This is a genomic window from Paracoccus sp. PARArs4 (assembly GCF_947311865.1).
Lineage (GTDB): Bacteria > Pseudomonadota > Alphaproteobacteria > Rhodobacterales > Rhodobacteraceae > Paracoccus > Paracoccus zeaxanthinifaciens.
This window is the reverse complement of sequence record NZ_CAMZMW010000003.1, coordinates 1-111505: the sequence shown is the minus strand read 5'-3', so window position 1 is coordinate 111505 and position 111505 is coordinate 1. Positions and strand designations below refer to the sequence as shown.

Below are 111505 nucleotides of genomic sequence, written 5' to 3'. Positions count from 1 at the left end.
CTTACTCGACGACCATCAGGGGGGCGCCGAATTCGACCGGTGCGCCGTCATCGACCAGGATGCGCTTGACCGTGCCCGCGCGCGGCGAGGGGATGTGGTTCATGGTCTTCATCGCCTCGACGATCATCAGCGTCTCGCCTTCGGCGACGGTCTGACCGATCTGGACGAAGGGCGCGGCGCCCGGCTCGGCGGCCAGGTAGGCGGTGCCGACCATGGGCGAGGTCACGGCGCCCGGAAGGCTGGCCGGATCCTCGTTCGCGGCGGGGGCTGCGGCGGGCGCCGCTGCGGGCGCGGGTGCCGCGGCAGGTGCGGGGGCCGCGGCCGGTGCGCCTGCGGCATAGACGACCTGCTGGCCCTGCTTGGCCAGGCTGACCGTCAGCCGGTCATGTTCGCCATATTCCCGTTCGACCTGAATTTCGCTCAGTTCGCTTGCGTTCAGCAGTTCGGCCAGCGACTGGATGAAGGCCACGTCGCCTTCGTGGTGCTTGCCGTGCTTGGAATCGTTGGTCATGCCGTCCTCTGCCATGTTTTTCGATGCCGCACCTTGGCGGCGATTGCGGCGCTTATAGCCCCTTGCATTGCCCAAGGGGAAGGGTTCTGCGTTTCGAACGGGCCTATTGCCCCCGAGATGCCTTCTCGGCAATGCCCGAAACGCCTTCGCGCCGGGCAAGTTCGTCTTCGACATCCGCCAGCGTAACATCACGCGCCGCCAGCATCACCATCAGATGATAGAGGACGTCCGCCGCCTCGGAGGCGAGGCGCGCGCGGTCGCCCTTTACGGCCTCGATGATGGCCTCGACGGCCTCCTCGCCGAACTTCTCGGCGCATTTCTCGGGGCCCTTGGCCAGCAGCTTGGCGGTCCAGCTGCCATCGGGATCCGCGCCCTTGCGGGATTCGATGGTGGCGGCAAGGCGTTCGATGGCGGTCATGTCAGCCTCATGGGGATGCCCGCGGCGGCCATGTATTCCTTGGCCTCGGCGATGGTATGGGTGCCGAAATGGAAGATGGATGCCGCAAGCACGGCGCTTGCATGGCCTTCGGTCACGCCCTCGACCAGGTGATCCAGCGTGCCGACGCCGCCCGATGCGATGACCGGGATGTTCACGGCATCCGCGATGGCGCGGGTCAGCCCGATGTTGAAGCCCGACCGCGTGCCGTCGCGATCCATCGAGGTCAGCAGGATCTCCCCCGCGCCCTTCGATTCGACGAGGCGGGCGAATTCCACGGCGTCGATGCCGGTGGACTTGCGGCCGCCATGGGTGAAGATCTCCCACCGGCCATCCGCCACGGTCTTGGCGTCGATGGCGGTCACGATGCACTGGCTGCCGAAGCGGTCCGCCGCACGGGCGACCACGTCGGGATCGGCCACGGCGGCGCTGTTGAAGCTGACCTTGTCGGCCCCCGCCAGCAGCAGCGCGCGCACATCGTCCGAGGTCCGCACGCCGCCGCCGACCGTCAGCGGCACGAAGCACTGCTCGGCGGTGCGCGTCACGAGGTCGAACATCGTGCCGCGGTTCTCGTGCGTGGCGTGGATGTCGAGAAAGCAGATCTCGTCGGCGCCGGCGGCGTCATAGGCGCGCGCGGCCTCGACCGGATCGCCCGCGTCGCGCAGGTCCACGAAGTTCACGCCCTTGACCACGCGACCGTCGGCCACGTCCAGGCAGGGGATGATGCGGGTCTTCAGCATCGCTTCAACCTTTCCTTGGGGATCAGGCCAGCGCGGCCAGCGCCTGGCCCAGGTCCAGCGCCCCGTCATAGAGCGCGCGCCCCGAGATCGCACCCGAGATGATGCCCGTCGCCTTCAGCGCATGCAGGTCGTCCAGCGAGGACACGCCACCCGATGCGATGACCGGGATGTCCACCGCGCGGGCCAGCGCCTCGGTCGCGGCGATGTTCGGGCCGCCCATCGCACCGTCGCGGTCGATATCGGTGTAGATGATGGCCGCCACGCCCGCATCCTCGAACTGGCGGGCAAGGTCGGTCGCCATGACGTCGGTCTCGGTTGCCCAGCCGCGGGTGGCCACGCGACCCGCGCGCGCATCGATGCCGACCGCGATCTTGCCGGGGAAGGCGGCAGCGGCCTCGCGCACGAGGGCGGGGTTCTCGACCGCGACGGTGCCCAGGATGACGCGGGACAACCCGCGTTCGATCCACGCCTCGATCGTGGCCATGTCGCGGATGCCGCCGCCCAGCTGGGCGGGAATGTCGGTGCGTGCCAGGATCGCCTCGACCGCCTCGGCATTGACCGGACGGCCCGCGAAGGCGCCGTTCAGATCGACCAGGTGCAGCCACTGCGCGCCGGCGTCCTGGAAGGCGCGGGCCTGTGCCGCCGGGTCGGTCCCGAAGACGGTCGCAGCCTCCATGTCGCCGCGCAGCAGGCGCACGCAATTGCCGTCCTTGAGGTCGATGGCGGGATAGAGGATCATCTGCAAGCTCCGGGCCTTGGATCGGGGTCGCATCCCTTTGGCATGACAGGCCCCTTGGGGCAAGTGGCGGACCCTACGTTATGCTTGCCAGCTGCCCGTGCCGGGACGCAATCTGGGCCATCCTTACAGGGAGGAGGGATCATGCGTCATTTCATTCTGGCCGCAGGCTTCGCGCTGGCGGCGGGGGCGGCTGCGGCCGACCCGATCGAGGGGATCTGGCAGACACAGCCGGACGAGGGGGCCTTTGCCCATGTCACCATCGCGCCCTGCGGCGGCGCGTTCTGCGGCACGATCAGCCGCACCTTCAAGGACGGCGCGGAATACCAGTCGCCGAACCTTGGCCGCCAGATCGTCATCGACATGGCGGCGAAGGGCGGCGGCGCCTATGAGGGCCGCGTATGGCGACCGGCCAACGACAAGGTCTATAACGGCAAGGCGGCCGTGTCGGGCGACCGGATGAGCCTGTCGGGCTGCGTCGCGGGCGGCCTGATCTGCAAGAGCCAGACCTGGGCCAAGGTCCAGTAACCGCCGGGCACCCGTGGAAAGGGCCGGGTTTCCCCGGCCCGATCCGTCATTCCGCCGCCGTGCGGGGCCGCCACAGCGACAGGCAGGGGATCTTGGTCCGGTCGCAGCGATCGGCATAGCGGCTGGCGATGTCGCGGACCTCGGCCAGCAGCCCGTCCTCCAGCTTGATCGGTTGCAGGCCCAGCCCCAGGAAGCCGTCATTGGCGACATGCAAGTCGTTCTCGTCGGCCTCGTTGCGGGGGTTTTCCTGGAAGGCGATCTGCGTGCCCGTCCGGGCGGCGATCATCTGGGCCAGGTCGCGGACGCGGTGCGTCTCGGTCATCTGGTTCAGGATGCGCACGCGGTCGCCCGCGGCGGGCGGGTTCATCAGCGCCAGCTCGATGCAGCGGCAGGTGTCCTGGATGTGGATGAAGGCGCGCGTCTGCCCGCCCGTCCCGTGCACCGTCATCGGGTGGCCGATCGCGGCCTGCATCAGGAAGCGGTTCAGCACGGTCCCGTAATCGCCGTCGTAGTCGAAGCGGTTGATCAGCCGCTCGTCCCGTGCCGTCTCCTCGGTCTGGGTGCCCCAGACGATGCCCTGGTGCAGGTCGGTGATCCGCAGCCCGTCATTCTTGTTGTAGTAGAAGAAGAACAGCTGATCCTGCGTCTTGGTCATGTGATAGATGCTGCCCGGATTCGCCGGATACAGGATCTGCTGCCGATGCGGCCCGTTCGCGGTGTCCACGGTCACGTCCAGATACCCCTCGGGGATCTTCATGCCCGCGGTGCCGTATCCATAGACCCCCATCGTGCCAAGATGCAGCAGGTGGATGTCCTGGCCCGATTCCACGATGGCCGCCAGCACGTCGTTCGTCGCGTTCAGGTTGTTGCTGACGGTGTAGCGCTTGTGTCGGCTGGATTTCATCGAATAGGGCGCGGCGCGCTGTTCGGCGAAATGAATGATCGCGTCGGGACGCTCGGACCGGATCAGGTCCAGCAGGCGGTCGTAATCCTGCCCGACCGTCAGGTCGACCGCGCGGATGTCCCGCCCCGAGATCTCGGCCCATGCGCGGATGCGTTCGCCAAGCGGCCTGATCGGCGTCAGCGAGGTCACCTCCAGCTCGATGTCGATCTTGCGGCGCGACAGGTTGTCGACGATCACGATCTGATGGCCGCGGGCCGAAAGATGCAGTGCGGTGGGCCAGCCGCAAAAACCGTCTCCGCCCAATACGATGATTTTCATGGATTCCCATCTCCTACCTTCGGCGGAGACTAGGCGCGATGTCGAAATTGATCCACCCCTTTGGTATGGGGCGACATGCAATCGTTACATCTGCGAGCGCGATTGTTCCATGTTCTCCATGTGCATCGCGATGGCGTCGTCGATATCGTCGAAATAGAACAGCTTGCCCGCCTCGAGCACGGCACCCGCCTTGCAGACGGCGCGCAGCATCCCCATCGAATGCGACACCACGATGGCGCCCGCGCGGTCCATGCGGTGGTTGAAGACGTGGTTCGACTTGGCCTTGAAGGACGCGTCGCCCACGGCCGACACCTCGTCCACCAGGTAGGTGTCGAAGGGCACGGCCATCGACAGCCCGAAGGCCAGCCGCGATTTCATCCCCGAGGAATAGCTGCGCAGGGGCAGGCGGAAATGGTCGCCCAGCTCGGCGAAATCCTCGACGAAGGCCAGCAGTTCCTCGGTATCGATGCCATAGAGGCGGGCGACGAAGCGGCAGTTCTGCTCGCCCGTCAGCTCTCCGCTGAACGATCCGGCAAAGCCCACGGGCCAGCTGATCGTGCCGGTGGACAGGATCTGCCCCGAGGTCGGCAGCATCGCCCCCGAGATCATCCGCAGAAGCGACGATTTTCCCGCGCCGTTCCGCCCCAGCAGCGCGACCGAGACCCCGGTTGGGAAGGTCGCGGTGATGTTGTCGGCCACCACCTTGCTGCGACCGTTCAGCGTATAGGTCTTGGTCAGGTTCTGAAGCCGGATCATCGCCGGTCGCGCAGGCTGTAGAAGGCGAGGCAGCCGATGATCCAGATCAGCGTCAGGAAGCCGAAGATCATCGCCAGAAGCTGACCGCGCTGCGGGAACTCGGGTTCCTGCGCTAGCGTCGGGCGGATATAGGGCGCAAGATAGCGCGACTGGCGCACGGCCTCGGCGCGGGCGGCCTCGAACGAGGCCAGCGCCGTGGTATAGCTCGTTTCCGCGAATTGCCGATCCACCGCCAGCGTCTCGTACTGGCCGACGACCTCGGACAGGGCGACATCCTCAGTATTGGTGCCGACCTTCTGGCGTTCGTTGTCGATCTGCTCGCGGATGACATCGACGCGCAGTTCCGTCTGCGAGATGCGCGGATCGTCGGGCTGCGCATTGGCCCGCAGCAGTCCGAGCGACACGAGCTGTTCGGCAAGCTGCGTCTGCAACGAGGTGACGACGCCGACCTGGCCCTGCACGTCGGCCTCGGGGTCGACGATCTGGTACTGGTTGCGGAACTCGGTCACGGCCTGGCGCGCCTCGCGCAGGCGCTCCTGCGCGCGCTCCAGCTCGTCTCGGGCATAGCGCAGGGCATCCTCGCGGCTGATGTCGTTCAGCTCGTTGATGAGGACGGTGCCCTCGTCCAGGATCGCCTGCGTGATGTCCTGGGCGTCCTGCGGATCGAAGGCAAGGACGCGCAGGTCGATCATCCCGTCATCGTACTGGATGCGGACCTTGCGTTCCCATTCCCCGACCAGATCCTCGATCGAATCGTTGCCGGTGAACGAGAATACGGGATCCCCGGGGGCCTTCGACCAGACCTCTCGCAGGTCCATGCGGCGGTCGACGCGTTCCACCAGGTCGCGGCTCTGGATGAACTTGTAGAGGATGTCGGTGTCGCTGGTCGAGCTGGAGGTGACCCCCACGAGCGAGCTGAGACCGCCCAGCACGTCGGTCGAGGTTCCCGCGCTTTCGGACCGGACGGAGAAGCCCACATAGGAGGCGTACTGGTCTGCCGCCCGCAGGTTCAGATAGGCGCCTGCGATGATCGTGGGCAGCCCGACCACCAGCGCGAAGGCCGCGACCATGCCGCGATGGCGACGCTTGACCCGCGCGACCGAGGCGGTGGGCGCGACCGGCGCGCCCTGCATCTTGGCGCGGGCCTGTGCGATGCGCTGCTTCTGGGCGGCAGTGGTCGCTGCGTCGGATTTCGCGGCCTTCATGCGGTGCATCTGGGCGCCGGCATTCGAGCCCCTGGCCTGCATCGGCCCGCGCCACTTGACTTGCGCACGGTGGCCTTGCGCTCCTTGGAAGCGGTTCTGGTTCTCGACCTGTGCAGGCTTGGCGCTGCGTTCCGGTTCATTGGCCTGCGAGCCTCCGTTCTGCGGGCCGCTTGCATCGGGCCCGGTGCCTTGGGCCGGTGTTTGGTCATCAGCGGACATGCGCTCGCCCCGCCTGTCTTGTTGCATTTGTCAGCATCGTCATACATAAGCACGGCCGACAGTTCCAGTGCCGATCAGACGGCGGGATCGTGAACGCAAGAAGGCGCGGCATGTCCGACACCCGACCTTTCTCCAAGCCGGCATTCCCCCGTCAGACGCGGCCCCAGGGGCAGCGGCAGCTGAAGGAGGTGCGCAAGCATCGCAGCCATGCCAGCCTGCGCGCCATCGGCGCCCTGGTCCTGAGAGAAATGCAGACCAGCAACGGGCGCGGGCGCGGCAGCTATCTCTGGGCGATCCTCGAGCCGGTCGGCGGGATCGTGATGCTGACGATGATCTTCTCGCTCGGGTTCCGGGCGCCGCCCATCGGGACGAATTTCGCGATCTTCTACGCGACGGGCATGGTGCCGTTCATGGCCTACATGGACATCTCGGGGAAGGTGTCGAACGCGATCACCTATTCGAAGCCGCTGCTGGCATATCCCGCGGTGACCTTCATGGACGCCCTGATCGCGCGGATCCTGTTCAACACGATCACGCACATGATGGTCGCCATCGTGATCTTCGTGGGCATCAGCATGATGATGGAGACGCGGACCCATCCGCAGATCGGAGGGATCGCCCTGGGCATGCTGATGGCCATCGTCTTCGCGACGGGGGTGGGTGTGATGAACTGCTTCCTGTTCCAGGCCTTCATCTGGTGGCAGTCGGTCTGGTCCATCGTGACCCGCCCGCTGTTCATCGTGTCGGGGCTGTTCTTCATCTTCGACGACGTGCCGCAGCCCTATCAGGACTGGCTGTGGTACAACCCCCTGATCCATGTGATCGGGCAGATGCGGCGGTCGTTCTTCGCGTCCTACAGCGGCGATTATGTCAGCCACGCCTATCTGTTCGGCGTGGCGCTGATCCTGATCGCCCTGGGCCTGGCACTGCTGATCCGGTATCACCGCGACCTGCAATACAGCTGATCGTCAGCCCCGCGGGTCGATCAGGCGGGCCAGCACCGCGGCGCGGGTGATGCGCCCGCCGCCCTGCACGGGAACGGCGGTGTCGCCCGTCAGGCGGTCCATCACGTCGCGAACGGGCATGTCACGGGGGACAGGCTCGCCCGCGGCCTCGCCGGGTTCGGCGACATCCTCGGCGGTCAGCACGCCAAGCGGGTTCATGTGCGCCACGAAGTCCGCGACATATTCGTTGGCCGGATTGGCGATGATGTCGCGGGCGGTGCCGATCTGGACGATGCGCCCACCCTCCATCAGGGCGATGCGGTTGCCCAGCTTGAATGCCTCGTCCAGGTCGTGGCTGACGAAGATGATGGTGCGCCGGGTCCTGGCCTGCAGCTCCAGAAGCTCGTCCTGAAGGCGCGCACGGATCAGCGGATCCAGCGCGCTGAAGGGTTCGTCCATCAGCAGGATCGGGGCCTCGGTCGCGAAGGCGCGGGCAAGGCCGACGCGCTGCTGCATGCCGCCCGACAATTCGCCGACCTTGCGGTCCGCCCATTCCGCCAGCCCGACGGTGGCCAGGTGCTGGTCGACCCTCTCGCGCCGTTCGGAGGCGCGCAGGCCCGCCAGTTCCAGCCCCAGGCCGACATTGTCGCGCACGCTGCGCCAGGGCAGCAGGCCGAACTGCTGGAACACCATCGCGACGTTGCGCAGGCGGATCTCTCGCAGGCTCTTGGCGCCGGCGCCGGTCACGCTGACCATGCTGTCGCCCTGCCGGATGCGGACCTCGCCGCGGCAGACGTCGTTCAGCGCGTTCACCGCCCGCAGAAGCGTGGACTTGCCCGATCCCGACAGGCCCATCAGCACGAGGATCTCGCCCTCGGCCACGGACAGCGAACAGTCGTGGACGCCCAGGACCTGGCCGGTCTCGTCCTTGATGGGGCCGCGTTCAAGCCCCTCGTCCATCAGGGGCAGGGCCGACGCGGGGCGGTCGCCGAAGACGATCGAGACGCGGTCGAATTCGACGGCGGTGCGTTCCGTGGCGCTCATTTCCGGCCCTCCATGCGCAGCATCCGGTCAAGCAGGATGGCGACGACGACGATGACGAAACCCGATTCGAAGCCAAGCGCGGTGTTCACGCTGTTCAGCGCGCGCACGACCGGCACCCCAAGGCCCGATGCGCCGACAAGCGCGGCGATCACGACCATGGACAGCGATAGCATGATGGTCTGGTTCAGGCCCGCCATGATCTGGGGCAGGGCGCTTGGCAGTTCGACCTTCCACAGCAGCTGGCGGGGCGTCGCGCCGAATGCGCGCGCGGCCTCGGTGAGGGCGGCGGGGGTCGAGGATATCCCCAGCTGCGTCAGCCGGATGGGGGCGGGCAGCACGAAGATGACCGTGGCCAGCAGCCCCGGCACCATGCCGATGCCGAAGAAGACGATGGCCGGGATCAGGTAGACGAAGGTCGGCAGCGTCTGCATCAGGTCCAGAACCGGGCGCATCCACGCATAGAGCCGGGGCCGGTGGGCCGCAGCGATCCCGACGGGGACGCCGATCGCCATGCAGACGATGCAGGCCGACAGGACCAGTGTCAGCGATTGCAGAGTTTCCTCCCAGTAGCCCTGGTTGAGGACGAACAGCAGGCCCGCGCCCATCAGCAGGCAGACCGAGATCCGCCGTTGCAGGGCGTAGGTCAGCGCCATCGCGATCACGATGAACAGGAAGGGATGCGGCGCCTCGAGCGCGCCCAGCACGCCGTCGATCAGCGCGTCCATCGCGTCCGAGATCGCGTTGAACAGCGGCGCGGCATTGGCGTTCAGCCAGTCGAATACGGCCTTGGCGGTCTTGCCGACCGGGATCTTGTTGTCGGTGACCCACTGGGTGAGCTGCTCCATCTTCGCGCCTCTGCCTGTCGGGAACGGGTTGCCGGGCGCGACGTGTGCCGCGCCCGGTCCGGATGTGTCAGCCTTCCAGCGCGGCGTCCAGCGCCGCCTTCGGATCGTTGCCGTCCACGGTGGTCACGTCGACCAGCCACGGGGTCGCGGCGTCGGGATTGGCGGCCAGCCATTCGGCCGCGGCCTCCATCGGATCCTGGCCGTCGTTCAGGATCTTGCCCATGACCTCGTTTTCCATCGCCAGCGTGAATTCGAGGTTCGACAGCAGCTTGCCGACATTGGGGCATTCCTCGACATAGCCTGCGCGCGTGTTGGTGCGCACCTCGGCGCCGCCCAGGTCGGGGCCGAAGATGTCGTCGCCGCCGGTCAGGTAGGTCAGCTCGAACTGGGCGTTCATCGGGTGGGGCTCCCAGCCCAGGAACACGATCGGATCGCCCGAGTTCTTGGCGCGGCCGACCTGCGCCAGCATGCCCTGTTCGCTGGATTCGACGATCTCGAAGGTCCCAAGGCCGAACTGGTCGCCCGCGACCATCTCCAGCAGCAGGCGGTTGCCGTCATTGCCCGGCTCGATCCCGTAGATCTTGCCGTCCAGCGCGTCCTTCTGCGCTGCGATGTCGGCGAAATCGGCGATGCCCAGATCGGCACCGGCCTTGTTGGTGGCCAGCGTGTATTTCGCGCCGGTCAGGTTCGTGCGGACCGTGTCCACCGTGCCCTCGTCGCGATAGGGGGCGATGTCGGCCTCCATCGTGGGCATCCAGTTGCCCAGGAACACGTCCACGTCGTCGGTGGACAGCGCCGTATAGGTGACGGGCACCGACAGCAGGCGGGTCTCGGTCTCGTATCCCAGTGCCTGCAGCACGGTCGAGGTCAGCGCGGTGGTGGCGGTGATGTCCGACCAGCCCACATCCGAGAAGACCACCGTATGGCACTGATCGGGCTCGGCTGCGGCGGCGGGGAATGCGGCTGCGGCACCAAGTGCGGCGGCCAGTGCAATTCGCGAAAGGGTCATTTTTGGCTCCCTGTTCTTGATTGGTCAGTCAATTAACGCTATGTTGTCCCGGCAAAGCAACGAAAATCTTACGATTTGTGGTGCAGAAATGCCGAAACTTGGCGCAGAGCCTATCCGAAAAGCAGCGCTGATCAATGCTGCCATCTACGAAGTCGGTCGTGCGGGCTCGCTCGACGTGACCGTGGCGCAGATCGCGAAACGGGCCGGCATGTCGCCCGCCCTTGCGCATCACTATTTCGGGTCGAAGGAACAGATCTTCCTGTCGGCGATGCGCTACATCCTGCGCGTCTATGGCCAGTCCGTGCGCGAGGTGCTGCCCGGCCACGGGCCGCGCGGTCGCGTCAACGCCATCGTGCAGGCCAGCTTTGCGCCCCAGAACTTCCAGCGGGAAACGGTCAGCGCCTGGCTGAACTTCTATGCCCTGTCCTTCGTCAACAAGGATGCGGCCCGTCTGCTGGAAATCTATCGCAGTCGCCTGCGCTCGAACCTGATCGTCGCCCTGCGGGGCCTGACCGATCACCCTGAACGCACCGCCGAGACGCTCGGTGCGCTGATCGACGGGGTCTACCTGCGCGCGGTCCTGACACCGGGACCGACCGACGCGGATGCCTCCATGAACATCGTCATGTCCTATCTCGAGGAAACCCTCAAATGAGTCTTTCCGCACAACCCAAGGCCAGCCTTTTCATCGACGGCGAATATGTCGAGGGCGAAGGCCCCGAGCTGGCCGTCCTCTATCCCTTCACCGGCGAGACCATCGCCACCCTGCGCGAGGCATCGCCCGAGCAGGTGGAACGCGCCTGCGCATCCGCACGCCGCGCGCAGGTCGAATGGGCCGCGATGGCCCCGGTCGAACGCGGTCGCATCCTGTCGCGTGCCGTCCGCATCATCGAGAAGCGCAACGAAGAGCTCGCGCGCCTTGAAACGCTGGATACCGGCAAGCCCATCCAGGAAACGCTGGTCGCCGACTGGCCCTCGGGCGCCGAGGCGCTCGAGTATTACGCAGGTCTTGCAGCGACCGTGACGGGCCAGATGATCCCGCTGGGGCAGGACTGGGCCTATACCCGCCGAGAGCCGCTGGGCGTCTGTGCGGGCATCGGTGCCTGGAACTATCCCAGCCAGATCGCCTGCTGGAAGGCCGCGCCCGCGCTGGCGATGGGCAATTCCATGGTCTACAAGCCGTCCGAGGAAACGCCGCTGGGCGCGCTGAAGTTGGCCGAGATCTTCATCGAGGCGGGCGTTCCCGCCGGTGTCTACAACGTCGTGCAGGGCCGCGGCCAGGTCGGCGCGTCGCTGGTCACCAATCCCGATGTCGCCAAGGTGTCGCTGACCGGTTCGGTGCCCACGGGGCGCAAGGTCTATACCGCCGCCGCCGAGGGGATGCGCCATGTCACGATGGAACTGGGCGGCAAGTCGCCCCTGATCGTCTTCGACGACGCCAATCTGGAAGATGCCGTCAGCGCGGCGATCCTGGCGAACTTCTACAGCTCGGGTCAGATCTGCTCCAACGGGACGCGCGTCTTCCTGCAGGAAGGCATCAAGCAGCGCTTCCTCGACCGGTTGGTCGAACGCGTGCGCAACATCCGCATGGGCGATCCGCTGGACCCCGACACCAATCACGGCCCGATGATCAATGCGGCCCAGACCGCCAAGATCCGCGCCATGATCGAGGGGGCCGAGGCTGCCGGCGCGCGCATGGTCTGCGGCGGCACGGGCGAGGGCGCGTTCATCCCGCCCACCGTCTTTGCCGATGCGACCGACGACATGGAGATCGCCCGCGACGAGATCTTCGGCCCGGTGATGACCACGCTGTCCTTCTTCGACGAGGAAGAGGTCGTGCGCCGTGCCAACGACACGGGCTTCGGCCTGGCCGCAGGGGTCTTCACGCAGGACCTGACGCGCGCGCATCGCGTCATCGGCAATCTGCAGGCCGGGACCTGCTGGATCAACACCTACAACCTGACGCCCGTGCAGATGCCCTTCGGCGGCGTCAAGATGTCGGGCGTGGGCCGCGAGAACTCGGCCGCCGCGATCGAGCATTACTCGCAGCTGAAATCCGTCTATGTCGGGATGGGAGGCGTCGATGCACCCTACTGATCTGCCCAAGGCGGCGGCGACCGCCGATTACGTCATCATCGGGGCCGGCAGCGCAGGCTGCGCGCTGGCCTATCGCCTGACCGAGGCGGGTCGCACCGTGACCCTGATCGAGTTCGGCGGCAGCGATATCGGCCCCTTCATCCAGATGCCGGGCGCGCTGTCCTATCCGATGAACATGGAGCGCTACGACTGGGGCTTCAGCTCGGAACCCGAGCCGGGTCTCGGGAACCGCCGTCTTGCGACCCCGCGCGGCAAGGTGCTGGGGGGATCGTCCTCGATCAACGGGATGGTCTTCGTGCGCGGCAACCGCATGGATTACGAGCACTGGCAGGAAAGCGGGGCCGAGGGCTGGGACTATGCCGGCGTGCTGCCCTATTTCAAGCGGATGGAGACCTGGCACGGCGATCCGACCGGGGCGCAGACCTCGGAATGGCGCGGTGACAGCGGCCCGCTGCACGTGTCGCGCGGCAAGCGCAAGAACCCGCTGTTCAACACCTTCATCGAGGCGGGCGAACAGGCGGGCTGGCCTCGGACCGACGATTACAACGGCGAACAGCAGGAGGGCTTCGGCCCGATGGAGGCGACGATCTGGAAGGGTCGCCGCTGGTCCACTGCCAATGCCTATCTGCGTCCGGCCAAGAAATCGGGCAAGCTGACGGTCGTGCGCGGCCTTGCGCGCCGCGTCCTGTTCGCGGGCAAGCGCGCCGTCGGCGTCGAGATCGAGCAGAAGGGCCAGGTCAAGGCCGTCCTCGCCTCGCGCGAGGTGATCGTCTCGGCCAGCTCGATCAACACGCCCAAGCTGCTGATGCTGTCGGGGATCGGCCCTGCCGACCACCTGGCCGAACACGGCATCCAGACGCTGTCGGATCGTCCGGGCGTCGGCGCGAACCTGCAGGACCATCTCGAGGTCTACATGCAGTACAAGTCGCTGAAGCCGGTCACGCTGTACACCTATTACAACCTGCTGGGCAAAAGCCGCGTGGGGATCGAGTGGCTGCTGCAGAAGACGGGCCTCGGCGCGTCGAACCAGTTCGAGAGCTGCGGCTTCATCCGCTCGACCGAGGATGTGCCCTATCCGGACATCCAGTACCACTTCCTGCCGCTGGCCGTCCGCTATGATGGCAAGGCCGCCGCGCAGGGGCACGGGTTCCAGGCGCATGTCGGCCCGATGCGGTCCAAGTCGCGCGGCACCGTGCGCCTGAAAAGCGCCGACCCGAACGCGGCCCCCGAGATCCGCTTCAACTACATGTCGCACGAGGATGACTGGGCCGAGTTCCGCGCCGCCGTCCGGCATACGCGCAAGATCTTCGATCAGCCCGCCTTCGCCGAATATCGCGGCGAGGAGATCCAGCCCGGCGACCACGCGCAGACCGATGCCGAGATCGACGATTTCATCCGCGAGCATGCGGAATCGGCCTATCACCCCTGCGGGACCGCCCGCGTGGGCGCGGTGGACGATCCGATGGCGGTGGTCGATCCGGAACTGCGCGTGATCGGGGTCGAGGGGCTGCGCGTGGCCGACAGCTCGATCTTCCCGCGCATTACGAACGGCAACCTGAACGGCCCGTCGATCATGACGGGCGAGAAGGCCGCCGACCACATCCTTGGACGGCAGATGCTGCGCGAGGATCCGGGCGCCTGACGCCTGAAACAAGAAGGCCCGCGCAGCGATGCGCGGGCCTTTTTCGTCAGGCGGCGTCGGTTTCCGCGGCGCCCGCCTTGGCCGGGACATAGTTCAGCACGGGCGCCAGCCAGCGTTCGACCTCGGCCAGGGTCATGCCCTTGCGTTCGGCATAGTCGCGGGCCTGATCCTCTTCGATCTTGGCCACGCCGAAGTAATAGGCGTCGGGATGCGCCAGGTAGATCCCCGAGACCGAGGACCCCGGCCACATCGCCATGCTTTCCGTCAGCTCGACCCCCGTGGCGGCGGTCGCGTCCAGAAGGCGGAACAGCGTGTCCTTTTCCGTGTGGTCGGGCTGCGCCGGATAGCCGGGCGCGGGCCGGATGCCGGCATAGGGCTCGCCGATCAGCTCCTGAGGAGAGAAGGTCTCGTCCTTGGCATAGCCCCAGTAGTCGCGGCGCGTGCGTTCGTGCAGCATCTCGGCCATGGCCTCGGCAAAGCGGTCGGCCAGCGCCTTGACCATGATCGCGCCGTAATCGTCGTTCGCGCGTTCATAGCGGGCCGCGATCTCGGATTCCTCGGGGCCGGCGGTGACGACGAAGCCGCCCACATGGTCCGCGATCCCCTCGGGGGCCACGAAATCCGACAGCGCGACATTCGGGCGACCGTTGCGCTTGGTCACCTGCTGGCGCAGCGTGTGCAGGGTCGCCAGCGTTTCGCTGCGGTCGGCATCCGTGAACAGGCGGATGTCGTCGCCGACGGCATTCGCGGGCCAGAAGCCCACGACGGCGCGGGGCTTGAACCACTGGCCCTCGATGATGCGGGCCAGCATCTCCTGCGCCTCGGCGAACAGCTGGCGGGCGGCCTCGCCCTGCTTCTCGTCGTCCAGGATGCGGGGATAGACGCCCTTCAGTTCCCAGGTCTGGAAGAACGGCGTCCAGTCGATATAGCGCGCGATCTCGGCCAGGTCCCAATCGTCGATGACGCGGGTGCCGGTGAAGCTGGGCGCGACGGGATCGTAGGCAGCCCAGTCCAGCGCGATGGCGTTCGCGCGCGCCGATGCCAGGGGCAGGCGGCTTTTCGCGGCCTCGGACCGTTCGTGGCGGTCGGCCACCTGCGCGTATTCCGCCCGCAGATCCGCGACATAGCCGTCCTTCTGCGAGGGCGACAGCAGCGCCGAGGCCACGCCCACCGCGCGGCTGGCATCGGTGACATAGACCGCGGGCCCGCGATCATAGCGGGGCGCGATCTTGACCGCCGTGTGGATCTTCGAGGTGGTCGCGCCGCCGATCAGCAGCGGAATGTCGAAGCCCTCGCGCTCCATCTCGGACGCGACATGGACCATCTCGTCCAGCGATGGCGTGATCAGGCCGGACAGGCCGATGATGTCCACCTTCTCGTCGCGGGCGACCTGAAGGATCTTCTGCGGGGGGACCATGACGCCAAGGTCGATCACCTCGAAATTGTTGCAGGCCAGCACGACGCCCACGATGTTCTTGCCGATGTCGTGCACGTCGCCCTTGACCGTGGCCATCAGCACCTTGCCCGCGCTTTCGCGTTCGGTGCTGCCGCCCTGACGCTTCTCCTCCTCCATGTAGGGCAGAAGGACGGCGACGGCCTGTTTCATGACGCGGGCCGATTTCACCACCTGCGGCAGGAACATCTTGCCCGCGCCGAACAGGTCGCCCACCACGTTCATCCCGGCCATCAGCGGGCCTTCGATGACGTGTAGCGGGCGTTCGGCGGCCTGGCGGGCCTCTTCGGTGTCGGCCTCGATATATTCGGTGATGCCGTTGACCAGCGCGTGTTCCAGGCGCTTCTCGATGGGCCATTCGCGCCAGGACAGGTCCTTCTCGCGCTTCTGGCCGCCACCGTCGCCGCGGAACTTCTCGGCGATCTCCAGCAGGCGCTCGGTCCCGTCGGGGCGACGGTTCAGGACCACATCCTCGCAGGCCTCGCGCAGTTCGGGGTCGATCTGGTCATAGACGGCCAGCTGACCCGCATTGACGATGCCCATGTCCATCCCCGCCTGGATGGCGTGATAGAGGAACACCGCGTGCATCGCCTCGCGCACGGGTTCGTTCCCGCGGAAGCTGAAGGACAGGTTCGACACCCCCCCCGAGACATGCGCATGGGGCAGGTTCTGCCTGATCCAAGCCGTGGCCTCGATGAAATCGACGCCGTAATTGTCATGCTCCTCGATGCCCGTCGCGACGGCAAAGATGTTGGGGTCGAAGATGATGTCCTCGGGGGGGAAGCCAACCTCGTCCACGAGGATGTCATAGGCGCGCTTGCAGATCTCGATCTTGCGGGCGGCGGTGTCTGCCTGGCCCTGTTCGTCGAAGGCCATGACGACGACGGCGGCCCCATAGGCAAGGCACAGCTTCGCCTGCTGGCGGAACTGCTCGACCCCTTCCTTCATGCTGATCGAGTTCACGACCGGCTTGCCCTGCACGCATTGCAGGCCGGCCTCGATCACCTCCCATTTGGAGCTGTCGATCATGATCGGCACGCGGGCGATGTCGGGCTCGGCGGCCAGCAGGTTCAGGAACTCGACCATGGCGGCGCGGCTGTCGATCAGCCCCTCGTCCATGTTGATGTCGATGATCTGCGCGCCGTTTTCGACCTGGTCGCGTGCGACATCCAGCGCCGCGGCATAGTCGCGGTTCTTGATCAGCTTGCGGAAGCGCGCGCTGCCGGTGACGTTGGTGCGCTCGCCGACATTCACGAACGGAATGTCCGAGGTCAGCGTGAAGGGTTCGAGGCCCGAGAGGCGAAGCAGGCGATCAGACATGGGCAAGCACCTTTCGCGGGCTGTGGGCGGCGACCGCGTCGGCGATGGCGCGGATATGGTCGGGGGTGGTGCCGCAGCAGCCGCCGACGACGTTCACCAGCCCCTCGGCCGCGAATTCGGCGACCTGGCGGGCGGTGTCGTCGGGGCCTTCGTCGTATTGGCCGAAGGCGTTGGGCAGCCCGGCATTGGGATAGGCGCAGATGCGGGTATCCGCGACGCCCGCCATCTCGGCCAGGTGGGGGCGCATGGCGGCGGCGCCAAGCGCGCAGTTCAGGCCCACCGTCCAGGGGTTCGCGTGGCGCACGGAATACCAGAACGCCGTGGGGGTCTGCCCCGACAGCGTGCGCCCTGATGCATCGGTGATCGTCCCCGAGATCATCAGCGGGATCGCCTGGCCGTGCTCCTCCATCGCCTGCTGGCAGGCGAAGATCGCGGCCTTGGCGTTCAGCGTGTCGAAGATCGTCTCGATCAGCAGGATGTCGGACCCGCCCTTGATCAGCCCGCGCGCCTGCTGAAGATAGGCGATGCGCAGCTGGTCGAAGGTGATCGCGCGGAAGCCGGGATCGTTCACGTCCGGGCTGATCGACGCGGTGCGGTTCGTCGGCCCAAGCGCGCCCGCGACGAAACGGGGCTTGCCGTCCTCGGCAGTGGCGCGGTCCAGGGCGCGGCGCACGACGCGCGCGCCTTCGACGTTCAGATCCTCGATCGCGTTCTCCAGCCCGTAATCGGCCTGCGCGATGGTGGTGGAGGAAAACGTGTTCGTCTCTACGATATCCGCGCCCGCGATGGCATAGCGGTAGTGGATGTCCTCGACCGCGTCGGGCTGGGTCAGGATCAGAAGGTCGTTGTTGCCCTTCTGCGGATGTTCGGAATGGTGCCGGCAGACATGGCCCGACCCGTGGCCGGTATAATCTTCCTCGGAGAGGTGCAGATCCTGGATCTGCGTGCCCATCGCCCCGTCGAGGATCAGGATGCGTTCATCGGCGGCGCGGTTCAGCGCATCGAAGGCGGGCGATCGGGGCAGGGACATGCAGGGGCCTTTCCTTTGAAGCCCGTGATATATGCCCCCAGCCACCCGCCTGCAAATTCATAGTTCTGCAGAAGATCATGAGCGGCCCTCATGTAAGGGCCGCCCGGACGGTCGGATCAGAAGCCGGCCTTGATCTTCTCGAACTCGGCCAGCTGGCGCTGGCGCTGCTCGGGGTCGTTCGGGGTCTGGGCCAGGACCGGCACGTCGATATCGGCCAGACCCTCCTGGACGGCGGGCTGATCCTCGATCGTGGCCATCGCCTCGGTCGAGGTGTGGCCATAGCCGATCGCGTCCAGAAGGCCCTGACCGGCCTCGGGGGCAAGCCATGCGTTGATGAAATCGTACAGCTTGTCCTCGCTGCCCGGGCCGTCCTTCACGTTGACGAAGCCGCAGAAGAAGGTCGAGGAGCCTTCCTCGGCCTCGCGCTGGAAGCCGACGGGATAGTCGTCCTCTTGCAGATAGACGACGCCGTCGTTCCACGACCATGCCACGTCCACCGCGCCCGAGGCCATCAGCTGCGCCTGTTCGGACGGGTCGGCCCAGTATGCGGCGACGTTCTGATGCGCCTGGCGCAGCCAGTCGGCGGCGGCCTGGAACTGTTCGTCGCTGACATCGGTCCAGTCCGTCGTGCCGGTCGCCAGGTAGGCCAGCGCCCAGACATCGTCCGCGCTGTCGGGCAACGAGGTGCGGCCCTGGTATTTCGGATCGGTGAAGACCTGCAGGCTGGCCACATCCTCGGCCGGGACGGTCTCGCTGTTATAGGCGACGGCGGTGGCGCCCCAGTCGGTCGGGATGAACCAGACGCCCTGATCGTCCTTGAACACCTCGGAATCGAGGAAGCGCGGGGCGATCTTGTCGAAATTCGGGATGCGGTCGGTGTCCCAGGGCTCGATCAGGCCGGCGTCGCGATACTTGCCGACCATCTGGCTGCAGGGATGCACCGCGTCCGCGCGGAACCCCGAGGCCATCTTCTGGAACGCCTCGTCGTCGTCGCCATAGAAGGCGAAGGTCGGGCTGTCGCCATGCTGGTCGACATAGGCCTGGAAGATCTCGGGGACCTCGAAGCCGGCCCAGTCGAAGATCGTCAGGTCGCCATCGGCCGCGAAGGCCGGCAGGCCCGCCGAGGCCGCAAGGATGGTGGTGGTCAGCAAGCGCATGTTTTTCCGGCCTCTCGGTTCGGGTTGATTGCCCGAACGCTAGCCGCCGCTTCTGGCCTGCGCAAGAAAAACGACTAGTCGTCCAGCATCTCGGGGCCGCCGGTGATTTTGGGATCCGGCGTGCCGATCGCATCGGCATCCTTGCCCGCGTAATTGACGGCGTGAAGGATGGTCTGGATGGCCGCGATGCGGGCGCGCCGCTTGTCGTCGGACCGGATCACCGTCCAGGGGGCGATGGGCGAATGCGACAGGTTCAGCGTGTCGCGGATGGCGGTGGTGTATTCGTCCCACCGGGCCAGCCCCTCGACATCGACGGGGCTCAGCTTCCACTGCTTCAGCGGGTCCTGTTCGCGCGCAAGGAAGCGGCGCAGCTGTTCGGCGCGGCCCACGTTCAGCCACAGCTTGACCAGGATCACGCCGTCATCGACCAGCGTCTGCTCGAAGCCCGGAAGCTGGCGGAAGAAGGCGTTGCGCTGATGCTCGGTCGAGAAGTCGAACACTCGTTCCACCACGCCGCGATTGTACCAGCTGCGGTCGAACAGGGCGATCTCTCCGGCGGCGGGCAGGTGATCGACATAGCGCTGGAAATACCACTGGGTCGATTCACGCTCGGTCGGCTTGGGCAGCGCCACGATATAGGACGAGCGGGGATTGAGGTTCTCGCGGACACGCTCGATCGTGCCGCCCTTGCCGGCGGCATCGCGCCCCTCGAACAGCACGACGACGCGCTGGCCGCGATGGATCACGCAATGCATCATGCGCACCAGCTGCACCTGCAGCGCGTCCATGTGGTCGTTGTAGTCGCCCTTGGACATCTCGGCGTCGTAGGGATAGCCCTTGTCCAGGATGTCGTCCTTGTCGCCGTCCTGGACGGCCTTGCGGATCGCCTTGGGCGCGTCGTTCTGCAGATAATCGCCGATGCGGCCGACAAGCGGCATGTCGGGCATGTCCTTCGGAACCATGGCCTATCCCTCTCCGATGCGGTTCATGTCGTACCAGGTCGTCTGATAGATCTCGTTGATCCAGTTACCGTAGAGCAGATGCGCATGGCTGCGCCACCGGTTCGAGGGCGTGCGCGTCGGATCGTCGTCGGGATAGTAGTTGCGCGGGACGTCGATAGGTTTGCCCGCCTGCACGTCGCGGTCGTATTCGTCCTTCAGCGTCGTGCTGTCATATTCGAAATGGTTGAAGACATAGAGCGCGCGGTGCTTCGGGTCCGACAGCAGGCAGGGGCCGACCTCTGGGCTGGCCAGCAGGGTCGTCAGGTCAGGGCGGGCGTCGACATCCTCTTGCCGGATCTCGGTCCAGCGGCTGACGGGGACCAGCACATCGTCCGAGAAGCCGCGCAGATAGGGGGATGCCGGTTGCAGGTTCTGGTGGCGGAAGCAGCCGAAGGCCTTGGCGTCCAGCAGGTGCTTTTCCAGCCGGTGGAAATGCCAGGCCATCGCCATGCCCCCCCAGCAGACGCCGAAGGTGGAATGGACATGGGTCTGGGTCCAGGCGAAGACGCGTTCCAGCTCGTCCCAATAGGTCACGTCCGCGAAGGGCAGCTGCTCGATCGGGGCGCCGGTGATGACCAGCCCGTCGAACTTCTCGCCCGTGGCCTCGACATCGCGGAAGGGGCGATAGAAGCTCTCCATGTGGTCGGCGGCGGTGTTGCGGCTTTCGTGGTCCGACATGCGGATCAGCTGGAAGTCGATCTGCAGGGGCGTGGCGCCGATGACGCGCGCGAACTGGTTCTCGGTCTGGATCTTCTTGGGCATCAGGTTCAGCAGCCCGATGCGCAGGGGCCGGATGTCCTGGGTGGCCGCACGCCCCGGCGACATCACCATCACCCCCTCGTCCGACAGGATGCGATAGGCGGGAAGGTTCTCGTTCAGCGTGATGGGCATGTCAGCTTTCCTTGCGGGCGATCGCCAGCGCGATCAGGTCGTCGAAATCCTGGGGGCTGCGGATCTCGGCCACTTCCTCGGCCTTGACCGTCACGCCCAGCTTCGCCATCGCGGCATAGCGCGGCTGGCGATGCGCCAACGCGCGGGCATAGGTCCAGCGGATGAAGTCGTCGGGATTGACCTCGTGTTCGTCCAGCCCCCTTTCGACGCGATAGGCGACCCAGGCGCGTTCCAGGAACTGGGGCTGGTAATACATGGGCTTGGGCGCGCGGTCGAAGCGGCGCACCAGCTCGGCGGTATGGGCGTCCGACCCCTCGATCCAGACCATCAGCAGGTCGCGCGATAGGGCCTGCAGAACGGGATCGTCGGGATCGGTTGGGTCCACGACCTCGCAGATGGATCCGCCGCTGTCGCAGACGAAATGCGGGATGCGATAGATGTCGTCGGCGCGTTCGACGAAATGGCGCGTGTCCAGCAGGGCCGCGATCTCGGCGCGCTGATGCTGGTTCTGGCGGCGGCGGTATTCGTCGAAATCCAGCCCGCCGCGGCTCTGGCTGCCGGGCTTGCCCAGATAGGTGGACAGCGGCGCGAGGTTCTCGAAAGTGATGTTGCTGGCGATGTAGACGCTGTCGGACATCAGCAGCTCGCGCAGCAGCGGTACGCGCATCGCCTCGCGCTTGAAGTTGTCGGCGATGTATTCGCCCATGTAGCGGGTGCCGATCCGGTAATCGACCGAGTAGTGGAACCAGTCCCCGGTCTGGCGCAGCATCGTCGCAAGATAGGTCTTGCCCAGGCCCGACATGCCGAACAGCACGATCCGCTTGGACTGGGCGTTCCGCCATTCCTCGGCGCTGCGATAGATCATGCGGGGCTTCCTCTGTCAGATCGGTGATCTAGGTAGCGGCCCGCGGGGCGTTTTGAAAGACCCGAGGCGGCAAACGGAAAACGGCCCCGCGCTGGGCGGGGCCGTCACTGCGATCCGTGCCGCTGTCAGAAGCGGTAGCCGATCCGCACGCCGACGCCCCAGGCATCGTTGTCGCGCATGTCGGCGCGGGCGGTGTCGGGCGTGCCGGTTTCGGGCATCGCGTCGCCGACCCTGGTATAGTTCACGCCGGTCGTGATGCGCATCGGCCCCTGGTTGTAGATCGCGGCAAGCGTGATCCCCTTGCGGCCGTTCGTCGGTGCCAGCGGCGACACGAGGTCGTCGCCCGCCTTCTCGAAGGTGAACGAGGCCGAGCCGGACCAGGTCTCGTTGAACTTGCGTGCGACGCCAAGCGTGTAGGTGGTCGTATCCTCCAGTTCGACCAGCCCGCCGCCCGTGACGTTCACGAAGTTCGCCGGATCGACGCGGAATTCAGACCAGTCCACCCACCGGACCGAGCCGAAGACCAGCGTGTCGGGCGCGACGCCCGTCTGGAATTCCAGGTTCCAGCTCTGCGGCGTCTTGACCGTGGTGACCGAGTCGCCCGCCAGCAGCGGCAGGTCGGGCAGCGGGCCGGCACCGTCGGGATCGATCAGCGGGCCGGTCTCGACCGTGTCGAAATCGTGCTCGACCTCGGAGTTGTAGGTCAGCGAGACGCGTGCAGCGATCTCGGGTTTCTCCCATGCGACGCCTGCGACCCAGCCGATGGCGGTGTCGTCGTCCAGTTCCACGTTGTAACCCGAGACGGGACCGTAGGCGAGGCCGCTCAGCCCCACCTCGCCGCTGGCGCGCGATCCGCGGATGCCGCCATGGACCGAGAACTGGTTCGGCATCTTGTAGCGGCCGAGCGCGGTGAAGGTCGTGCTGTCCACCTGCGCGAAGGTGCCGCCCAGCAGGGGCGTGCCGCCATCGATCGCACTGGGATAGCGGATGTCGGCGCCGAAGGGCTGTTCGACGATGATCGCACCCGAGAACGCCTCGGTGAACTGGTGCTTGTAGGCAAGGCCGGTAAAGCCGTAGCCCTGCGCCACGTCGCCCGTGGCCGTGCCGCCCGGATAGAGGCCGGGGATCGCTACGTCGGTCCCGTCGACCGAGGGGTCCACGCCGCCGAAGCTCAGCTCGACATAGTTCCCCTCCTCGAACAGTGCCGAAAGTGATTGGGGGGCGCGTTCGATCCCGCCCGCCAGCAGCGGTGAGGCGCCCACAAGCAGGGCCGCGACACCTGTCAGTGCAATCTTCATGTTCATTCCTCCCTATGGACGCGAACGCCCTGGATCACAGGATTATGCCAAACATGTTACCGATCAATTGCCCTGTCGAGCTTACGTGACGTTATGGTCATGCAATTGCGGGCCAAGTTTCATTTCTGCAACTGCGCTTTTGCGCGGTGTGAAGGGTGGACAAACCCGGCATCCCATGAAAAGGGGAACTGCCAAACGATCTTGCCGCAAGGATACCCCCATGCAGATTCGTGAGGCTCTCACTTTCGACGACGTGCTTCTGGTTCCCGCAGCCTCGACGGTCATGCCGTCCACGGCCGATGTGACCACGCATGTCACCCGTTCCATCCGGATGAACATCCCGCTTCTGTCCTCGGCGATGGATACCGTCACCGAAAGCCGGATGGCCATCGCCATGGCCCAGTCGGGCGGCATCGGCGTTATCCACCGCAACCTGACGACCGAGCAGCAGGCCAACGAGGTCCGCCGCGTCAAGCGCTTCGAGAGCGGGATCGTCTACAACCCGATCACCCTGCGCGCCGACCAGACCCTGGCCGATGCGAAGGCGCTTCAGGACCGCTTCAACGTCACCGGCTTCCCCGTGGTGGATGCCGAGGGGCGCGTGGTGGGCATCGTCACGAACCGCGACATGCGCTTTGCCAGCGACGACCGCACCCCGGTCAGCGCCATGATGACCGGCGACCGTCTTGCCATCCTGCAAGAGCCCGCCGACCGGCAGGAGGCCATCGACCTGATGAAGGCCCGCCGGATCGAGAAGCTGCTGGTGACCGACGGGTCGGGCAAGCTGACCGGCCTGCTGACGCTGAAGGACACCGAGAAGGCCGTGCTGAACCCGCTGGCCTGCAAGGACGACCTGGGCCGCCTGCGCGTCGCCGCCGCATCCACCGTGGGCGACGAGGGCTTCGAGCGCAGCTGCGCGCTGATCGATGCGGGCGTGGACATGGTGGTGATCGACACCGCGCATGGCCATTCCGCAGGCGTCGCCAAGGCGGTCGAGCGCGTGAAGGCCTATAGCAGCACTGCGCAGGTCGTCGCAGGCAACGTCGCCACCGCCGAGGCGACCCGCGCCCTGATCGGTGCAGGCGCCGATGCGGTGAAGGTCGGCATCGGCCCCGGCTCGATCTGCACCACGCGCGTCGTGGCGGGTGTCGGCGTTCCGCAGCTGACCGCGATCATGGACGCATCCGCCGCTGCAGGCGACACGCCCATCATCGCCGATGGCGGGATCAAGCTGTCGGGCGATTTCGCCAAGGCCATCGCCGCCGGTGCAAGCTGCGCCATGGTCGGCAGCGCCATCGCGGGCACCGATGAAAGCCCCGGCGAGGTGATCCTGTACCAGGGCCGCAGCTTCAAGTCCTATCGCGGGATGGGCTCGCTGGGCGCGATGGCGCGCGGCTCGGCCGACCGCTACTTCCAGAAGGACGCGGCGACCGACAAGCTGGTGCCCGAAGGCATCGAGGGCCAGGTCCCCTACAAGGGTCCGGCGGGCAACGTGATCCATCAGCTGGTCGGCGGTCTGCGCGCGGCGATGGGCTATACCGGCTGCGCCACGGTCCCCGAGATGCGCAAGGGCTGCGAGTTCGTCCGCATCACCAATGCGGGCCTGAAGGAAAGCCACGTGCACGACGTGCAGATCACGCGCGAGAGCCCGAACTATCGCATGGGCTGATGCCTGCGCCTGCGTGACGAACCGGCCCCGCGACCATCAGGTCCGCGGGGCTTTTTCATGCCCGCGCCACGGGGTCGCATCCGCTGCGGCAGGGGGCTAGGCTACACCATCTGCAATTCTTGGCGACTGGGGGTCCGATGGCTATGGGTGGCGATCTGCGGGAATGGCGCGTGACGGGGATGGATTGCGGGTCCTGCGCGGCCAAGCTGCGGGGCGCGGTCGAACGGCTGCCCGGCGTGTCCGAGGTCGAGGTGACGCTTATGGCCGAACGGCTGAGCCTGCGGCTGGACGAAAGCGGCAGCCCGGATGCGGTCGAAAGCGCGGTCAGGGGGATCGGCTTCGGCATCCACGACCCGGATATGTCGGGGGGACCGGATGCGGGCTTCGTCATGCCGGGGGATGCGGATGACCCACCGGGCGAGACCGCCTGGTATCGTGGCCCCAAGGGGCGGCTGGTACTGGTGACCGGTGCGCTTCTGGTCATCGCATGGGGCGTCGGCGCGGTGACGGATCAGGCGTGGTCCCGCTGGGCCTTCGTCGCCGCCACGCTGCTGGGTGTCGCGCCCGTCGCCCGCAAGGCATGGCGCATGGCACGGATCGGTATGCCCTTCACCATCGAGATGCTGATGAGCATCGCCGCAGGGGGCGCATTGATCATCGGCGCCGAGGAAGAGGCCGCCCTTGTCGTCTTCCTCTTTGCGGTCGGGGAACTGCTGGAGGGGTTCGCTGCCGGACGTGCTCGCGACGGGATCCGTGCGCTGTCGGCCCTGATCCCGCGAACCGCCCTGCTGGAGGGACCGCAGGGCACGACCGAGGTGCCTGCGTCACACCTGCGCATCGGCCAGGTGGTGCTGGTGCGTCCGGGGGATAGGATACCGGCGGATGGGCAGATCGTCGAAGGACGCTCGGGCGTGGATGAAAGCCCGATCACGGGGGAAAGCCGACAGGTGCCCAAGACCGAGGGAGAGGACGTCTTCGCAGGCTCGATCAATGCCGATGCCGCGCTGCGGGTCCGCGTGACCCGTCACCCCTCGGACAACACCATCGCCCGTATCGTCAAGCTGGTGCAGGAGGCCGAGAGCGCCCGCGCCCCGACCGAACGCTTCATCGACCGGTTCAGCCGCATCTACATGCCGGTGATCGTGGGGTTGGCGATCCTTGTGGCGGTGATCCCGCCCCTCGCGCTGGGTGGGGGTTGGACCGACTGGACCTACAGGGCGCTGACGCTGCTGCTGATCGGCTGTCCCTGTGCGCTGGTGATCTCGGTCCCGGCATCCATCGCCTCGGGCATGGCGGCGGGGGCAAGGCAGGGGATGCTGATGAAGGGGGGCGCCGTGATGGAGAACGTCGCCCGCATCACCCATGTCGCCTTCGACAAGACGGGGACGCTGACGGAAGGCCGGCCCGTGGTCACCGATATCGAGGGAGAGGATACCGCAAGGCTGCTGACGCTGGCTGCTGCCGTGGAACAGGGTGCAAGCCATCCGCTGGGACGGGCGATCCTTGCGAAGGCAGAGGGGCAGAGGCTGCCCCGTGCGCAGGCGGCGTGCGCCATACCCGGAATGGGGACCGAGGCAGAGGTGGAGGGGGTGCGCACCACCATCGGCTCGGTTCGGCTGGCGACCGAGCGGGGGGTGATGACACCGGAATGGGCCATGCGCACCCAGGTACTGGAGGATGAGGGCAAGACCGTCGTGCTGCTGTGGCAGGAGCGTGTCATGGGGCTGATCGCCCTGCGGGACGAGCCCCGAGCGGATGCCGTGCAGGCGATCCGCGATCTGCGCGCGCTGGGGGTCGTTCCCGTGATGCTGACGGGGGACAACGAGCGGACGGCCGCGACCATCGCCGGGGCGCTGGGGATCGTTCATCGCGCGGGGTTGCTGCCTGCCGACAAGGTCGATGCGATGCGCGACCTGGCACTCGACGGTCACGCGATGATGGTGGGGGACGGGATCAACGATGCGCCCGCGCTGGCCTCGGCGCATGTGGGGATCGCGATGGGCTCGGGGACCGATGTCGCGCTGGAGACGGCACATGGCGCGATCCTGCGCGACAGGGTGGGCGATGTCGTAGGGTTGATGCGGCTTGCCCGTGCGACGATGGGGAACATCCGTCAGAACGTCGCCATCGCGCTGGGATTGAAGGCGCTGTTCCTGGTGACCACCATCGCCGGGGTGACCGGCCTCTGGATCGCGATCCTGGCCGATACCGGCGCGACGGTGCTGGTCACCGCGAATGCGCTGCGGCTGTTGCGGTTCCGCGCGTCGGGGGCGCTCAGCCCCCGACCCTGACCACGACCGACAGGCCCGGGGCCAGTTGCGCGGCCTGCTGCTGGTCGGGCGAGATGGCGATGCGGACCGGCAGCCGCTGGGCGATCTTGGTGAAGTTCCCCGTCGCGTTCGATCCCGACAGCAGGCTGAACTCGGACGCCGTGGCGGGCGAGAACGCCTCGACCTGTCCGGTGAAGTCGGCACCCGGGATCGCGTCCACCGTGAAATCGACCGGATCGCCGGGTTTCATTCCCACCAGTTCCGTCTCGCGGAAATTCGCGATGATCCACAGGTCCGACCCCACCTCGGCCACCAGCGAGGTGCCCGGCGTCACGTATTGCCCCACGCGCACCGACAGCGCGCCAAGGCGACCATCGTCCTGCGCGCGGATCACGGTGTTCTCCAGGTCGATCCGGGCCAGCTCCACCGATGCCTCGGCCGAGGCGATGTCGGCTTCGCGCGAGGACAGCGCCACCTTGGCGGAGGCGATGGCCTCGGACTGCACGTCCAGCTGGGCCTCGGCCTGGGTGACGGCGGCGTCGGCCTGATCCAGCGCCTGCCGTGCCTGGTCGGCGGTCGATTGCGAGGCGACGCCACGATCCTGCAGCCGGTTCGCGCGGTCCCATTCCGATTGCGCGTTCGCCTGGGCGGCGCGCGCGGATGCGACGCCGGCCTCGGCGGCGCGGCGGGCGGCCTCGGCCGAGGCGACGCCCTGGCGGCCGACCTGCAGCGCGGCGCGCGCGGCCTCCAGCTGGGCCTCGGCCTGGGCCAGCTTCTGGCGGAAGATGCGGTCGTCGATGCGGGCGATCACGTCCCCCTTCGAGACCGCCTGGAAATCCGTCGCCTCGACCGCGCTGACATATCCCGACAGCTGAGGAGAGATCGTGGTGACCTTGCCGCGGATATAGGCGTTCTCGGTCGTGGGGGCCGAGGGGTGGAAGGGCGGCAGATGCCAGGCGAACAGCAGCAGCGCCACGCCTGCCGCACCGATAAGCATTGCGATGAGGGTCGGAAGAAGCTTGGTCTTGGTCATGTCGCGGATCCGATATGTTCCTGTTCCGGCGCGGCGGGCGTCAGCCATTTCGCGATGCGGTCGCGCAGCAGGTGCATCACCAGCGCGAAGGCCGCCAGCGAGGCCGCAAGGAAGATGAGGGTATAGGCATCGTCATAGGCCATCACCGTGGCCTGCTGCGCCGCGTCCTGCGCGATCTGGGCCACGGCCTGCGCCTGCCTTGCGGTGGCGTCGGTCAGCCCCGGCTGCAACTGCGCCATACGCGTTGCGATGGCGTTCGCGGTCTGGGTGTCGCCGATGGCAAGCTGTTCGGTCAGCGCCTGGTAATGCGCCGCCTGACGATGGGTGATGAGGGTCGAGAACAGCCCCGAGCCGATGACGCTGCCAAGGCTCTGGGTCGAGATGAAGACGATGATGAAGGACAGCAGGTATTGCGGCCCGCGGGCAAGCGCCGTCAGCAGCCCCGCCATCATCGCGGGAACCATGAAGACCATGCCAGCAAAGGCGATCAGCCCCTGGCTGATCAGCATCTGGTGGGGCCGCGTCAGGACGGTCGAATGGGTGTCCATCCACGCCCCGGCTGCGATGATCAGCAGCGCGACTAGGTGGAACTTCGCCACGCGGTCGGGGCGCATCCATGCCACGCAGGCCAGTGCCCCGAGGACGGTGCCCGCGACGATGATGCCGAACATGGTGCCCATCTGTTCGCCCTGCAGCCCCAGGACCTGGAACATGCGCGGCGCGCCCGAGCTTTGTTCGGACAGCAGCAGGCGCAGCAGCAGCAACGCGCCGGTCAGGTGCAGGATCGCGGGGCTGAACAGCCAGCGGATGTCCAGCAGCGGGGCCTCGCGGTTCAGTTCGATCATCGCGCCCGCGGCAAGGGATGCGACGGCCACGGCAAGGGTCCAGATGATCCACGGCTCGGACCAGTAATGGGCCGGGCCCATGACGAAGCCGGTGACGATCCCCGCAAAACCCGTGCCCAGCAGCACGAAGCTGACGAGGTCCATCGCCTTGATGACCTTCATGTGCGGCACGGGGCGCAGCGGCAGCAGGAAGACCAGCGCCAGCGACGCCATCGACAGCCCGAGCGATGTCAGGTGGATCCATTCCAGCCCTCCGTCGCCGATCAGCCGGGGCGACACGATCCAGGCGATGCTGGTCCCCGACATGATCAGCGCCATGACAAGCGGCATGCCCAGTCGCATCTTCCACGACTGCTCCAGCGGTTCCAGCATGTAGAGGAAGGCCAGCGTCGAAAGCGGCGCCGCTGCGGCACCCGCAAGGAAGTGCAGCACCACGGCCGAGCGCATGTCGCTGACCCAGAGCACCGCGAAGGCCACCACGACGTGGATCGCGATGCCCCATTCGGCAAAGCGGCGCAGCCCGTATTGCGTGCGCAGCTTGATCAGCATCAGCGGCAGCGCCGCGCGCGGAACCATGTAGGCGATCAGCAGCCAGCTGGCATCGGTGGTCGTGACGCCCAGCTCGCCCGCGAAGCTGGGGATGTTCGTGATCAGGAAGCCCTGATCCAGCCCCTGCGTGATCGCCAGCAGCGCGGCGGCGGCCATGTAGGCCAGCGCCTGCGGGACGGGCAGTGGGGGATGTGCTGCGGGGGTCTGGCTCATGACGACCGCCGTGCAATGTTCGCGGCGATGGCGTCCAGGACATGGCGGGCGGTGGTCAGGTCGTCCTCGGGGATGTCCGCGATCACGTCCTGGCGCATCGCCGTGCTGAAGGCGACGATCTGGCTGCCCTGGCCCTTGTCGGTCAGGAACACCGCGTTCTTGCGGGCGTCCCCCTCGATCGGGCGGCGTTCGATGAAGCCGTCGGCGGCCAGCCCGTCCAGCTGCCGCTTCAGCGTGGGCGTCTCGATGCCCAGCTGCGCGGCCAGCGCGGTCTGGGTCATGCCCTGTTCGCGGTGCAGCGTGGTGATGATCTTGGCGCGGGCCATGGTCAGGCCCATGTCGCGCGCGGCCTCGTCGAAATGCCGGCGCAGGTCGCGCATCACTGCCAGAAGAGAGTCGATGATGCTTGTATCGGTCATGTCATTAGCTGGCTAACGTTTCGGTTCGTTAGTCAGCTAATGAAGCATGGCGCGGGCCGCAACCCGGGTGGGCCGAATGGCAGCTATGCGTCGGGCGCGAAGGTCAGCGACCATTCCTGCATCTGCTGGGGCGACAGGACGCTGATATCCTCGGGGGCGGTGCGCAGGGCGGGGATCATCATGCGCAGATCGACGCCCATCTCGGTCAGATAGTCCATGACGCTGGCCTGCGCGCGCTGCACGTCGCTGACGGCCATGAAGGCGGGCAGGATCGCGTTCTTGCCGAAGTAGTGCTGGTGCACCCCCACGGTCGACCCCTCGTCCGCGCGGCGTTCCGTCCCGCCCGCCAGCATGTAGGGGCAGGCCGACATGCAGACCGAGCCCTGCGCGATCCGCGTGTCGTATCCCGCGCCCCGGATGGTGCGCCCGATGGCCAGCGCATCCGCGACCGAACCGCCGGAACTGTCCAGCGACACCTCGGACGCGGCGGGGCGGGTTTCGTCCAGCCATTCGGCAAAGCGGTCGGCATCGCCCACGGCGATCTGGCCCTCGATCACGATGGCGTCGTCGGTTTCGGTGAATTCCAGCTGCTTGGGCATGGGACGCATCGCGGGCGCGCCCGGTTCGGCGGGGCGCAGGTCGGGGCGATAGGGGCGGACCGACGGGCCTTCCTGCGGGGTGAACAGGCCCGGCGCGGCATTGCCCGGATCGTCGCGCAGATCGATGGCCACGATGGCCACGCCCAGCACGACCTGCGCGATCAGGACCGACCGGATCGCGGATTGAGGAGAGGAGAACAGTCGCATCCCCTCAGTCCCGCCGCGCCTGCGCCGCATCGTGTTCGCGCAGCAGTTCCGATGCCGCCAGCGCGGCGCGCAATTCGCCCACGGTCATGCGGTCGTCCGTGTGATGCAGCCCGCGCCCCGACCGGATCGCGGCCTGCACGACGACCATGATGAAGACCAGGACGGCAGGCAGCAGGTCGATGGATATGGCGCCCGCCCATGCAGGCACGAAGTTGCGGGCATAGACGATGACGGCATCCGCCCCCGACATGGGGGTATAGACGGCCTCGTCGGGTTGGGGCAGGGCCTCGACCTCGGACGCGGCCTGGCCCAGGGTGCGGGCGCGCTGATCGACCAGCCCCAAGACCGAGGCGATGGTGCTGGACTGCCCCTGCCGGATCCCTTCGGTGCTGCCGTCCAGTTCGGGCAGGATCGCGGATTCCGACAGGTCCTGCGCCGCCCGCGTGACCAGCGGCGCGGGGTTCAGCTGCCGCAGGCGGGTGATCATTCCTGCAAGCTCGACCGCATCCTCCGAGAACTGGACGGTCCGATCCTCGAGCGGGCCCGCGCCGACGGCGATGCCGCGCATTCGCGACAGGACGGCGTTGCCTTGGGCGAAGGTGTCCTCGATCGGGCCCTCGGCCTCGATCAGCTGGGTTTCGAGGGCCGTCAGCTCGGCCCCCTTCTGGGTCAGCACGCGAAAGACCGCGCCGCGCCCCTGGAAGCCCGACAGCGTGCCGCCTTCCTCTTGCGCGGACAGGTCGTCGAAGCTTTGGCGCACGCGGGCCACGTCGCGCGACAGGGCCTGCCCCGCGACGGCGTTCGCGTGCGCGCGCTCCAGCGAGGACTGATAGGATTGCACCGTGTTCGCCATGTGCGTTTCGACCGCGGCACCGCCCGCAAGGGCCGCGGCGTTCAGCCAGGACGACATCGCGACGATCGCCACGCAGCCCAGACACATTGCCAGCAGCAGACCCATCCGCGATGCCGCGCTGCGCATCGCGGGCAGCAGCCGCAGCAGATAGGACCAGAACACGAAGATCCCGACCGACACCGCGATGGAATAGGCCAGCGCCGCGAAGGTGGTCCAGATGCCCGGCTGATCCAGAAGCGACCTGACCCCCAGATAGGTATATATCCCCGAGGCCGATGCCAGCACCCCGAGCGCGGTCGAGGTGAAGGTGTCGAGCCAGTCGAGATGGCGCTCCAGTTCCCGGGCATAGCGGTCGCCCTGGGTTCCGTGCTGCGTGGCTGGCGGCGCGTCATGCGGCCGGCCGGTCATGGGGCCGGTCGGGGGTGCGTCGGTCATCGGTTCTCCGTGGATGCAGGTGCGGCAGCACGCAGTTTCACCATTCGCGGCCCCGTTGTCGACATTCGCGGCTTCACGCTTGCATGAGCGTGATCGCGCTGGTCAAAGACGGTCATGCTGTTCGATCTTCCCACACCCGATGCGCCCTGGCGCGGTTTCAGCGCCGATCCTGCGGCGTGGCTTCTGGTCCTGGCGCTGGCGGTGTTCCTGCGCCGGTCGCCGGTCGCGGTGCTTCTGGCGGCGGTGGTGCTGGTCTCGCCGCTGTCGGGTCTCGGGCGGATGCTGGCTGCGGGGCAGGCGGCGCAGCTGCTGGTGGCGATGCTGCTGGCGGGGCCTGCGATGGCCGCGGCGCGTCCCGACGCGGTCGCCTGGCCGCTTCTGCCGCTGGCGGTCGTGGCCGCGCATGTCCCCCGCCTGGCCGAGCTTGCGTGGTTCCATGCGCCCTCGCTGCCTGCGATCATCGTCCTGCTGGCCGCGTGGTGCTTCTGGGGGCGGGGGCCCGCGCGCCTGCCCATGATCGCGCTTGGGGCGACACTGGTCGCCATCGGTGCCGCATTGCTTTCGGCGGGCGATATCCTCTATCCCCATCATATCGAAGGCGCCGCGATCTGGGGTCTGCCGGTCATGCTGGATCAGCGCCTTGCGGGGCTGGTGCTTGGCGTGGGGGCGGGATTGCCATTGCTGATCAGCGGCGCGCTTCTGCCACGACGCCCCAAGACCTGAAGGCCTGCCATGACCCCCGCCGCCCGCATCGCCGCCGCAGCCGATATTCTCGACCGCATCCTGGAAGGCACCCCCGCCGAGGCCGCGCTGCTGCGCTGGTCGCGCGCCAGCCGGTTTGCGGGGTCCGGGGACCGTGCCGCGCTGCGCGACCTGGTCTTCGGCGCGCTGCGCCGTCGCGACAGCCTTGCCGCGCTTGGGGGCGCGCTTACGGGGCGGGGGCTGATGATCGGCCATCTTCGCGCCGAAGACGCGGACCCCGCCGCGATCTTCACGGGCGAGGGGCACGCCCCCGCCGCCCTGTCCGATCACGAGGCCGCGCATGTCGCGCCCGCCGATCTGCCGGACGACCTGCCCAACTGGCTGCGCCCGCGCTGGAACGAGGCGCTTGGTTCCGACGCCGCCCCTGTCGCGCGTGCCATGACCGAACGCGCGCCGGTCTGGCTGCGCGTCAATCCGCAGCGCGCCACGCCGGATGCCGCGATGGCGGCGCTGGCCGAGGCCGGGATCGAGACCGCGCCGCATCCCGACCTGCCCACCGCCCTGCGCATCACCCGCAACGAACGCAAGCTGGGTCAGAGCGCGCCCTACAAGGACGGTCTGGTCGAACTGCAGGACCTGTCGCCGCAGGTCGCCTGCGCAATGCTGCCGCTGAAGGCGGGCGACACGGTGCTGGATTTCTGCGCGGGCGGGGGCGGCAAGTCGCTTGCCCTCGCCGCGCGCGAACCTGATGCGCGCTACCTTGCGCATGACGCCTCGCCCGCCCGCCTGGGCGATCTGCCCGCGCGTGCGGCCCGTGCGCATGCCCGGATCCGCGTGGTCGAGGCGCCGCGCGACCCCGTCGATCTGCTGGTCGCCGATGTGCCCTGTTCGGGCAGCGGCACGTGGCGTCGGGGGCCAGATGCGAAATGGAGGCTGGACGAGGACGGCCTGCAGGGGCTGCTTGCCCTTCAGGCCGAAATCCTCGACCGGGTGGCGGGGCTGGTGAAGCTCGGCGGCCACCTGGCCTACATGACCTGTTCCGTCCTGCGGGACGAGAACGACGCGCAGGTCGAGGCGTTCCTGGCCCGCCATCCGCGGTTCACGCTGCAGACCCGTCGGCTGATGACCCCGCTGGATGCCGGGGACGGGTTCTTCGTCGCGCTGATGCGATGCGACTGACCGCGATTAACCGCACATTAACCGCTTTGCGGTCATCCTGGCCCCTGCCGAAGGATCGAGGGGCGAATCGCATGGGCTTTCTGGACCGTCATCTGCGGATGTCGCGCAACGCGACGATGACCGCAATGCCGCTGCTGCTGGCGCCGATGGCGGTGGGGGCGGGCCTGCTGATGGTCGCGCCCGAGGCCGCGCTTGGACGCTCGGCGGTGATCGGGGCCAGCGTGGCGGTCGCGTGGTATCTTCTGGGCGGCGCGCTGTCGTTGCAGCAGGCGATGCGGGGCATCGCGTCCAGGCGCGCGCTGAAGGCGATCCGGGGAGAGGTGGCGGCGACCGACGAACCCGTCTGGGTCTGCGATCCCGACGGGCTGGTCCTGTTCCAGAACCGCGCCGCGCGTCACGCGTTCGAGGATCACACCGGACGCCCCATCGCGGGGCTGTTCACGCGCCGTCGCGCCGATGCGCAGGGTGATATCGACGACCTGATCGCCCGCGCATGGCGCTATGGCACGGCCGAGCTGTCGGTCGGCCCCGACGAGACGCTGGTGCTGGGCAGCCTTCCCGACGCGCCGCTGCAGATCTGGACGCTTCAGGCCAACGGCAGCGAGCCTGCCGTCATCGACATCGCGATGAGCCTCGAGGCCGAGTCTGCGGACGAGTTCGAGGCCATCCCCGTCGCCTTGCTGCGACTGGTCGCGGACGGCACGATCCTTCGCGCGAACCGCAGCGCGCGCGACCTTCTGGACGGGCGCACCGAATGCGCCGATCGCAGCATCGCCACGATCCTCGACGGCCCCGGACGGCCCGTGACGGAATGGATCGCGGATGTCGCGGCCGGGCGTGTCGTGAACACGACCGAGATGTTGCGCCTGCGCCACCCCGAAGGCCGCGGCCCCGAGCTGCGAGAGCGGCACTTCCAGATCTCGCTTGCGCGCGATGCCGCACGCGCCGATCGCCTGACGGCGGTGATGACCGATGCAAGCGCGCTGAAGACGCTCGAGGCGCAGTTCGCGCAAAGCCAGAAGATGCAGGCCATCGGCCAGTTGGCCGGAGGTGTCGCGCATGACTTCAACAACCTTCTGACGGCGATCAGCGGGCATTGCGACCTTCTGATGCTGCGGCGCGACGAATGCGACCCGGATTACGCCGACCTCGACCAGATCAGCCAGAACGCCAATCGCGCGGCGGCGCTGGTCGGGCAGCTGCTGGCCTTTTCCCGCAAGCAGACATTGCGGCTGGAGGTGCTGAACCTGCGCGAGACGCTGGCCGATCTGACGCATCTGCTGAACCGCCTGGTTGGTGAGAAGGTCGGCCTTGCGATCACCTACGACCCCGCGCTGCGGGCCGTCCGCGCCGACAAGCGCCAGCTGGAACAGGTGATCATGAACCTCGTGGTGAACGCGCGGGATGCGATGCCCGATGGTGGCCAGATCTCGGTCCGGGCCGAAAATGCCGCCATGTCCGACACGGTGCAGCGCGACGATGTCGCCATGCCGCCGGGCGATTACGTCCGCATCGTCGTGCGCGATGAGGGAACCGGCATCGCACCCGAGCATCTCGCCAAGATCTTCGAGCCCTTCTTCACCACCAAGCGCATCGGCGAGGGGACGGGCCTGGGCCTGTCCACCGCATACGGGATCGTCAAGCAGACCGGGGGATACATCTTCTGCGACAGCGCGATGGGGAAGGGCACGACCTTCTCGATCTATTTCCCCGCGAACGAGGCCGTCATTCCCGAGGCCGTCGCCCCAAGACCCGCGCCGCAGGTCCGGCAGGCCGAACGCGCCACCGTGCTGCTGGTCGAGGACGAGGCCCCCGTCCGCGCCTTCGCCGCGCGCGCATTGCGGCTGAAGGGCTATGACGTGATCGAGGCCGCGACCGGCGAAGAGGCGCTGAAGGCGCTGGAGGAACAGTCGCGCGCCGTGGACATCTTCGTCACGGATGTCGTGATGCCGGGAATGGACGGCCCCGCCTGGGTCCGCAAGGCGCGCGAGACGCATCGCGCGGCCAAGGTCATCTTCATGTCGGGCTATACCGAGGACGTGTTCGTGGACGGCCAGGTTCCCGTCGCGGGCGCCAGCTTCCTGTCCAAGCCCTTCACCCTGTCCGAGCTGGCCGATGCCGTGGCCGCCCAACTTTCATCCGGCGGCCCGACCCTTCACTAGGGTCAGGACCCATTGATTTGGTTGTGCGAGCGTGATTCACCGTTCGAAAACGAGCGGTGAACATGTCTGATCTTTTCTGGTTGAGCGATGGGCAGATGGCGCGTCTGGAGCCTTACTTTCCCAAGTCGCACGGCAAGCCCAGGGTTGATGACCGGCGTGTCTTGAGCGGGATTATCTTCGTCAATCGCAATGGCTTGCGGTGGCGAGATGCACCAAGGGAATACGGCCCGCACAAGACGCTCTACAACCGCTGGAAGCGTTGGAGCGACAGGGGTGTCTTCGCCCGGATCATGGCGGGGTTGGCGGCCGAGCACGGTGAGGAGACGACCGTGATGATCGACGCAACTCATTTGAAGGCCCATGGTACGGCGTCCAGCCTGGGCGTCAAAAAGGGGGGCGTGCGCGTCTGATTGGCCGAACCAAAGGCGGCATGAATACGAAGCTGCACGCGATCTGCGACAGATGAGCCATCTCGCGCCATCGGTCCGAGCGACGATGGCGAATGCCGGCCCATCGACCTGTTCCTGACTGCCGGACCCGTCAGCGACTACATCGGAGCGCGCGCCCTAGTCAGCAGGTTGCCCAACTTGAAGTGGCTGCTCGGAGATCGTGGCTATGATGCCGATTTGTTCCGAGAAGCGTTGCAAAACAGAGGGATATGCGCCTGCATTCCTGGCCGGAAGCAGCGCAAGACGCCAGTCATATACGACAAGCGCCGCTACAAGCTGGCGCAACAGGATCGAGATCATGTTCGGCAGGCTCAAGGACTGGAGGAGGGTTGCACCCCGCTGTGATCGCTGTCCGCAAACCTTCTTCTCAGCAATAGCACTCGCTGCGACCGTAATCTTCTGGCTTTGAGAGAGAACGAGTCCTGACCCTAAGTGGTGAGGGACAAGCGCAAAATATATATCGTAGAAGCTTTCGTCTCGTGACTTGGACACGAAAAGCGCCTCAATCGCGTACATGCGGGCGTACTCAGGCGTGCAGTAGAAAAGGTCTTCGGTCGGGACGGCGATTTTAGTTATGGCACACGCCTTTCACATCCTGCGAAACGAAGTTGCACCAGCTGACCATGAGTTGTCTGCGCTTTTCCAAAAGGTCTGAACGGGCATAGGCGCGCTCAACATCATTGCCGACCTTGTGCCCGAGGCTCATTTCCGCAATCTCGCGTGGCACATTGGCCTCTTCGGAAGTCCAGTCTCGAAAAGTCGAGCGGAAGCCGTGGACCGTGACATTGTCCGTCTGCATACGCCTTAACAGCATGAGCATAGACATGTTGGAGAGCGGCTGATGGCGCTTCTGCCCCTCGAAGACACACCGAGAGCGGAGAGCTTTCAGCGGCTCCACCGTGGCAATCATTTGTTGGGTCAGGGGAACACGATGCTCAGTGCCGGTCTTGGTCCTTCCTTCTGGAATGGTCCAGATCTGCTCCTCGAAGTCAACTTACTCCCAGGTGGCCTGTAGGACTTCACTGGTGCGGCAGCCGGTCAAACAAGTTATCGCAAGTGCCTTGACCGCGATGCCTGGCTGGCGGAGAACCGCAGCATAGAAGGAAGGCACTTCGCGCCAGTGCATAGCCTTATGATGCTTCACCTTGGCCTTGACGCGAGGCAGGACACGGCCATCCAATACGACCGTAACGGGGTTCTCGCCTTCACGGTGACCCCGTGAGCGGGCTACATCAAAAACAGCTTTCATCCGCTGCGCCACGCGCCGAGCGGTCTCGTGCTTGACGGTCCAGATAGGGGATAACACCTGCAGGACCTCGGGCTGCCCGATTTCCGAAACCGGCATCCTCCAATCTTCGGGAAAGTATACTCAGCCAGCGTATTGATCCACTGCTGGGCATGCTTGGGGTTCTTCCAAGTGGGGAGCCGCTCGACGTGAACGGTGCGGGCGACTTCTTCGATGCAAGGTACCACTACATCTTGGTTGAACTTGGGGTTCAGCCCTTGCCGTGCAAGCCTGCGATACTCGAGAGCTCGATCCCTGGCGACGTTAAGCGTGACGACATCAGTGCCGCCTAGTCCGAAGTCAGGGCGCAGGGGCTTGCCCATGCGATTGCGTTGTCCCTTCACGATCACGCGCACGATCCAACGTCGTGCGCCGGAAGGATCAACGATTAGGTAGAGTCCATTGCCGTCACCATGACGGCCCGGACCAAGCGAGCGGACGAGATTCCTCGTCAGCCAACCGGTGCTGTAGGCAATGCCTATACCTCGTTTCATACCACGGATTGAATAGCGCCGAGCAAAAGCGGATTAAGGCGATCAGTATCGAAGCGAGGCGAGGTGGTGCATAAGTTCAATACCTTGGAAGGTAGAACAGCACTGTATGCCAATCAGCCAAAATGGTGGGTGGCGGAGACGAAGGGATTCGAACCCTCGAGACCCTTTCGGGCCTGCACCCTTAGCAGGGGTGTGCCTTCGACCACTCGGCCACGTCTCCGCCGACCCGTATATGTAAGCTGTCCGGGGGTGGCAAGAGGCGAATCCGCGTGAATTTGCATGGCCGTGTCATCGCCGCCCATGCCGGTGTGCAGGGGCGACGCCGCTGCGGGCCGGCACCCGCGATCCGCGCTCCGTTTCGCCCCGTCCGCCCGACTGGCCGTGCGCGGCGAAGCTGCCTATAAGCGCGGGGCAAGAGGGAGCAGCACATGACACGAGCCAGCCAGCCGGGCGACCGCAAGAGCAGCGTCGAACTGATCGTCGGGCAGCTGCGCGCCGAGATCCTGTCGATGCGCCTGCTGCCGGGGACGCGCATCTCGGAGCAGGACGTGGCGGACCGGTTCGGGGTCTCGCGGCAGCCCGTGCGCGATGCCTTCAACCGGCTGGAGGGCATGGACCTGATCGTCATCCGCCCCAAGCGCGCGACCGAGGTGAAGCGTTTCTCGCTGCGCTCGATCGAGAAGTCGCGCTTCATCCGGGCGGCGGTCGAATCGGCGGTGCTGCGTCAGGCGGCGCTTCATGCCGGCGATGCCGATGCCCGCAGGCTGGATGCCCATATCGCGATGCAGCGCCGCGCGCTGGCCGATCGCGACCATGCCGGATTCGCGCGCCTCGATTATGAATTCCACGAACTGCTCTGCGACATCGCAAGGCGGCCCTATGCCTTCGACGTCATCCGCGCCGAGAAGCAGAAGGTGGACCGGCTCTGCCTGCTCAGCCTGGAGAAGCAGGACCGGATGCAGCAGCTGATCGACGATCACCTGGCGATCGCGGATGCGATCAAGGCGCATGATGCCGACGCCGCCGACCGGGCAGGCATGGTACACCTGTCGCGCCTGGACGAGACGATCCGCACGATCCACGCGACCAGCGGCGCCTATTTCGAGCCCGACGAAGCCGACATCGCAGAAAATGAAACGGCGTTTTAGAATTTTCTTGTATTCCAGTTTGTCTACCAGCATCCTGCCCTGACCGATCGCGACAAGGCGCCGGAGGAGGGCGTCGCGGCGATCCAAAGGGGAGGTTGAAGATGACTGTCAGAGCTTTTGCTGTCTCGGCTGCGGCGCTTGGTGTCGCGTTGGCCGCCAGTCCCGCGCTTGCGCTGGAACTGCGTGGCTGGAACATCCATGTCGAGGAATATCCCGTCTCCATCGCGATGGAATCCTTCATCGAGGAGGTGGCCGAGAAGACCGGCGGCGAGATCACCGGCAAGGTGTTCCACAACGGCGTGCTGGGCGATCAGCCCGACGCGATCGAGCAGGTGCGCCTGGGCGCGATCGACTTCGGCGAATTCAGCCTTGGGCCGATGGGCCAAGCCGTGCCGGAAACCAACGTCGTGTCGCTGCCCTTCATCTTCCCGAGCGTGCCGAAGATGTACGAGCTGATGGACGGCGAGGTCGGCGAGGCCATCGGCGAGGGGATGAAGGCCAAGGGGATCGTGCCGCTTGGCTGGTACACCGCCGGTGCGCGGTCCTTCTATACCGCCGACAAGGCGATCGCGACCCCCGAGGACGTGCAGGGCCTGAAGATCCGCGTCATGAGCAACGACCTGTTCGTGGACATGGTCGAATCCATGGGCGGCAACGCGACGCCGATGGCCTTCGGCGAGGTCTACCAGTCCATCAAGACCGGCGTCGTGGACGGGGCCGAGAACAACCCGCCCAGCTACGAGTCGACGGCGCATCACGAGGTCGCGAAGAACCTGTCGCTGACCGAGCACCTGATCATTCCCGAATGCCTGTGCATGAGCCTGAAGACCTGGGAGAAGCTGACCCCCGAGCAGCAGGACATCGTGATGGAGGCCGGTCGCGCCAGCGCCCAGATGCAGCGAGAGCTGTGGGACGAGCGCGAGATGGCAAGCCTGGAAACCGTCCGCGCGGCCGGCGGCCAGATCACCGAGGTCGCCGACAAGGCCCCGTTCCAGGAGGCGATGACCCCCGTCTACGAGGGGTTCCTGCAGGACAATCCCGAACTGACCGAACTGGTCGACATGATCCGCAACGCCGAGTGACGACATCCGGCGCGGGGCAGTCCCGCGCCGGTCCCTTATCGGACGGTCCCCCATGAACCATGAAACGACGAATCCCGTCGGGATCGAGCGCGCGCTGGTCCAGGTGCGCAGGCTGTGCATCCTGGTCGCGGCCCTGGCCCTCGTGACGCTGATCCTGACCTTCGGCTGGCTCGTCTTCGGACGCTATGTGCTGAACGCGACCCCCACCTGGGTCGAGCAGCTGGCCCTGCTGCTGATCTGCTATGTCGCCTTCCTGGGCGCGGCGGCGGGCGTGCAGGAGGACAGCCATATCGGCGTGACGATCTTCCGCGACATCCTTCCCGTGCCTGCCCGCAAGGGGCTGATCATCGCGGTGGACCTGTCGCTTGCGATCTTCGGCATCGTGATGCTGATCGCGGGCATCACGCTGATGCGCTTCGGCTGGGACACCCGGCTGCCGATGCTGGACATCCCCGAAAGCTTCCGGACCCTGGCGATCACGTCGCTCGGGGGGCTGATGGCGCTGTTCGCGGGGCTGCGCGCGATCCTGCGGATCGTGCGGTTCCGCAGCTGGTCGCCCGACGATTTCATCAAGGAATACTGAACGTGGGTCTTCTCATCCTTCTGGGCGCCTTTGCCTTCGGCGTCGTCGCGGGGGTGCCGGTCGCCTTCGCCATGGGCATCGCCGCCGCCGCAGCCTTCTGGTACGAGGGCTTCCCCATGCTGATCACCTTCCAGCGGGCGACGGCGGGCATCTCGGTCTTCTCGCTTCTGGCGATCCCCTTCTTCGTCTTCGCGGGCGAGATCATGCTGCATGGCGGGATCGCAAGGCGGCTGGTCAAGCTGGCATCCGCGCTGGTCGGCCATCTCAAGGGCGGGCTGGCGATGGTCAACATCTTCTCGTCCATGCTGTTCGGGGGCATCTCGGGTTCGGCGGTGGCCGACATCTCGGCGCTTGGCTCGCTGCTGGTGCCGGTCATGAAAGAGCGCGGCTACCGCACCGATTTCGCGGTGAACGTGACGGTGACCTCGTCGATCGCGGGGATCGTGATCCCGCCCAGCCACAACATGATCATCTTCGCGGTCGCGGCGGGCGGCGGCATATCCGTGTCCAAGCTGTTCCTTGCAGGCGTCATCCCCGGCATCCTGATGTGCCTGTCGCTGGCCGTGGCGGCCTGGATCCTGTCCGTGCGCCACAACTATCCGGCCGAGCCGTTCCCCGGCTGGGGCGTCGTGGGGCGCGCGGCGCTGGACGCGGTGCCGGGCCTGATGACTGCGGTCATCATCGTCGGCGGCACGCTGTCTGGGGTGTTCACGGTCACGGAATCGGGTGCCTTCGGCGCGATCTATGCGGTGATCCTGACGGCGCTCTATTATCGCAGCCTGAACTGGCAGGGCTTCTGGATCTCGGTCACGGGGGCGGTCCGGACGACCGCGATGGTGATGGTGCTGATCGCCTTCGCCGGCAGCTTCGCCTATCTTCTGGCGCTGTACCAGGTTCCCGAACTGCTGAGCGCGCTGCTGCTGTCGATCTCGGAGAACCCGCTGATCGTGCTGCTGATGATCAACGTCATCCTGCTGATGCTGGGCATGATCATGGACATGGCCGCGCTGATCCTGATCTGCACGCCGATCTTCCTGCCCATCGCCAAGGATCTGGGGATGGATCCGGTCCAGTTCGGGATCATGCTGCTGATCAACCTGGGGATCGGCCTGTGCACCCCGCCGGTCGGGACCTGCCTGTTCGTGGGCTGCGCGGTCGGGCGGATCAAGCTGGAACAGGCGATGCGCACGATCTGGCCCTTCTACCTGGCGATCTTCGTGGCGCTGATCCTGGTCACCTATGTCCCGGCGGTGTCGCTGTGGCTGCCCTCGGTGATGGGGGACTGACCGCGACCTCTGGCGCGTCCGGCGCGTCACGCCTAGGCTGCCCCCCGATACGGATTGCCATATCGGGGGGAGGCCCATGGACATCACGCCCGTCGTCGAACGCTGCGCCGCGATGCTGGCACGGCCGGGGCGGCACTTCGTCGCCATCGTCGGTGCGCCCGGTTCGGGCAAGAGCACGGCCTCGGACGCGATCGCCGCGGCCATCGGGGCCCGCCATCCCGACGCGGTCGCGATCCTGCCGATGGACGGCTTCCACTATGACGACGCCATCCTGAACGCGCGGGGCAGGCGGCCCTGGAAGGGCGCGCCGGACACCTTCGACGTGGGCGGGTTGATCGCCACGCTGGACAGGCTGCGCGGCGACGAAGGCGATGTGGCGGTGCCCGTCTTCGACCGCGACCTCGAACTGTCGCGCGGATCGGCGCGCATCATCGGGCCGCAGGCGCGGCTGATCCTGGTCGAGGGGAACTATCTTCTGCTGGACCGCGCCCCGTGGGACGGGCTGCGCGACGCCTTCGACCTGACCGTCATGCTGGACGTCCCCGAGGCCGAACTGGCCCGCAGGCTGAAGGCCCGCTGGCAGGGGCAGGGACTGGACGACCCCGAGATCACGCGCAAGGTCGAGGCCAACGACCTGCCGAACGGGCGCGACATGCGCGCCTACAGCCGCACCGCCGACATGATCCTGACATAGGCGGGCACGCCCCCAGGATCGCCGCGATGACCACCCGATTCCCGACACGCCACAGCGAGGACGCATGACCGAAACCCCCTTCAACCCCCGCGATTTCCTGACCGGCCTGTTCCATCGCGCGGTCGAGGTGGCCGACCCGATGGCGGTGCTGGCCGATCACCTGCCCGAACGCCCCGCAGGGCGGCTGGTCGTGATCGGCGCGGGCAAGGCCAGCGCCCGCATGGCCGAGGCGGTCGAGGCCCATTACGGCCCCTGCGAGGGGCTGGTCATCACGCGCTATGGCTATGCCCGTCCCTGCATGGGCATCGAGATCGTCGAGGCCGCGCATCCCGTGCCCGACGCGGCGGGCGAGGCCGCGACCGCGCGGCTTCTGGACCTGGTCGCGGGTCTGGGCCCCGACGACCAGGTGATCGCGCTGATCTCGGGCGGGGGGTCGTCGCTGCTGGTGGCCCCGACCGAGGGCGTCAGCCTGGACGACAAGATGGCCGTCAATCGCGCGCTTCTGGCATCGGGGGCGCCCATCGGCCAGATGAACGTGGTCCGCAAGCATCTGAGCCGCGTGAAGGGCGGGCAGCTTGCCGCGGCCTGCGCACCTGCGCGGCTTCTCAGCCTGCTGATCTCGGACGTGCCGGGCGACGATCCGGGCCAGATCGCATCCGGCCCCACCGTGGGCGAGACCGGCACCGCCGCCGACGCGCGTGCCATCGTGGCGCGGTTCGGGCTGGACCTGCCGCAATCGGTGCGCGACGCGCTGGACCGCCCGACCGGCGTGGTGGCCCCCGACGATCCCCGCCTTGCCCGCGCCGAGACCCGAATAGTGGCCGCGCCATCTGCCTCGCTGGAGGCGGCGGCAGGGATCGCGCGCGCGGCGGGGATCGAAGTCCGCATCCTGGGCGACGCGATCGAGGGCGAGGCCCGCGACCTTGCGGTCGAACATGCCCGCATGGCGAAGTCGCTGCGGGGCGAGGGGCCCGTGCTGCTGCTCTCGGGCGGGGAATGCACCGTCACGCGGCGCGGCGACGGGGTGGGCGGCCCGAACGCGGAATACGTGCTGGCCGCCGCGCTGGAACTGGACGGGGCCGAGGGGATCCACGTGCTGGCCTGCGACACCGACGGCGTCGACGGCGCCGCCGAGGTGGCGGGCGCCTGCATCGGCCCCGACCTGCCGCAGCTTGCGCGCATGGCGGGCCTGGACATGCGCGCGGCACTGGATCGCAACGACGCCCACAGCTTCTTCGCGGCGGTGGATCGGCAGGTCGTGACCGGACCCACGCTGACGAACGTGAACGATTTCCGGGCGATCCTGATCCTGCCGCGTCTCTAGCCCCGCGAGGCGCTCAGACCTCCGCCCTTCAGCCGGCGCAGCGACAGGTCCAGCTTGGCCTCGGCCTCGCGGATCTCTCGCAGGGCTTGGCGCAGGTATCGCAGATGGGCCAGCGCCGCCTTGCGGGCGGCGTCGGCATCGCCCGCGACGATGGCCGTCGCGATGGCCACGTGCTGGTCGCGCAGGATGTCGCGGACCTGCGGGATGGTGAACAGGCGCTGACGGTTCTGCAGCACGTCCGACCGCAGGCTGCCCGACAGCGCGCGCATGATCTGCAGCAGCACGAGGTTGTGGCTGGCCTCGTAGACGGCGACATGCATGTCGGCATCGGCCTCGGATTCCGCGGCGGGGTCGCCATCGTCATGGGCGCGGTGGATCGCCTCGATGCAGTCGCGCAGGCGCTGGCGGTCGATATCGGTCGCGCGGATGGCCGACATGGCGGCGGCCTCGCTCTCGACCACCTCGCGGAATTCGAGATAGTCGTCCGCGACCTCTCCGCGGTCCAGCATCGCGATCAGCGGGTCGCGGATCGAGGCGCCCAGCTGCGCCACCTCGACCCCGCGCGGGCGGCGGGTCAGCAGGCCCCGATCCTCGAGCGTCTTCAGCGCATCGCGCAGCGTGGGGCGCGACACGCCCAGCCTTTCGGCCAGGTCGCGTTCCGGGGCCAGCTGTTCGCCGGGCGTCAGCGTGCCCTCCAGGATCAGCCGCTCGATATGCTGCGCGGCCGTGTCGGCGGCCCTTGGCGGGCGGGCGGGGGTGCTGTCGTCCATCGGAATGCTCATGGCTCTGGGTCATCCGATGCATAGCTTACCCACCGTCACGGGCGCAACGCGTCATGGCTGCGCGCTTGACATGCACGGTAAACAGATTTTACCAAACCTCCATTCCGGTCTGGGAGGGCCGGATTCATGGCGGGCGGGTCGCGGGATGTGGCGGCCCCCGCCTTTCAGGAAGGGGGGAGATCCTGATGTCCGATGGAATACTGGCGCTTCTGGCGTTCCTGCCGATCATCACGGCAGGGGTGCTTCTGATCGGGTTCCGCGTGCCCGCGAAATACGTGATGCCGCTGACCTATGCGATTGCCGTGATCGTCGCGATCTCGGCATGGGGGGTCAGCACGAACCGCATCGTCGCCTCGACGCTGCAGGGCCTGCTGCAAAGCGCGGGGCTGCTGTGGATCATCTTCGGCGCGCTGCTGCTGCTGAACACGCTGAAGCATTCGGGCGCGATCGCGACGATCCGGTCGGGCTTTACCGCGATCAGCCCGGACCGGCGCGTGCAGGTGATCCTGATCGCCTGGCTGTTCGGATCCTTCATCGAGGGGGCGTCGGGCTTCGGCACGCCCGCCGCGGTCGCGGCGCCGCTGATGGTCGCCGTGGGCTTTCCGGCGATGGCGGCGGTGGTCTTCGGCATGATGATCCAGTCGACGCCGGTATCCTTCGGTGCCGTCGGCACGCCGCTGATCGTGGGCGTGAAGACGGGTCTGGACCAGGCGACCATCACGGGCGACCTGACCGCCGTCGGATCGGACTGGGCGTCGTTCTTCCACATCATCACCTCCGAGGTGGCGATCCTGCACGCGATCTGCGGCACGCTGCTGCCGCTGTTCCTGGTGGCGGTGATGACGCGCTTCTTCGGGCGCAACCGGTCCTGGTCCGAGGGCCTGGCGATCGCGCCCTTCGCCATCATGGCGGCCTTCGCGATGACCGTTCCCTATGTCCTGGCGGCGGTGTTCCTGGGGGCCGAGTTCCCGTCCCTGATCGGGGGCCTTGTCGGGCTTGCGATCATGACGGTGGCGGCCAAGCGCGGGTTCCTGGTGCCGAACGTGCCCTGGGACTTTCCGCCGGTATCGGAATGGTCGCGCGAATGGTTCGGCGCGGTCGAGGTCAAGCTCGACAGCCTTGCGCGGCGGCAGATCCCGCTGGCGCTGGCATGGGCGCCCTATGTGATCCTGGCGGTGGTGCTGGTCCTCAGCCGGACGGTGGCACCCTTCGGCGACCTGCTGAAATCGGCCAACATCGTCTTCCGGGGCATGCTGGGCGAGGAAGGCATCAACGGCGATTTCTCGGCGCTCTATTCGCCGGGCGGGATCCTGGTGATGGTCTGCCTGCTGACGGTCGCGCTGCACCGCATGTCCTTCCGCGGCTTCCGCGAGGCCGTGGGCGAAAGCACCGGCACGCTACTGGGCGCGGGCTTCGTGCTGATCTTCACCGTGCCGATGGTGCGGGTGATGATCAATTCGGGCGTGAACGCGAACGACCTGCAAAGCATGCCGGTCGTGGTGGCGGAATGGGTCTCGGCGCAGGTGGGGGCGGTCTATCCGTTCTTCGCACCGGCGGTGGGCGGCCTCGGCGCGTTCCTTGCCGGGTCAAACACGGTCAGCAACCTGATGCTGAGCCAGTTCCAGTTCTCGGTCGCGGACGGGCTCGGGCTCAGCTCGGCGCTGATGGTCGCGGGCCAGTCGGTGGGCGCGGCGGCAGGCAACATGATCGCCATCCACAATGTCGTCGCGGCATCGGCCACCGTGGGCCTTCTGGGCCGCGAGGGCGCGACGCTGCGCATCACCATCCTGCCGACGATCTACTACCTGTCGCTGACGGGGCTGATGCTGTGCATCGGCTTCTACGTGCTGGGTATCGGCGATCCGCTGATGGGCGGCTAGGATAACGGGGCGGGGCGCCGCGGTGCCCCGCCCGCAACCAAGCAAGGGAGAGGTCGGATGTCCTCGATTTCGATGCCCCAGCCGGACGCGGCGATCATCGCGAAGAAGGACCGCATCGTCGCGGACCTGGCGCGTGCGCTGCCCGCCGATACCGTCATCTCGGACCCCGAGGAGACGCTGGCCTATGAATGCGACGCGCTGACGGCCTATCGCTGTCCGCCGCTGGCCGTGGTCCTGCCGCGCACGACCGAGGAGCTGGCCACCGCCATGCGCATCTGCCACGATCACCGCGCGCCGGTCGTTCCGCGGGGCGCGGGCACGTCGCTGGCAGGGGGCGCACTGCCCACCGCCGACAGCGTCGTCATCGGCACGATGCGCCTGAACGACGTGCTGGAGATCGACACCGCCAACCGCTTCATCCGCGTGCAGACCGGGGTCACGAACCTGTCCGTCAGCGCCGAGCTGGAGCCCGCGGGCTTCTTCTATGCCCCCGATCCCTCGTCCCAGCTGGCCTGCACCATCGCGGGCAATATCGGGATGAATTCGGGCGGGGCGCATTGCCTGAAATACGGCGTGACCACGAACAACCTGATGGGCGTGCGCATGGTCCTGGCCGATGGCCGGATCGTCGAACTGGGCGGCCCGCAGCCGGGGGCGCCCGGGCTGGACATGCTGGGCCTGATCTGCGGGTCCGAGGGCCAGCTGGCCATCGTGACCGAGGCGACCCTGCGCATCCTGCCGCGCCCCGAAGGCGCGCGCCCCATGCTGATCGGCTTTGCCAGCCCGGAAATCGCGGGCGAATGCGTGGCCCGCATCATCCGGTCGGGCGTGCTGCCCGTCGCCATCGAATACATGGACGAGGTCTGCCTGCGCGCGGTCGAGGATTTCGCCAAGGCAGGCTATCCCGACTGTCCCGCCGTGCTGATCGTCGAGGTCGAGGGATCCGAGGACGAGATCGCCGACCAGATCGCCCGCATCCGCGCCATCGCGGATCAGCTGGACCCGATCGAGTTCCGCACCAGCCGCAATGCCGACGAGTCCACCGCCATCTGGAAGGGCCGCAAATCGGCCTTCGGCGCGATGGGGCGGCTGGGCGACTATCTGTGCCTCGACGGAACGGTGCCGGTGTCGCAGCTGCCGCACACGCTCAAGCGCATCGGGGAACTGTCGGTCGAACACGGGCTGGAGGTCGCGAACGTCTTTCACGCGGGCGACGGCAACATGCACCCGCTGATCCTGTTCGACGCGAACACGCCGGGCGACCTGGAACGGGCCGAGGCCTTCGGCCGCGACATCCTTGCGCTGTGCGTCGAGGTGGGCGGCTGTCTGACCGGCGAACATGGCGTGGGCATCGAGAAGCGGGACCTGATGACGCGGCAATACGATCCGCAGGACATGGCCATCCAGATGGAGATCAAGGACGCCTTCGACCCCGGCTGGCTGCTGAACCCGGCCAAGGTCTTTCCGCTGGAGGTCAGCCAGCCCCATCGCGACCGCGCGGCGGCCCGCGCATGAGCACCGTGCTGACCCCCGCATCCGAAACCGAGCTGTCCGAGATCCTGACCGGCCGCACCACCGCCCTGCGCATCAACGGGGGCGGCACCCGCCTGCGCCCCGACGGGCCGGGCGATGCGCTGACCACCTCGGGCATCAGCGGCGTCGTGACCTATGAACCGGGCGAGCTGACCCTGATCGCCCGCGCAGGCACCCCGGTTCGGCAGATCGAGACCATGCTGGCCGCCGAAGGCCAAGCCCTCGCCTTCGAGCCGATGGACCATCGCTGCCTGACGGGCCAGTCGGGCGAGCCCACCATCGGCGGGATCGTCGCGGCCAACGTGTCCGGCCCGCGCCGCATCGTGGCGGGGGCGTGCCGCGACCACCTGCTGGGCGTGCGCTTCGTGGACGGGCAGGGGCGCATCTTGAAGAATGGCGGGCGGGTGATGAAGAACGTCACCGGCATGGACCTGGGCAAGCTGCTTGCCGGATCGCACGGCACCCTGGGCATCCTGACCGAGGTCGCGCTGAAGGTCCTGCCCGTGGCCGAAAGCAGCCGCACGCTGGTCATCCGCGGCATCGACGCGTCCCGCGCCGTGCAGGATTTCGCCACCGCGCTGTCCACCCCCTTCGAGGTGTCGGGCGCGGCCTTCCATGACGGCACCGCATGGCTGCGGGTCGAGGGGCTGACCGCGCAGGTCGCCTATCGCACCGACCGGCTGACCGCGCTGCTGGGCCGCGACCGGATCGACACGATCGAGGACGCGGACAGCCGCGCCCTGTGGCGCGACCTTCGCGACGCGGCCCACCTGACGGGCGACGATCCGGTCTGGCGCATCCTGTGCAAGCCCTCGGACGGGCCTGCCATCGCCGAACGGCTGGGCGGGCAGTGCCCGCTCGACTGGGGCGGGGCGGCGGTCTGGTATTCGGGGCCGAAGGATGCCGCGACCGTGCGTGCGGCGGGCGGGCTTGCCACGCTGGTCCGCGGGCAGGGCCGGGTCTTCCCCCCCGAACCGCCGGTCGTGGCCGAGCTGTCCCAACGGCTGCGGCGCACCTTCGATCCGGCGAACATCCTCAACTCCGGCCTGATGGGGGACTGACATGCAGACGAACTTCACGCCCGACCAGCTGGCCGATCCCGCCACCGCCCGCTCGAACGAGATCCTGCGGTCCTGCGTCCATTGCGGTTTCTGCACGGCGACCTGCCCGACCTACAAGGTGCTGGGCGACGAACTGGACAGCCCGCGCGGCCGGATCTACCTGATCAAGGACATGCTGGAAAACGGGCGCGTCCCGGACGATAAGACGGTCAAGCACGTGGACCGCTGCCTCAGCTGTCTCAGCTGCATGACGACCTGCCCGTCGGGGGTCCATTACATGCACTTGGTCGATCACGCCCGCGAATATATCGAGCAGAACTATCGCCGGCCCTTGGGCGACCGTGCGCTGCGCTGGCTGCTGTCGAAGATCCTGCCCTATCCGGGGCGCTTCCGGCTGGCGCTGATGGGCGCGCGGCTGGCGCGGCCCTTCGCGCGCCTGATGCCCGATGCGCGGCTGCGGGCCATGCTGGACATGGCCCCGGCCCGCATTCCCGCGCCCAGCCCGAACGACCGCCCCCAAAGCTTCGCGGCCACCCCCGCGCGGACGCGGCGCGTGGCCCTGCTGACGGGATGCGCGCAGCGGGCGCTGAACACCGACATCAACGACGCGACGATCCGCCTGCTGCAACGCCACGGCTGCGAGGTGGTGATCCCCAGGGGCATCGGCTGCTGCGGCGCGCTGACCCATCACATGGGCAAGACCGACCAGAGCCACGCCATGGCCGCCGCCAATATCCGCGCCATCGCCGCCGAGATGGACGCCGGGGGGCTGGACGCCGTCGTCATCAACACCTCGGGCTGCGGGACGACGGTCAAGGATTACGGCCACATGTTCCGCAACGATCCGCTGGCCGATGATGCGGCCCGCGTCGCCGCCATCGCGCGCGACATCTCCGAGGTGATGGCCGATATCGGGTTGCAGGATGCGGGCCATGCCGCGGGCATGCGCGTCGCCTATCACGCGGCCTGTTCGCTGCAGCACGGCCAGCAGGTCAGATCGGCACCCAAGGACCTTCTGCGCGCCGCGGGCTTCGAGGTGGTCGAACCGCGCGACGCCCATATCTGTTGCGGATCGGCGGGCACCTACAACCTGATGCAGCCCGAGATCTCGGCCCAGCTGAAATCGCGCAAGGTCGCGACATTGCAGCAGACCGCCCCCGAGGTTATCAGCGCGGGCAATATCGGCTGCATGATGCAGATCGCATCGGGCACGGGCATCCCCGTCGTCCACACGGTCGAGCTGCTGGACTGGGCGACGGGCGGGCCGCGACCCGCCGCACTGAGCGATACGAACACCCCAAGGAGAACCGCATGAAGACCATCACCCGCCTGGACCTGACCGACGCGCGCGCCCTGATCGCAGGTGCCGCGGCCCATGCCGACAGCATCGGCGTGCCCATGTGCATCGCCATCACCGACGAATCCGGCCAGCTGATCGCGTTCGAGCGGATGGAGGGCGGCAAGGTCACCTCGACCACCATCGCGATCGACAAGGCCTTCACCGCGGCGGCGGCCAAGAAGGCCACCCACGATTACGGCAGCGCCAGCCAGCCCGGCGCGCCCGCCTATGGCATCAACTCGTCGATCGGCGGGCGCCTGATGGTGGTCGGCGGCGGTCTGCCCGTCATGCATGACGGGCAGGTCGTGGGCGGCATCGGCGTGTCGTCGGGCACGCCCGCGCAGGACCAGGAGGTCGCGCAGGCGGGCATCGACGCATGGACCGCCGGCGCCTGAGCGTCAGAGCAGGAAGGTCTTCACGACCATCTGCTGCTGCTTGGTCCCGTCGGGGTCCAGGCCGGTCTTGATCCGCGTGAACTCCTCGGCCCAGTCCGAGCTGCGCACGCGGATCGGCGGTTCGGGGTCGGCCATCACGCGCATGACCACGGCCGCCACCTCGTCCGGGGTCTGGTAGATCCCTTCGCCCATCCGCGTCTGCGATCCGCTGACATATTTCTGCAGGATGGGCAGGTACTCGTCCTCCAGCATGCCCCCCGTCTCCTCGATCTGGCGCAGGACGGTGTTGGCGAATTCGCTGCGGATGCCGCCCGGCTCGACCGCGGTGAAGTTGATGCCGAAGGATGGCGTGACATAGCTGGCCATCGCTTCGGTCAGTCCCTCGACCGCGAATTTCGCACCGCAATAGACCTCGTTGAAGGGTTGGCCCACCAGCCCCCCGACCGAGGTGATGTTGATGACATGGCCCGCGCGGGCCTTGCGCATATGCGGCATGACCGCCTTGATGCAGCGCGCGGTGCCCGTGTAGTTGATGTCGAGGATGCGCTGGATGTCGGCCTCGTCCGCCTGTTCCAGGCTGCGCGCGTATCCCATGCCTGCATTGTTGATCAGCACGTCGATGCGCCCGTGATCGCGCATGATGCGGTCGGTGACGGGGGTGATCGTGGCGCTGTCCTGCACGTCCAGCGGCAGCACGGTCAGCTCGACCCCGGCCTGGGCCGCGGCCTGATCCAGCGCGGCGCGGCGATCCGTGTTGCGCATGGTGGCATAGACGTGGTGGCCCGCCTTCGCGGCCTCGACCGCGATCGAGATGCCAAGCCCGGTCGAGGTGCCGGTGATCAGGATGGTCTTCTTCATGTCGTCTTCCCTTCTGTTCGGGTCCGGCCCCTGGTTCGGGCGGGAATCTCAGCGTGCGATGGACAGCCAGACGCGGTCGAAGACGCGCCCGACGGTTTCGGGATCGATGTCGCGCCCCGACAGCACAGCGCCGCGCGCAAGCTGCATGGCGGGCGCGGTCAGCAGCAGCGACAGCGTCGCGCTGTCCAGATCGGCCAGCGTGCCGTCCTGCACGCCCCGCTGCAGCAGCGACGCGATATCGGCGCCGAAGCCTTCGGTGACGCGCTGCTGTTCGGGCGTCAGGATGCGGGCCGTGGCCCCCTGTTCCAGGAACAGGATGTCCTGCGGCCTTGCGCGGACGAAGGCGAACATCTCGTCCCACATGCGGCGGATCATGGCCGCGCTGTCGGGGATGTCGCGCGCCTGCATGATGCGGTCGTGAAACTCGGTCTTGGTCTGCATGTAGACCTGCCGCAGCATGTCGTCCTTGTTCCGGAAATGGACATAGATCGTCCCGGCGGACACGCCGGCACGCGCGACCACGCCCGCCACGTTCACCTGCGACAGGCCCTTTTCCACCGCCTCGGCGATGACGGCATGGTTCAGCCTTGTGCGGGTCTCGTCACGGGTGGTCCTGGGCATGGGGCATCCTTTCCTTCGATGCGGCTCATGTATGATAATGAATTTTCATTATCAATACCGGATGCGCAAATCTTACCCCAACCGAACCGAAACGCACGGTTGGGCGGGTGTTTCCGGCGGCTTGGCTAGACAGGGGATGTGCCCGACGAATCGGGTTCGACAACAAGAAGGTCAATACGATGTCGAAAAAGAGCTTTGCCGTGTTCGCGATCATACTTCTGGGTGCCGCAGGGGCAGCCCAGGCCGAGGGTTCAAAGCGCGGCGACCGCGCGCCCGATCCCGCGCAGGTCATGCAGCGGCTGGACGCCAATGGCGATCATCGCATCAGCAAGCGCGAATTCGAACAGGGCGGCAAGCAGCGCGCCGAACGTGCCGAACGTGCCGAACGTGGCGAACGTGACGAACGCGGCCATCGCGAGGGTCGCGGCGACCGTCCCTCGCCCGAGGAACGCTTTGGCCGCATGGACGCGGACAAGGACGGGTTTCTGACGCCGCAGGAACTGGCGCAGCGTCCGCGCGGAAACTGACCCAAGGTCAACGACCCTGCGGACATGGGAAAGCCCGGCGCGCGGCCGGGCTTTTCGCCGGTCATGGGGACCGGAATCAGGCCTTCAGGGCCGCGTCGCGTGCGATCTTGTCGAAATCGGCGCGGCTCATGTTCAGGTCCAGCAATTCGCGATCGCCAAGGCTGTTCAGCTCGTTCATGGTCGCGCGATAGACTGCGCTCTGGCGGCGCCAGGTGGCGAAACGCTCGAACAGGCGGCGAGGCAGGGGAAGGGCGATTGCGGGTGCGGTGGTCTGGTACATTGCCATGGTCATATCCTCGGGTCAGCGGGAAGGTTTATCGCTAACGTCTTTCGCAGCGTGATATATGCAGGCCGCCCTGCCGGACAACGCACAGAAGCGAATAGCACCCTTCGACTGCGTGCATGGGCGCAGCGTCATGCATGGCCTTCGGGGCAAGGCGGGCTAGACTGGCCGCGACGCTTGGACGAAGGGCCGCCATGACCGACAGCCAGTACACCCCGATCCCGCAGATGCAGGCCGACCTGGCCCGCCTTCGCGCCACCTTCGATGGCGGGCGCACCCGGCCCCTGGACTGGCGCCGCGCGCAGCTTCGGGCGATCCTGCGCCTGCTGAAGGAACGCGAGGGCGACATCATCGCCGCGATCCATGCCGACCTGCGCAAGGGGCGGCTGGAATCCTGGATGGCCGAGATCGCGCTGATCCGAAAGGAGACGCAGCACGCCCTGCGCAACCTGCGCCGCTGGACCGCCCGCCAGCGTGTCCCGACGCCCATGTCGGTTCAGCCGGGGCGGTCCTGGCTGCAGCCCGAGCCGCTTGGGGTGGTGCTGTGCATCGCGTCCTGGAACTTTCCCTGGCAGCAATCGCTGCAGCCGATGGTGGGCGCGCTGGCAGCGGGGAACTGCGTGATGGTCAAACCGTCCGAGCTGTCCTCGAACTGCGCCGCGGCCATTGCCCGGCTGTTGCCGGAATACCTGGACCCCGATGCCGTCGCGGTGGTGCAGGGCGGCCCCGAGGAGACGGGTGCGCTGCTGGAATGCCGCTTCGATCACATCCTCTATACCGGCGGGGGGACGGTGGGGCGGATCGTCATGCAGGCCGCCGCGCGGCACCTGACGCCCGTGACGCTGGAGCTGGGCGGGAAATGCCCGGTCATCGTGAACGACGATGCCGATATCGCGCTGGCCGCGCGCCGCATCGTCTGGGCCAAGGCGCAGAATGCCGGCCAGATCTGCATCAACGCCGATTATGTCCTGGTCCGCGCGGGCTGCCGCGATGCGCTGGTCGATGCGCTGAAGGCCGAGTTCACGCGCGGCTATGGCGCGGATCCGCAGAAGTCCAAGGATTACGGGCGCATCGTGAACCATCGGCATTTCGACCGCCTGCACGCCCTTCTGTCCGAGGGGCGCATCGTTCATGGCAGCCGTCACGACCGCGAGGATCTGTACCTGGAACCGACCATCGTGCTTGACCCGCCCGAGGACGGCGCCCTGATGCGCGACGAGATCTTCGGCCCCCTGCTGCCCATCGTCGAGTGGCGGGACGAGGACGATCTGGCCCGCCTGCTGAACCGCCACGAGAAGCCGCTCGCGCTCTATGTCTTTTCCGAAGGTCGGGAATTCCAGGACCGGATGCTGGACCGCTTCTCGGCGGGGATGGTGGCGATCAACGACCTGATGATGTTCGCGGCAGTGCCCGAACTGCCCTTCGGCGGCGTGGGCGGCAGCGGCATGGGGGCCTATGGCGGGCACAGGGGGTTCCTGTGCTTCACCCATATGAAGCCCGTTCTGCGGCGCGGGTCGCGCATGGATGTCGCGGCCCGCTATGCGCCCTATTCGCGCATCAAGGAGCGCCTCATGCGGCTTGCGCTGCGCTGATCCTGCGTATCTCTCGGCCCAGTTCGGCCAGAAGGGCGGGGCCGTCGCCCTGCCACCGTGCATCGGGCAGCGTCTCCAGCCGCTGCAGCGCCTGGCGCAGGGGTGCCTGACCCAGCACGGCCGCCGTGCCCGCCATCTTGTGCGCCTGCTGCCGGTCGTTTTCGGTCAGGGCGGGCGCATCGGCAAGGCGGTCCAGCATGCCGTCCATCTCGGATCGCAGGTCGGCCACGTGGCCGTCGAAGGCATCCCTGCCGAAGCGCGCGATGAAGTCCTGCGCCACGTCGCCCTCGGGTTCGGGCACGGCGGTGGGGGCCAGCTTCTCGGTCAGGCGGGCAAGGTTGATGGGCTTGATCAGGATGTCGTCGAAGACCGCAAGGATGCGTTCGCGATCCTCGCGACCGGCATGGGCGGTGATGGCGCGCGCGGACGCAGGCTGGCTGTCCAGCGCGCGGATCCCCGCCAGGGTCTGCAGCCCGTCCTTGCCGGGCATGCTGATATCCAAGAGCAGCAGGTCGAATTCGCCCTTGGCTGCCAGCGCGATCCCCGCATCGCCGTTATCGGCGCTTTCATGGGTGCAGCCAAGCTCGTCCAGCATATGCTCCAGGATCATGCGGTTCACGGCATTGTCCTCGACGATGAGGACATGCTTCGGGGTCACCTTGCAGGCGGTCCGCGCCTGCGGATCCGCGTCCGAGGGGGCCGAGGCCGCGACGGGCAGGGGCAGGCGGATGGTGAACAGGCTGCCCTCGTCCTCGAGGCTGTCGACCTCGATCGTGCCGCCCATGGTCGTGACCAGCTTGCGCGTGATCGGAAGGCCCAGGCCCGTGCCCGGATTCTCGCGGGCATAGTCGGTGTCGATAGTGACGAATTCGTCGAAGATCCGTTCCAGCTGATCGTCGGGGATCCCGAGGCCCGTATCGGCCACGCGGAATTCGACCGCATCGCCCATCCGCTCGACCTCGACCGAGATCTCGCCGTCGCGGGTGAACTTGATCGCGTTGCCGATCAGGTTCACCAGGCATTGCTGCAGGGCGCGCTTGTCGCCGCAGACGGGGCCCGCGGCACCCTGCAGGAAGGTGGTCGTCACCTCGTTGCTGCGATCCTGCGCGGTGGGGCGCAGGCTGTCGGCGACGCTTTCGACAAGGGCGGACAGGTCGAAATCCTCGGTCCGGGACTGCGAGTGTTCGCTGTCCAGCCGCGACAGCTCCAGCACCTTGTTCACATGCGACAGCAACAGTTCCCCCGACACGCGGATCGCCCCCAGCAGGCGGTTCTGGCGATCCGTCAGGTTCGCGCGGTCCATCAGGTCCAGCGATCCGAGGATGCCGTTCAGGGGCGTGCGCATCTCGTGGCTCATGACGGTCAGAAGCTTGGTCTTGGCCTCTTCGCCGGCGCGGGCGCTGTCGCGGGCATCGCGCAGTTCCTGTTCGGCGGCCTGTTCGATGGTGATGTCGCGGGCAAAGGCCACGAAGACCTCCTGCCGGTCCGAGAATGCGGCCGAGACGGCGATCTCGGCGGGAAAGACCTCGCCCGACTTGCGCATCAGGTCCAGGCGGTGGCGGCCCTTGCCCACGACCTCGGTCTGGCCAGTCTCGCGGTAATGGGCAAGGCGGCGAAGATGTTCCTCGCGGCGCTCGGGGGGGATGGTCAGGTCCACGATCTCTCGGCCCAGGACCTCGTCGCGGGCAAAGCCGAAGATGCGTTCCGCGCCGCCGTTGAATTCCAGGATGCGCCCGCGCGTGTCGGTCACGAAGACCGCGTCCAGCGATGACGCGATGGCGGCCTCGAAGCGGTTGCGCATCGTCTCGTGCTCGGAGGCAAGGGCGGTGGCCTTGCGCTGCAGGCGCCACAGGATCACGAGGAACGCGACCAGCAGCACGACCAGCGCCAGCGCGGTCAGCGCCAGCTGCTGCAGCGTGGACATGATGTCCATGCGCCGCTGGTCGGCCGATTGCGCGAAGACCGGGATGCCCGCCAGCGTCAGCTGACGCACGTCGGGGATCAGGGCCTCGGCCTCCTCCGCGATGCGGGGCAGGCTGTCGCGCAAGACCTCGTCGGTGCCGTCCATCGCCGGAACCGTCCGGTCGAGGAAGCCCCGCACATGCCCGAGCGCCTCCTGCACCGTCTCGGACTGGCGGAAGCGCCCGAAGCGGTCGCTGGTCGCCAGCGTGTTCACCCGGCTGTAGAAGATGTCGAACCGGCGGCGCGCCTCGCGCAGGCCGTCCACCGATGCCCGCGCGCCCGGTGTGCTGACCTCCTTGACCGCCAGCAGCATGCGCAGCAGCTCGACCTCGGTCTGGGACAGGGTCCAGCGCACGTCGTCGATGGGGGCGGTGGACAGGCGGTCCAGCCCGCGCTGCACCTCGCGCGACAGCATGGCGGTCTGGGCAAGGCAGGCGACCAGCGCCGCGATCCACAGGGCGCGGGTCCAGTAGCGGCGGGCGAATCCGGGGGTGGTCTGCTTGGTCATGCGTCCTCTGCCAGTTCGGTGTGCAGGGGCTTCGCGGCCCGCCGGATGCCGGCGAAGGGGGAATTCGGTCACATCCGGCGAACCGTCTCCAATTCTGTCGAAACGCCCCGCGCGATCAACTGTGCATCGGATTACGCGGATATACCAAGGGTTATCATTAACCTTTGGGTTGTATGCCTGCCGGGCTTTCTATTGACAGCGGCATCGCATATGCCGAAGCTTTGACGCCAAGGATCCGCGCGATTGCGACGGATCGGCCATGATCGGGGGATCGACTTGAAATCGCGACGTATTTTCGCAGCCCGCCGGTCGGGTCATCCAGCAGTCGCAGCCTGCGGCAAGGTGGCGTGATGCGCATTCTTCTGGCCGACGACCATGAAATGGTCCGCGACACCATCGCGGCCTATCTTCGCTCCGAAGGCAATGCCGAGGTCGTCTGCGTCCCCGATTTCGTGGTCGCCGCCAAGACGATCGAGGCCGAGCGCCCCTTCGACCTGATCCTTCTGGACTTCACCATGCCCGGCATGAACGGCCTCGAGGGGCTGAAGCGCGCGATCCAGATCTCGCGCGATGCGCCGGTCGCGCTTCTCAGCGGGACGGCCCCCGCCCGCATCGCGCAAGAGGCCGTGGACCTGGGCGCGGCGGGCTTCATCCCGAAATCGCTTGGGGCCAAGTCGCTGGTCAACGCCGCCCGCTTCATGATCATGGGTGAGACCTTCGTGCCCGCATCCGTCCTGGGCGAGGGCGAGGAGGAGAACGAGACCGAGTTCGTCCGCCAGCTGAGCCAGCGAGAGCGCGAGGTGCTGCTGGGCCTGTGCCTTGGCAAGGCCAACAAGGAGATCGCGCGCGAGCTGGAGCTGCAGGAGGTCACGGTCAAGCTGCATGTCCGCACGCTCTGCCGCAAGATCGGCGCGAAGAATCGCACCCAGGCCGCCGTCATCGCCAAGGAGGCCGGCTTCGCCTGAGGCCCGGCCGCCCGCGTCCTAGTCGCGCGTGCGGCGCGCGGCCTCCTGGTCGCGCAGGGTGGGGCGGGCCCATGCGCCGTCCGCCCCCTCGTGATGGGCGCCGCGCCCGCGGTTCCGCATCTCCTCGGCCTGTTCGTCCATCAGCTCCCGCGCCCTGTCGCGATAGGGCGCGTTCTCATGGTTGGGCACCTCGGGATCGTACAGGTCCGCCAGTTCCCTCATCGACCGGCGGTTCTGGCTGACGAAGGTGCGGGCCGTGCGCTCGGCCTCGAACGGGTGCATCCCGAGCGCCTCGAGGGTCGAGCGGCCCGCCCTGACCGCGCTGTCGAAGGTGTCGCGGATGATGTCGCGGCAGCCCGCGCCCCACAATTCGTAGACATGGCCCCGGTCCAGCGCACGGGCGACGACGTGGATATGGGGATGGTGCTTGACCACGTGGCGCACCATTTCCGTCGCGCGGTGCCGGTCGTCGATGGCCACGACCAGCAGGCGCGCATCCTCGATCCCGGCGGCATGCAGCAGGTCGGGGCGCGTCGCGTCGCCATAGAAGGCGCGGACGCCGAAGGCGCGCAGCACCTCCAGCTGGTTCGAGGAATGGTCCAGCACCGTCGTCTCGTGGCCCGCGCTGAGAAGCATGCGGTTGACCACCCCGCCGAAGCGGCCGTGACCCGCGATGATGATCCGCCCCTGCCTGTCGATGTCATCCGCCGCGCGGGGTTCCGCGGCGTGGTATCGCGGCAGCACCACCCGGTCATACAGGATGAACAGCCCCGGCGTCAGCATCATCGACAGCGTGACGATCAGCGTCAGCCGCGGCGCGATGTCGTCGGGCAGGATCGCCCCCGCGGTCGCGAAGCTGATCAGCACGAAGCCGAATTCGCCTGCCTGCGCCAGCGACATGCCGAACAGCCAGCCCTGTTCGTCGCGCACCCCGAATGCCCAGCCAAGCGCCAGCAGCACGCCCGCCTTCAGCGCGATCACGCCCAGGGTCAGCCCCAGGATGGTCAGCGGCTCGGCCGCCAGAAGGCCGAAATCGATGCCCGCGCCGACGGTCATGAAGAACAGGCCCAGCAGCAGGCCGCGGAAGGGGTCGATATCGCTCTCCAGCTCGTGGCGGTATTCGCTGTTGGCCAGCACCACCCCTGCCAGGAAAGTCCCGAGCGCGGGCGACAGGCCGACCAGCGACATCAGCAGCGCGATGCCGATGACGAAGGTCAGGGCGGCGGCGATGAACACCTCTCGCAGGTTGGCATGCGCGATGAAGCGGAAGGCGGGGCGCGTCAGGTACATGCCGCCCGCGACGACCAGCCCGATGGCCGCCAGCGTCGCAAGCCCGGTCTGCCAGCCGTTCAGCCCCTCGACCAGGGACATGCCGCCATGGGCGTCGCCCTCGTGGGTGACATGCTGCGTGGCCAGCAGCGGCAGCAGCGCCAGCATGGGAATGACCGCGATGTCCTGGAACAGCAGCACCGAGAAGCTGGCCTGCCCGCCATCGCTTTTCATCAGGCCCTTCTCGTTCAGGGTCTGCAGCACGATCGCGGTCGAGGACAGCGCGAAGATCAGCCCGATCGCGACCGCGACCTGCCATGCGGATCCAAGCGCATATGCCGCAGCCGCTATCAGCGCAGCCGTCAGCCCGACCTGCAGCCCGCCCAGTCCCAGAAGCCGCGTCCGCATCGCCCAGAGCAGCTTCGGCTCCAGCTCCAGCCCCACGAGGAACAGCATCATCACGACGCCGAATTCCGCGAAATGCTGGATCTGGATCACGTCGACGCCCAGCACGGACAGCACGGGTCCAAGCGCGATCCCCGCCACCAGGTAGCCCAGCACCGATCCCAGCCCCAGCCGCGACGCGATGGGAACCGAGATCACCCCGGCGATCAAAAACAGGAAGGCGGGCAGCAGGAATTCCGTCATGGTCTCAGCCCTCTCTCAGGGGAAGTGTATCATGGAACAGCGCATCCGCCGCCTGGGCGCGGTCCATGTCCAGCCGCCCGTCGCGCAGCCCCGCCAGAAGGCGCGCAAAGCCCTGCGCATGCGCCGATCCGTCGCCATGCAGCGCGTCGTGGCGGACATAGGGCGCAAGGAACCGCATGCCGCATAGGCGGGCGGTCTGCTCGAACGGGGTCAGGAAGGTCCGCAGAGGAAAATTCTGGTATCCGTCCGGACCGAACGCCTCGGCCGGGGCCGAGGTGGACACCGCAAGCTGCATCGTCCGGCCCGCCAGCCTGTCGCCGCCCGCGCCATAGGCGAAGCCGCGCGACAGCACCAGGTCGATCCATTCCTTCAGCAGCGCGGGGGCTGAATACCAGAACATCGGGAATTGCAGCAGCAGCACGTCATGCGTCTCCAGCCGGTCCTGCTGCGCGGCCACGTCGATCTCGTATCGCGGGTTCTCGGCATAGAGATCGACGCTGGTGATCCCCTCGACCCGGCAGGCCGCGTGCCACATGGCGGCGTTGATCTGCGACGAGGCCAGCCCGGGATGGGCGAAGATGTGCAGGATGCGGGCCATGGGCGTCCTTTCGGGCAATGTCATGCCCTGAATGCGACAGGCGGCGTGCGGCTGTCCACCCCGCAGGACTTCGCCATTGTGCGACGGCCCTTCGGGGTTGCAGAGTTCACTTATGTCAAGGGAACCGCCGCGATGCGCCGATGTTGCCTTGCAGGTCGCAGCGACTGGAAGGGGGATTTCCATGCATCTGCCGCGTTTTCAGGAATTTGCAGGCCGGGGGTGCCCCGCATGACCCCGCGTTGGGGCGCCCGCCCGGAAGGCGGCGAATGGCGCTTCGGCCTGTGGTCGCCCGGGGCGGCGCAGGTCGATCTGATGCTGGAGGGGCAGGCCCTGCCGATGCGCCGCGACGCGATGGGCTGGTGGGACCTGCTGCATCCCGCCCCCGAGGGCGCGGAGTACCTGTTCCGCGTCGACGGGCAATGCGTTCCCGACCCGGCCAGCCGCCTTCAGGCGGGCGATGTCCATGCCCCCTCGCGGCTGATCGCCCCGCGCCCCGCGCCCCGCGGCCCCGCGCGGGACTGGGCCTCGATGGTCATCTACGAGATGCATGTCGGCACCTTCACCCCCGAGGGCAGCCTTGCCGCCGCCGCCGCCAGGATGGAGCTGCTGGCCGGTCTGGGCTTCACCGCGATCGAGCTGATGCCCCTTGGGCAATGGGCGGGGAACCGGGGCTGGGGCTACGACGGGGTGCTGCCCTTCGCGCCCCATCCCGCCTATGGCACCCCCGACGATCTGCGCGCGCTGGTGGCTGCCGCGCATCGGGCGGGGCTGTCGGTCATCCTGGACCTGGTGATGAACCATTTCGGCCCGGACGGCGCCTATCTGCACGCGATCACGCCCGAGTTCTTCGACGCGGACCGCATGACGCCCTGGGGCGCCGCGATCGATTTCGGGCAGGAGGCCGTCCGCCGCTTCTGGACGGAATGCGCCTGCCACTGGGTGTCGGAGTACGCCATCGACGGCTTGCGGCTGGATGCGGTCCACCAGATCGCGGGGCCGGGATCGCGCGACTTCCTGCATGACCTTGCCGCCACCCTGCGCGGCATCGCCCCCGTCCACCTCATCACCGAGGACGAAAGGAACGAGCCCGCCCTGCGCGAGGAGGGCGGCTATGACGCCAGCTGGAACGACGATTTCCACCACGCCGTCCATGTCGCCCTCACGTCCGAGGATCACGCCTATTACGCGCCCTTCGCGGTCGATCCCGTGGGCGATCTGGCGCTGGCCCTGCGTCGCGGCCATGTCGAAGAGGGCCAGCCCCGCCCGCCGCGCGGCAGCCTGCGCGGCGCGTCCTGCGGGCATCTGCCGGTCACCGCATTCGTCAACTCGGTCCAGACCCACGACCAGGTCGGGAACCGCGCCTTCGGGGACCGGCTGCTGTCCATCGCGGACCCGGCGGGGGTGGCGGTCGCCTATGCGCTGCTGCTGTGTGCGCCCTATGTCCCGATGGTCTTCATGGGCGAGGAACGCGGCGCGACGACGCCCTTCCTGTTCTTCGCGGATTTCACCGGCGATCTGGCGCAGGCCGTCCGCACGGGCCGCGCGTCCGAGTTCCCCGAGGTCGCCCGCCACGGCGACACCGTGCCCGACCCGCTGTCGATGCAGACCTTCGCCGCCTCGCGCCTCGACTGGACGGACGATGCGCGGGCGCGCGAATGGCAGGACCTGACCCGACGCGCGCTGGGTTTCCGCGCGACCCATCTGCTGCCGCTGATCCGCAGCGCACGGCGATCCGTCGATGTCGCGCGCGACGATGCCAGCCTGCTGGCCGACTGGCGCTTCGATGCGGGGCGCCTGCGCGTCGCGCTGTCGCTGGGCCGTCCGGGCGGCGAGGGCATTCCCGGCGCACAGTTCGGGATCGGCCTGATGCGCCGCGATCCCTTCTCCATTTCCGTCAAGGTGGACCCCGCATGAACATTCCCGACGCGACCTATCGCATCCAGCTGAGGAACGGCGTCGATTTCGCCCGCGTGCAGGGGCTGCTGCCCTATCTGCGCGACCTCGGGGTGTCGGATCTCTATCTCTCGCCCATCTTCGCGGCGGTGCCGGGGTCCACCCACGGATATGACGTGACCGACCCCACCGCGATCGAGCCCGAGCTGGGCGGCCGCCCGGCATTCGAGGCACTGGCCGCAGCCGCACGCGATGCGGGCATGGGCATCATCATCGACATCGTGCCGAACCATACGGCCTTCTCGCCCGCGAACCCCTGGCTGGCCGACGTGCTGCGTCACGGGCGGTCCAGCATGCATGCGCCGGCCTTCGACATCGACTGGGATGCGGGGCCGCTTGTCCTGCCGTTCCTGCCCGACCCCTTCGAGATCGTGCTGGAACGCGGCGATTTCGCGGTCGAGGGCGACGAATGGGTCATGGGCGGGCTGCGCCTGCCGCTGGCCCCCGGACCGCGCCCGCAATCCCTGCGCGACCTGCACCGCGTCCAGCACTGGCGGTTGGTCCATTACGAACGCGAACGCGACAGCATCACCCATCGCCGCTTCTTCAACGTCACCGGCCTGATCGGGATGCGGGTCGAGCGCCCTGAGGTCTTCGACGCGACCCATTCGCTGATCCTCGACCTGGTGCGGAAGGGGCTGGTGCAGGGCCTGCGCGTCGATCACATCGACGGGCTGGTCGATCCCGCGGGATACCTGGACCGGCTGCACGGCGCGCTGCCCGACACGCCGATCTGGGTCGAGAAGATCCTGGTGGATCACGAGACGCTGCCCGCCTCGTGGCCGGTGGCGGGGACGACCGGCTACGAATCCGCGCGCCTGTTCGCGCGGGCGCTGACCGATGCGAAGGGCCTTGCGCGGCTGGATGCGCATTGGCGCCGCGCGACCCGCATCACCGAGGATTTCGCATCCTCGCTGATGGCCGCCAAGCACGAGATCCTGGACAACGAGCTGGCCGCCGAAAGGCGTCAGCTGATCGCGCTGGCCCGCAATGCACTGGGCGCGCGCCCCGAAGGCGCCCCCGGCCCCGAATGGCTGCGAGAGGCGGTGACCGCGCTTCTGGTCGCCGTGCCGCGCTACCGCACCTATGTCGCGGCGGGGGGCATGGCACCGGGCGATGAGGACCTGCTGGCGGACATCGCCGAACGGGCGGGGCAGGGGCTGCGGTCGCGTGCAGTGGTCGATGCGCTGGCAGGGCTGCTGCGGCAGGACTGCCCCTTCACGCGGCGCTTCCAGCAGGTATCCGGCGCGCTTCTGGCCAAGGCGCAAGAGGATACCGCGGGCTTCCGCTGGACCCGCTATCTTGCCGCGAACGAGGTCGGTGCCGAGCCCGACGAGGCCACGATCACCGATGCCGAGGCGACGGCCTTCCTGAAGGCCCGCGCCGCGACCGAGATGAACCTGACCTCGACCCATGACACCAAGCGGTCCGAGGATTCGCGCATGCGGCTGGTCGCGATCAGCCATCTGCCCGACGATTTCGCCGCGCTGCATGACGCCGCCGCCGCGCTGCCGCAGGCGCGGGGGGTTCCGGGGCGGCGGATCTGGTACGGCGTGCAGTCGGCGCTGGCGATCCACGGCGCACCCGATGCGGATGCGCGTCTGTGCGCCCACCTGGAAAAGGCGATGAGAGAGGCAAAGCTGCGCAGCTTCTGGACCAATCCCGACGAGGATGCCGAGAGCCGCGCCAAGGCCCTGACCTCGGCCGTGCTGGACAGCTGGCGCGTCCCGCCACCCGCGCTGACCCGCCTGATCGAACGCGCCGATGCGCTGATCCTGATGCAGCTGGCGATGAAGGTCCTGACGCCGGGCTTTCCCGACATCTATCGCGGCACCGAAGATCCGCTGCTGGCCCTGACCGATCCCGACAACCGGCACCCGGTCGATTGGGACGCGCTGGCCCGCAGCACGTCGGTCAAGGCGCGCTGGACGCGCGACCTGCTGCATCTGCGCCGCGACCGGTCAGACTTCCTGCGCGATGCGGACGTGCTTCTGGAACGCGACGAGGGCGGCATGCGCATGATCCGCCGGTCGGGGGGCGACAGCCTGACGGCCTTCTTCGGGCGCGAACTGCCGCCGGGGCGTGCGATCCTGTCCTGGCAGGGGCAATCGGGCGATGCGGTCGCCCTTCTGGAAGGCAGCGACGGCAATCCCTGATTGATAAACAGCAACACGCGGAACGGCCTTGGCGCGGGTGTGTTTCTTGCATGTCCGGCAAATCCGATGCCGGACATGCTTTTGACAAAGTCCCATCCAGACAAGGATCATCGCCGTGTCGATCACGCACCGTATGCCGGCTGCGACCGGATATTCCGTGGCCACCATCCTGCTGGCCGGCGGCAAGGGGACGCGCCTTGCCGACCTGACCGCGACCGAGGCGAAGCCCGCCATCCACTTCGCGGGACGCAACCGGATCGTCGATTTCACCATGGCCAATTGCGTGCGCTCGGGGATCGGGCGCATGATCGTGGCGACGCAGTTCGCCCCCGCGACGCTGCATGACCACCTGCCCGCAAGATGGGGGGCGCATTTCGCCCCGAACGGGCTGAGCATCGTGGACGGGCGCGGCGCCTATGCCGGGACCGCCGATGCCGTCCGGCGCAACTGGGACGCGATCGAGGCATCGGGGGCAAGCCATGTCCTGGTCCTTGCCGCCGACCATGTCTACGAGATGGACTATCGCCCCATGATCGAGGCGCATGTCGCCTCGGGGGCGGCGGTGACGCTGGCCGCGGACGTGGTGGACCAGGCGCAGGCATCGGGCTTTGGCGTGATGCATGCCGACCGTCAGGGCCGCATCCTGTCCTTCCTGGAGAAGCCCGAATTCCCGCCCTCGATCCCGGACGAGCCGGGCCGGGCGCTGGTGTCGATGGGCATCTATGTCTTCGACAAGTCGTGGCTGGCCGATGCGATGCGCGACGGAACCGTGACCGATTTCGGGCACGACCTCGTGCCGTTGGCGGTGGATCGGGCCGAGGCGATGTCCTATCGCCTGCCCGCGGGCACGGGCGGGCGCAGCTATTGGCGCGACGTGGGCACGCTGCAGGCCCTGCGCCTTGCGCAGCTGGATTTCCTGCGCGATCCGCCCGCGCGCCTGCCGTTCCCCTCGGCCGTGGGGGACTGGTATCTGGGCAATGACAGCGTGGCGATGCCCGGCGCGACCGTTCACCCCCATGCGCGCCTGACCCGCTGCATCGTGGCCCCCGGCTGCCATGTTTCCGCCGATCTGGTCGCGGGCGAGGATCCGGCCGAGGATGCCCGCTGGTTCCGTCAGTCCGGCGACACGCTGCTGATCACGCCCGCGATGCTGCGCCGTCGCGATGCGCTGCGCCCGCGCCCGGCCCATGTCCTGCGGGGGATGCGCCGCCATGCGTGACGCGGCCGACACCCCGTCCTTTGACCGAAGCGTCCTGCGCCCCGACCTGCTGGGGGCGCAGCACTTGGGCGACGGCACGAACTTCGCGCTGTTCTCGGAACATGCCGATGCGGTCGAACTGTGCCTGTTCGACCGGACCGGCACCCAGGAGCTGCACCGCCTGATGCTGCCCGAGATGGAGGGCGGGATCTGGCACGGCTTCCTGCCCGGCGTCGGGCCGGGGCAGGTCTATGGTTACCGCGTGCACGGGCCCTATGCGCCCGAACAGGGGCACCGCTTCAACCCGAACAAGCTGCTGCTGGACCCCTATGCGCAGGAACTGCGTGGCCGGATCGAATGGCACGACGCGCTGCACGGCTATGTCATCGGGCAGGACGACCTGTCCTTCGACGAGCGCGACAGCGCGCCCTACATGGTCAAGGGCGTGGTGGCCGATACCGCCTTCGACTGGGAAAGCGAGGCCGCGCTGCGCACGCACTGGACCGATACCGTCATCTACGAGGCGCATGTGAAGGGCCTGACGCAGCTGCATCCGGGCGTGCCCGAGAAGCTGCGCGGCACCTTCGCGGGGCTGGCCTCGGATGCGGTGATCGACCACCTGCAGCGCATCGGCGCCACCGCGATCGAGCTGCTGCCCGTCCACGCCTTCGCCAACGATCGCCACCTGACCGAGAAGGGGCTGTCGAACTACTGGGGCTACAACACGCTGTCCTTCTTCGCGCCGCACGCCCCCTATCTGAAATCGGGCCAGATCCGAGAGATGAAGGAGGCGATCCGCCGGTTCCACAAGGCCGGCATCGAGGTGATCCTGGACGTGGTCTACAACCACAGCTGCGAGGGGAACGAGCTGGGCCAGACGTTGTCCTTCCGCGGGATCGACAACGCGTCCTATTACCTGCTGTCCGACGATCCGCGCCACAGCTTCGACACGACGGGCACGGGCAACACGCTGAACGTGGCGCATCCGATGGTGCTGCGCATGGTCATGGACAGCCTGCGCTACTGGGTCGAGGCGATGCATGTGGACGGCTTCCGCTTCGACCTGGCCTCGACCCTGGGCCGAGAGGCCGAGGGCTTCGAGAGGCACGGCTCGTTCTTCAACGCGCTGCGGCAGGATCCGGTGCTGTCGGGCATCAAGCTGATCGCCGAGCCGTGGGATATCGGCGAGGGGGGGTACCAGGTCGGGGGATATCCCTGGCCCTTCCGCGAATGGAACGACAAGTTCCGCGACGACACGCGCGCCTTCTGGCGGCGCGACCCCGCGCTGGTCCCCGCCATGGCAGAGCGCCTGTCGGGGTCGCCCGTCCAGTTCGATCACAGCCACCGCCCCGCCACCAGCAGCGTGAATTTCGTCGCCGCCCATGACGGCTTCACCCTGTGGGACACGCTGTCCTTCAACGACAAGCACAACGACGCCAATGGCGAGGATGGCCGCGACGGGCACGATCACAACCTGTCCGACAACATGGGTGCCGAAGGCCCGACCGAGGATGCGTCCATCGACGAGGCCCGCAGCCGCCGCGCCCGCGCGATCCTGGCGACCGTGCTGCTGTCGCAGGGCGTGCCCATGCTGCTTGCGGGCGACGAGATCGGCAATTCGCAGGGCGGCAACAACAACGCTTATTGCCAGGACAACGACATCTCGTGGCTGGACTGGGCGTCCGCGCGGGACGACCTGACCGACGCCGTGGCGGCGCTGACGGCCTTCCGCCGCGATGCGCGCCTGTCGCGTCCCCGCTTTGCCGTGGCGGGGCAGGATCTGCAGGACCGCAGGCCGGTCGTCGAATGGCTGCACCCCGAGGGTCGCCCACTTGGCGACGGGGACTGGGCCGACGAGGGGTTGCAGACATTGGGCATGATGCGTCGAAACCCCGACGGCGCCCGCGTGTTGATCGTGCTGAATGCCGGAGAGGACGCCGAATTCGTGCTGCCCCCCGGCGAATGGACACTTCGCATCGACAGCGCCGCCGCGCCTGTCGCCTGCGAAAGGAATGTCACGGGCCGCATCCCGCTGCCCTGGCAAAGCGTGCTGGCCCTGACCGAGGACGGGTCCGGCGAAATCGCCATCTGACGACGGAGGCAAGGATGGAAATGGAACGTGAAGAACTGATCAAGGCCCGCGCCCATCGCATCTGGGAAGATGCCGGTCGCCCCGAGGGTCACGAACATGCGCATTGGGAACAGGCCGAGGCCGAGCTGGCCGCCGAGGAGAAGGGCGGCATCATGCGCCCCGGAACCGGCTCCGAGACGCCCTCCGAACAGCCCATGTCGAACGTGAACGACACGCCGGGCACGGAATCGGGCGCTCCCGGCAAGCCGGGCAAGTGAACCTGCGGGCGGCCCTCAGCCCAGAGCGATTACGGGGCCGCCCGCGCTTGTCGCATCCTGCGCGTCATGGGTGACCATCAGCGCGGGGATGCCCGCAGCACGCAGGTGATCGAAGGTGAAGCTGCGGATCTCGTCGCGCAGCTGCGCATCGAGGGCCGAGAACGGCTCGTCCAGCAGGATCGCCGCGGGTTCGGCCAGCAGCCCCCGCATCAGCGCGGCCCGCGCCCGTTGACCGCCCGACAGGGTGGCCGGATCGCGGTCATGCATTCCGCCTAGGCCCGCATCGACCAGCGCGGCCTCGATCCGGGCGCGTCGGTCGCGATGGCGGCGCGGCATCCCGAAGCCGAGGTTCTGCCCGACGCTCAGATGCGGGAACAGGTCCGAGTTCTGGAAAATCATTCCGATGTTGCGACGCTCGGCCGGAAGGCCGGTCAGGTCGCGCCCGTCCAGCAGGACGCGGCCCTGCAAGGCGAAGCCCGCGCCCAGATGACCGCCAATGGCGTCCAGCAGGCTGGACTTGCCCACGCCCGACGGTCCCATCACCGACAGGATCTGTCCCGCCTCGACCCGCAGCGACACGGGCCCCAGCAGCGGGCGGCCACCGGGCAGGCGGATGGCAAGATCGATCAGCTCCAGCATTCCCTCAGGCCCCTCTCAGGTGGCGGCGGTTGCGATGCAGGATCGCGGGTATCACGAATGCCGCCGCAAAGCCCATCAGCGGCAGCGCGGCCTGGATGGTCGCCACCACCGCCGTCACCCGCCTGTCGGACGATGCGGCAAGGGTCACGGCCTCGGTCGTCAGGCTGGGCGTGCGGCCCGCGCCAAGGAACAGCGTCGGCAGGTATTGCGCGACGGATACGGCGATGCCGATGGCGGCTGCGGTCAGGATCAGGCGCAGCAGGATCGGCAGGCGCAGCGCGAACAGCCTGCGCCACGGACCGGCCCCGAGCGCTGCCCCCGCGCGGAAATGGCGCGGATCGACCGACCGCCACGGATCGGCCAGCGCGATCATCGCATAGGGAAAGACGAAGATCGCGTGCCCCCAGACGACCAGCCACATCCCCGGCGACAGGCCCGCCCGCAAGGCGGCGGTGTTCACCCCGAACAGGAAGCCGATCTGCGGCAGCAGCAGCGGCACGAAGATCGCGGCCTCGGCCCAGGGCATGCGGCGATTGCTGCGGGTCTCGGATTCCAGCCACGCGATGGCCGCCAGCAGGGCCAGCGCGGTGCTGGCCCCCGCCATGATCAGCGTGTTCGCCAGCGGCGCGGCCCATCCCTGAGCCGAGCGTGCCCAGATGCGCAGCGACAATTCCTGCGGGACCAGGTCGGGAAATGCCCATCGCCACGCAAGCGACCAGATGACAAGCGCCACCATCGCGCCGAAGCCAAGCGTCATCGCGATCCAGGCCGCCCCGCGCAGGGCACGCAGCGCGATGCCCGCCCCCGGCGCGGGCGCACCGGCATGGACCCAGGCCCCGCCCAGCCGCGCGACGGGCCCGCGGATCAGCAGGACCGCCCCCGCCGCCGCGCCGACCAGCGCCAGTTGCAGCAGGCTGCCCGCCGATCCCGACATGAGCCGTGTCAGGTCCGGATCGGCATAGTCGCGCGCCAGCAGGACGGCCAGCGTGGGCGGGTTCGACGGCCCGAGGATCAGCGCGACATCCACGACCGACATGGAATAGGCCAGCACCACCAGGACCGGCAGCCGCATCAGCGGCCAGATCTGCGGCAGGACGATCGCCAGCCACAGCCGCGCCTCGGACGCGCCAAGCGCGCGACCCGCGCGCAGGTGGCACTGCAGGGGGATCTGCGCGCAGGCGGTCAGCATCATCAGCAGCAGGAACGGGAACTCCTTGACCGTCAGCCCCGCGATCAGCGATAGGCCGAAGGGATCGCCGATGCTGGCGATGTCCGGCGGTCGGTCCCATCCCAGCACGGGCGCGATCACCCGCGCGATCCAGCCAGACGGTGCCATGACGAAGGCCAGCCCGATTGCCAGCGCCGCATGGGGCATGGCCAGAAGGGGCGCAAGCAGCCTGCCGCCCCGACCCTTGCGGGTGATCGCCACGGCGGATGCCAGCGCCAGCAGGAAGGACAGAAGCGTCGCGCCGATCCCGGTGAACAGCGACAGCCAGACCGCGCGGCCCAGACCCGGCCGGTCCCACAGCGCCGCCCATGCGGCAAGGTCCGGCCCCTGCGCGCCGATGGCGGGCAGGTGGCCCGCGGCTGCAAGCGCCGTCTGCCACAACCCCGCGCCGATGGGCAGCAGGATCGCGGCCAGGATCAGCGCCGGAAGGAACCGGGCGGGCAGGCTCATCTGGTGTGGCGATCCGCCCAGTCTTCGGTCAGGCGCGTCATCCAGCTGGCATGGGGTTCGGGCAGCGTCGGGCCCAGCTCGGCCAGCGTGGGCAGGGCGGGGGCGGTCGGCAGGGCCTCGAACCGGGCCTGCGCCTCGGCATCCAGCCGTTCGGGATCGAGGACCGAGAACGAGCCGAGCACCTCGATGTTCTGCATCCTCGCCTGCGTTTCGGGGGCCAGCAGGAAGTCGGCCACGACCTCGGCCCCTTCGCGGTTGGCGGCGTTGAAGGGGATGGCGACGAAGCTGACATTGCCGATGGATCCGGCATCCGGCACGAAGACCCGTGCGGTTTCGGGCAGCAGGCCCTGTTCGACCTGGGCTGCGGCTGCGGCGGGGTCGAAGGACATGGCGATGTCGATCTCTCCGTCGGCCAGAAGCTGCTGCTGGACGGATTCGTTTTCGGGGAACGCCTCGCCCTCGCGCCACAGGTTGGGGCGCAGCGCGTCGTACCAATCCCACAGCGGCGCGGTCTGCGCGGCATAGGCCGCGTCGGTCACCGGCGCCTGCAGCGCCTGCGGGTCGGGGGCCAGTTCCAGCAGCGCCTGCTTGAGGAAGGTCGCGCCCATGAAGTTCGCGGGGTCGGGATGCGTCATCCGGCCCGGATTGGCGGCGGCCCAGTCGACGAAGCCCGCCATGTCGGCAGGCGGTTCGGGCACGCGGTCGGCGTCGCGGATGAAGACGAAGCGGGCCAGGCGCCACGCGCTCTCCATCCCGTCGACGGGGGTGGTGAAGTCCAGCGCGGCGGGCGCGCCCTCGGACAGGTCAAGGAAGCGCGCGTTCGGCAGGTCGCCCGCGAAGGGTCCGTGCAGCAGCTCCTGTTCCTTCATCGACAGGAAGTTCGGCCCGTTGATCCAGATCAGGTCGACCGAGCCGCCCTCGGTGCGGCCCGCCGACTTCTCGGACAGGACGCGGGTCACGGCCTCGGCGGTGTCGGTCAGCTTCACATGCACGACCTCGACCCCGAAGCGTTCCTCGGTCTGCTGGCCGACCCACCGGATGAAGTCGTTGGTGCGCTGATCGCCGCCCCATGCGTTCCAGTAGACGGTCTGCCCGCGCGCGGCCTGCAGCGTCTCGGTCCAATCCGCCATCGCGGGCGTGGCAAGGGCCGCAAGGGCCAGGGCAAGAAGGGAACGACGGTGCATCAGCGGCTCCTGTTGTCGGGGGCGAAGGCGGTCCAGCCCTGATGCCAGCGAAGGGCCGTCGTGACGGCACATGCGGCGGCGAACAGCACGGCAAGGAAGGGGAAGGCCTGCGGGAAGATGCAGATCAGCACGAACAGCGCGATGGTCTCGAACCCCTCGGTCAGCCCGCCCAGATAGTAGATGCCCTTGGACGGGAAGGCGGCGGCGGCCTGCCCGCGCTTGGCGGCGATGGCTGCGAAGGCCAGGAAGGATGACCCCGTCCCCACGAAGGCCGCGATCAGCAGGGCGGCGGGCAGGGCATTCGCCGCCGGGTCGTGGATCGCGAAGCCCAGGGGGACCAGCGCATAGAACAGGAAGTCCATCGCGATATCCAGGAAGGCGCCCCGGTCGGTCGGCCCCTGGATGCGCGCGACGGCGCCGTCCAGCCCGTCCATCAGCCGGTTCGCCACGATCAGCGCCAGCGCCACCAGGCAGAACCCGAAGGCCAGCGCCACGAAGCCCAGGAAACCGACGGCGAAGCCCGCCACCGTCAGCTGGTCCGCCCCGATCCCCCGCGCGGACAGGTATCGCGCGGCCGGGGCCAATGCGCTGCGTTGCGCGGGCAGGATCAGGGCGTCGATCATCCGCGCCTCCAGTCGTGGAAACGGCGGGCGATGTCGGTCAGCCGCGGGTTCACATGGGCGCGGCGCCATTGACCGGCGACGGATTTGTTCGCCTCGGCCAGGGTGGGATAGATGTGGATCGTGCCCAGGATCTTGGACAGGCCCAGCCCGTGCTTCATCGCCAGCACGAATTCCGCCATCAGGTCGCCCGCATGGACGCCCGCGATGGTCGCGCCGATGATCTTGTCGCTGCCCTTGCGGGTCAGCACCTTGACGAAGCCCCTGGTCGCGCCGTCCGCGATGGCGCGGTCGGACCCCGACAGGTCGAAGCGCGTGACCTCGTAGGGGACGCCCTGGTCGCGGGCCTCGGTTTCCGACAGGCCGAGGCGCGCGATCTCGGGGTCGGTGAAGGTGGCCCAGGGGATCACCCGGTCGTCCACGCGCGATGCGCGGATGTCGCCGAACAGCCCGTTCACCGCCGCATAGTACGCCTGGTGGCTGGCGGTATGGGTGAACTGCCAGGGCCCCGCCACGTCGCCCGCGGCCAGGATGTTGGGATGGATCGTCTGCAGGTAGTCGTTCGTGTCCACCGTGCGATCCGTGCCGATGCCCAGCTCCTCGAGGCCGATGCCCTTCAGGTTGGCGGCGCGGCCCGTGGCAGCGACGATCTCGTCCACGCGCAGGGTGCGGGCGCCGTCGGGGCCCTCGACCTCCAGCCAGGGGCCGTCATCGTCACGGCCCGCGCGGACGGCCTTGTGGCCGGTCAGCACCTCGATCCCGTCATCCTGCAGCGCGGCGGTCACCAGCTCGGACACCTCGGGGTCCTCTCGGCCCAGGATGCGGTCCGACATCTCGACCTGGAAGACCTGCGCGCCAAGGCGGCCGAAGGCCTGCGCCAGTTCCGTCCCGATGGGGCCGCCGCCCAGGATGGCCATGCGCGCGGGCACCCGGTCGCGGTCGCGCAGCGCGCCCCACATCGTGTCCGAGGTCAGCACCCCCGCTTCGCGCAGGCCCGGAACGGGCGGGACGATCGGGCTGGCACCCGTCGCGATGACGATCGCGCGCGAGGTCAGCTTGCGGGTCGAGCCGTCGTTCATCGCGATCTCGACCGTCCAGGGATCGGTCAGGCGACCGCGGCCCTGCAGGACCTCGACGCCCAGCCCTTCATAGCGTTCGACGCTGTCATGGGGCGCGATGGTGGCGATGGCACCGTGGACGCGCTCCATCACGGCGCGGAAATCGACCTGCGGTTCGACGGGCGCGATGCCATAGCTGTCGGCGCGGCGCATCGTGCGCGCGACGGCGGCGCTGCGGATCAGCGATTTCGAGGGCACGCAGCCGGTGTTCAGGCAGTCGCCGCCCATCTCGTTCGCCTCGATCAGGGTGACCTTGGCCTTGGTCGCGGCGGCGATATAGGCCGTCACGAGACCCGCGCTGCCGCCGCCGATGACAATCAGGTTGCGGTCGAAGGATTTCGGTTTCGTCCACTGGCTGTTCTGCTTGCGGCGGCGCACGATGCCCACGATGGCCTTGGCGATCCACGGAAAGACCGCCAGCGCCGCGAAGGACGCGAGGATCCGCGGCGAGACGATGCCCGACAGGCTGTCCAGGCTGGCAAGCTGCGTGCCCGCGTTCACATAGACGGCGGTGCCCGCCAGCATCCCCAGCTGGCTGATGCCCGCGAAGGTGCGCAGGCGCATAGGCGTCAGCGCCATCAGCAAGTTGACCGCCACGAAGGGCAGGACCGGGATCAGCCGCAGGGAAAACAGGTAGAAGGCGCCGTCACGCTCCAGCCCGTCCTCGATCCGGCGCAGGCGGTCGCCGAAGCGCGCGCGGACCCAGTCGCGCAGCAGGTGCCTCGCCACGAGGAAGGCGATGGACGCCCCGATGGTCGAGGCGAAGGACACGATCACCAGCCCCTGCCAGAAGCCGAACAGCGCGCCCGCGGCCAGCGTCAGCCACACGGCCAGCGGCAGCGACAGCGCGGTGACCGCGACATAGGCCAGGAAGAAGCCCGCCACGACGGCGACGGGGCTGGTCTCGCGCAGCGTCTGCACGCGATCCAGCTGGCTGCGGATGCCGTCCAGCGTCAGCAGGTCGCCCGGCACGAGAAAGGCTGCGGCGATGACGCCCACGGCAAGGGCGGCGAAGATCAGGGGGCGTGACATGGGCGCGATCGTTCCTCTTGTTGCAGGTATCGCCTGCTATTCGTGCCGGACAGCCGGATCGTTACACCATATCCGCGATGCGGTCGCCGCCAAGGGCAGAAGTTCCGCCGCCGGATCGCCCGCACGGGCGCGCAGCATCAGCCCGCGCGCCGTCGCCCCGACCAGCGGGGCCAGCGCATCCGGCGCGGCTGCCAGCGCATCGCGCGGCATCGCGCGCAGGCGGTCAGCGATTGCGCGGTCCATCGCGTCCAGGCGCCTGCGGAATTCGGTCCGGAAGGCCTCGTCGCTGCCTGCGGCATCTGCCAGCACGCAGGATATCAGGCAGCCGGGCGTGTCGGGATCGGTCGTGCCCAGTTCGATCACGCGGCCAAGGAAATCGCGCAGCGCCTTTACAGGTGGCGCGTCGCCGTCGAAGGCCGCCATCAGCGGCGGCACGCGGGTCGCGCCGTACCGGTCCAGCGAGGCAAGGAACAGCCCGCGCTTGCAGCCGTGATCGCGGTATATCCCCGCGCGCGGCACGCCCATCCCCCGCGACAGCCGCCCGACCGAGGCCCCCTCATAGCCATGCGCCCAGAAGATCCGCATCGCGGATTCCAGTGCGGCATCCGGATCGGTCCGGCGCGGGCGTCCGGCATTCGGGGAGGTTGTGTGCATGGAACCAGCCTAGCAGAACGTTCGTTCTCAAATCAATGCAGCTTTGCCCGAAGGCCATGATGACCCACCCCCGGACCCTGCGATCAGCCCGGCCAGCGATCCGCGATGGCCTGCGCCAGTTGCGTCAGACTGGGGCGCACGGGGTCGGGCTGGGGCACGCCCTCGACCGGCAGGGGGGCGTTCGCGCCATGCGTGACCAGCGCGCCATGTCCCCCAAGCGCCTGCATGCCCAACGTGTCCCAGACATGGCAGGCGACAAGGCACAGCCCGCTGCAATCGGTACCCAGGCGGTCGGCCACCATGCGATAGGTTTCGGGCGCGGGTTTGAATCGGCCCGTGGGCTGGACGCTGAAGCGGTGCTCGAAGAAATCGGCCAACCCCGCGCGGGTCAGCGCATCCGGCCCGTCCGAGGGCGGCGAGTTCGTCAGCGTCACCATGCGGAACCCCCGGTCGCGCAGCAGCGACAGGGCCTCGGCCGCGTCGGGATGGGCGGGCATGGTCGCGATGGCGTGGCGCAGCGCGGTCACGTCGTCATCGACGATGGCAGTGCCCCGGATGCGGCCCATCATGCGCAGCACGCCGCCCGCAAGCTGGGCGAAATCGCTCTCGATCCCGGCCAGCGTCAGCGATTGGGAATACAGCACCAGCTGCGCGAACCAGTCCCGCATGATCGCCGGATCGCCGAAGATCCGGTCGAAGACGGGCGACAGGGTTTCAAGATCCAGCAGCGTTTCGTTCACGTCGAAGACGAGGACGGGGCGTTCGGACATGGCATGACCTCCGGTGTTTCGATCGGGGGCAGCCTGCACGCGGCGGTACGGCATTACCAGCCGTCCGCCGATCACAAGCCAGAGGAGGCGACATGACCCATCAGACCCCCATGCCCGGCAGCAAGGCCCCCGCGATCGAGGCCAGGGACGCCACGGGCCAGCCCTTCCACGCCCCCGCAAGCGCCGATGCCAGGATGGCGGTGACCTTCTTCTATCGCGGCGTCCATTGCCCGATCTGCAAGACCCAGATCGAGGACCTGGCCGCCCGCCAGTCCGAGTTCCGCGACCTTGGCGTCGATGTCGCCGCCGTCTCGATGGATGACGACGACCGCTTTGCCCGCCAGCAGGCGGAATGGAACCTGGGCGATCTGCCCGTGGCCCATGCCATGACCGAGGCTTCGGCCCGCGAATGGGGGCTGTTCATTTCCGACAAGGCGCAGGACAGCGAACCCGCGCGCTTCGCGGAACCGGGGATCGCGGTCACCTATCCCGACGGCCGCATCTATTCGCTGTATTTCCAGAACGTGCCCTTCGCGCGCCCGACGCTGGACGACCTGCTGAAGGGCCTGGGGTTCATCCTGAAGAAGGACTATCCCATCCGCGGAACGGCCTGAGGCCGACCGCCGAAACCGACGACCGGGGGCCGCGATGCGAAGGTATCGCGGCCCTATACTTTCGAGATGCCGCTGCACCCTTTGCGCGATCCGTCTGCCGCGTCCCGCCCGCTATGATGGTGACGAGGTAGAAGAACCAAGAGGGAGCAACCCCATGAAGATCCTTCTGGCGGATGATCACGCCCTGATCCGCGACACCATCTCGGCCTGGCTGGGTCAGCGCATGAACCGCGTGACCGGCTGCGCCAGCCTGACCGAGGCCGAGAGCCTGCTGGACGCGGGCAATGCCTTCGACATCGTGCTTCTGGACCTGAACATGCCCGGGATGGAGGGCGTGGACAGCGTGCGGCGCATGGTCGAACGCGTGGCGCCCATCCCCGTCGCGGTCATCACCGGATCGGCCACGCCCCTGATCGCCCAGCAGGTGATCGAGGCCGGCGCGCGGGGCTTCCTGCCCAAGACGCTGACCGCCAAGTCGCTGGAGGCCGCGATCCAGTTCATCGTCGCGGGGCAGGTCTTCATGCCCTATGCCGCCGACGAGACGCGCCGCCGCGCGGCCGACCTGGGCCTCAGCACGCGCGAGATCGAGGTGCTGGAGCATCTGTGCCACGGCCTGACGAACCGCGCCATCGCCGAGGATCTGGGCCTGAAGGAGGTCACGATCAAGCTGTATGTCAAGACGCTGTGCCGCAAGCTGGGGGTCGCGAACCGCACCCAGGCCGCGCTGCGCGGGCGCGACATGATCGCCGTCTGAGCCGACCTACTGCGCCAATTCCGCAACGCATCGCAGCCCGTTCCGCCTGTCGTCTTGGCGGGCGGGCGGTTTTCCTCTAACGCCAGCCCGGAAGCCAGCCGACGGTCCGTTCCGCAGCCAGCCATTGCGAATTGAACCGTTGGAGGATTGCATGGCCGCATCGCGCCGCCTTGCCGCAGGGCTTCTCTGTGGCGTCTGCTTCCCGTTGACCGTCCTGGCCCAGGAACCGGTCATGCTGGAAGGTATCGTCTTGACCGCCGAGGAACAGGCCGCACTGGGCCGCGTCGAGATCGGGGCCGAGCGCCTCGAGGATGTCGCGACCGGCAGCCTGGACGACGTCTTTGCCGAGGAACCCGCCGTGTCGGTGGGTGGCGGCATCGCCCTGACCGAGCAGGTCTTCGTCAACGGTATCGACCAGCAGCAGCTGGCCGTGACCGTGGACGGGGCATCCCAGAACAACAGCCTGTTCCACCACACGGGCACGAACGTGATCGATCCGGGCCTGCTGAAGGCCGTCCGCGTCGATCCGGGCGTCGCGGGCGCGGATGCGGGCCCCTATGCACTGGCGGGCAGCATCGCCTATACCACGAAATCGGCCATCGACCTGCTGGAGCCGGGCCAGACCTTCGGCGGCAAGGTCACGACGGGCTATTCGGACAACGGCAACACGGCCACGGGCGCGCTGACGCTCTACGGCAAGCAGGGGCCGGTCGACGCGCTTCTGTACCTGCGCCGCGACAGCGGTGACGACTACGAGGACGGTGCCGGCAACGAGGTCGCCAATACGGGCGCGGATCTCGACAGCGGCATGATCAAGCTGGGCGCGGACCTGGGCGACTGGCGCGCGGAATTCGGCATGACCCGGATCGAGGACGACGCGCTGCGCCCCTATCGCGCGAATATCGACGGCATTCTGGGTCGCACCAACGATCCCCGCCGCTACGAGCTGATCCAGACCAGCCGCACGCTGAGCCTGAAGAAGGCCGATGACGGCGGTCCGTGGAACCCCGAGTTCCGCCTGTCCAAGTCGGAAAACGAGGTGAACACCTTCGATCTGGCGACCGATGACACGAGCGATCCGGACTTCAACCTCGGGACGGCCTCGACCGTGTCGGCGGTGGCGCAGAACGTCAACGAATGGAACGGCATCGAATTCACCACCGGCGTCGACATCCAGAACCGTACCGGCCATTACGAAGGCCAGTTCCGCGGCGAGATGAACAGCTTCCGCGAGGACAACCGCAACACGGGCGTCTTCACCCAGGCGCGCGGCAGCATCGACCGCTTCGATTTCGGCGCGGGCCTGCGCTATGACTGGAACGAGTTCACCGGCGCGAACGGCCAGCAGATCGACAGCGACGGCGCCAGCGTCAACGCAAGCGTCACCTGGCACGCGACCGATGCGCTGTCCTTCTCGGGGGCCTACAGCTCGGTCTTCGGGGGCACGCAGATCGGGTCCGCCTACGAATACTGGACCGACAACACCGCTGCGGGCGCCTATGACGACCTGGAGCCTGGTCGTGCGCAGAACGCCGTGCTGGGCGTCGCATGGGAACAGGGCGGCACCATCGTCGGCGGCGACCTGTTCAGCACCAAGCTGAACAACGCGCGCAAGGGCCTTGGGGTCGTCGATGCCAAGACCGAGGGCTATCGCCTGTTCGTCTCGCAGGAATGGCAGGGCGGTTCGGCCTCGATCCGCTATACCGACACCGAGGTCGAGATCGACGGTTCGGGCACCACGACCTACTATCTGCGCGATCTGGGCATGATCCCGGGCCGGATGCTGGCGCTGCAGGTCAAGCAGGACGTCACCCCGGAAATCCAGGTCGGCGGCATCGTCGAACATGCCTTCGACGAGGACGGCGCCTTCGATGCGACCAGCGACCTCGAGGGGTATACCGTCGTCGACGTCTTCGCGGAATATGCCCCCGCGCAATACGAGAATGTCAGCTTCCGCGCCGAGATCGGCAACCTGTTCGACCAAGACTATATCGACCGTGCCAGCTATGGCGGCGATTACTCCGACGTGTTCGGCCAGTCCGAGCCGGGTCGCACGATCTCGCTTTCGGCCAGCGTGAAGTTCTGAGAATGCGAAGGCCCGGCGAAGCGCCGGGCCTTTTTCGTCACGCCGGGACGGTCAGCGCCTGGCGCGCATGGCGCAGATCGGCCGCCATCCGCGCGGCGGGCTTCGGCCCGAACCATTCGAGCGAGGCGTCCAGGCCGCGCAGATGCGGCAGCAGCGCCGCGTAATCCACTGCGCCCTCCATCAGCGGGCAGATGCCCTGCCGGTCGCCATTCGCATCGTGGATGTTTCCCGGGCGGAACACGGTCAGTTCCCTGGCCGAGGTCACGTTCTTCAGATGCGCATGGGCCACCACATCCCCGAGCGCGCGCAGCGCCGCCAGCGGGTCGGCGCCCGATTCCCAGACATGCAGCACGTCGAAATTGATCCGCACCGCCGGATGATCCAGCGCGTCCAGAAGGTCGGTGACGGGGCCAAGCCCGTCTGCCAGCGTCTGCGGATGCGTCTCCAGCGCGAGGTCGATGCCGTGATCGGCGGCGATATCGGCGCAGGCGCGCAGGTCGCGGATGATGCGGGCGCGGTGATCGGGGCGGACCAGCGCGCTGTCGGTGCCGCCCGCGAACAGGCGCAGGCGGTCCGCGCCCCAGTCGCGGGTCAGCGCGACCAGCGCGCGCGCGTCCAGCACGTCGAAGCCCGCATCGCCCACGGGCAGGTATCCCGCCAGCATCGGCACGCGGGGGCGGCGGTCCAGCGCGGCCCATTCCTGCGCCAGCGCGCGGGCGTGGGGGGCCCAGATCTCCAGCCCGTCGAACCCTTCGCGGGCGACGTATCGGGCCAGCTCGGATGCGGTGACGTCGAGGTGGCGGAAGGCCACCGAACAGGCGTGGATCCTCATGCATCGCCCTCCAGCCAGCGGGCGTGCCATTCGGCGACGGTCGCCTTGATGCCGCGCTCCAGGTCCGACAGTTCCGCCAGCATCCGGCGCAGGGCGTCCAGATCCTCGCCCCCGCGCGCGAAGGCCACGGCGCGGCGGTGCAGCGTGTTCAGCCCGCCATGCAGCGCCGCGATCCGGTCGCAGCATTCCTCGAAGGCGGCATGGTCCGCACCCTCGATATCGCCGAAGATCGCCAGCGCGTGCTCATAGGCGTATTTGCGGATCGCGATGACCGGCAGCTCGCGCAGCGCGGGCTCCAGGTCGGCGCGGGGCAGGCGGGTCGCATGGGCGTCGATGATCGCGGCCAGCGTGTCCAGCAGCGGCAGGTCGCCCGCGCGGAAGGTCGCGTCGAAGATGGCCGCGATGTCGTCGCGCGATGCGGGATGGGCGTCCGCGTTGTCGAAGGCGAAGCCGCCCGCCACGCTGTCGCGCAGGAAGGCGCGGCGCAGGTCGGCGGCGGGGATCAGCCCCTCCCACCGGAAATCGGGGTCGCGCATCAGCCAGATCGAGGGGTCGTCCGAAGGCTCGATCAGGGCGTAATGCGGAAAGGGATCCTGCGCGAACTTGTTGTCCCGCTGCGGCAGCAGGAACATGTCGATCATCGGCATGACATAGCGACCGGGCCGCCAGTCGGCGATCAGCCGGTCCAGCCGTTCCAGGTTCGCCTGCTTGGGCGCGGCATCGTCATGCCAGCGTTCGACCGTCACCCCGAACAGCCGCTTCATCCAGCGGCAGTAGAAGTCGTGGCCGATATCGTCGGCGTGATAGGATAGGCGCATCCGGTCGTCGGTCACGACCTGCCCGTCCCACAACCCGACATAGAGCGGGCGGTGGTCGATCCCGCCGCGATCCTTCAGCGCCTGGCAGAAGCAGCTGACGACGCAATGGACCTTGATGTCGATCGGCTCCTCCTCGGCGGGGGTGGCGCCGGACAGGGCCTCGGCCAGGGCGCGGATGGTCAGGCCGGGGGCGCGGTCGAAGGTGTCCTCGGCCATCTCGATGCCGGCCTCTTCCAGGTGCAGCATCAGGGTCATCAGCTGCACGCTGTCCAGACCCAGGTCGTGGCCCAGCCGCGCCTCGGGGGCGAAGCGGTCCATGCGGGAACAGGCCATCGGCCCGGCAAGGATGCCGCGCAGGGTTTCCGTGACGGTTTCGGGGGTGGGGATGGGGCGGGGGTCGGTCATTCAAACCTCCTCGGACAGGCGGGTCGCAAGGTCGCGGCGGGCGATCTTGCCATTCGCGCCACGCGGCAGGGCGGGCAGGTGGACGATGCGCACGGGGCGCTGGCGGGGCGACAGGGCGCGGTCCAGATGGGCGCGCAGCGCGTCCTCGGATGCGGTGCCCGCGAATGCCAGCGCGGGACGCTGGTTCGTGTCGGGATCGGGAATGGGAAAGGCCACGGCGTCGTTGATGCCGGGGCAGGACATGGCCGCGGCCTCGATATCGGCGGGGTGGATGTTGAAGCCCGCGACATCGATCACCTCGGCCTCTCGGCCCGCGAAGACCAAGTGGCCGCGGCTGTCGATCACGCCCAGATCGCCCGTGGCGATGTCGTGGCCATCCGCGGTGACGATGACCGGCGCGGGGGTGTCGGTGCCCGCCGCGATGCGCAGATGGGGCAGGGGGGCGCCCATGTCCTCGGGGGTGCGGGGGTCGGCGGCGATGGCGCAGCAGCCGGCCTCGGAACAGCCGTATTGCTGGAACAGGTGCCGGCATGCGCGGCGCAGAGCATCGAACCACGGGCGCGGCAGCACCGTCCCCGAGGACATGGCCGCGTGGATCCCGCCCTCGCCCGCAAAGCGCGCCAGCACGTTCAGCAGCGGCGGCGCGGCATAGAGCACGGGCCGGTCCGTCGCCGCCAGCACCCGCAGGATGCGGCGCGGGTTCGCGCCCTCGATCACCACCGGCACGTGGCCGCGCGCCTGTCCGACCATCACCCCCGCGATCAGCCCGTAGCTGTGGGTCACCGATGCCGCGATCACGGGGGTCATCTTTGCGGCCTCGGGGAAGGCGCGGATATAGGCGTCGATCTCGGTCGCGATCTGGGCCCAGCTGCGGGCGATGATCTTGGGCGTGCCGGTCGTGCCCGAGCTGGTCTGGATCAGCACCCCGCCCGGCGCATGGGGGGCGTCCTGGTCCAGCACGATGATGCCCTGGTCGGTCACCATGCGGTTGCAGCCCGACTGCCGCGCCAGCGCCAGCGCGGCGGCGGGCGGGGTGTCGGCGGCGATCGGGTGGCAGGACGCGCCCGCGCGGCGCAGTTGCAGGATCGCCGTCAGGGCATGGGCCTTGTCGGACAGGTGCACGCCGATGCGGGTGCGGTCGGGGTCCTGGCCCTCCAGCATGTCGGGCAGCTCGACCTCGGACGGGTCGATCAGGCGGTCGTTCAGGCGAAAGCGCGTTTCGGTCATGGGGCGGTTCTTTCCAAGAGGGTTCGGGGCCGGATGCACCGCCGTCCGACCCAGCAGCCGCGAGGCGAGGGATTCGGCGGGGATGTGATCGGCATCGCTTGCAAGATCGGGCAGGGCGGGCAGCGCGGCGCGGGTCAGGGACCAGAAGCGGTCCTCGGGCAGGCGGCCCGTGCGGTGCAGCGCGTCCGCGATTTCGGACAGGACATGGACGACAAGGCAGTCCATCACCAGGTCGCGCAGGTCGGTGGCATGGCCCATGCGGTGATATTCGCCGGGCGGGGCCAGGTCGAAGGCCGGGTCGATCGCGCCCAGGTCGGGGGCAAGGTCCGTGCGGGCCAGCAGCTCGGGGACGTATTCCAGGCTCTCGCTGAAGTCGCGGGCAATCAGGCGCACCGGCCAGCCGTCATGGATCACGACCGCAAGGTTCTGGCCATGCGCCTCGAGGCCGATGCCGTGATGGCCCATCAGGTGCCAGACGGGGCGCAGCAGGCGCAGGAATTGCTTGATCCAGGGCGTCGTGCCGTGCTGGCGCAGCCACGGGTCGATCAGCAGCCCGCCCGCGCCGTCGCCAAGCGACAGCGCGCTGACGGGCACGGCATTCGCGGGCGGAGCCTCGCGCCGGATCGCGGCCAGCCTGCCGCCAAGCGCATCGGGCCGCATGATGACCGCGCCGTGTTCGCGCAGGATCGACAGGTCCGCCAGCGCCGGATCCGACGCCACCACCGCCGCCAGCCAGTCCGAGATCGCGGGCGCGACCGCCACGGACCAGGGCAGCAGGTTGCGCAGCGACGAGGTGACGCCGACGGCCAGCGACATCTTGAGATGGTCGCCCCCGTCCAGCGGCGCCAGCGTGCGCAGCGATGCGGTGGCCTGCATGTCGGGGCCGTCATGGGGCAGCAGGCACAGGCTGCCATCCGCGATCATGGGCGCCACGTCCGCCTGAAGGCGCTGCCATTGCCAGGGGTGGACCGGGATCGCGCCTGCAGGGGCAAGGCCGCGCGCCACGTCGGTCCCGTGCCGGATCGCGCCCCGCGCCTGCAGCCACAGGGGCCGGATCGTGCGGCCGCCCTCGGGGCCGAAGGCCAGGTTGTCGGCATCCGAGAACCCCGTGCGCGACTTGAAGCAGGGGTGATAGGGGTGACCCTCGATCAGCGCGGTTTCCAGCGCGGGGCCGCGCAGCAGGTGGCGGTTCGCGGGCGTGGCACCCGCCTGCCGCAGAAAGGCCGCGCTGCGGCGCACGCCGTCCAGAAGCGCGGTCGCGTCATGCCCCGCCGCCCGCAACGCCCGCCCGAGGATGCCGAAGGTCAGGGGCGCGCCGCCATCCGTCAGCGGATCGCCCGTCAGCCGCACCCGGCCCGTGGCCTGGATGCGATGGGGCGCGCGGATCGCGACGCCGCCGATCAGCCAGCCGCCGCGGAGGGGTGTCAGGATGCCCTCGAAGGCCAGTGCCTCGACGGTCTGGCGCAGAGCGCGGGTTTCAGGCGACATCGACAAGGGCCTTTCGGGGGGCGAATGCGGGCAGGGGGTTCGCGACGCGGACCTGCGGTGCGCGCTCGCCGGGGATCAGCAATTCGTCCACGCCGCCCAGCTGCGTCAGCAGGTTGCCCTTGGCGGGCAGGTGGTCGTCGCGCAGCCAGCGCCCGATCAGGCGCGCGCCGTGACCGGGCAGGGTGGCGGCCAGATCGGCCAAGTGACGCGCCAGCATGCGCAGGGCCTCGTCCTCGGGCAGCAGGGCGTCGGCGGCCATGCGGTGGATCACGCCGAAGACCTGGTTGACGATCAGGGTATAGGACAGCGCGTCCTCGGCCTCGGTGCGGGAATAGGTCAGCTGCGGGATGGCGCGCATCTCGGGGGTGGCCATGTCGCGGACGACATAGAAGCCCTGGTTGTCGCGATAGTCGCAGCGCATGGGCAGGCCGCGCGTCAGGTCCAGCAGGGCGTTCTGCTGATGCGCCTCGAACGCGATGCCCGTCCGGTCGTACATCCGCAGCAGCGGTGCGACCGCGCAATCCAGATAGGCCGCGAACCAGTCGCGCGGATCGTGCCCCGCGACCATCCGCGCCAGCAGCGAGGACTGCCCCGGCAACGGTGCGGCGCACAGGCCCGCCACCTGCATCACCGCATCGCCGCGCAAGGGGTTCTGGCGGAAGACCACCTCGAAGCCGGTCTCAGGGGTGTCGCCGCGCAGGGTCGCCCAATGCGGGTCGGTGACGATGCGCATCGGCCCGAAGGATGGCAGCCCCGCCACCGCGCGTGCCATCACCGGACCCGTCAGCAACTCGTGCCGCTTGTTGATCCGCTGCGAATTGGTGATCGTGACCGGAAGCGAGATCTTGACCTGCCACGGGCTGTCCGGATGCCACAGCGTCCTGACCGAGGATGTCGCGATCCATTCCGGCCCCACTGGTCTCAGGTCGCGGATGCCCTGCGCGGCAGGCGTGTCGCGCAGGCGGTCCCATGTCAGCGGATGCACGGGCAGCAGCGCGCGCCCCTTGCCGGGGTCGATGTCGAAGCCCGGAAGCTGGCGGATGACGGCGCTGTCCGTCGCCTCGAGACGGTCCGCCTCGACCGACAGCGCGTGCAGGCGCAGTCGCCCCTGCCAGTCGGGGGTCATCGCGACCTCTTCGCTGGGGCTCATCCCGGTCAGGGCCTTGGGGCAGGGGTGCATCCAGTGGCCGAACCATGTCGCCTGTTCGGCGCCTTGGAAATCGGTGGCGGGGGCGGCATGCATCCGGCCCGCCACGATGCGGGCCATGCGTTCCGCGCTGCGAAGGGTGCGGTCGGCCAGCAGATCCGCCTGACCGAGCCAACGCTCGCGCATCGCCTGCACGCACAGGGCAAACGCCTCGGCCGTGTCGATCCCGCGCCCGCCAAGCGTGCAATTCCCCACGGGCCCCGGACCGCAGCGTGCGATGCCATCTGCCACGCGCAATGCGCCAAGCACCGCGGTCGTGCCCTCGGCGGTCACAAGATCGGTTTCACGGTAAAGGCAGGCCAGCAGCGCGCCAAGACTGACGCGGGCGGCCGTGCGTTCGGCCAGGGTCGGGATGCTCATGTAAGCCTCGGGTTGGTTCGCGGGTGAACCGGATGGGAAAGGGGGCTTGCATGACGCTGGCTGAGGGTCTGGTAAGGTTTCCGACCAGAATAGTCAACTTATGGTGGCGCGGGGGAAACCTGCCCCCGCGCCCTTCCGCCGATCAGAATTCCTGCGAGGTCGGACGCAGGACGATCTCGTTGATGTCCACGTCGTCGGGCTGCTCGATCGCATAGGCGATGGCGCGGGCCACGCTGTCCGACGGGATCGCCTGCTGATAGAACTGCTGCACCGCCTCCGAGCTTTCCTCGTGGCTGGAGCCGTATTTCAGTTCCGAATCCACGGCGCCGGGTTCGATGCTGGTCGTGCGGATGTTTCCGCCCACCTCGGCGCGCAGGCCGTCGGTGATCGCGCGGACCGCGTATTTCGTCCCGGAATAGACGGTGCCGCCCGGTGCGAAGACCTTGATCCCCGCGACCGAGGACAGGTTGATGAAATGCCCCGACTGCTGCTTGCGGAACACGGGCAGCGCGGAGGCGATGCCATAGAGGACACCCTTGATGTTGATGTCGATCATCTTGTCCCATTCATCGACCTTCGCCTCGTCCATGGGGGCGATCGCCATCAGGCCGGCATTGTTGACGATGACATCCATGCGGCCGAAACGCTCGACGGTGCGGTCCACCATCGTCTGGACCTGGGCGCGATCGGTCACGTCGGTCTGGATGACCTCGACCTCGGTGCCCTTGGCGCGCAGATCCTCGGCGATCGTTTCCAGCTTGTCCTGACGGCGGGCGGCAAGCGCCAGCTTCGCGCCGCGTTCGGCCAGGTGGCGGGCGGTGGCCTCTCCCAGGCCGCTGCTGGCGCCGGTGATCAGGACGACCTTGTTCTCGATGCTCATGTCGATTCCCCTTCGTGCTGTGATCGGGTTTCAGGGCAGCGAACCGATCGGACAGGCATGCGGGTCCATCACGGGATCGTGGGTCTGCACGGATATTCCCCAGATGCGGCACCGGCGCGCAGGCAGCGCGCACAAATATCAGCCAGCCGACGAATCCTGCGCCATTTCCGGCACGCGGTTTTTGCGCCGAGGCAATTTTTTATCAAACAGTCAAAAAAACGGACAGCAGGAGACGTGACATGGAAATCGGCATCTTCCTTCCCATCGGCAACAACGGCTGGCTCATTTCCGAGAATGCCCCGCAGTACAAGCCCACCTTCGAGTTGAACAAGGAGATCACCCAGAAGGCCGAACAGCACGGGCTGGACTTCGTGCTGACCATGATCAAGCTGCGCGGCTTCGGCGGCAAGACCGAGTTCTGGGACCACAACCTCGAAAGCTTCACGCTGATGGCGGGCCTTGCCGCGGCCACGTCGAAGATCAAGCTGTTCGCGACCGCCGCCACGCTGGTCATGCCCCCCGCCATCGTGGCCCGCATGGCATCGACCATCGACAGCATCTCGGGCGGGCGCTTCGGGGTGAACCTGGTCACGGGCTGGCAGAAGCCCGAATACGAACAGATGGGCATGTGGCCCGGCGACGAGTTCTTCGGCACGCGCTACGGCTACCTGGAAGAATACGCCCAGGTGCTGCGCGACCTGTGGGAAACCGGGTCCTGCGACATGAAGGGCGAGCATTTCACCATGAACGACTGCAAGCTGTCGCCGCAGCCGCAGGCGGACATGAAGATCATCTGCGCTGGGTCGTCCGATGCGGGGATGGAATTCTCGGCCAAGCACGCGGATTACAACTTCTGCTTCGGCAAGGGCGTGAACACGCCGCAGGCCTTCAAGGCCAACCCCGAACGCCTGATGGAGGCGACCGCCAAGACCGGTCGCGACGTCAAGACCTATGCGCTGTTCATGATCATCGCCGACGAGACCGACGAGGCCGCCCGCGCCAAGTGGGAACACTACAAGGCCGGTGCCGACCAGGAGGCGCTGGAATGGCTGGGCCTGCAGGCGGCAAGCGACACGAAATCGGGCAAGGACACCAATGTCCGCCAGATGTCGGACCCGGTTTCCGCCGTGAACATCAACATGGGCACGCTGGTTGGATCCTACGAGACCGTGGCCCGGATGCTGGACGAGGTGGCCGAGGTGCCGGGCACCGGCGGCGTGCTGCTGACCTTCGACGATTTCGTCAAGGGCGTGGACGATTTCGGCACCCGCATCCAGCCGCTGATGAAATCCCGCAACCCCGTCAAGCTGGCGGAAACCGCATGAGGACCGGCATGGAGATCACCGCAACCCCCGAGAATGTCAGCTTCGATCCGTCCGAGACCGCGCTGATCGTCGTCGACATGCAGAACGGCTATGCCACCAAGGGCGGCTATGTCGACCTGGCGGGCTTCGACCTGACCGGCGCGCGGTCCTGCATCGACAATATCGGCAAGGCCGTGAAGGCCAGCCGCGAGGCCGGCGTGCAGGTCGTCTTCCTGCAGAACGGCTGGGACCAGGGCTATTCCGAGGCCGGGGGTCCGGCATCCCCGAACCTGGCCAAGTCGAACGCCATGAAGACCATGCGCCGCCGCCCCGAACTGTGGGGGCAGCTGTTGGCCAAGGGCGGCTGGGATTACGACATCATCGACGAATTGCAGCCGCAGGAAGGCGACCTTCTGGTGCCCAAGCCGCGCTACTCGGCCTTCTTCAACACCTGGCTGGACAGCGCGCTGCGCTCGCGCGGCATCCGCAACCTGGTCTTCTGCGGCATCGCCACGAATGTCTGCGTCGAGAGCACGCTGCGCGACGGCTTCCACCTGGAATATCACTGCCTGATGCTGGACGACGCCACGCATCACCTTGGCCCGCAATACGTGCGCGACGCCTCGGTCTACAATGTCGCGACCTTCTTCGGATGGGTGGGCATGACCGGCGATTACTGCAGCGCGATCACCGCAACCCAACAGGAGAGCACCGATGCCTAAGACCCCGATCATCCCCGAAGGAAGCGGCAAGCCGCTGGCCCCGTTCCTGCCGGGCGTCCTTGCCGGCAACACCGTCTTCGTGTCCGGCACGCTGCCCTTCGACAAGGAGAACAACGTCGTCCATGTGGGCGATGCGGCAGCCCAGACCCGCCACGTGCTGGAGATCATCAAGTCCGTGGTCGAGAAGGCCGGCGGGACGATGGACGACGTGGTGATGAACAACATCTTCGTCACGGACTGGGCGAATTACGGCGCCGTCAACGAGGTCTATGCCGAGTATTTCCCCGGCGACAAGCCGGCGCGGTACTGCGTGCAATGCGGCCTGGTCAAGCCCGACGCCCTGGTCGAGATCGCGACCATCGCGGTGCTGCCGGAATGAAGTTCCGGCTGGAGGCATGCGGGCGCGAGGGCGCCCGCACGCTGGTCCTGTGTTCGGGGCTGGGGGGGGCTGCGGCCTATTGGACGCCGCATCTGGACGCGCTGAAGGCGATGGGCTTCGACCTGCTGCTGTACGATCAGCGGGGGACCGGCGCGAATACCGAGGCGCTGGGCCCCACGACCATCGCGGACATGGCCGACGACGTGCTCGAGGTCTGCGACGCGGCGGGGGTGGACCGCTTCGACCTGCTGGGCCATGCGCTGGGCGGGCTGGTGGGCTTCGATCTTGCCTGCCGCGCGGACAGCAGGCTGGACCGGCTGGTCGCGATCAACGCCTGGGGCCGGATCGACCACCACACCGCGCGCTGCTTCGACATCCGCATCGCCGCGCTGGACGGGCAGGGCCTGCCTGCATTTGCGGCACTCCAGCAGAATTTCCTCTATCCGCCGTTCTGGATCAGTGCGAACGCGGGTCGTATCGAACATGATGTCGCCCATGCCGTCGCCCATTTCGCCGGGCGCGACAACCTGATCGCCCGCATCGACGCGTTGCGGGGCTTCGTGCTGCCGGACTGGCCCCGGAACGGGCCGCGCGTGCTGCTGATGGCCTCGGTCGACGATGCGCTGGTGGACGTGGCCCAGACGCACCGGCTGGCGGCGTCGATCCCGGGGGCGCAGGTCGTCGAATATCCGCAGGGCGGGCACGCCCTCAACATCACGGTCCAAGACCGTTTCGAGCAAGATCTGAAAGGTTTCCTCACCGATGACCGATAACGCGACACTGAAGGCTCCGCTGACCCAGGCGGCGCTGGACCAGCTTTTCTACGACGCGCGCAGCCAGAACGGCTGGCTGGACCGCCCCGTGGCCCCCGAGGTCCTCGAGAAGCTGTGGGAGATGGCCTCGCTCGGGCCGACCTCGGCCAATTGCGAGCCGGGCCGCTTCGTGTTCCTGACCACCCCCGAGGCCAAGGAGCGGCTGCGCCCGCACCTGTCGCGCGGCAATACCGACAAGACGATGACCGCGCCCGTGGTCGTGCTGGCCGCCTTCGATGCCGAGTTCTACGAGAAGCTGCCGCAGCTGTTCCCGCATGGCGACGCGCGCAGCTGGTTCACCTCCAGCCCGGATCTTGCGCACGAGACCGCGTTCCGCAACGGCACGCTGCAGGCGGCATACCTGCTGCTGGCGGCGCGCGCCCTGGGGCTGGATGCGGGTCCGCTGTCGGGCTTCGATGCGGATGGCGTGAACGGCGAATTCTTCGCGGACGGCACGTGGAAGGTGAACTTCGTCATCAACCTGGGCTATGGCGATCCGTCGAAGGTCTGGGACCGCCTGCCGCGGCTGGCCTTCTCGGAAGGCTGCGAGGTCCTGTGATGGAGCAGGCAGATTTCCGCAACGCGATGGCCCGCATGGCGGCGGCCGTGAAGGTCGTCACCTCGGACGGGTCCGCGGGCCGCACCGGGTTCACCGCCACGGCCGTCTGCTCGGTCACCGATACGCCGCCGCGCCTGCTGGTCTGCCTGAACGGCGGGTCGTCGTCCCACCCCTTCGTCACGGGGAACGGTCGCTTCTGCGTCAACGTCCTGCCCGAGGGCACCGAGGAGGTGGCGACCGGCTTCGGCGGCGCGCTGCCGCGCGAGGAACGCTTCGGTCGCGGGTCCTGGTCGCGGACCGAAAACGGGCAATGGGCGCTGGACGGCGCCATTGCCAGCTTCGACTGCGTGATCGCCGAAACCTGCGAGAGCGGCAGCCACACGATCTTCATCGCGGATGTCGTCGGCTGCCGCGTCGCGGATGGCGGCCGCCCGCTGATCTATGCCGACCGCGTCTTCACCACCACCGCAACGGAGCCCGAGAATGCTTGACGCCAATGCAGCACCCGCCCGCTATGCCTTCGTCAAGGCGAACTGGCATGCCGACATCGTGTCGCAATCGCTGACGGGCTTCCGCGAGGCGATCGGAGAGGGGGCCGAGATCGACGTGATCGACGTCCCCGGCGCGTTCGAGATGCCGCTGACGGCCAAGCGCCTTGCCGCGACGGGCCGCTACGAGGCGGTGATCTGCGCGGCACTGGTCGTCGATGGCGGGATCTATCGCCACGACTTCGTGGCACAGGCCGTCGTCAACGGGCTGATGCAGGCGGGGCTGGAGACGGGTGTGCCGGTTCTTTCGGTGTCCCTGACGCCGCACCACTTCCAGGAAACCCCCGAACATGTGGGTTTCTTCCGCGAGCATTTCGTTCGCAAGGGCCGCGAGGCCGCGATGGCCGCGCGCCAGCTTCAGTCCGTCACCGCGTGACGGACTGAAAATTCCTGCTTGCCGCAGCAGGCGGGAACGGGGCATTGCACCCCGCACCAACAGGAGAAATTCATGGCTGTCACGGAAACGATCGCGCGTTCCGGGCCCGTTCGCGACGGGCTGATCGAGGAATCCATTCTGCCCACCCAGTTGAACCAGAGGCCCATCTCGATGCTGGGCTATGCCTGGATGTTCGTGGGGATCGCGGTGATCATCGCGGGCTATTCGCTCGGGGCGGCGGGCGTCGGCGGGGGCGTGCCCCTGGGCACCGTCATGCTGACCATCTTTGCCGCCAACCTGCTGATCGGCGCGATCATGGTGCTCAGCGCCGATATCGGGACCGAGCACGGGCTGTCCTTCGCCGTCTATCTGCGCGCGCCCTTCGGCCTGCACGGCACACATCTGCCCGCCATGACGCGCGGCATCGTGGCCGCCGCGTGGTTCGGGGTCCAGACCTATCTGGGGGCGCTGGCGCTGAACGGGATCGGGCAGTATTTCCTGGGCTTCGACAACTGGGCCGTCTGGTATGTCGCCTTCGCGCTGCTACAGGTGATCAACACCGCCACCGGCATCAAGTCGGTCGAGCGTCTTGCGGCCCTTGCCGCGCCCGCGATCATCGCGATCTCGATCTGGATGTATTTCAAGCTGGAAGGCATCGCCCAGACCGAGGGGATCAACATCTGGAACTTCGACGCCACGGGCGAGATGACGCTGGTCGTGCTGTTCATCGCGAACCTGGGCTTCTGGTCCACGCTGGCCATCGACATCCCGAACCTGACCCGCTTCGTGCGGACCGAGCCGGGCGCCCGCAGCTTCTTCCGCCGCAATCGCGGGATCATGCTGGGCCAGCTGGTCGCGCTGCCCGTGACGCAGGCGCTGATCGCGGGTCTGGGTGCGGTGTCCTTCATCGCGACCGGCAACTGGAACCCGGTCGAGGTGATCCAGGGCGAGGGGCAGGGCCTGTCGCTGATCGTCTTGCTGGTGCTGGTGGTGCTGGCGCAGTGGTCGACCAACAACTCGGCCAACCTGATCCCCTCGGCGCTGACCTTCGTGAACCTTGCGCCGCGGGTCATCAACTACAAGATGGCCGTCGCGCTGGCCGGGATCGCGGGGACGCTGTGCTTCCCCTGGGCGCTGCTGGACAACCTGTTCGTGTTCCTCAGCTATTGCGGGGCGTTCCTGTCGGGGATCGGCGGCATCATGATCGCGGATTACTATGTCCTGCGCCGCCGTCGCCTGAACGTGCCGGACCTCTATCGCGCCGACGGGCAGTTCCGCTATGTCGCGGGCTTCAACCCGGCAGGGCTGATCGCGTGGATCGTGGCGGGCACGATCGCCGCGCTGGTGTCGGATTACAGCTTCGTCATCGGCTTCCCGATGGGCTTCGCGCTGTACCTGGTCCTGATGCGCGGCTGGGTCATGGCCCGCTTTGCCCAGGCCGAGTGCACCGCCGGCGCGGGGGACGAGTTCCTTGCCACCACGGCGGGCCGCAGCTGGGTGCATCTGGGTCAGGGCCGCTTCGACCGCCTGACCCCCGCCGAGACCGCAGGCCGCAAGGGCCGCGAGGACCTGTGACGCCCCAGCCCGCAGCCGCGATCACGTGGCTGCGGGCTTTTTCTTCGGCGGAATGGGAGCTGCCTTCGGGTCGATGCCGTGGCGGCTTAGCGCCTTGTCCATGAAGCTGCCGCGCCGCGGGCGATTGTGCTCGGCCTCTTCCAGGCGGGGCTTCATGCGCCGTGCCCACATGTGGACGGCATAGGTATCAGGTGTCAGGAAGTCCTTCTCGATGTCGAAGCGGGACATGATCATCTTATTCCGATCCTTGAACGAGATCGGATAGAACGCCTCGCGCGGGAGAGCATGCGACCATTCGCCAGTTTCGCGCAGGAAATGCGACAGTGCGCCCGGACCGGTCAGACCCCATTCCTGGTCGGCGAAATGGACCGGTTCGCCCCTCGCCTTGGCCGCCTGCAGTTCGTCCTGCTGCTCCTGTTTCAGCCATGGACCGATCGCATAGGGGTCCTTGACGAAGTCCAGAAGCCCCTCGAGCGTCTTTGAATCCTGCGGCAGCCGCATGATCGCGTTGCAGACCAGTTTCGGCTTCTCCAAACCGAACACATAGGGGTTCGCAAAATCAAAGGGCTTGACGCACAGGACGTCAGCATCGACCCAGATGTAATCCGTCTGCTGCATCAGGTGCAGTCGCCACAGGTCCGCGTGGATGGCGGGGCTTCCTGTGCGACGGTGTCGGATGATCTCGTCGCCAGGAAAGATCTCGCGCGCATCGCGCAGCGTCACCCCGACCGGGGCGTTCGGGATCAGGTGATAACAGTAGAGAAGCGTGTCATGCCCGGCATCCACGAAGGATTTGAGGCTGAGCTGTTCGAGCCAGGACAGGCGATCCCCAATCCACAAAGTCGCGATCGTGGGCAAGTTCGCGATAGGTCCGGGTCCTGCTGGCGGGCATTCCTTTTCTTCGGGACAGTTTTGTTCCTGTCCGTCGTTGCAGGTCAACCGCCCATCTCAAGATCGTGGGGTTGGAATGCGCCGCAATATGCGCGGCTCCGTGCCGGATACGCGAACAGCCTGCAGCTACGACAAAGGCCGCCCCCGAGGGACGGCCTTTGTCGTAGCTGATCCATTTCTGGAAATTGGCTCCGGCGGTAGGGATCGAACCTACGACCAATTGATTAACAGTCAACTGCTCTACCGCTGAGCTACGCCGGAACACGAGGCGGGGTATAGCCATAGTGGCCGGGGCTGTCCAGAGGGGGTGCGACAGTTTTTTCACGACATCGCAAAAAAACTGTCGCGGGCGATTTCCCCTTGCGTTTCAACGGCTCCGACATGGTGCAGCGCGATCAGATGGGCCAGCACGTTGCGCTCGGCCGCGGGAAGAAGGTGGTCGGGAATGTCGTAGATGCGCCGCGCGAGGCCCTCGGCGGAATCGCCGCCCTCGCGCAGGGCCGCGATGATCTGGCGACTGCGCAGGCGGCGGTGGCGGGCCAGCTCGGCCAGGCGCGGGGCAGGGGCTTCGATCGCGTCGCCATGGGTCGGCAGCAACCGCCGCGCGCCCATCTGCCCCAGCCGGTCGAGCGAGCGGAAATAATCGCCCAGATCGCCGTCCGGCGGAGAGATCAGCGTCGACGACCAGCCCATCACCAGGTCGCCGCAGAAGACCGTGTCGCCCCAGGCGAAGCACAGATGCCCCGCCGCGTGGCCGGGCATGTGCAGCGCGGTCAGCGTCCAGTCGGGGGTGCTGACCTGTTCTCCGTCGCGCAGGCGACGGTCGGGAACGAACTCCTCGTCCAGCCCCTCGCCGCCGCTGAGAAGCCCGGTCGCCGCAAGGCGCTGCATCACGGGCGAGCGTCCCTCGGTCGCGGTGCCGAAGGCCAGGACCTCGGCCCCGGTCAGTCGCGCCAGCCGGGCCGCGCCCGCGCTGTGGTCGCGATGGGCATGCGTCACCAGGATATGCCCGATCCGGTCGCGGCCCGCGCGGGCCACCGCCTCGATATGGTCGGGATCGTCGGGGCCGGGGTCGATGACCGCGACGTGATCCCGCCCGATCAGGAAGGTCGTGGTTCCCGGCCCGGTCAGGGGCGAGGGGTTCGGCGCAAGGATGCGCAGCGGCTCTTTCACGGGCTGGTCCATCGCGCTAGCCTAGCCGCGCCGAACCGGGGGTGCCAATGGCGATTGCAGCCGACAAGCCGCTCAAGACCTTTTTGCCGCGCGGGCTCTATGCGCGGGCCGCGCTGATCCTGTTCCTGCCGGTCGTGGTCGTCACGCTGGTGGTCAGCGTGATGTTCCTGCAGCGCCATTTCGACGGCGTGACGCGGCAGATGACCGACAGCATGGCCCGAGAGGTGGCCTTCGTGTCGTCGCGCATGCAGTACATGACCGAGCCGCAGGCCGCGCGCGTGGCGGGGCGGTCGGTCGCGGACCCCCTGGGCGTGACGCTGCGCCTGCCGGTCGATCCCGCCCCCCGCGACAGCCGCCTGTTCTACGACTTCTCGGGGCGCGTCGTGATCGAGGTCCTGCGAGAGCGGCTGCCCAATATCGTTTCGGTCGATCTGGCCAGCAACGACAAGCGGGTCGAGGTGGCGCTGGAGGGGACCTTCGGGACCTATCAGCTGGGCTTCGACCGCCGGCGGGTCAGCGCGTCCAATCCGCACCAGCTGCTGGTGCTGATGATCTTCACCTCGCTTCTTATGACGGGGATCGCGACGATCTTCCTGCGCAACCAGCTGCGCCCGATCCGCAGGCTGGCCCATGCCGCCGAGGAATACGGCAAGGGCCGCATGGTCGCCTATCGCCCCCAGGGCGCGGTAGAGATCCGCAGCGCGGGCACGGCTTTCCTCGACATGCGCAACCGGCTGGAACGGCAGAACGAGCAGCGCAAGCTGATGATGTCGGGCATCAGCCATGATCTGCGCACGCCCCTGACGCGGCTGCGGCTGGGCCTGTCGGTCCTGTCGCCGGACCTGCCGCCCGAACCCGACGAGATCGCCGCGATGGAGGCCGACATCGCCGAGATGAACCGCATGGTGGACGGGTTCCTCGACTATGCCCGCGACGACGCGCAGGAAAGCCCGCCCCGGCCCGCGCAGGTGGCCGAATTCATCGACGCCATCGTCGCGGATGCCCAGAGGGCGGGGCAGGCGGTCGAGCTGCGCAGCTTCGAGGGCGATCCCGAGGGGCTTGCGACCTTCCGCGCCGACATGCTGCGCCGGTCGATCGAGAACCTCATAGGCAACGCGGTCCGCTATGGCAGGCGGGCCGAGCTGGACGTGGCGCTTGGTCCGCGCAGTCTGCGCATCGGGGTCGAGGATGACGGCCCCGGCATCCCCGAGGACAGCATCGAGACCGCGATGCGCCCCTTCACGCGGCTGGACCCCGCGCGCAACCGCAACAGCGCGCAGGGGGCGGGGCTGGGGCTGGCCATCGCGGGCGACGTGGCGCGCGCGCATGGCGGCCAGCTGCGCCTTGGGCGCGGCCCGCGGCTGGGCGGCCTGCGGGCCGAGATCGTGATCCCGCGCTGATCGGACGATAGCTCGGATTCTTGGCATCCCATTGAACGCGCCCCCCGCGCGGCCTAGATTGACTGCCAGCAGGGGCCGTGCGTTGCCATGACGGGGCCACGGCTTCGGGCAGAAAGGAACTGACATGACGGAATTCACCACCCAGACCTACCCGGTGCTGCCCCTTCGGGACATCGTCGTGTTCCCGCATATGATCGTGCCGCTGTTCGTGGGGCGCGACAAATCGGTGCGCGCATTGGAAGCGGTCATGGAATCGGACAGCCCGATCCTGCTGGCGGCCCAGAAGGACGCCTCGGTCGATGAGCCGACCGAGGACGGCATCTATCGCACGGGCGTGCTGGCCAACGTTCTGCAGCTGCTGAAGCTGCCCGACGGGACCGTGAAGGTGCTGGTCGAGGGGCGCGAGCGCGTGTCCATCACCGGCTATGTCCCGAACCCCGAACATTTCGAGGCGACCGCCGAGACCCTGGAAGAGAGCCTTGGCGACGAATCCACCGTGGTCGCGCTGGTCCGCACCGTCTCGGAGGAATTCGAGCGTTACGTGAAGGTGCGCAAGAACATCCCCGACGAGGTCGTGTCCACCGTGTCCGAGACGACCGAGCCAGGCAAGCTGGCCGATCTGGTCGCGGGCCATCTGGGCGTCGATCTGGATCGCAAGCAGGAATTGCTGGACACGCTCAGCATCGCCGAGCGGCTGGAGAAGATCTTCGGACAGATGCAGGGCGAGATGTCGGTCCTGCAGGTCGAGAAGAAGATCAAGTCGCGCGTCAAGACCCAGATGGAGAAGACGCAGCGCGAGTACTACCTGAATGAGCAGATGAAGGCCATTCAGAAGGAGCTTGGCGACGGCGAGGACGGCCAGAACGAGCTGGACGAGCTCGAAGAGAAGATCGAGAAGACCAAGTTCAGCAAGGAGGCCCGCGAAAAGGCCGAGGCCGAGCTGAAGAAGCTGAAATCCATGTCGCCCATGTCGGCGGAAGCGACCGTCAGCCGGAACTATCTGGACTGGCTGCTGGCGCTGCCCTGGGGCGTGAAGTCGCGCACCAAGAAGGACCTTGGCAAGGCCGAGGCCATTCTGGACGCCGATCACTATGGTCTGGACAAGGTCAAGGAACGCATCGTCGAATATCTGGCCGTGCAGGCGCGCAGCCAGAAACTGAAGGGCCCGATCCTGACGCTGGTCGGTCCTCCGGGCGTGGGCAAGACCTCGCTTGGCCGCTCGATCGCCAAGGCGACGGGGCGCGAATTCATCCGCATCAGCCTTGGTGGCGTGCGTGACGAATCCGAGATCCGCGGCCACCGCCGGACCTATATCGGCTCGATGCCGGGCAAGATCATCCAGGCGCTGAAGAAGGCCAAGACGACGAACCCGCTGATCCTTCTGGACGAGATCGACAAGATGGGTCAGGACTTCCGTGGCGATCCGGCTTCGGCGATGCTGGAGGTGCTGGATCCCGAACAGAACTCGACCTTCGTGGACCACTATCTGGAAGTGGAATACGACCTGTCGAACGTGATGTTCGTGACCACGGCCAACAGCTACAACATGCCGGGGCCGCTGCTGGACCGGATGGAGGTGATCGGCCTGTCGGGTTACACCGAGGACGAGAAGCGCGAGATCGCGCGCGGTCACCTGCTGGACAAGCAGATCAAGGCCAACGGCCTGCGCAAGGGCGAATTCAGCGTCGCCGACGAGGCTCTGACCCATGTCATCCGGTACTATACCCGCGAGGCAGGCGTCCGTTCGCTGGAGCGCGAGATCGCCAAGCTGGCCCGCAAGGCCGTGACCGAGATCATGAAGGGCCAGGTCAAGTCCGTCGAGGTCACGCCCGAGAAGGCCGAGGAATACCTGGGCGTCCGCCGCTTCCGCTATGGCCTGGCCGAGAAGGAGGATCAGGTCGGCGTGGTGACGGGCCTTGCCTGGACCTCGGTCGGGGGCGACCTGCTGCAGATCGAGGCGCTGAAGCTGCCGGGCAAGGGTCGCATGAAGACCACCGGCAAGCTGGGCGACGTGATGAAGGAATCGATCGACGCGGCCTCCAGCTTCGTGCGCTCGATCTCGCCCGAGATCGGGGTCAAGCCGCCGGAATTCGACAAGCGGGACATTCATGTCCACGTTCCCGAAGGCGCGACGCCCAAGGACGGGCCCTCGGCCGGTATCGCGATGGTGACCTCGGTCGTGTCGGTGATGACGGGCATTCCGGTCCGCAAGGACGTCGCCATGACCGGCGAGGTCACGCTGCGCGGCAACGTGCTGGCGATCGGCGGGCTGAAGGAGAAGCTGCTGGCCGCATTGCGCGGCGGCATCAAGACCGTGCTGATCCCCGAGGATAACGCCAAGGACCTGGTGGAAATCCCCGAGAACGTGAAGGAAGGCCTGACCATCATCCCGGTCAGCCATGTCCGCGACGTCCTGCGCCACGCGCTGGTCCGCATGCCGGTCGCCGTCGAATGGGACGAGGCCGCCGAGGAAGCCGCCGAGGCTGCCCGCCTTGCGCGCCAGAACGAGGGCAAGGGATCGGGCGGCGCCGTCGCCCACTGATCGCCTGCGAAATGACCATCGAAGCGCCCGCCGGAACACCGGCGGGCGTTTTTCATGGGCTTGTTGCCGCTTTTCATTTCCATTAAACATGAAATATGGAAAAGAATCGCGCCCTCGACACCCTTTCGGCCCTGGCACATGACATCCGGCTGGACGTGTTCCGCTGCCTCGTTCAGGCGGGCCCCGAAGGGATGGCTGCGGGCGAGATCGCGCAGGCGCTGCAGATCCGCCCGAACACGCTGTCGAACAACCTGACGCTGCTGTCCCATGCAGGGCTGGTGCGTTCGACGCGCGAGGGCCGCTCGATCCGCTATTTCGCCGAGATGGCGACGATGGCCGCGCTGCTGGGCTTCCTGTTGCGCGACTGTTGCGGGGGACGGGCAGAGTTGTGCCAGCCGATCCTCGACCAGATCGCGTGCGATTGCTGACCGAACGACATCCTTGACCGAAGGGCCATGCTGCCGATGACCGACATGACTGCACACGAGGGCGGGGCCCTCGGACCGTTCGAACGCTGGCTGACCCTGTGGGTCGCGCTGGCGATGACAGGGGGCATCGCTCTGGGTGCCGTGGCACCGGGCATCGTCGGCGCCATCGCGGGCGCCGAGATCGCCTCGATCAACCTGGTCGTCGCCGTGCTGATCTGGGCGATGGTCTATCCCATGATGGTGAATGTCGATTTCGGCGCGGTCGCCGGGGTCGCGCGACAGCCGCGCGGGCTGCTGATCACGCTGGCGGTGAACTGGCTGATCAAGCCCTTCACCATGGCGCTGCTGGCCGTGCTGTTCTTCGATCACGTCTTCGCCCCCTGGATCGCCCCCGAGGATGCGCAGCAATATATCGCGGGCCTGATCCTGCTGGGCGCGGCACCCTGCACCGCGATGGTCTTCGTCTGGTCGCAGCTGACGCGGGGCGACGCGACCTATACGCTGGTGCAGGTCTCGGTGAACGACCTGATCATGGTCGTGGCCTTCGCGCCCATCGTCGCGCTGCTGCTGGGCGCGACCGAGATCTCGGTCCCGTGGCAGACGCTGGTGCTGGCGACGATCCTCTATGTCGTACTGCCGCTGGCCGCCGGGCTGCTGACGCGCCGGATGCTGGGCAGCCAGCAGGCGATCGAGGCGTTTTCCCAACGCATCAAGCCTTGGTCGATCATCGGGCTGATCGTGACGGTGGCGATCCTCTTTGCGCTGCAGGGTGGCGTCATCCTGGCGCGCCCGACGGTGATCCTGCTTATCGCGGTGCCGATCGTGGTCCAGAGCTATCTGATCTTCGCGCTTGGATACGGGGCGGCCTGGCTGATGCGGGTGCCGCACCGGATCGCGGCCCCCTGCGCCATGATCGGGACGTCGAACTTCTTCGAACTGGCGGTCGCGGTGGCGATCAGCCTGTTCGGGCTGAATTCGGGGGCGGCGCTGGCGACGGTCGTCGGCGTGCTGGTCGAGGTGCCGGTCATGCTGACGCTGGTCGCCTTCGCCAACCGGACGCGCAGCAACTTCACGGGGGATCGGGAATGATCGTCATTCACCACAATCCCGGTTGCGGCACCTCTCGCAACGTCCTGGCCATCATCCGGGCGTCCGGCGCTGATCCGGTCGTCATCCCCTATCTGGACACGGGCTGGACCCGCCCGCAGCTTCTGGCGTTGTTCGCCGCGGGCGGCCTGACCCCGCGCGAGGCGCTGCGCATCACCAGATCGCCCGCCGCCGAACTGGGCCTGCTGGACGAAGCGGTCGATGACGACACGATCCTGTCTGCCATGCTGGACCATCCGGTCCTCGTGAACCGGCCCATCGTCGCCTCGGCCAAGGGGGTGCGGCTGTGCCGCCCGTCCGAAACCGTGCTGCCCCTTCTGGACCGCCGCCCCGAGGGCCCGCTGTTCAAGGAGGACGGCCAGATGATCCTGAACGAGAAGGGGGAAGTCGTTGACTGACCTGCCGAACCTGTCGCCCGCAAGCTTTCGCACGCCCGATCCCGAGGCGCTGTTTCCCGCGACCCGCAGCACCCATGCGCCGCGTGTCCTGCTGCTCTATGGCTCGTTGCGCGAACGCAGCTTTTCCCGGCTGTCGGCCGAGGAGGCCGCCCGCATCCTGAACGCCCTTGGGGCCGAAACGCGGTTCTTCGATCCGCGCGACCTGCCGATGGCCGATGCGACCGCCGACGATCACCCCAAGGTGGCCGAGCTGCGCGAGCTGGTGACTTGGTCCGAGGCCATGGTCTGGTCGTCGCCCGAACGGCACGGGGCGATGACGGGCGTCATGAAGAACCAGATCGACTGGATCCCGCTGTCGCTTGGCGGCGTGCGCCCGACGCAGGGCAAGACGCTGGCCGTCATGCAGGTCTGCGGCGGCAGCCAGAGCTTCAACACCGTGAACCAGATGCGGATCCTCGGGCGGTGGATGCGGCTGCTGACGATCCCGAACCAGTCCTCGGTCGCCAAGGCGTGGAACGAGTTCGACGATGCGGGGCGCATGAAGCCTTCGCCCTATTACGACCGGGTCGTCGATGTCATGGAGGAACTGGTCCGCTTCACCCTGCTGACGCGGGACATCAAGGATCACCTTGTCGACCGCTATTCCGAGCGGGTCGAGAGCCACGAGGCGCTGTCGCGGCGCGTCAACCAGACAAGCGCGGTCTGACCGACGAAAATCAAGCCCTTGCGTCGTAAAGATTGACGCAAGGGCTTCTCTCGCTACTCTGGAACCATGCTTGTTCCGAGGAGGCGGGAATGGCCGAAAGGGAAGACATGCTGGACCCGATGCGCAAGGGGGCTGCCGATCCCCATGTCGCGCTGGTGGTGCAGAAGCGCGATTTCGTCGACAGGGTTCTGGCCGCGACGGGGGCCAAGCGCGGGGATGCCCGCCCCATCATCGAGGCCACGCTGGCGCAACTGGGGGATGTCCTGTCGTCCGGGTCGACGCTGGCGGTGCCGCCGCTCGGGCGGGGGCGGGTCGCACTGGAGCGCGATTCCCGCGGCGCCGAGGTGATCACCCTGCGTCTGAGAAGGCCCGCACAGGAAAAGAACTGATCGGGCGTTTCTGCCTCTTGCAACGGCTGGCGGGTGACGCTAGAAGCCGCGTCACGGGTGATTAGCTCAGTGGTAGAGCGCTTCGTTCACATCGAAGATGTCGGGGGTTCAAATCCCTCATCACCCACCATCCCCCCTTCGCGCCGAATTCAGCCGACGATCAGCTGCTTGATCTGAAGCGCCTCGTATTCCAGCGCCTGAAGGCGATAGTTCACGACATCCCCGATCGAGATCATCCCGATCATGTTGCCATGATCGACCACCGGCAGGTGGCGGAACCGTCCGTCGGTCATGCGACGAAGCACCTTCACCAGCGACTCGTCGGCGGTGCAGGTCTCGGGCGAGGCGGTCATCAGGTCGGCCACGCTCTGGGGCAGGGTCTGGCCGGGCGTGTCCGCCAGGCGGCGCACGATGTCGCGTTCGGACAGGATGCCCACAAGTTCGCCCTGAGGCGACTGGACGGGCAGGGCGCCGATCTTGCGGTCGCGAAGCACGGTGACGGCAGTGGCGATGGTGTCGTCGGGCTGGATCCAGAAGATCTCGGTGCCCTTCTGGTCCAGAACGTGCTGGACGGTCGCCTGGGCTGCCGACAGGTTGGTATCGACACTCTGGCTTCGGGTCGGCTCGTGGCCTTCGTCGTCGCGGGTGTAAGGCTTGTATGACGCAACCATCGGCTGGGCCCTCCCTTGATACATCTTCAGCTTAATGCAATCAGCCTATCAAAACACGCATTAAGTTTCGGAGGTTCCAAGCCTTGCCCGACATGACGCTGACACCGGTGACCGCCACGATCATCTTCGTGATCGCCTGCCTTGCCGGATACGCCTATCGCCGGACCTGGAAAACCGAAGGCCCGGCGTGGAAGCTGTGGTTGTTCGGAACGGTCGCAGCGGTTGCGCTGCTGGTGCTGGGCTTCACGCCGCTGACGGCGTGAGGCAGGGGGGGTCAGGAAGCTTCCTGACCCATGTCTTCCAGCATCTTGCGTGCGCGGGGGCAGTTCAGCCGCTCGCGCAGCGGGCTGTCGGGGTCAATCTCCTGCTTGCAGACAAGGCAGTGATCGGCATCGGCGATGGCGTTCAGGCCACCGCAGCTGCCCTTGATGGTCCGCCCGCTGAAGATGACGCCAAGCGCCATCCCCAGCATGACGAACAGCAGAAGACCGAAGGCGAGGATGAAGGTCGACATCGCGATCCTCCTTTCCCTGGCTGGCGTTGTTCTTAGACGGCCAGCGCCTTGAAGCGGTCGCTTGCCGTGGTTGCGAAGCCATTGTCGCCCGACTGGCCGGAGCGATCAATGAACAGCGCCGCCATGTCACGATCATTTGCGATCTGCAGGCCGCGCTCGGTGCCAAGGACCAGCAGGGCGGTCGCCCATGCATCGGCCAGCATCGCGTTCTCGGTCATCACGGTGACGGACGCGGTCGAGTGGGTGACCGGGCGACCGGTGGTCGCGTCGATGATGTGCGAGTAGCGCTTGCCTTCGTAGTCGAAGAAGTTGCGGTAATCGCCCGAGGTGGCCATGCCCATGCCGGACACGCCGACGACCTGCTGGACGCCGCGGTCGTGGCTCTGGGGTGTCTCGATCCCCACGCGCCATGCCTGGCCGTCCGGGTTGGTCCCGGCGGTATAGAGATCGCCGCCGATCTCGACCATGTAGTCCTTGATGCCGAAATCGGACATCACGCTGGCGACGCGGTCGACGCCGTAACCCTTGCCGATGGCCGACAGATAGACCTCGGCCTCGGGGCGCATCTTGTGCAGGCGCTGGCCTTCGACGCGCAGGGCGTCGGACTGGCCGCAGCATGCCATGGCGCGCGCGATCTCGGCATCCGTGGGCATGTCGTTGCGGGTCCGGCCCGCGCCGAAGCCCCACAGGTCGATCAGCGGCCCGACGGTGACGTCGAAGCTGCCGCCGGTCGCGGCGTTCACTTCGGCCGCGGCTTGCATGACATGGGCCAGATCGGCCGAGACCTTCATGCTGCCCGGCGTCGAGGCCGCGTTGAAGATCGAGATCTCGGAACCGGAATCCCAGTTCGACATCTGGCGATTGACCAGCGCGAGGCTGTTGTCGATGGCGGCCTGGAGTTCGGCCTGGTCGACGTTGCGGCTGTGATCCACGGCCACGATGTTGTAGCTGGTGCCCATCGTCAGGCCGGACATTTCCAGAACCGACCAGCCCTTCTTGCACGCTGCCAGGGCAATCGGCATGACAAAGAAGCTACGACGAGTAAGATTGAAGGCGGTCGTCACGGGGTATCTCCGCAGAAAGATGGCGTATGTTCGACATGAGACAGGGGGCGTTCTGACGATCTTTGGCCCCGGATACAACATTAAAGTCGAAAAATCCCCGTAAAGAACTTCCATAACGCGGCCATGAAGCGCATAAGGCTGCCGGGAAAAGGACAGGACGAAACCACGTGCAGCAATATACGTTGAGAAAAGGTCTCGATGTCCCGGTGCTGGGGGCTCCGGAGGGCGGAATCGAAAACGCGCAAGCGGTTCGCACCGTTGCCGTCTTGGGGCAGGACTACCTCGGGCTGAAGCCTCGACTCGCGGTTCAGGAGGGCGACATCGTCGCCGCCGGTGCGCCGATCCTGGCGCACAAGGACACGCCCCAGGTTCAGGTCACCGCGCCGGTATCGGGCAGAATCAAGGCCATAAATCGCGGCGCGCGCCGTGTTCTGATCAGTGTCGAGATCGAGGTCGACGACAGCGCGGCCGAGCCGGTCGACTTCTCGGGGATCGGCAATGCCGACACCGCCGAGGGTCTGGCCGAGCGTCTCTGCGCCTCGGGGCTGTGGACCTCGTTCCGCACGCGTCCCTATTCCAAGGTTCCCGAACCCGAATCGCGTCCCGCCGCGATCTTCGTCACCGCGATGGATACCGAGCCGCTGTCGGGCGACGCGGCCACGATCATCGCCGACGGGGCTGCGGCATTTCGGCGCGGCCTGCAGGCGATCACCCTGCTGACCGAGGGGAACACCTATCTGTGCCAGCGTCCCTCGGACCGAATCGTCGAGGGCGAGATCCCCGGCGTCGTCGTCGCGGGATTCGACGGGCCCCACCCCGCGGGCCTTGCCGGCACGCACATGCATTTCCTCGATGCGCCGTCGAACAGCCGCACGGTCTGGACCATCGGCTATCACGACGTGATCGCCATCGGCCGCCTGCTGGAGACCGGGCGCATCGACAGCACCCGCGTCGTGGCCATCGGCGGCCCGCTCTCGGCGCGTCCGCGCCTTGTGCGCACGCTGGCCGGGGCCTCGATGACCGATCTCTGCGCCGAGGATCTGGCCACGGACCAGCCAGTCCGCGTCATCTCGGGGTCGATTCTGTCGGGTCGCATGGGTGACGGTCCGACGGCCTATCTGGGCCGCTATGCCCGCCAGATCACGCTGATCAAGGAGGATCACGAGCAGATCCCCATGGGCTGGATCCGCCCGATGTTCAGCAAGTACGCCTTCCAGCCGGTGCTGGGTTCGGCGCTGAAGAACAAGCTGTTCCCGCTGACGTCGAACCTGAATGGCGGTCGTCGCGCGATGGTGCCGATCGGCACGTTCGAGAAGCTGATGCCGCAGGACTTCCTGCCGACGCAGCTTCTGCGGGCGCTGCTGGTGATGGATACCGACCAGGCGCAGGCGCTTGGCGCGCTGGAGCTGGACGAGGAAGACCTCGGGCTCTGCGGCTTTGCCTGCCCGGCCAAATACGAATACGGCATCGCCCTGCGCGACAGCCTTACCAAGATCGAGAAGGAGGGCTAGGTCGTGGGTCTCCGCACATTCTTCGACCGGATCGAGCCGCAGTTCACCCGCGGCGGCAAGTACGAGAAGTACTTCCCCATCTACGAGATGGTCGAAAGCTTCATCTATACGCCCAAGACGGTCACCACCGTCGCGCCGCATGCCCGCTCGTATATCGACATGAAGCGGATCATGACCTACGTGGTCATCGCGACGATCCCATGCATCCTGTTCGGCCTGTACAATACCGGCCTGCAGACCAACATGGCGATCGCCGAATACGGCGCATCGGGCTGGCGGGCCTGGATCATCGAATCCCTGGGCATCGGGTTCAACCCGGCCAACCCGCTGGCCAACATGCTGCACGGGCTGCTGTATTTCCTGCCCATCTACATCGTGACGCTGATCGCGGGCGGCATCTTCGAGGTCATCTTCGCGGTCGTGCGCGGCCACGAGGTCAACGAGGGCTTCCTCGTGTCCTCGATGCTGTACGCGCTGATCCTTCCGGCCTCGGCGCCGCTGTGGCAGGTCGCACTGGGCATCATCTTCGGCGTCGTGATCGGCAAGGAAGTCTTCGGCGGCACGGGCAAGAACTTCCTCAACCCGGCACTGGTCGGGCGGGCGTTCCTGTATTTCGCCTATCCCGCGCAGATGTCGGGCGACACGATCTGGACGCCGGTCGACGGCTTCTCGGGGGCGACGGCGCTGGCGATCGGCGCGACCGACGGCTACCAGGCGCTGCCCGAACGCGGCATCACCTGGATGGACGCCTTCATCGGCACGATCCAGGGCTGCATCGGGGAAACCTCGACGCTGGCGGCGCTGATCGGCCTGGCGTTCCTGCTGACCACCCGCATCGCCAACTGGCGCCTGATCGCGGGCTGCCTGCTGGGAATGATCGGCTTCTCGACGCTGCTGAACTTCATCGGTTCGGACACGAACCCGATGTTCGCCATGCCCTGGCACTGGCACCTGGTCGTCGGCGGCTATGCCTTCGGTCTGGCCTTCATGGTCACCGAACCGGTCTCGGCCAGCCACACGAATGCGGGCCGCTGGATCTATGGCGCGCTGATCGGCTTCATGGTCGTGATGATCCGCGTCATCAACCCGGCCTTCCCGGAAGGCATGATGCTGGCGATCCTGTTCGGGAACGTCTTCGCGCCGCTGATCGACCACTTCGTCGTGCAGGCCAACATCAAACGGAGGGCCAAGCGCAATGCCTGACGAGAACCAGAAGAAGGGCCCCCTCGGCCGCTTTCTCGACCTTCCGGCGGATTCGATCACCAAGACCGTGGTGGTCGCGACCTCGCTCTGCCTCGTCGCCTCGATGATCGTGTCGGCGGCGGCCGTGACCCTGCGCCCCGTGCAGCAGGCCAACAGCCAGCGCGACAAGCAGATCAACATCCTCGAGGTGGCGGGCATCTACGAGCCCGGCACCGACGTGGCCCAGGCCTTCGAGGCGTTCGAGCCGCACGTGGTCGAGCTGGAGACGGGCGAGTTCACCGACCGCTACGACATCGAGACCTATACCGATCTGGCCGCGTCCGAGGACCCGGCCCTGATCCGCGCGCTGGACGAGGATCCGGCGGGCCTGGGCGGCCAGATGCTGGCCTACCAGATGGTCTATCTGCTGCGCGACGATGCGGGCGGGATCGACAAGGTCATCCTGCCGATCGAGGGCTATGGCCTGTGGTCGACGCTCTATGGCTTCATCGCGCTCGAGGCGAACGGCAACGACATCTTCGGCCTGCAGTTCTATCAGCACGGCGAGACGCCGGGCCTGGGCGCCGAGGTGGACAACCCCCGCTGGAAGGCGCTGTGGAACGGCAAGAAGCTGCGTGACGAGGACGGCACGCTGCAGATCACCGTGGATAAGGCACCGCCCGCGGCGGGCCGCGACTATTACATCGACGCGCTTTCGGGGGCGACCCTGACCTCGCGCGGCGTGGACAACCTGGTACGCTTCTGGATGGGCGAAGAAGCCTTCGGTCCCTTCCTCGAACGGCTCAAGGCAGGAGAGATCTGATGGCCCAGACACGTAGATCGCAACTCGTGGACCCGCTGATCGACAACAACCCGATCACGCTTCAGGTCCTCGGCATCTGTTCGGCGCTGGCGGTCACCTCCTCGCTGAAGGTCGCGCTGGTCATGGCCATCGCGGTGACGCTGGTGACGGCGTTCTCGTCGATGTTCATCTCGATGCTGCGCAACCACATCCCGGGTTCCATCCGGATCATCGTGCAGATGGTCATCATCGCGTCGCTGGTGATCCTGGTCGACCAGGTCCTCAAGGCCTATGCCTTCGAGATCTCGAAGACCCTGTCGGTCTTCGTCGGCCTGATCATCACGAACTGCATCGTGATGGGCCGCGCCGAGGCATTCGCCATGAAGAACCCGCCCATCGACAGCTTCATCGACGGTGTCGGCAACGGGCTGGGCTATGGCCTGATCCTGATGACCGTCGGCGTCATCCGCGAGCTGTTCGGCTCGGGGTCGCTGTTCGGCATCACCATCATGGAAACCGTCAACAACGGCGGCTGGTACGTCCCGAACGGCCTGCTGCTGCTGCCGCCTTCGGCCTTCTTCGTGATCGGCCTGCTGATCTGGGCCATCCGCGCCTGGAAACCCGGCCAGGTCGAAGAGCGCCAGTACAAGATCCAGACCGTGGAGGCCCACTGATGGAGGGTTTGATCTCTCTCGCCGTCAAGGCGGTCTTCGTCGAGAACCTCGCGCTGTCCTTCTTCCTGGGCATGTGCACCTTCATCGCGGTGTCGAAGAAGATCTCGACGGCGATCGGGCTTGGCGTGTCGGTGATGATCGTGCAGGCGATCACCGTGCCGGCGAACAACCTGATCCTGACCCAGCTGCTGGCGCCCGGCGCGCTGGCATGGGCGGGCTTCCCCGATATCGACCTGACCTTCCTCGGGCTGATCTCCTATATCGGCGTCATCGCGGCGCTGGTTCAGATCCTGGAGATGGTTCTCGATAAGTACTTCCCGCCGCTCTACAACGCGCTCGGGGTGTTCCTGCCGCTGATCACGGTGAACTGCGCCATCCTGGGCGGTTCGCTGTTCATGGTCGAGCGCGGCTACAACTTCTCGGAAAGCGTGACCTACGGCGTCTCGTCCGGCTTCGGCTGGGCACTGGCGATCACCGCGATGGCCGGCGTGCGCGAGAAGCTGAAATATTCGGACATTCCCGACGGCCTGCAGGGCCTGGGCATCACCTTCATCACCGCGGGTCTGATGGCGCTTGCCTTCATGTCCTTCAGCGGCGTGAAACTCTGAACGCGGAAGGGGTCAGCAAGACATGGAAACCTTCAGCCTCGGCGTCATCCTGTTCACCCTGATCGTGATCGCGCTGGTCACGATCATCCTTGCCGCGCGGTCGCGGCTGGTGTCCTCGGGCAACGTCAACATCACCATCAACGGCGAGAAGACCATCTCGGTCCCCGCCGGTGGCAAGCTGCTGCAGACGCTGGCCGAACAGAAGCTGTTCGTGCCCTCGGCCTGCGGCGGCGGCGGCACCTGCGCGCAGTGCCGCGTGCGCGTCCACGAAGGCGGCGGGTCGATCCTGCCGACCGAGGAAAGCCACATCACCAAGCGCGAGGCCGCATGCGGCGACCGCCTGTCCTGCCAGGTCGCGGTCAAGCAGGACATGCAGATCGAAGTCCCCGAAGAGGTGTTCGGCGTCAAGAAATGGGAATGCGAGGTCATTTCCAACGACAACGTCGCGACCTTCATCAAGGCGCTGGTCCTGAAGCTGCCCGAGGGCGAGGACGTGAAGTTCCGCGCGGGCGGCTACATCCAGATCGAGGCCCCGGCCCACAAGCTGTCCTACAAGGATTTCGACGTGGATGCCGAGTACCGCGAGGACTGGGACAAGTTCAACCTGTGGCAATACGAGAGCCAGGTCGACGAGCCGATCGAGCGCGCGTATTCGATGGCGAACTATCCAGACGAGAAGGGCATCATCATGCTCAACGTCCGCGTCGCCTCGCCCCCGCCGGGTTCGCAGGGCATCCCGCCGGGCAAGATGTCGTCCTACATCTTCAACCTGAAGCCGGGCGACAAGGTCACCATCTCGGGTCCGTTCGGCGAATTCTTCGCCCGCGAGACCAAGAAGGAGATGGTCTTCATCGGCGGCGGCGCGGGCATGGCGCCCATGCGCAGCCACATCTTCGACCAGCTCAAGCGCCTCGAGAACCGCGACCGCAAGATCACCTTCTGGTACGGCGCACGTTCCAAGCGCGAGATGTTCTTTGTCGAGGATTTCGACGAGCTGGCCGCCCAGTTCCCGAACTTCGAATGGCATGTCGCCTTGTCGGACGCGCTGCCCGAGGACGACTGGAAGGGCTTCACCGGCTTCATCCACAACGTCCTCTACGAGGAATACCTCAAGGATCACCCGAACCCCGAGGATTGCGAATACTACATGTGCGGTCCCCCCATCATGAACCAGTCGGTCATCAACATGCTCCTCGAGCTTGGCGTCGACCGCGAGGATATCATGCTGGACGATTTCGGCGGCTGATACGGAAAACGGGGGCTTCGGCCCCCGTCTTCTTTTGCGCCCCTGCGGTTCACGCGGGGGCGAAGTTCGACTATATGACCTGCTTCCTCTGTGTCGCCGGGCCGCCCGGCGCGGTCATTCGCGAAGGTGTTCGAAGATGAAGCTGCAGGATCACGCCCGCCTGTCGGTGGCGCCGATGTTGGACTGGACGGATAAGTAGAAAATACTATTTTTTACAAATATCTAGTATATAATGAATTTTAGAATCATACAATTTAGTCATACTGTCGGTTTCGTTAGTTGTGAAAATGATCGAAGTCGCGCTTCGCCTCTGCGTGTCTGGCGTCCAAGTAGGACGCCAGATCGGTGAGGTGAATCGCCTTGGCTGACTTCTGCGAAGCTTCGACGTTCACCAAGGGCAGGGCGATGTGACCGTCAGTGACCTTCCGCAAGAAATTAGTTCGGTTTAGGTGGGGGAAGAAGTCTTCCACCACACGTTCGACCGGAACCAGGGGAAGGCCCCGATAGCGTCCGGTCAGCATCCAAAGTGTATCCATTCAATATCCTTTCTCTGGAACAAAAAAAGGCGAGGGTCCTAGGCTCCAGACTCGTTAATTTTCAAAGCCAGAAGATGACAGTTGCGGCGAGAGCGACGGCGGACAGAAAGACCCTC

The 111505-nt window shown here is 67.3% G+C and carries 104 protein-coding genes, 3 tRNA genes and 1 pseudogene; 56 read left to right on the top strand and 52 right to left on the bottom strand.

Features of this window, described 5'->3' with window-relative positions:
* Position 1 precedes the first annotated feature (1 nt).
* The 4 genes from accB to hisA all read right to left on the bottom strand — a co-directional run bounded on the left by accB (position 2) and on the right by hisA (position 2426).
* Complete coding sequence (accB, locus tag QMZ16_RS03370; RefSeq protein ID WP_022706776.1) at positions 2-511, bottom strand: acetyl-CoA carboxylase biotin carboxyl carrier protein; 510 nt, start codon at positions 509-511, stop codon at positions 2-4.
* Between the two features lie 103 nt (positions 512-614).
* Positions 615-929 (bottom strand): phosphoribosyl-ATP diphosphatase, encoded by a 315-nt coding sequence (locus QMZ16_RS03365; protein WP_022706775.1) that lies wholly within the window; start codon positions 927-929, stop codon positions 615-617.
* The gene (gene hisF, locus QMZ16_RS03360; protein WP_022706774.1) at positions 926-1687 is read right to left on the bottom strand and encodes an imidazole glycerol phosphate synthase subunit HisF; all 762 of its coding nucleotides are present in this window, start codon (positions 1685-1687) and stop codon (positions 926-928) included. The genes QMZ16_RS03365 and hisF overlap by 4 nt, the downstream gene beginning before the upstream one ends.
* A gap of 22 nt (positions 1688-1709) precedes the next feature.
* Positions 1710-2426 (bottom strand): 1-(5-phosphoribosyl)-5-[(5-phosphoribosylamino)methylideneamino]imidazole-4-carboxamide isomerase, encoded by a 717-nt coding sequence (gene hisA / locus QMZ16_RS03355; RefSeq protein WP_282602135.1) that lies wholly within the window; start codon positions 2424-2426, stop codon positions 1710-1712.
* Between the two features lie 141 nt (positions 2427-2567).
* Here hisA and QMZ16_RS03350 point away from each other — a divergent pair, with 141 nt between their 5' ends.
* Complete coding sequence (locus tag QMZ16_RS03350; protein ID WP_282602134.1) at positions 2568-2951, top strand: DUF2147 domain-containing protein; 384 nt, start codon at positions 2568-2570, stop codon at positions 2949-2951.
* A gap of 46 nt (positions 2952-2997) precedes the next feature.
* Here the strand turns inward: QMZ16_RS03350 and QMZ16_RS03345 are convergent, their stop codons facing one another.
* From QMZ16_RS03345 to QMZ16_RS03335, 3 genes are all read right to left on the bottom strand, one after another.
* Positions 2998-4173, bottom strand: coding sequence for an NAD-dependent epimerase/dehydratase family protein (locus tag QMZ16_RS03345; RefSeq protein WP_282602133.1), 1176 nt, complete (start codon positions 4171-4173; stop codon positions 2998-3000).
* Between the two features lie 84 nt (positions 4174-4257).
* The gene (locus tag QMZ16_RS03340) at positions 4258-4929 is read right to left on the bottom strand and encodes an ABC transporter ATP-binding protein (RefSeq protein WP_022706770.1); all 672 of its coding nucleotides are present in this window, start codon (positions 4927-4929) and stop codon (positions 4258-4260) included.
* A complete protein-coding gene (locus QMZ16_RS03335) occupies positions 4926-6353 on the bottom strand; it encodes a hypothetical protein (protein ID WP_282602132.1) in 1428 nt (475 codons plus the stop codon). Before QMZ16_RS03335 ends, QMZ16_RS03340 begins: the two co-directional genes overlap by 4 nt.
* Before the next feature lie 110 nt (positions 6354-6463).
* Here QMZ16_RS03335 and QMZ16_RS03330 point away from each other — a divergent pair, with 110 nt between their 5' ends.
* Positions 6464-7318, top strand: a complete 855-nt coding sequence (locus tag QMZ16_RS03330) for an ABC transporter permease (protein WP_282602131.1) — start codon at positions 6464-6466, stop codon at positions 7316-7318.
* Between the two features lie 3 nt (positions 7319-7321).
* Here QMZ16_RS03330 and choV read toward each other — a convergent pair whose 3' ends face one another.
* From choV to QMZ16_RS03315, 3 genes are all read right to left on the bottom strand, one after another.
* Entirely contained in the window at positions 7322-8341 is a 1020-nt protein-coding gene (choV, locus tag QMZ16_RS03325) for a choline ABC transporter ATP-binding protein (protein ID WP_022706767.1), read from the bottom strand.
* Positions 8338-9186 carry a choline ABC transporter permease subunit gene (gene choW, locus QMZ16_RS03320; RefSeq protein WP_282602130.1) on the bottom strand — a complete coding sequence of 283 codons (849 nt, stop codon included), beginning with the start codon at positions 9184-9186 and terminating at the stop codon, positions 8338-8340. Before choW ends, choV begins: the two co-directional genes overlap by 4 nt.
* A 67-nt stretch (positions 9187-9253) precedes the next feature.
* A complete protein-coding gene (locus QMZ16_RS03315) occupies positions 9254-10195 on the bottom strand; it encodes a choline ABC transporter substrate-binding protein (protein WP_282602129.1) in 942 nt (313 codons plus the stop codon).
* A gap of 88 nt (positions 10196-10283) precedes the next feature.
* On the opposite strand from QMZ16_RS03315, the gene betI reads away from it, so the two are divergent.
* The 3 genes from betI to betA are packed head-to-tail and all read left to right on the top strand — an operon-like array spanning position 10284 to position 13934.
* Positions 10284-10850, top strand: a complete 567-nt coding sequence (gene betI, locus QMZ16_RS03310; protein ID WP_022706764.1) for a transcriptional regulator BetI — start codon at positions 10284-10286, stop codon at positions 10848-10850.
* The gene (betB, locus tag QMZ16_RS03305) at positions 10847-12292 is read left to right on the top strand and encodes a betaine-aldehyde dehydrogenase (protein ID WP_282602127.1); all 1446 of its coding nucleotides are present in this window, start codon (positions 10847-10849) and stop codon (positions 12290-12292) included. Before betI ends, betB begins: the two co-directional genes overlap by 4 nt.
* Positions 12279-13934, top strand: coding sequence for a choline dehydrogenase (gene betA / locus QMZ16_RS03300; protein ID WP_282602126.1), 1656 nt, complete (start codon positions 12279-12281; stop codon positions 13932-13934). Before betB ends, betA begins: the two co-directional genes overlap by 14 nt.
* 46 nt (positions 13935-13980) lie before the next feature.
* On the opposite strand, the gene metH is transcribed toward betA, so the two are convergent.
* From metH to QMZ16_RS03265, 7 genes are all read right to left on the bottom strand, one after another.
* Positions 13981-16707 (bottom strand): methionine synthase, encoded by a 2727-nt coding sequence (metH, locus tag QMZ16_RS03295; RefSeq protein WP_282602125.1) that lies wholly within the window; start codon positions 16705-16707, stop codon positions 13981-13983.
* On the bottom strand, positions 16700-17737 hold the full coding sequence (locus QMZ16_RS03290) for a homocysteine S-methyltransferase family protein (RefSeq protein ID WP_282602124.1): 1038 nt from the start codon (positions 17735-17737) through the stop codon (positions 16700-16702). The genes metH and QMZ16_RS03290 overlap by 8 nt, the downstream gene beginning before the upstream one ends.
* Before the next feature lie 116 nt (positions 17738-17853).
* Complete coding sequence (locus tag QMZ16_RS03285) at positions 17854-18894, bottom strand: ABC transporter substrate-binding protein (RefSeq protein ID WP_282602123.1); 1041 nt, start codon at positions 18892-18894, stop codon at positions 17854-17856.
* Positions 18895-18968: 74 nt separating this feature from the next.
* Positions 18969-19856 (bottom strand): polyphosphate kinase 2, encoded by an 888-nt coding sequence (gene ppk2, locus QMZ16_RS03280; RefSeq protein ID WP_282602122.1) that lies wholly within the window; start codon positions 19854-19856, stop codon positions 18969-18971.
* Positions 19857-19859: 3 nt separating this feature from the next.
* Positions 19860-20786, bottom strand: a complete 927-nt coding sequence (gene metA, locus QMZ16_RS03275) for a homoserine O-succinyltransferase (protein WP_022706759.1) — start codon at positions 20784-20786, stop codon at positions 19860-19862.
* Position 20787: 1 nt separating this feature from the next.
* Positions 20788-21651 carry an ATPase gene (locus tag QMZ16_RS03270; protein ID WP_282602121.1) on the bottom strand — a complete coding sequence of 288 codons (864 nt, stop codon included), beginning with the start codon at positions 21649-21651 and terminating at the stop codon, positions 20788-20790.
* A 125-nt stretch (positions 21652-21776) separates the two neighbouring features.
* Positions 21777-22949: an outer membrane protein transport protein gene (locus QMZ16_RS03265; protein ID WP_282602120.1), complete on the bottom strand. Its 1173-nt coding sequence runs from the start codon at positions 22947-22949 to the stop codon at positions 21777-21779.
* Positions 22950-23169: 220 nt separating this feature from the next.
* Here QMZ16_RS03265 and guaB point away from each other — a divergent pair, with 220 nt between their 5' ends.
* Together guaB and QMZ16_RS03255 are read left to right on the top strand one after the other, a co-directional pair.
* Positions 23170-24618, top strand: coding sequence for an IMP dehydrogenase (guaB, locus tag QMZ16_RS03260; protein WP_282602119.1), 1449 nt, complete (start codon positions 23170-23172; stop codon positions 24616-24618).
* A 137-nt stretch (positions 24619-24755) separates the two neighbouring features.
* Positions 24756-26909: a heavy metal translocating P-type ATPase gene (locus QMZ16_RS03255; RefSeq protein WP_282602118.1), complete on the top strand. Its 2154-nt coding sequence runs from the start codon at positions 24756-24758 to the stop codon at positions 26907-26909.
* Here QMZ16_RS03255 and QMZ16_RS03250 read toward each other — a convergent pair.
* The 5 genes from QMZ16_RS03250 to QMZ16_RS03230 form a co-directional block, all read right to left on the bottom strand.
* Positions 26893-27921 carry an HlyD family secretion protein gene (locus tag QMZ16_RS03250; protein WP_282602117.1) on the bottom strand — a complete coding sequence of 343 codons (1029 nt, stop codon included), beginning with the start codon at positions 27919-27921 and terminating at the stop codon, positions 26893-26895. The two genes, QMZ16_RS03255 and QMZ16_RS03250, sit on opposite strands and share 17 nt — an antisense overlap.
* On the bottom strand, positions 27918-29528 hold the full coding sequence (locus QMZ16_RS03245) for an MFS transporter (RefSeq protein ID WP_282602116.1): 1611 nt from the start codon (positions 29526-29528) through the stop codon (positions 27918-27920). The genes QMZ16_RS03250 and QMZ16_RS03245 overlap by 4 nt, the downstream gene beginning before the upstream one ends.
* Positions 29525-29947, bottom strand: coding sequence for a MarR family transcriptional regulator (locus tag QMZ16_RS03240; RefSeq protein WP_282602115.1), 423 nt, complete (start codon positions 29945-29947; stop codon positions 29525-29527). The genes QMZ16_RS03245 and QMZ16_RS03240 overlap by 4 nt, the downstream gene beginning before the upstream one ends.
* 83 nt (positions 29948-30030) lie before the next feature.
* Positions 30031-30753, bottom strand: coding sequence for a hypothetical protein (locus tag QMZ16_RS03235; protein WP_282602114.1), 723 nt, complete (start codon positions 30751-30753; stop codon positions 30031-30033).
* A 4-nt stretch (positions 30754-30757) separates the two neighbouring features.
* Positions 30758-32014 carry a hypothetical protein gene (locus QMZ16_RS03230; protein ID WP_282602230.1) on the bottom strand — a complete coding sequence of 419 codons (1257 nt, stop codon included), beginning with the start codon at positions 32012-32014 and terminating at the stop codon, positions 30758-30760.
* A gap of 141 nt (positions 32015-32155) precedes the next feature.
* Between QMZ16_RS03230 and QMZ16_RS03225 the strand changes: the two genes are divergently transcribed.
* The 4 genes and pseudogenes from QMZ16_RS03225 to QMZ16_RS03210 all read left to right on the top strand — a co-directional run bounded on the left by QMZ16_RS03225 (position 32156) and on the right by QMZ16_RS03210 (position 36942).
* Positions 32156-32764 (top strand): hypothetical protein, encoded by a 609-nt coding sequence (locus QMZ16_RS03225; RefSeq protein ID WP_282602113.1) that lies wholly within the window; start codon positions 32156-32158, stop codon positions 32762-32764.
* A 9-nt stretch (positions 32765-32773) separates the two neighbouring features.
* Positions 32774-33922 (top strand): RsmB/NOP family class I SAM-dependent RNA methyltransferase, encoded by a 1149-nt coding sequence (locus QMZ16_RS03220; protein WP_282602112.1) that lies wholly within the window; start codon positions 32774-32776, stop codon positions 33920-33922.
* A gap of 71 nt (positions 33923-33993) precedes the next feature.
* A complete protein-coding gene (locus QMZ16_RS03215; protein WP_282602111.1) occupies positions 33994-36084 on the top strand; it encodes a PAS domain-containing sensor histidine kinase in 2091 nt (696 codons plus the stop codon).
* A gap of 62 nt (positions 36085-36146) precedes the next feature.
* Positions 36147-36942, top strand: a pseudogene (locus tag QMZ16_RS03210) (IS5 family transposase).
* 159 nt (positions 36943-37101) lie between these two features.
* On the opposite strand, the gene QMZ16_RS03205 reads toward QMZ16_RS03210, so the two are convergent.
* The 4 genes from QMZ16_RS03205 to QMZ16_RS03190 form a co-directional block, all read right to left on the bottom strand.
* Positions 37102-37500 carry a hypothetical protein gene (locus QMZ16_RS03205; protein ID WP_282602229.1) on the bottom strand — a complete coding sequence of 133 codons (399 nt, stop codon included), beginning with the start codon at positions 37498-37500 and terminating at the stop codon, positions 37102-37104.
* Between the two features lie 27 nt (positions 37501-37527).
* Positions 37528-37878: a site-specific integrase gene (locus tag QMZ16_RS03200; RefSeq protein ID WP_282602235.1), complete on the bottom strand. Its 351-nt coding sequence runs from the start codon at positions 37876-37878 to the stop codon at positions 37528-37530.
* Positions 37779-38312 (bottom strand): Arm DNA-binding domain-containing protein, encoded by a 534-nt coding sequence (locus tag QMZ16_RS03195; RefSeq protein WP_282602110.1) that lies wholly within the window; start codon positions 38310-38312, stop codon positions 37779-37781. The genes QMZ16_RS03200 and QMZ16_RS03195 overlap by 100 nt, the downstream gene beginning before the upstream one ends.
* 130 nt (positions 38313-38442) lie before the next feature.
* Positions 38443-38532, bottom strand: a tRNA-Ser gene (locus QMZ16_RS03190).
* 208 nt (positions 38533-38740) lie between these two features.
* On the opposite strand from QMZ16_RS03190, the gene QMZ16_RS03185 reads away from it, so the two are divergent.
* From QMZ16_RS03185 to QMZ16_RS03160, 6 genes are all read left to right on the top strand, one after another.
* Entirely contained in the window at positions 38741-39460 is a 720-nt protein-coding gene (locus QMZ16_RS03185; RefSeq protein WP_282602109.1) for a GntR family transcriptional regulator, read from the top strand.
* A 101-nt stretch (positions 39461-39561) separates the two neighbouring features.
* Positions 39562-40542, top strand: a complete 981-nt coding sequence (locus tag QMZ16_RS03180; RefSeq protein WP_282602108.1) for a TRAP transporter substrate-binding protein — start codon at positions 39562-39564, stop codon at positions 40540-40542.
* Between the two features lie 52 nt (positions 40543-40594).
* The gene (locus tag QMZ16_RS03175) at positions 40595-41125 is read left to right on the top strand and encodes a TRAP transporter small permease (RefSeq protein WP_282602107.1); all 531 of its coding nucleotides are present in this window, start codon (positions 40595-40597) and stop codon (positions 41123-41125) included.
* A 2-nt stretch (positions 41126-41127) separates the two neighbouring features.
* The gene (locus tag QMZ16_RS03170) at positions 41128-42411 is read left to right on the top strand and encodes a TRAP transporter large permease (protein WP_282602106.1); all 1284 of its coding nucleotides are present in this window, start codon (positions 41128-41130) and stop codon (positions 42409-42411) included.
* Between the two features lie 76 nt (positions 42412-42487).
* Complete coding sequence (locus QMZ16_RS03165; protein ID WP_282602105.1) at positions 42488-43105, top strand: nucleoside triphosphate hydrolase; 618 nt, start codon at positions 42488-42490, stop codon at positions 43103-43105.
* A gap of 64 nt (positions 43106-43169) precedes the next feature.
* Positions 43170-44429 (top strand): glycerate kinase, encoded by a 1260-nt coding sequence (locus QMZ16_RS03160; RefSeq protein WP_282602104.1) that lies wholly within the window; start codon positions 43170-43172, stop codon positions 44427-44429.
* On the opposite strand, the gene QMZ16_RS03155 is transcribed toward QMZ16_RS03160, so the two are convergent.
* Entirely contained in the window at positions 44426-45211 is a 786-nt protein-coding gene (locus QMZ16_RS03155) for an FCD domain-containing protein (RefSeq protein WP_282602103.1), read from the bottom strand. The genes QMZ16_RS03160 and QMZ16_RS03155 overlap by 4 nt on opposite strands.
* Before the next feature lie 185 nt (positions 45212-45396).
* Here QMZ16_RS03155 and QMZ16_RS03150 point away from each other — a divergent pair, with 185 nt between their 5' ends.
* The 5 genes from QMZ16_RS03150 to QMZ16_RS03130 all read left to right on the top strand — a co-directional run bounded on the left by QMZ16_RS03150 (position 45397) and on the right by QMZ16_RS03130 (position 51419).
* A complete protein-coding gene (locus tag QMZ16_RS03150; protein WP_282602102.1) occupies positions 45397-47091 on the top strand; it encodes an L-lactate permease in 1695 nt (564 codons plus the stop codon).
* 66 nt (positions 47092-47157) lie between these two features.
* Positions 47158-48606, top strand: coding sequence for an FAD-linked oxidase C-terminal domain-containing protein (locus tag QMZ16_RS03145; protein ID WP_282602228.1), 1449 nt, complete (start codon positions 47158-47160; stop codon positions 48604-48606).
* Positions 48603-49685, top strand: coding sequence for an FAD-binding protein (locus tag QMZ16_RS03140; RefSeq protein ID WP_282602101.1), 1083 nt, complete (start codon positions 48603-48605; stop codon positions 49683-49685). Before QMZ16_RS03145 ends, QMZ16_RS03140 begins: the two co-directional genes overlap by 4 nt.
* A 1-nt stretch (position 49686) precedes the next feature.
* A complete protein-coding gene (gene glcF, locus QMZ16_RS03135) occupies positions 49687-51000 on the top strand; it encodes a glycolate oxidase subunit GlcF (RefSeq protein ID WP_282602100.1) in 1314 nt (437 codons plus the stop codon).
* Positions 50997-51419 carry a heme-binding protein gene (locus QMZ16_RS03130; protein ID WP_022707840.1) on the top strand — a complete coding sequence of 141 codons (423 nt, stop codon included), beginning with the start codon at positions 50997-50999 and terminating at the stop codon, positions 51417-51419. Before glcF ends, QMZ16_RS03130 begins: the two co-directional genes overlap by 4 nt.
* A gap of 3 nt (positions 51420-51422) precedes the next feature.
* Here QMZ16_RS03130 and QMZ16_RS03125 read toward each other — a convergent pair whose 3' ends face one another.
* Both QMZ16_RS03125 and QMZ16_RS03120 read right to left on the bottom strand, forming a co-directional pair.
* Complete coding sequence (locus QMZ16_RS03125; protein WP_282602099.1) at positions 51423-52277, bottom strand: SDR family oxidoreductase; 855 nt, start codon at positions 52275-52277, stop codon at positions 51423-51425.
* A 48-nt stretch (positions 52278-52325) separates the two neighbouring features.
* Positions 52326-52898, bottom strand: coding sequence for a TetR/AcrR family transcriptional regulator (locus QMZ16_RS03120; protein ID WP_282602098.1), 573 nt, complete (start codon positions 52896-52898; stop codon positions 52326-52328).
* Between the two features lie 179 nt (positions 52899-53077).
* Between QMZ16_RS03120 and QMZ16_RS03115 the strand changes: the two genes are divergently transcribed.
* On the top strand, positions 53078-53425 hold the full coding sequence (locus QMZ16_RS03115; protein WP_282602097.1) for a hypothetical protein: 348 nt from the start codon (positions 53078-53080) through the stop codon (positions 53423-53425).
* Between the two features lie 76 nt (positions 53426-53501).
* Here QMZ16_RS03115 and QMZ16_RS03110 read toward each other — a convergent pair whose 3' ends face one another.
* Positions 53502-53711, bottom strand: coding sequence for a DUF1127 domain-containing protein (locus tag QMZ16_RS03110; protein WP_282602096.1), 210 nt, complete (start codon positions 53709-53711; stop codon positions 53502-53504).
* 191 nt (positions 53712-53902) lie between these two features.
* On the opposite strand from QMZ16_RS03110, the gene QMZ16_RS03105 reads away from it, so the two are divergent.
* Positions 53903-55300 carry an aldehyde dehydrogenase family protein gene (locus tag QMZ16_RS03105; protein ID WP_282602095.1) on the top strand — a complete coding sequence of 466 codons (1398 nt, stop codon included), beginning with the start codon at positions 53903-53905 and terminating at the stop codon, positions 55298-55300.
* On the opposite strand, the gene QMZ16_RS03100 is transcribed toward QMZ16_RS03105, so the two are convergent.
* Positions 55278-57770 (bottom strand): PAS domain-containing hybrid sensor histidine kinase/response regulator, encoded by a 2493-nt coding sequence (locus tag QMZ16_RS03100; RefSeq protein ID WP_282602094.1) that lies wholly within the window; start codon positions 57768-57770, stop codon positions 55278-55280. The two genes, QMZ16_RS03105 and QMZ16_RS03100, sit on opposite strands and share 23 nt — an antisense overlap.
* 350 nt (positions 57771-58120) lie before the next feature.
* Here QMZ16_RS03100 and QMZ16_RS03095 point away from each other — a divergent pair, with 350 nt between their 5' ends.
* Complete coding sequence (locus tag QMZ16_RS03095) at positions 58121-58735, top strand: response regulator transcription factor (protein WP_282602093.1); 615 nt, start codon at positions 58121-58123, stop codon at positions 58733-58735.
* Between the two features lie 18 nt (positions 58736-58753).
* Here the strand turns inward: QMZ16_RS03095 and QMZ16_RS03090 are convergent, their stop codons facing one another.
* A complete protein-coding gene (locus QMZ16_RS03090; protein WP_282602092.1) occupies positions 58754-60652 on the bottom strand; it encodes a monovalent cation:proton antiporter-2 (CPA2) family protein in 1899 nt (632 codons plus the stop codon).
* 4 nt (positions 60653-60656) lie between these two features.
* Positions 60657-61250 (bottom strand): NAD(P)H-dependent oxidoreductase, encoded by a 594-nt coding sequence (locus QMZ16_RS03085; protein ID WP_282602091.1) that lies wholly within the window; start codon positions 61248-61250, stop codon positions 60657-60659.
* A gap of 228 nt (positions 61251-61478) precedes the next feature.
* On the opposite strand from QMZ16_RS03085, the gene treZ reads away from it, so the two are divergent.
* From treZ to QMZ16_RS03060, 5 genes are all read left to right on the top strand, one after another.
* Positions 61479-63164 carry a malto-oligosyltrehalose trehalohydrolase gene (gene treZ, locus QMZ16_RS03080; protein WP_282602090.1) on the top strand — a complete coding sequence of 562 codons (1686 nt, stop codon included), beginning with the start codon at positions 61479-61481 and terminating at the stop codon, positions 63162-63164.
* On the top strand, positions 63161-65359 hold the full coding sequence (gene treY / locus QMZ16_RS03075; protein ID WP_282602089.1) for a malto-oligosyltrehalose synthase: 2199 nt from the start codon (positions 63161-63163) through the stop codon (positions 65357-65359). Before treZ ends, treY begins: the two co-directional genes overlap by 4 nt.
* Before the next feature lie 115 nt (positions 65360-65474).
* Positions 65475-66578, top strand: coding sequence for a sugar phosphate nucleotidyltransferase (locus QMZ16_RS03070; RefSeq protein WP_282602088.1), 1104 nt, complete (start codon positions 65475-65477; stop codon positions 66576-66578).
* Positions 66571-68649, top strand: coding sequence for a glycogen debranching protein GlgX (gene glgX / locus QMZ16_RS03065; protein ID WP_282602087.1), 2079 nt, complete (start codon positions 66571-66573; stop codon positions 68647-68649). Before QMZ16_RS03070 ends, glgX begins: the two co-directional genes overlap by 8 nt.
* Positions 68650-68669: 20 nt before the next feature.
* Positions 68670-68906 (top strand): DUF2934 domain-containing protein, encoded by a 237-nt coding sequence (locus tag QMZ16_RS03060; protein ID WP_282602086.1) that lies wholly within the window; start codon positions 68670-68672, stop codon positions 68904-68906.
* 15 nt (positions 68907-68921) lie between these two features.
* On the opposite strand, the gene QMZ16_RS03055 is transcribed toward QMZ16_RS03060, so the two are convergent.
* The 7 genes from QMZ16_RS03055 to QMZ16_RS03025 all read right to left on the bottom strand — a co-directional run bounded on the left by QMZ16_RS03055 (position 68922) and on the right by QMZ16_RS03025 (position 76601).
* Positions 68922-69545 (bottom strand): ATP-binding cassette domain-containing protein, encoded by a 624-nt coding sequence (locus QMZ16_RS03055; RefSeq protein ID WP_282602085.1) that lies wholly within the window; start codon positions 69543-69545, stop codon positions 68922-68924.
* Between the two features lie 4 nt (positions 69546-69549).
* Positions 69550-71223 (bottom strand): ABC transporter permease subunit, encoded by a 1674-nt coding sequence (locus QMZ16_RS03050; protein ID WP_282602084.1) that lies wholly within the window; start codon positions 71221-71223, stop codon positions 69550-69552.
* The gene (locus QMZ16_RS03045; protein ID WP_282602083.1) at positions 71220-72407 is read right to left on the bottom strand and encodes an ABC transporter substrate-binding protein; all 1188 of its coding nucleotides are present in this window, start codon (positions 72405-72407) and stop codon (positions 71220-71222) included. Before QMZ16_RS03045 ends, QMZ16_RS03050 begins: the two co-directional genes overlap by 4 nt.
* A complete protein-coding gene (locus tag QMZ16_RS03040; protein ID WP_282602082.1) occupies positions 72407-73030 on the bottom strand; it encodes a CDP-alcohol phosphatidyltransferase family protein in 624 nt (207 codons plus the stop codon). The genes QMZ16_RS03045 and QMZ16_RS03040 overlap by 1 nt, the downstream gene beginning before the upstream one ends.
* Positions 73027-75177, bottom strand: coding sequence for a bifunctional TVP38/TMEM64 family protein/FAD-dependent oxidoreductase (locus tag QMZ16_RS03035; RefSeq protein ID WP_282602081.1), 2151 nt, complete (start codon positions 75175-75177; stop codon positions 73027-73029). The genes QMZ16_RS03040 and QMZ16_RS03035 overlap by 4 nt, the downstream gene beginning before the upstream one ends.
* A 36-nt stretch (positions 75178-75213) precedes the next feature.
* On the bottom strand, positions 75214-75831 hold the full coding sequence (locus tag QMZ16_RS03030; protein WP_282602080.1) for a TetR/AcrR family transcriptional regulator: 618 nt from the start codon (positions 75829-75831) through the stop codon (positions 75214-75216).
* An 83-nt stretch (positions 75832-75914) separates the two neighbouring features.
* Positions 75915-76601, bottom strand: coding sequence for a haloacid dehalogenase type II (locus QMZ16_RS03025; protein ID WP_282602079.1), 687 nt, complete (start codon positions 76599-76601; stop codon positions 75915-75917).
* A gap of 92 nt (positions 76602-76693) precedes the next feature.
* On the opposite strand from QMZ16_RS03025, the gene QMZ16_RS03020 reads away from it, so the two are divergent.
* The 3 genes from QMZ16_RS03020 to QMZ16_RS03010 all read left to right on the top strand — a co-directional run bounded on the left by QMZ16_RS03020 (position 76694) and on the right by QMZ16_RS03010 (position 80055).
* Positions 76694-77215, top strand: a complete 522-nt coding sequence (locus QMZ16_RS03020; RefSeq protein ID WP_282602078.1) for a redoxin domain-containing protein — start codon at positions 76694-76696, stop codon at positions 77213-77215.
* 154 nt (positions 77216-77369) lie between these two features.
* Complete coding sequence (locus QMZ16_RS03015) at positions 77370-77969, top strand: response regulator transcription factor (RefSeq protein ID WP_282602077.1); 600 nt, start codon at positions 77370-77372, stop codon at positions 77967-77969.
* 151 nt (positions 77970-78120) lie between these two features.
* Complete coding sequence (locus QMZ16_RS03010) at positions 78121-80055, top strand: TonB-dependent receptor (protein WP_282602076.1); 1935 nt, start codon at positions 78121-78123, stop codon at positions 80053-80055.
* 37 nt (positions 80056-80092) lie between these two features.
* Here QMZ16_RS03010 and QMZ16_RS03005 read toward each other — a convergent pair whose 3' ends face one another.
* From QMZ16_RS03005 to QMZ16_RS02985, 5 genes are all read right to left on the bottom strand, one after another.
* The gene (locus QMZ16_RS03005) at positions 80093-80887 is read right to left on the bottom strand and encodes a sugar phosphate isomerase/epimerase family protein (RefSeq protein WP_282602075.1); all 795 of its coding nucleotides are present in this window, start codon (positions 80885-80887) and stop codon (positions 80093-80095) included.
* Positions 80884-82110 carry a DUF6005 family protein gene (locus tag QMZ16_RS03000; RefSeq protein WP_282602074.1) on the bottom strand — a complete coding sequence of 409 codons (1227 nt, stop codon included), beginning with the start codon at positions 82108-82110 and terminating at the stop codon, positions 80884-80886. The genes QMZ16_RS03005 and QMZ16_RS03000 overlap by 4 nt, the downstream gene beginning before the upstream one ends.
* Positions 82111-84825 carry an IucA/IucC family protein gene (locus QMZ16_RS02995; RefSeq protein ID WP_282602073.1) on the bottom strand — a complete coding sequence of 905 codons (2715 nt, stop codon included), beginning with the start codon at positions 84823-84825 and terminating at the stop codon, positions 82111-82113. It abuts the gene before it with no gap.
* Positions 84815-86392, bottom strand: coding sequence for an IucA/IucC family protein (locus QMZ16_RS02990; protein ID WP_282602072.1), 1578 nt, complete (start codon positions 86390-86392; stop codon positions 84815-84817). The genes QMZ16_RS02995 and QMZ16_RS02990 overlap by 11 nt, the downstream gene beginning before the upstream one ends.
* Positions 86393-86534: 142 nt before the next feature.
* Entirely contained in the window at positions 86535-87272 is a 738-nt protein-coding gene (locus QMZ16_RS02985; RefSeq protein ID WP_282602071.1) for an SDR family oxidoreductase, read from the bottom strand.
* Positions 87273-87511: 239 nt separating this feature from the next.
* Between QMZ16_RS02985 and rutA the strand changes: the two genes are divergently transcribed.
* From rutA to QMZ16_RS02945, 8 genes are all read left to right on the top strand, one after another.
* Positions 87512-88597, top strand: coding sequence for a pyrimidine utilization protein A (rutA, locus tag QMZ16_RS02980; RefSeq protein ID WP_022707810.1), 1086 nt, complete (start codon positions 87512-87514; stop codon positions 88595-88597).
* Positions 88598-88605: 8 nt separating this feature from the next.
* Positions 88606-89298: an isochorismatase family protein gene (locus QMZ16_RS02975; protein ID WP_282602070.1), complete on the top strand. Its 693-nt coding sequence runs from the start codon at positions 88606-88608 to the stop codon at positions 89296-89298.
* Positions 89291-89677 (top strand): pyrimidine utilization protein C, encoded by a 387-nt coding sequence (gene rutC, locus QMZ16_RS02970; protein ID WP_022707808.1) that lies wholly within the window; start codon positions 89291-89293, stop codon positions 89675-89677. The genes QMZ16_RS02975 and rutC overlap by 8 nt, the downstream gene beginning before the upstream one ends.
* A complete protein-coding gene (gene rutD, locus QMZ16_RS02965; RefSeq protein ID WP_282602069.1) occupies positions 89674-90450 on the top strand; it encodes a pyrimidine utilization protein D in 777 nt (258 codons plus the stop codon). The genes rutC and rutD overlap by 4 nt, the downstream gene beginning before the upstream one ends.
* The gene (locus tag QMZ16_RS02960) at positions 90440-91048 is read left to right on the top strand and encodes a malonic semialdehyde reductase (protein ID WP_282602068.1); all 609 of its coding nucleotides are present in this window, start codon (positions 90440-90442) and stop codon (positions 91046-91048) included. Before rutD ends, QMZ16_RS02960 begins: the two co-directional genes overlap by 11 nt.
* The gene (locus QMZ16_RS02955) at positions 91048-91539 is read left to right on the top strand and encodes a flavin reductase (protein WP_282602067.1); all 492 of its coding nucleotides are present in this window, start codon (positions 91048-91050) and stop codon (positions 91537-91539) included. Before QMZ16_RS02960 ends, QMZ16_RS02955 begins: the two co-directional genes overlap by 1 nt.
* Entirely contained in the window at positions 91532-91972 is a 441-nt protein-coding gene (locus tag QMZ16_RS02950) for a 6,7-dimethyl-8-ribityllumazine synthase (RefSeq protein ID WP_282602066.1), read from the top strand. Before QMZ16_RS02955 ends, QMZ16_RS02950 begins: the two co-directional genes overlap by 8 nt.
* A gap of 72 nt (positions 91973-92044) precedes the next feature.
* Entirely contained in the window at positions 92045-93547 is a 1503-nt protein-coding gene (locus QMZ16_RS02945; protein WP_282602065.1) for an NCS1 family transporter, read from the top strand.
* A 21-nt stretch (positions 93548-93568) separates the two neighbouring features.
* On the opposite strand, the gene QMZ16_RS02940 is transcribed toward QMZ16_RS02945, so the two are convergent.
* The 3 genes from QMZ16_RS02940 to QMZ16_RS02930 all read right to left on the bottom strand — a co-directional run bounded on the left by QMZ16_RS02940 (position 93569) and on the right by QMZ16_RS02930 (position 95623).
* Positions 93569-94486 carry a hypothetical protein gene (locus QMZ16_RS02940; protein ID WP_282602064.1) on the bottom strand — a complete coding sequence of 306 codons (918 nt, stop codon included), beginning with the start codon at positions 94484-94486 and terminating at the stop codon, positions 93569-93571.
* 138 nt (positions 94487-94624) lie between these two features.
* Positions 94625-94699: transfer RNA gene (locus QMZ16_RS02935), tRNA-Asn, on the bottom strand.
* A gap of 60 nt (positions 94700-94759) precedes the next feature.
* Positions 94760-95623, bottom strand: coding sequence for an MBL fold metallo-hydrolase (locus QMZ16_RS02930; RefSeq protein ID WP_282602063.1), 864 nt, complete (start codon positions 95621-95623; stop codon positions 94760-94762).
* Between the two features lie 35 nt (positions 95624-95658).
* On the opposite strand from QMZ16_RS02930, the gene QMZ16_RS02925 reads away from it, so the two are divergent.
* From QMZ16_RS02925 to QMZ16_RS02890, 8 genes are all read left to right on the top strand, one after another.
* Positions 95659-97011, top strand: coding sequence for an ATP-binding protein (locus QMZ16_RS02925; RefSeq protein ID WP_022707787.1), 1353 nt, complete (start codon positions 95659-95661; stop codon positions 97009-97011).
* Positions 97012-97135: 124 nt separating this feature from the next.
* Complete coding sequence (lon, locus tag QMZ16_RS02920; RefSeq protein ID WP_282602062.1) at positions 97136-99553, top strand: endopeptidase La; 2418 nt, start codon at positions 97136-97138, stop codon at positions 99551-99553.
* A 95-nt stretch (positions 99554-99648) separates the two neighbouring features.
* Positions 99649-99981 carry a helix-turn-helix domain-containing protein gene (locus QMZ16_RS02915; protein WP_282602061.1) on the top strand — a complete coding sequence of 111 codons (333 nt, stop codon included), beginning with the start codon at positions 99649-99651 and terminating at the stop codon, positions 99979-99981.
* 36 nt (positions 99982-100017) lie between these two features.
* Entirely contained in the window at positions 100018-101070 is a 1053-nt protein-coding gene (gene arsB / locus QMZ16_RS02910) for an ACR3 family arsenite efflux transporter (RefSeq protein WP_282602060.1), read from the top strand.
* On the top strand, positions 101067-101486 hold the full coding sequence (locus QMZ16_RS02905; protein WP_282602059.1) for an arsenate reductase family protein: 420 nt from the start codon (positions 101067-101069) through the stop codon (positions 101484-101486). The genes arsB and QMZ16_RS02905 overlap by 4 nt, the downstream gene beginning before the upstream one ends.
* The gene (gene arsH, locus QMZ16_RS02900) at positions 101479-102192 is read left to right on the top strand and encodes an arsenical resistance protein ArsH (RefSeq protein WP_282602058.1); all 714 of its coding nucleotides are present in this window, start codon (positions 101479-101481) and stop codon (positions 102190-102192) included. The genes QMZ16_RS02905 and arsH overlap by 8 nt, the downstream gene beginning before the upstream one ends.
* Positions 102193-102281: 89 nt before the next feature.
* On the top strand, positions 102282-102581 hold the full coding sequence (locus QMZ16_RS02895; protein ID WP_022707781.1) for a hypothetical protein: 300 nt from the start codon (positions 102282-102284) through the stop codon (positions 102579-102581).
* 55 nt (positions 102582-102636) lie between these two features.
* Positions 102637-102711 (top strand) — tRNA-Val (locus tag QMZ16_RS02890).
* A 19-nt stretch (positions 102712-102730) separates the two neighbouring features.
* Here QMZ16_RS02890 and QMZ16_RS02885 read toward each other — a convergent pair.
* Entirely contained in the window at positions 102731-103252 is a 522-nt protein-coding gene (locus tag QMZ16_RS02885; protein WP_022707780.1) for a CBS domain-containing protein, read from the bottom strand.
* An 83-nt stretch (positions 103253-103335) separates the two neighbouring features.
* Between QMZ16_RS02885 and QMZ16_RS02880 the strand changes: the two genes are divergently transcribed.
* Positions 103336-103515, top strand: coding sequence for a hypothetical protein (locus QMZ16_RS02880; protein WP_282602057.1), 180 nt, complete (start codon positions 103336-103338; stop codon positions 103513-103515).
* An 11-nt stretch (positions 103516-103526) separates the two neighbouring features.
* Here the strand turns inward: QMZ16_RS02880 and nqrM are convergent, their stop codons facing one another.
* Positions 103527-103766 carry a (Na+)-NQR maturation NqrM gene (gene nqrM, locus QMZ16_RS02875; RefSeq protein ID WP_022707778.1) on the bottom strand — a complete coding sequence of 80 codons (240 nt, stop codon included), beginning with the start codon at positions 103764-103766 and terminating at the stop codon, positions 103527-103529.
* A 32-nt stretch (positions 103767-103798) separates the two neighbouring features.
* Positions 103799-104788 (bottom strand): FAD:protein FMN transferase, encoded by a 990-nt coding sequence (locus tag QMZ16_RS02870; protein ID WP_282602056.1) that lies wholly within the window; start codon positions 104786-104788, stop codon positions 103799-103801.
* A 209-nt stretch (positions 104789-104997) separates the two neighbouring features.
* Here QMZ16_RS02870 and QMZ16_RS02865 point away from each other — a divergent pair, with 209 nt between their 5' ends.
* From QMZ16_RS02865 to nqrF, 6 genes are read left to right on the top strand one after another with little or no spacing between them, the layout of a single operon-like run.
* On the top strand, positions 104998-106341 hold the full coding sequence (locus QMZ16_RS02865) for a Na(+)-translocating NADH-quinone reductase subunit A (RefSeq protein WP_028725884.1): 1344 nt from the start codon (positions 104998-105000) through the stop codon (positions 106339-106341).
* Positions 106342-106344: 3 nt separating this feature from the next.
* Positions 106345-107544 carry an NADH:ubiquinone reductase (Na(+)-transporting) subunit B gene (locus tag QMZ16_RS02860; RefSeq protein WP_282602055.1) on the top strand — a complete coding sequence of 400 codons (1200 nt, stop codon included), beginning with the start codon at positions 106345-106347 and terminating at the stop codon, positions 107542-107544.
* Positions 107537-108346, top strand: coding sequence for a Na(+)-translocating NADH-quinone reductase subunit C (locus QMZ16_RS02855; protein ID WP_022707774.1), 810 nt, complete (start codon positions 107537-107539; stop codon positions 108344-108346). The genes QMZ16_RS02860 and QMZ16_RS02855 overlap by 8 nt, the downstream gene beginning before the upstream one ends.
* Positions 108346-108999 (top strand): NADH:ubiquinone reductase (Na(+)-transporting) subunit D, encoded by a 654-nt coding sequence (locus QMZ16_RS02850; protein WP_022707773.1) that lies wholly within the window; start codon positions 108346-108348, stop codon positions 108997-108999. Before QMZ16_RS02855 ends, QMZ16_RS02850 begins: the two co-directional genes overlap by 1 nt.
* Positions 108999-109607 (top strand): NADH:ubiquinone reductase (Na(+)-transporting) subunit E, encoded by a 609-nt coding sequence (gene nqrE, locus QMZ16_RS02845; protein ID WP_022707772.1) that lies wholly within the window; start codon positions 108999-109001, stop codon positions 109605-109607. The genes QMZ16_RS02850 and nqrE overlap by 1 nt, the downstream gene beginning before the upstream one ends.
* A 22-nt stretch (positions 109608-109629) precedes the next feature.
* Positions 109630-110853, top strand: a complete 1224-nt coding sequence (nqrF, locus tag QMZ16_RS02840; protein ID WP_282602054.1) for an NADH:ubiquinone reductase (Na(+)-transporting) subunit F — start codon at positions 109630-109632, stop codon at positions 110851-110853.
* Positions 110854-111128: 275 nt separating this feature from the next.
* Here nqrF and QMZ16_RS02835 read toward each other — a convergent pair whose 3' ends face one another.
* Positions 111129-111389, bottom strand: coding sequence for a pyocin activator PrtN family protein (locus QMZ16_RS02835; protein WP_022707770.1), 261 nt, complete (start codon positions 111387-111389; stop codon positions 111129-111131).
* Between the last annotated feature and the right edge of the window lie 116 nt (positions 111390-111505).

Bases quoted from the DNA above. Each gene is read 5' to 3' on its own strand.
- accB (WP_022706776.1), bottom strand. From the start codon at position 511: ATGACCAACGATTCCAAGCACGGCAAGCACCACGAAGGCGACGTGGCC.
- QMZ16_RS03365 (WP_022706775.1), bottom strand. From the start codon at position 929: ATGACCGCCATCGAACGCCTTGCCGCCACCATCGAATCCCGCAAGGGC.
- hisF (WP_022706774.1), bottom strand. From the start codon at position 1,687: ATGCTGAAGACCCGCATCATCCCCTGCCTGGACGTGGCCGACGGTCGC.
- hisA (WP_282602135.1), bottom strand. From the start codon at position 2,426: ATGATCCTCTATCCCGCCATCGACCTCAAGGACGGCAATTGCGTGCGC.
- QMZ16_RS03350 (WP_282602134.1), top strand. From the start codon at position 2,568: ATGCGTCATTTCATTCTGGCCGCAGGCTTCGCGCTGGCGGCGGGGGCG.
- QMZ16_RS03345 (WP_282602133.1), bottom strand. From the start codon at position 4,173: ATGAAAATCATCGTATTGGGCGGAGACGGTTTTTGCGGCTGGCCCACC.
- QMZ16_RS03340 (WP_022706770.1), bottom strand. From the start codon at position 4,929: ATGATCCGGCTTCAGAACCTGACCAAGACCTATACGCTGAACGGTCGC.
- QMZ16_RS03335 (WP_282602132.1), bottom strand. From the start codon at position 6,353: ATGTCCGCTGATGACCAAACACCGGCCCAAGGCACCGGGCCCGATGCA.
- QMZ16_RS03330 (WP_282602131.1), top strand. From the start codon at position 6,464: ATGTCCGACACCCGACCTTTCTCCAAGCCGGCATTCCCCCGTCAGACG.
- choV (WP_022706767.1), bottom strand. From the start codon at position 8,341: ATGAGCGCCACGGAACGCACCGCCGTCGAATTCGACCGCGTCTCGATC.
- choW (WP_282602130.1), bottom strand. From the start codon at position 9,186: ATGGAGCAGCTCACCCAGTGGGTCACCGACAACAAGATCCCGGTCGGC.
- QMZ16_RS03315 (WP_282602129.1), bottom strand. From the start codon at position 10,195: ATGACCCTTTCGCGAATTGCACTGGCCGCCGCACTTGGTGCCGCAGCC.
- betI (WP_022706764.1), top strand. From the start codon at position 10,284: ATGCCGAAACTTGGCGCAGAGCCTATCCGAAAAGCAGCGCTGATCAAT.
- betB (WP_282602127.1), top strand. From the start codon at position 10,847: ATGAGTCTTTCCGCACAACCCAAGGCCAGCCTTTTCATCGACGGCGAA.
- betA (WP_282602126.1), top strand. From the start codon at position 12,279: ATGCACCCTACTGATCTGCCCAAGGCGGCGGCGACCGCCGATTACGTC.
- metH (WP_282602125.1), bottom strand. From the start codon at position 16,707: ATGTCTGATCGCCTGCTTCGCCTCTCGGGCCTCGAACCCTTCACGCTG.
- QMZ16_RS03290 (WP_282602124.1), bottom strand. From the start codon at position 17,737: ATGTCCCTGCCCCGATCGCCCGCCTTCGATGCGCTGAACCGCGCCGCC.
- QMZ16_RS03285 (WP_282602123.1), bottom strand. From the start codon at position 18,894: ATGCGCTTGCTGACCACCACCATCCTTGCGGCCTCGGCGGGCCTGCCG.
- ppk2 (WP_282602122.1), bottom strand. From the start codon at position 19,856: ATGGTTCCGAAGGACATGCCCGACATGCCGCTTGTCGGCCGCATCGGC.
- metA (WP_022706759.1), bottom strand. From the start codon at position 20,786: ATGCCCATCACGCTGAACGAGAACCTTCCCGCCTATCGCATCCTGTCG.
- QMZ16_RS03270 (WP_282602121.1), bottom strand. From the start codon at position 21,651: ATGATCTATCGCAGCGCCGAGGAATGGCGGAACGCCCAGTCCAAGCGG.
- QMZ16_RS03265 (WP_282602120.1), bottom strand. From the start codon at position 22,949: ATGAAGATTGCACTGACAGGTGTCGCGGCCCTGCTTGTGGGCGCCTCA.
- guaB (WP_282602119.1), top strand. From the start codon at position 23,170: ATGCAGATTCGTGAGGCTCTCACTTTCGACGACGTGCTTCTGGTTCCC.
- QMZ16_RS03255 (WP_282602118.1), top strand. From the start codon at position 24,756: ATGGCTATGGGTGGCGATCTGCGGGAATGGCGCGTGACGGGGATGGAT.
- QMZ16_RS03250 (WP_282602117.1), bottom strand. From the start codon at position 27,921: ATGACCAAGACCAAGCTTCTTCCGACCCTCATCGCAATGCTTATCGGT.
- QMZ16_RS03245 (WP_282602116.1), bottom strand. From the start codon at position 29,528: ATGAGCCAGACCCCCGCAGCACATCCCCCACTGCCCGTCCCGCAGGCG.
- QMZ16_RS03240 (WP_282602115.1), bottom strand. From the start codon at position 29,947: ATGACCGATACAAGCATCATCGACTCTCTTCTGGCAGTGATGCGCGAC.
- QMZ16_RS03235 (WP_282602114.1), bottom strand. From the start codon at position 30,753: ATGCGACTGTTCTCCTCTCCTCAATCCGCGATCCGGTCGGTCCTGATC.
- QMZ16_RS03230 (WP_282602230.1), bottom strand. From the start codon at position 32,014: ATGACCGGCCGGCCGCATGACGCGCCGCCAGCCACGCAGCACGGAACC.
- QMZ16_RS03225 (WP_282602113.1), top strand. From the start codon at position 32,156: ATGCTGTTCGATCTTCCCACACCCGATGCGCCCTGGCGCGGTTTCAGC.
- QMZ16_RS03220 (WP_282602112.1), top strand. From the start codon at position 32,774: ATGACCCCCGCCGCCCGCATCGCCGCCGCAGCCGATATTCTCGACCGC.
- QMZ16_RS03215 (WP_282602111.1), top strand. From the start codon at position 33,994: ATGGGCTTTCTGGACCGTCATCTGCGGATGTCGCGCAACGCGACGATG.
- QMZ16_RS03200 (WP_282602235.1), bottom strand. From the start codon at position 37,878: ATGCCGGTTTCGGAAATCGGGCAGCCCGAGGTCCTGCAGGTGTTATCC.
- QMZ16_RS03195 (WP_282602110.1), bottom strand. From the start codon at position 38,312: ATGAAACGAGGTATAGGCATTGCCTACAGCACCGGTTGGCTGACGAGG.
- QMZ16_RS03185 (WP_282602109.1), top strand. From the start codon at position 38,741: ATGACACGAGCCAGCCAGCCGGGCGACCGCAAGAGCAGCGTCGAACTG.
- QMZ16_RS03180 (WP_282602108.1), top strand. From the start codon at position 39,562: ATGACTGTCAGAGCTTTTGCTGTCTCGGCTGCGGCGCTTGGTGTCGCG.
- QMZ16_RS03175 (WP_282602107.1), top strand. From the start codon at position 40,595: ATGAACCATGAAACGACGAATCCCGTCGGGATCGAGCGCGCGCTGGTC.
- QMZ16_RS03165 (WP_282602105.1), top strand. From the start codon at position 42,488: ATGGACATCACGCCCGTCGTCGAACGCTGCGCCGCGATGCTGGCACGG.
- QMZ16_RS03160 (WP_282602104.1), top strand. From the start codon at position 43,170: ATGACCGAAACCCCCTTCAACCCCCGCGATTTCCTGACCGGCCTGTTC.
- QMZ16_RS03155 (WP_282602103.1), bottom strand. From the start codon at position 45,211: ATGAGCATTCCGATGGACGACAGCACCCCCGCCCGCCCGCCAAGGGCC.
- QMZ16_RS03150 (WP_282602102.1), top strand. From the start codon at position 45,397: ATGTCCGATGGAATACTGGCGCTTCTGGCGTTCCTGCCGATCATCACG.
- QMZ16_RS03140 (WP_282602101.1), top strand. From the start codon at position 48,603: ATGAGCACCGTGCTGACCCCCGCATCCGAAACCGAGCTGTCCGAGATC.
- glcF (WP_282602100.1), top strand. From the start codon at position 49,687: ATGCAGACGAACTTCACGCCCGACCAGCTGGCCGATCCCGCCACCGCC.
- QMZ16_RS03130 (WP_022707840.1), top strand. From the start codon at position 50,997: ATGAAGACCATCACCCGCCTGGACCTGACCGACGCGCGCGCCCTGATC.
- QMZ16_RS03125 (WP_282602099.1), bottom strand. From the start codon at position 52,277: ATGAAGAAGACCATCCTGATCACCGGCACCTCGACCGGGCTTGGCATC.
- QMZ16_RS03120 (WP_282602098.1), bottom strand. From the start codon at position 52,898: ATGCCCAGGACCACCCGTGACGAGACCCGCACAAGGCTGAACCATGCC.
- QMZ16_RS03115 (WP_282602097.1), top strand. From the start codon at position 53,078: ATGTCGAAAAAGAGCTTTGCCGTGTTCGCGATCATACTTCTGGGTGCC.
- QMZ16_RS03110 (WP_282602096.1), bottom strand. From the start codon at position 53,711: ATGGCAATGTACCAGACCACCGCACCCGCAATCGCCCTTCCCCTGCCT.
- QMZ16_RS03105 (WP_282602095.1), top strand. From the start codon at position 53,903: ATGACCGACAGCCAGTACACCCCGATCCCGCAGATGCAGGCCGACCTG.
- QMZ16_RS03100 (WP_282602094.1), bottom strand. From the start codon at position 57,770: ATGACCAAGCAGACCACCCCCGGATTCGCCCGCCGCTACTGGACCCGC.
- QMZ16_RS03095 (WP_282602093.1), top strand. From the start codon at position 58,121: ATGCGCATTCTTCTGGCCGACGACCATGAAATGGTCCGCGACACCATC.
- QMZ16_RS03090 (WP_282602092.1), bottom strand. From the start codon at position 60,652: ATGACGGAATTCCTGCTGCCCGCCTTCCTGTTTTTGATCGCCGGGGTG.
- QMZ16_RS03085 (WP_282602091.1), bottom strand. From the start codon at position 61,250: ATGGCCCGCATCCTGCACATCTTCGCCCATCCCGGGCTGGCCTCGTCG.
- treZ (WP_282602090.1), top strand. From the start codon at position 61,479: ATGACCCCGCGTTGGGGCGCCCGCCCGGAAGGCGGCGAATGGCGCTTC.
- treY (WP_282602089.1), top strand. From the start codon at position 63,161: ATGAACATTCCCGACGCGACCTATCGCATCCAGCTGAGGAACGGCGTC.
- glgX (WP_282602087.1), top strand. From the start codon at position 66,571: ATGCGTGACGCGGCCGACACCCCGTCCTTTGACCGAAGCGTCCTGCGC.
- QMZ16_RS03060 (WP_282602086.1), top strand. From the start codon at position 68,670: ATGGAACGTGAAGAACTGATCAAGGCCCGCGCCCATCGCATCTGGGAA.
- QMZ16_RS03055 (WP_282602085.1), bottom strand. From the start codon at position 69,545: ATGCTGGAGCTGATCGATCTTGCCATCCGCCTGCCCGGTGGCCGCCCG.
- QMZ16_RS03050 (WP_282602084.1), bottom strand. From the start codon at position 71,223: ATGAGCCTGCCCGCCCGGTTCCTTCCGGCGCTGATCCTGGCCGCGATC.
- QMZ16_RS03045 (WP_282602083.1), bottom strand. From the start codon at position 72,407: ATGCACCGTCGTTCCCTTCTTGCCCTGGCCCTTGCGGCCCTTGCCACG.
- QMZ16_RS03040 (WP_282602082.1), bottom strand. From the start codon at position 73,030: ATGATCGACGCCCTGATCCTGCCCGCGCAACGCAGCGCATTGGCCCCG.
- QMZ16_RS03035 (WP_282602081.1), bottom strand. From the start codon at position 75,177: ATGTCACGCCCCCTGATCTTCGCCGCCCTTGCCGTGGGCGTCATCGCC.
- QMZ16_RS03030 (WP_282602080.1), bottom strand. From the start codon at position 75,831: ATGCACACAACCTCCCCGAATGCCGGACGCCCGCGCCGGACCGATCCG.
- QMZ16_RS03025 (WP_282602079.1), bottom strand. From the start codon at position 76,601: ATGTCCGAACGCCCCGTCCTCGTCTTCGACGTGAACGAAACGCTGCTG.
- QMZ16_RS03020 (WP_282602078.1), top strand. From the start codon at position 76,694: ATGACCCATCAGACCCCCATGCCCGGCAGCAAGGCCCCCGCGATCGAG.
- QMZ16_RS03015 (WP_282602077.1), top strand. From the start codon at position 77,370: ATGAAGATCCTTCTGGCGGATGATCACGCCCTGATCCGCGACACCATC.
- QMZ16_RS03010 (WP_282602076.1), top strand. From the start codon at position 78,121: ATGGCCGCATCGCGCCGCCTTGCCGCAGGGCTTCTCTGTGGCGTCTGC.
- QMZ16_RS03005 (WP_282602075.1), bottom strand. From the start codon at position 80,887: ATGAGGATCCACGCCTGTTCGGTGGCCTTCCGCCACCTCGACGTCACC.
- QMZ16_RS03000 (WP_282602074.1), bottom strand. From the start codon at position 82,110: ATGACCGACCCCCGCCCCATCCCCACCCCCGAAACCGTCACGGAAACC.
- QMZ16_RS02995 (WP_282602073.1), bottom strand. From the start codon at position 84,825: ATGTCGCCTGAAACCCGCGCTCTGCGCCAGACCGTCGAGGCACTGGCC.
- QMZ16_RS02990 (WP_282602072.1), bottom strand. From the start codon at position 86,392: ATGAGCATCCCGACCCTGGCCGAACGCACGGCCGCCCGCGTCAGTCTT.
- QMZ16_RS02985 (WP_282602071.1), bottom strand. From the start codon at position 87,272: ATGAGCATCGAGAACAAGGTCGTCCTGATCACCGGCGCCAGCAGCGGC.
- rutA (WP_022707810.1), top strand. From the start codon at position 87,512: ATGGAAATCGGCATCTTCCTTCCCATCGGCAACAACGGCTGGCTCATT.
- QMZ16_RS02975 (WP_282602070.1), top strand. From the start codon at position 88,606: ATGGAGATCACCGCAACCCCCGAGAATGTCAGCTTCGATCCGTCCGAG.
- rutC (WP_022707808.1), top strand. From the start codon at position 89,291: ATGCCTAAGACCCCGATCATCCCCGAAGGAAGCGGCAAGCCGCTGGCC.
- rutD (WP_282602069.1), top strand. From the start codon at position 89,674: ATGAAGTTCCGGCTGGAGGCATGCGGGCGCGAGGGCGCCCGCACGCTG.
- QMZ16_RS02960 (WP_282602068.1), top strand. From the start codon at position 90,440: ATGACCGATAACGCGACACTGAAGGCTCCGCTGACCCAGGCGGCGCTG.
- QMZ16_RS02955 (WP_282602067.1), top strand. From the start codon at position 91,048: ATGGAGCAGGCAGATTTCCGCAACGCGATGGCCCGCATGGCGGCGGCC.
- QMZ16_RS02950 (WP_282602066.1), top strand. From the start codon at position 91,532: ATGCTTGACGCCAATGCAGCACCCGCCCGCTATGCCTTCGTCAAGGCG.
- QMZ16_RS02945 (WP_282602065.1), top strand. From the start codon at position 92,045: ATGGCTGTCACGGAAACGATCGCGCGTTCCGGGCCCGTTCGCGACGGG.
- QMZ16_RS02930 (WP_282602063.1), bottom strand. From the start codon at position 95,623: ATGGACCAGCCCGTGAAAGAGCCGCTGCGCATCCTTGCGCCGAACCCC.
- QMZ16_RS02925 (WP_022707787.1), top strand. From the start codon at position 95,659: ATGGCGATTGCAGCCGACAAGCCGCTCAAGACCTTTTTGCCGCGCGGG.
- lon (WP_282602062.1), top strand. From the start codon at position 97,136: ATGACGGAATTCACCACCCAGACCTACCCGGTGCTGCCCCTTCGGGAC.
- QMZ16_RS02915 (WP_282602061.1), top strand. From the start codon at position 99,649: ATGGAAAAGAATCGCGCCCTCGACACCCTTTCGGCCCTGGCACATGAC.
- arsB (WP_282602060.1), top strand. From the start codon at position 100,018: ATGACCGACATGACTGCACACGAGGGCGGGGCCCTCGGACCGTTCGAA.
- QMZ16_RS02905 (WP_282602059.1), top strand. From the start codon at position 101,067: ATGATCGTCATTCACCACAATCCCGGTTGCGGCACCTCTCGCAACGTC.
- QMZ16_RS02895 (WP_022707781.1), top strand. From the start codon at position 102,282: ATGGCCGAAAGGGAAGACATGCTGGACCCGATGCGCAAGGGGGCTGCC.
- QMZ16_RS02885 (WP_022707780.1), bottom strand. From the start codon at position 103,252: ATGGTTGCGTCATACAAGCCTTACACCCGCGACGACGAAGGCCACGAG.
- nqrM (WP_022707778.1), bottom strand. From the start codon at position 103,766: ATGTCGACCTTCATCCTCGCCTTCGGTCTTCTGCTGTTCGTCATGCTG.
- QMZ16_RS02870 (WP_282602056.1), bottom strand. From the start codon at position 104,788: ATGCCGATTGCCCTGGCAGCGTGCAAGAAGGGCTGGTCGGTTCTGGAA.
- QMZ16_RS02855 (WP_022707774.1), top strand. From the start codon at position 107,537: ATGCCTGACGAGAACCAGAAGAAGGGCCCCCTCGGCCGCTTTCTCGAC.
- QMZ16_RS02850 (WP_022707773.1), top strand. From the start codon at position 108,346: ATGGCCCAGACACGTAGATCGCAACTCGTGGACCCGCTGATCGACAAC.
- nqrE (WP_022707772.1), top strand. From the start codon at position 108,999: ATGGAGGGTTTGATCTCTCTCGCCGTCAAGGCGGTCTTCGTCGAGAAC.
- nqrF (WP_282602054.1), top strand. From the start codon at position 109,630: ATGGAAACCTTCAGCCTCGGCGTCATCCTGTTCACCCTGATCGTGATC.
- QMZ16_RS02835 (WP_022707770.1), bottom strand. From the start codon at position 111,389: ATGGATACACTTTGGATGCTGACCGGACGCTATCGGGGCCTTCCCCTG.